Annotated in this window: 108 protein-coding genes and 1 tRNA gene (1 of these 109 running past the window's edge); 49 read left to right on the forward strand and 60 right to left on the reverse strand. The window is 62.7% G+C overall.

Features of this window, described 5'->3' with window-relative positions:
• A partial coding sequence (locus tag GSQ88_RS35365) for a hypothetical protein (RefSeq protein WP_210253914.1) occupies nt 1–201 on the reverse strand: 201 nt, incomplete at its 3' end.
• Nucleotides 202–392: 191 nt separating this feature from the next.
• Between GSQ88_RS35365 and GSQ88_RS28905 the strand changes: the two genes are divergently transcribed.
• The gene (locus tag GSQ88_RS28905) at nt 393–1,139 is read left to right on the forward strand and encodes an SDR family oxidoreductase (RefSeq protein WP_159011207.1); all 747 of its coding nucleotides are present in this window, start codon (nt 393–395) and stop codon (nt 1,137–1,139) included.
• Nucleotides 1,140–1,394: 255 nt separating this feature from the next.
• Nucleotides 1,395–1,943 carry an HD domain-containing protein gene (locus GSQ88_RS28910; RefSeq protein ID WP_159011453.1) on the forward strand — a complete coding sequence of 183 codons (549 nt, stop codon included), beginning with the start codon at nt 1,395–1,397 and terminating at the stop codon, nt 1,941–1,943.
• A gap of 228 nt (nt 1,944–2,171) precedes the next feature.
• On the opposite strand, the gene GSQ88_RS28915 is transcribed toward GSQ88_RS28910, so the two are convergent.
• Entirely contained in the window at nt 2,172–2,822 is a 651-nt protein-coding gene (locus GSQ88_RS28915; protein WP_159011208.1) for a TetR/AcrR family transcriptional regulator, read from the reverse strand.
• A 97-nt stretch (nt 2,823–2,919) separates the two neighbouring features.
• Here GSQ88_RS28915 and GSQ88_RS28920 point away from each other — a divergent pair, with 97 nt between their 5' ends.
• Both GSQ88_RS28920 and GSQ88_RS28925 read left to right on the forward strand, forming a co-directional pair.
• Nucleotides 2,920–3,678 (forward strand): SDR family NAD(P)-dependent oxidoreductase, encoded by a 759-nt coding sequence (locus GSQ88_RS28920; RefSeq protein ID WP_159011209.1) that lies wholly within the window; start codon nt 2,920–2,922, stop codon nt 3,676–3,678.
• A 78-nt stretch (nt 3,679–3,756) separates the two neighbouring features.
• Nucleotides 3,757–4,788 carry an aldo/keto reductase gene (locus tag GSQ88_RS28925; protein ID WP_159011210.1) on the forward strand — a complete coding sequence of 344 codons (1,032 nt, stop codon included), beginning with the start codon at nt 3,757–3,759 and terminating at the stop codon, nt 4,786–4,788.
• Between the two features lie 246 nt (nt 4,789–5,034).
• Here the strand turns inward: GSQ88_RS28925 and GSQ88_RS35370 are convergent, their stop codons facing one another.
• A complete protein-coding gene (locus GSQ88_RS35370; protein ID WP_210253915.1) occupies nt 5,035–5,475 on the reverse strand; it encodes a hypothetical protein in 441 nt (146 codons plus the stop codon).
• A 168-nt stretch (nt 5,476–5,643) separates the two neighbouring features.
• Complete coding sequence (locus GSQ88_RS28935; RefSeq protein ID WP_159011212.1) at nt 5,644–6,840, reverse strand: DUF2125 domain-containing protein; 1,197 nt, start codon at nt 6,838–6,840, stop codon at nt 5,644–5,646.
• Nucleotides 6,841–6,989: 149 nt separating this feature from the next.
• On the opposite strand from GSQ88_RS28935, the gene GSQ88_RS28940 reads away from it, so the two are divergent.
• Entirely contained in the window at nt 6,990–7,592 is a 603-nt protein-coding gene (locus tag GSQ88_RS28940) for a gamma-glutamylcyclotransferase (protein WP_159011213.1), read from the forward strand.
• 179 nt (nt 7,593–7,771) lie between these two features.
• Here the strand turns inward: GSQ88_RS28940 and GSQ88_RS28945 are convergent, their stop codons facing one another.
• From GSQ88_RS28945 to ftsE, 4 genes are all read right to left on the reverse strand, one after another.
• Nucleotides 7,772–8,542: a lysophospholipid acyltransferase family protein gene (locus tag GSQ88_RS28945; RefSeq protein ID WP_159011214.1), complete on the reverse strand. Its 771-nt coding sequence runs from the start codon at nt 8,540–8,542 to the stop codon at nt 7,772–7,774.
• Between the two features lie 10 nt (nt 8,543–8,552).
• Entirely contained in the window at nt 8,553–9,296 is a 744-nt protein-coding gene (locus tag GSQ88_RS28950; protein WP_159011215.1) for a YdcF family protein, read from the reverse strand.
• A 125-nt stretch (nt 9,297–9,421) separates the two neighbouring features.
• On the reverse strand, nt 9,422–10,393 hold the full coding sequence (locus tag GSQ88_RS28955) for a cell division protein FtsX (RefSeq protein ID WP_159011216.1): 972 nt from the start codon (nt 10,391–10,393) through the stop codon (nt 9,422–9,424).
• Nucleotides 10,386–11,045, reverse strand: coding sequence for a cell division ATP-binding protein FtsE (ftsE, locus tag GSQ88_RS28960; RefSeq protein ID WP_159011217.1), 660 nt, complete (start codon nt 11,043–11,045; stop codon nt 10,386–10,388). Before ftsE ends, GSQ88_RS28955 begins: the two co-directional genes overlap by 8 nt.
• Before the next feature lie 164 nt (nt 11,046–11,209).
• Here ftsE and GSQ88_RS28965 point away from each other — a divergent pair, with 164 nt between their 5' ends.
• Nucleotides 11,210–12,082, forward strand: coding sequence for an MJ0042-type zinc finger domain-containing protein (locus GSQ88_RS28965; protein ID WP_159011218.1), 873 nt, complete (start codon nt 11,210–11,212; stop codon nt 12,080–12,082).
• Between the two features lie 44 nt (nt 12,083–12,126).
• The gene (locus GSQ88_RS28970) at nt 12,127–12,504 is read left to right on the forward strand and encodes a response regulator (RefSeq protein ID WP_159011219.1); all 378 of its coding nucleotides are present in this window, start codon (nt 12,127–12,129) and stop codon (nt 12,502–12,504) included.
• 166 nt (nt 12,505–12,670) lie between these two features.
• Here GSQ88_RS28970 and GSQ88_RS28975 read toward each other — a convergent pair whose 3' ends face one another.
• Nucleotides 12,671–15,277: a TIGR02302 family protein gene (locus tag GSQ88_RS28975; protein WP_159011220.1), complete on the reverse strand. Its 2,607-nt coding sequence runs from the start codon at nt 15,275–15,277 to the stop codon at nt 12,671–12,673.
• A gap of 367 nt (nt 15,278–15,644) precedes the next feature.
• On the opposite strand from GSQ88_RS28975, the gene GSQ88_RS28980 reads away from it, so the two are divergent.
• Together GSQ88_RS28980 and GSQ88_RS28985 are read left to right on the forward strand one after the other, a co-directional pair.
• A complete protein-coding gene (locus GSQ88_RS28980; RefSeq protein ID WP_159011221.1) occupies nt 15,645–16,556 on the forward strand; it encodes an NAD(P)-dependent oxidoreductase in 912 nt (303 codons plus the stop codon).
• A gap of 123 nt (nt 16,557–16,679) precedes the next feature.
• Complete coding sequence (locus tag GSQ88_RS28985) at nt 16,680–17,609, forward strand: LysR substrate-binding domain-containing protein (RefSeq protein WP_159011222.1); 930 nt, start codon at nt 16,680–16,682, stop codon at nt 17,607–17,609.
• A 147-nt stretch (nt 17,610–17,756) separates the two neighbouring features.
• Here GSQ88_RS28985 and GSQ88_RS28990 read toward each other — a convergent pair whose 3' ends face one another.
• The gene (locus GSQ88_RS28990) at nt 17,757–18,731 is read right to left on the reverse strand and encodes an alpha/beta hydrolase family protein (protein ID WP_159011223.1); all 975 of its coding nucleotides are present in this window, start codon (nt 18,729–18,731) and stop codon (nt 17,757–17,759) included.
• Between the two features lie 235 nt (nt 18,732–18,966).
• Here GSQ88_RS28990 and GSQ88_RS28995 point away from each other — a divergent pair, with 235 nt between their 5' ends.
• Together GSQ88_RS28995 and GSQ88_RS29000 are read left to right on the forward strand one after the other, a co-directional pair.
• Complete coding sequence (locus GSQ88_RS28995) at nt 18,967–19,302, forward strand: DUF1330 domain-containing protein (protein WP_210253916.1); 336 nt, start codon at nt 18,967–18,969, stop codon at nt 19,300–19,302.
• Nucleotides 19,303–19,338: 36 nt separating this feature from the next.
• Nucleotides 19,339–20,046, forward strand: a complete 708-nt coding sequence (locus tag GSQ88_RS29000; protein WP_159011225.1) for an RraA family protein — start codon at nt 19,339–19,341, stop codon at nt 20,044–20,046.
• A 48-nt stretch (nt 20,047–20,094) separates the two neighbouring features.
• Here GSQ88_RS29000 and lysA read toward each other — a convergent pair whose 3' ends face one another.
• The 3 genes from lysA to argH form a co-directional block, all read right to left on the reverse strand.
• Nucleotides 20,095–21,360, reverse strand: coding sequence for a diaminopimelate decarboxylase (lysA, locus tag GSQ88_RS29005; protein WP_159011226.1), 1,266 nt, complete (start codon nt 21,358–21,360; stop codon nt 20,095–20,097).
• A 7-nt stretch (nt 21,361–21,367) separates the two neighbouring features.
• Nucleotides 21,368–21,676: an LPS translocon maturation chaperone LptM gene (gene lptM / locus GSQ88_RS29010; RefSeq protein ID WP_159011227.1), complete on the reverse strand. Its 309-nt coding sequence runs from the start codon at nt 21,674–21,676 to the stop codon at nt 21,368–21,370.
• Nucleotides 21,677–21,766: 90 nt separating this feature from the next.
• Entirely contained in the window at nt 21,767–23,164 is a 1,398-nt protein-coding gene (gene argH, locus GSQ88_RS29015) for an argininosuccinate lyase (RefSeq protein WP_159011228.1), read from the reverse strand.
• Nucleotides 23,165–23,268: 104 nt separating this feature from the next.
• Here argH and tlpA point away from each other — a divergent pair, with 104 nt between their 5' ends.
• A complete protein-coding gene (gene tlpA / locus GSQ88_RS29020; RefSeq protein ID WP_159011229.1) occupies nt 23,269–23,958 on the forward strand; it encodes a thiol:disulfide interchange protein TlpA in 690 nt (229 codons plus the stop codon).
• Between the two features lie 124 nt (nt 23,959–24,082).
• Here the strand turns inward: tlpA and GSQ88_RS29025 are convergent, their stop codons facing one another.
• A complete protein-coding gene (locus GSQ88_RS29025; RefSeq protein WP_159011230.1) occupies nt 24,083–24,271 on the reverse strand; it encodes a putative motility protein in 189 nt (62 codons plus the stop codon).
• Nucleotides 24,272–24,332: 61 nt separating this feature from the next.
• Complete coding sequence (locus GSQ88_RS29030) at nt 24,333–25,181, reverse strand: LysR family transcriptional regulator (RefSeq protein ID WP_159011455.1); 849 nt, start codon at nt 25,179–25,181, stop codon at nt 24,333–24,335.
• Nucleotides 25,182–25,292: 111 nt separating this feature from the next.
• Between GSQ88_RS29030 and GSQ88_RS29035 the strand changes: the two genes are divergently transcribed.
• Complete coding sequence (locus GSQ88_RS29035; RefSeq protein WP_159011231.1) at nt 25,293–25,676, forward strand: tautomerase family protein; 384 nt, start codon at nt 25,293–25,295, stop codon at nt 25,674–25,676.
• Nucleotides 25,673–26,899: an aminotransferase class I/II-fold pyridoxal phosphate-dependent enzyme gene (locus GSQ88_RS29040; RefSeq protein ID WP_246785091.1), complete on the forward strand. Its 1,227-nt coding sequence runs from the start codon at nt 25,673–25,675 to the stop codon at nt 26,897–26,899. The genes GSQ88_RS29035 and GSQ88_RS29040 overlap by 4 nt, the downstream gene beginning before the upstream one ends.
• 147 nt (nt 26,900–27,046) lie before the next feature.
• On the opposite strand, the gene GSQ88_RS29045 is transcribed toward GSQ88_RS29040, so the two are convergent.
• The 5 genes from GSQ88_RS29045 to GSQ88_RS29065 all read right to left on the reverse strand — a co-directional run bounded on the left by GSQ88_RS29045 (nt 27,047) and on the right by GSQ88_RS29065 (nt 30,816).
• Entirely contained in the window at nt 27,047–27,928 is an 882-nt protein-coding gene (locus tag GSQ88_RS29045) for a 3-hydroxybutyryl-CoA dehydrogenase (RefSeq protein WP_159011232.1), read from the reverse strand.
• 108 nt (nt 27,929–28,036) lie between these two features.
• The gene (locus GSQ88_RS29050) at nt 28,037–28,978 is read right to left on the reverse strand and encodes an electron transfer flavoprotein subunit alpha/FixB family protein (protein WP_159011233.1); all 942 of its coding nucleotides are present in this window, start codon (nt 28,976–28,978) and stop codon (nt 28,037–28,039) included.
• Nucleotides 28,979–29,728, reverse strand: coding sequence for an electron transfer flavoprotein subunit beta/FixA family protein (locus GSQ88_RS29055; RefSeq protein WP_159011234.1), 750 nt, complete (start codon nt 29,726–29,728; stop codon nt 28,979–28,981).
• A 293-nt stretch (nt 29,729–30,021) separates the two neighbouring features.
• Nucleotides 30,022–30,594, reverse strand: a complete 573-nt coding sequence (locus GSQ88_RS29060; RefSeq protein WP_159011235.1) for a cob(I)yrinic acid a,c-diamide adenosyltransferase — start codon at nt 30,592–30,594, stop codon at nt 30,022–30,024.
• 27 nt (nt 30,595–30,621) lie between these two features.
• Nucleotides 30,622–30,816, reverse strand: a complete 195-nt coding sequence (locus GSQ88_RS29065) for a twin transmembrane helix small protein (protein WP_159011236.1) — start codon at nt 30,814–30,816, stop codon at nt 30,622–30,624.
• A gap of 129 nt (nt 30,817–30,945) precedes the next feature.
• Between GSQ88_RS29065 and GSQ88_RS29070 the strand changes: the two genes are divergently transcribed.
• Entirely contained in the window at nt 30,946–31,839 is an 894-nt protein-coding gene (locus GSQ88_RS29070; protein WP_159011237.1) for a YihY/virulence factor BrkB family protein, read from the forward strand.
• Here GSQ88_RS29070 and GSQ88_RS29075 read toward each other — a convergent pair.
• Entirely contained in the window at nt 31,766–33,061 is a 1,296-nt protein-coding gene (locus GSQ88_RS29075) for an ATP-binding protein (protein ID WP_159011238.1), read from the reverse strand. The two genes, GSQ88_RS29070 and GSQ88_RS29075, sit on opposite strands and share 74 nt — an antisense overlap.
• 214 nt (nt 33,062–33,275) lie before the next feature.
• Entirely contained in the window at nt 33,276–34,145 is an 870-nt protein-coding gene (gene gluQRS, locus GSQ88_RS29080; protein ID WP_159011239.1) for a tRNA glutamyl-Q(34) synthetase GluQRS, read from the reverse strand.
• A 172-nt stretch (nt 34,146–34,317) separates the two neighbouring features.
• Between gluQRS and GSQ88_RS29085 the strand changes: the two genes are divergently transcribed.
• Nucleotides 34,318–34,965, forward strand: a complete 648-nt coding sequence (locus GSQ88_RS29085) for a DNA-3-methyladenine glycosylase family protein (protein WP_159011240.1) — start codon at nt 34,318–34,320, stop codon at nt 34,963–34,965.
• Nucleotides 34,966–35,086: 121 nt separating this feature from the next.
• Here the strand turns inward: GSQ88_RS29085 and GSQ88_RS29090 are convergent, their stop codons facing one another.
• Nucleotides 35,087–35,974: a LysR family transcriptional regulator gene (locus tag GSQ88_RS29090; protein ID WP_159011241.1), complete on the reverse strand. Its 888-nt coding sequence runs from the start codon at nt 35,972–35,974 to the stop codon at nt 35,087–35,089.
• Nucleotides 35,975–36,125: 151 nt separating this feature from the next.
• On the opposite strand from GSQ88_RS29090, the gene GSQ88_RS29095 reads away from it, so the two are divergent.
• From GSQ88_RS29095 to GSQ88_RS29110, 4 genes are all read left to right on the forward strand, one after another.
• Nucleotides 36,126–37,100: an NAD(P)H-dependent flavin oxidoreductase gene (locus GSQ88_RS29095; RefSeq protein WP_159011242.1), complete on the forward strand. Its 975-nt coding sequence runs from the start codon at nt 36,126–36,128 to the stop codon at nt 37,098–37,100.
• Nucleotides 37,101–37,141: 41 nt separating this feature from the next.
• Nucleotides 37,142–38,668, forward strand: coding sequence for an acyl-CoA synthetase (locus tag GSQ88_RS29100; RefSeq protein ID WP_159011459.1), 1,527 nt, complete (start codon nt 37,142–37,144; stop codon nt 38,666–38,668).
• Nucleotides 38,669–38,790: 122 nt separating this feature from the next.
• Nucleotides 38,791–39,873, forward strand: coding sequence for a DUF2855 family protein (locus GSQ88_RS29105; RefSeq protein ID WP_159011243.1), 1,083 nt, complete (start codon nt 38,791–38,793; stop codon nt 39,871–39,873).
• Nucleotides 39,874–39,977: 104 nt separating this feature from the next.
• On the forward strand, nt 39,978–41,762 hold the full coding sequence (locus GSQ88_RS29110) for a flavin-containing monooxygenase (protein WP_159011244.1): 1,785 nt from the start codon (nt 39,978–39,980) through the stop codon (nt 41,760–41,762).
• Here the strand turns inward: GSQ88_RS29110 and GSQ88_RS29115 are convergent.
• Together GSQ88_RS29115 and GSQ88_RS29120 are read right to left on the reverse strand one after the other, a co-directional pair.
• Nucleotides 41,747–42,268, reverse strand: a complete 522-nt coding sequence (locus tag GSQ88_RS29115; RefSeq protein WP_159011245.1) for a DUF2380 domain-containing protein — start codon at nt 42,266–42,268, stop codon at nt 41,747–41,749. The two genes, GSQ88_RS29110 and GSQ88_RS29115, sit on opposite strands and share 16 nt — an antisense overlap.
• A 159-nt stretch (nt 42,269–42,427) precedes the next feature.
• Nucleotides 42,428–42,952, reverse strand: a complete 525-nt coding sequence (locus GSQ88_RS29120; protein ID WP_159011246.1) for a DUF3280 domain-containing protein — start codon at nt 42,950–42,952, stop codon at nt 42,428–42,430.
• Nucleotides 42,953–43,041: 89 nt separating this feature from the next.
• Here GSQ88_RS29120 and GSQ88_RS29125 point away from each other — a divergent pair, with 89 nt between their 5' ends.
• The 3 genes from GSQ88_RS29125 to GSQ88_RS29135 are packed head-to-tail and all read left to right on the forward strand — an operon-like array spanning nt 43,042 to nt 46,203.
• The gene (locus tag GSQ88_RS29125; protein WP_246785092.1) at nt 43,042–44,538 is read left to right on the forward strand and encodes a sensor histidine kinase; all 1,497 of its coding nucleotides are present in this window, start codon (nt 43,042–43,044) and stop codon (nt 44,536–44,538) included.
• 2 nt (nt 44,539–44,540) lie between these two features.
• Nucleotides 44,541–45,203 carry a response regulator gene (locus GSQ88_RS29130; protein ID WP_502706778.1) on the forward strand — a complete coding sequence of 221 codons (663 nt, stop codon included), beginning with the start codon at nt 44,541–44,543 and terminating at the stop codon, nt 45,201–45,203.
• Nucleotides 45,204–45,234: 31 nt separating this feature from the next.
• Nucleotides 45,235–46,203: a peptidyl-alpha-hydroxyglycine alpha-amidating lyase family protein gene (locus GSQ88_RS29135; RefSeq protein WP_159011247.1), complete on the forward strand. Its 969-nt coding sequence runs from the start codon at nt 45,235–45,237 to the stop codon at nt 46,201–46,203.
• Nucleotides 46,204–46,234: 31 nt separating this feature from the next.
• On the opposite strand, the gene GSQ88_RS29140 is transcribed toward GSQ88_RS29135, so the two are convergent.
• Nucleotides 46,235–47,059 (reverse strand): N-acyl homoserine lactonase family protein, encoded by an 825-nt coding sequence (locus GSQ88_RS29140; RefSeq protein WP_159011248.1) that lies wholly within the window; start codon nt 47,057–47,059, stop codon nt 46,235–46,237.
• A 28-nt stretch (nt 47,060–47,087) separates the two neighbouring features.
• Nucleotides 47,088–48,848 carry a chloride channel protein gene (locus GSQ88_RS29145; RefSeq protein ID WP_159011249.1) on the reverse strand — a complete coding sequence of 587 codons (1,761 nt, stop codon included), beginning with the start codon at nt 48,846–48,848 and terminating at the stop codon, nt 47,088–47,090.
• Nucleotides 48,849–49,051: 203 nt separating this feature from the next.
• Between GSQ88_RS29145 and GSQ88_RS29150 the strand changes: the two genes are divergently transcribed.
• From GSQ88_RS29150 to GSQ88_RS29170, 5 genes are all read left to right on the forward strand, one after another.
• Entirely contained in the window at nt 49,052–49,609 is a 558-nt protein-coding gene (locus GSQ88_RS29150) for an HNH endonuclease (protein ID WP_159011250.1), read from the forward strand.
• Between the two features lie 501 nt (nt 49,610–50,110).
• Entirely contained in the window at nt 50,111–50,578 is a 468-nt protein-coding gene (locus GSQ88_RS29155) for a MarR family winged helix-turn-helix transcriptional regulator (RefSeq protein WP_159011251.1), read from the forward strand.
• Between the two features lie 11 nt (nt 50,579–50,589).
• Entirely contained in the window at nt 50,590–52,104 is a 1,515-nt protein-coding gene (locus tag GSQ88_RS29160; RefSeq protein ID WP_159011252.1) for a DHA2 family efflux MFS transporter permease subunit, read from the forward strand.
• 179 nt (nt 52,105–52,283) lie between these two features.
• A complete protein-coding gene (locus GSQ88_RS29165) occupies nt 52,284–53,255 on the forward strand; it encodes a S1C family serine protease (RefSeq protein WP_159011253.1) in 972 nt (323 codons plus the stop codon).
• 34 nt (nt 53,256–53,289) lie between these two features.
• Nucleotides 53,290–54,360: a carboxylesterase family protein gene (locus GSQ88_RS29170; protein ID WP_159011254.1), complete on the forward strand. Its 1,071-nt coding sequence runs from the start codon at nt 53,290–53,292 to the stop codon at nt 54,358–54,360.
• 52 nt (nt 54,361–54,412) lie between these two features.
• Here GSQ88_RS29170 and GSQ88_RS29175 read toward each other — a convergent pair whose 3' ends face one another.
• Nucleotides 54,413–55,312: an SDR family oxidoreductase gene (locus GSQ88_RS29175; protein ID WP_159011255.1), complete on the reverse strand. Its 900-nt coding sequence runs from the start codon at nt 55,310–55,312 to the stop codon at nt 54,413–54,415.
• Between the two features lie 54 nt (nt 55,313–55,366).
• The gene (locus GSQ88_RS29180) at nt 55,367–56,107 is read right to left on the reverse strand and encodes an SDR family oxidoreductase (RefSeq protein WP_159011256.1); all 741 of its coding nucleotides are present in this window, start codon (nt 56,105–56,107) and stop codon (nt 55,367–55,369) included.
• A gap of 119 nt (nt 56,108–56,226) precedes the next feature.
• On the opposite strand from GSQ88_RS29180, the gene GSQ88_RS29185 reads away from it, so the two are divergent.
• Both GSQ88_RS29185 and GSQ88_RS29190 read left to right on the forward strand, forming a co-directional pair.
• On the forward strand, nt 56,227–57,114 hold the full coding sequence (locus tag GSQ88_RS29185; RefSeq protein WP_159011257.1) for a LysR family transcriptional regulator: 888 nt from the start codon (nt 56,227–56,229) through the stop codon (nt 57,112–57,114).
• A gap of 59 nt (nt 57,115–57,173) precedes the next feature.
• Complete coding sequence (locus tag GSQ88_RS29190; RefSeq protein ID WP_159011258.1) at nt 57,174–57,380, forward strand: hypothetical protein; 207 nt, start codon at nt 57,174–57,176, stop codon at nt 57,378–57,380.
• 107 nt (nt 57,381–57,487) lie between these two features.
• Here GSQ88_RS29190 and GSQ88_RS29195 read toward each other — a convergent pair whose 3' ends face one another.
• The 3 genes from GSQ88_RS29195 to GSQ88_RS29205 form a co-directional block, all read right to left on the reverse strand.
• Nucleotides 57,488–58,180 (reverse strand): DsbA family protein, encoded by a 693-nt coding sequence (locus GSQ88_RS29195; protein ID WP_174248143.1) that lies wholly within the window; start codon nt 58,178–58,180, stop codon nt 57,488–57,490.
• Between the two features lie 44 nt (nt 58,181–58,224).
• Nucleotides 58,225–59,004 (reverse strand): sulfite exporter TauE/SafE family protein, encoded by a 780-nt coding sequence (locus GSQ88_RS29200; protein ID WP_159011466.1) that lies wholly within the window; start codon nt 59,002–59,004, stop codon nt 58,225–58,227.
• A 98-nt stretch (nt 59,005–59,102) separates the two neighbouring features.
• Complete coding sequence (locus GSQ88_RS29205) at nt 59,103–59,603, reverse strand: hypothetical protein (protein WP_159011259.1); 501 nt, start codon at nt 59,601–59,603, stop codon at nt 59,103–59,105.
• Nucleotides 59,604–59,844: 241 nt separating this feature from the next.
• Here GSQ88_RS29205 and GSQ88_RS29210 point away from each other — a divergent pair, with 241 nt between their 5' ends.
• The 3 genes from GSQ88_RS29210 (at nt 59,845) to GSQ88_RS29220 (ending at nt 62,702) form a co-directional block, all read left to right on the forward strand.
• Entirely contained in the window at nt 59,845–60,096 is a 252-nt protein-coding gene (locus tag GSQ88_RS29210) for a PsiF family protein (RefSeq protein WP_159011468.1), read from the forward strand.
• A gap of 147 nt (nt 60,097–60,243) precedes the next feature.
• Nucleotides 60,244–61,329: an AbrB family transcriptional regulator gene (locus GSQ88_RS29215; protein WP_159011260.1), complete on the forward strand. Its 1,086-nt coding sequence runs from the start codon at nt 60,244–60,246 to the stop codon at nt 61,327–61,329.
• A 1,166-nt stretch (nt 61,330–62,495) separates the two neighbouring features.
• On the forward strand, nt 62,496–62,702 hold the full coding sequence (locus tag GSQ88_RS29220; protein ID WP_159011261.1) for a hypothetical protein: 207 nt from the start codon (nt 62,496–62,498) through the stop codon (nt 62,700–62,702).
• A 48-nt stretch (nt 62,703–62,750) separates the two neighbouring features.
• Here GSQ88_RS29220 and GSQ88_RS29225 read toward each other — a convergent pair whose 3' ends face one another.
• Nucleotides 62,751–63,290, reverse strand: a complete 540-nt coding sequence (locus GSQ88_RS29225) for a disulfide bond formation protein B (protein ID WP_159011262.1) — start codon at nt 63,288–63,290, stop codon at nt 62,751–62,753.
• Nucleotides 63,291–63,618: 328 nt separating this feature from the next.
• On the opposite strand from GSQ88_RS29225, the gene GSQ88_RS29230 reads away from it, so the two are divergent.
• Nucleotides 63,619–63,703 (forward strand) — tRNA-Leu (locus GSQ88_RS29230).
• Between the two features lie 202 nt (nt 63,704–63,905).
• Here the strand turns inward: GSQ88_RS29230 and GSQ88_RS29235 are convergent.
• Complete coding sequence (locus GSQ88_RS29235; RefSeq protein ID WP_159011263.1) at nt 63,906–64,742, reverse strand: hypothetical protein; 837 nt, start codon at nt 64,740–64,742, stop codon at nt 63,906–63,908.
• 297 nt (nt 64,743–65,039) lie between these two features.
• On the opposite strand from GSQ88_RS29235, the gene GSQ88_RS29240 reads away from it, so the two are divergent.
• Nucleotides 65,040–65,555 carry a hypothetical protein gene (locus GSQ88_RS29240; RefSeq protein WP_159011264.1) on the forward strand — a complete coding sequence of 172 codons (516 nt, stop codon included), beginning with the start codon at nt 65,040–65,042 and terminating at the stop codon, nt 65,553–65,555.
• 132 nt (nt 65,556–65,687) lie between these two features.
• Here the strand turns inward: GSQ88_RS29240 and GSQ88_RS29245 are convergent, their stop codons facing one another.
• The 5 genes from GSQ88_RS29245 to GSQ88_RS29265 all read right to left on the reverse strand — a co-directional run bounded on the left by GSQ88_RS29245 (nt 65,688) and on the right by GSQ88_RS29265 (nt 70,427).
• A complete protein-coding gene (locus tag GSQ88_RS29245; RefSeq protein WP_159011265.1) occupies nt 65,688–65,975 on the reverse strand; it encodes a hypothetical protein in 288 nt (95 codons plus the stop codon).
• Nucleotides 65,976–66,247: 272 nt separating this feature from the next.
• The gene (locus GSQ88_RS29250; protein ID WP_159011266.1) at nt 66,248–67,147 is read right to left on the reverse strand and encodes an efflux RND transporter periplasmic adaptor subunit; all 900 of its coding nucleotides are present in this window, start codon (nt 67,145–67,147) and stop codon (nt 66,248–66,250) included.
• 31 nt (nt 67,148–67,178) lie between these two features.
• The gene (locus GSQ88_RS29255; protein WP_159011267.1) at nt 67,179–67,376 is read right to left on the reverse strand and encodes a DUF1656 domain-containing protein; all 198 of its coding nucleotides are present in this window, start codon (nt 67,374–67,376) and stop codon (nt 67,179–67,181) included.
• A complete protein-coding gene (locus tag GSQ88_RS29260) occupies nt 67,373–69,460 on the reverse strand; it encodes an FUSC family protein (RefSeq protein ID WP_159011268.1) in 2,088 nt (695 codons plus the stop codon). The genes GSQ88_RS29255 and GSQ88_RS29260 overlap by 4 nt, the downstream gene beginning before the upstream one ends.
• Nucleotides 69,461–69,680: 220 nt before the next feature.
• Complete coding sequence (locus tag GSQ88_RS29265) at nt 69,681–70,427, reverse strand: DUF6065 family protein (RefSeq protein ID WP_159011269.1); 747 nt, start codon at nt 70,425–70,427, stop codon at nt 69,681–69,683.
• A 495-nt stretch (nt 70,428–70,922) separates the two neighbouring features.
• On the opposite strand from GSQ88_RS29265, the gene GSQ88_RS29270 reads away from it, so the two are divergent.
• Both GSQ88_RS29270 and GSQ88_RS29275 read left to right on the forward strand, forming a co-directional pair.
• On the forward strand, nt 70,923–71,072 hold the full coding sequence (locus tag GSQ88_RS29270; protein ID WP_159011270.1) for a hypothetical protein: 150 nt from the start codon (nt 70,923–70,925) through the stop codon (nt 71,070–71,072).
• Between the two features lie 202 nt (nt 71,073–71,274).
• Complete coding sequence (locus GSQ88_RS29275; protein ID WP_159011271.1) at nt 71,275–72,807, forward strand: hypothetical protein; 1,533 nt, start codon at nt 71,275–71,277, stop codon at nt 72,805–72,807.
• A 38-nt stretch (nt 72,808–72,845) separates the two neighbouring features.
• Here the strand turns inward: GSQ88_RS29275 and GSQ88_RS29280 are convergent, their stop codons facing one another.
• The 3 genes from GSQ88_RS29280 to GSQ88_RS29290 all read right to left on the reverse strand — a co-directional run bounded on the left by GSQ88_RS29280 (nt 72,846) and on the right by GSQ88_RS29290 (nt 75,928).
• The gene (locus tag GSQ88_RS29280; RefSeq protein ID WP_159011272.1) at nt 72,846–73,382 is read right to left on the reverse strand and encodes a DinB family protein; all 537 of its coding nucleotides are present in this window, start codon (nt 73,380–73,382) and stop codon (nt 72,846–72,848) included.
• A 9-nt stretch (nt 73,383–73,391) separates the two neighbouring features.
• On the reverse strand, nt 73,392–74,600 hold the full coding sequence (gene hisC, locus GSQ88_RS29285) for a histidinol-phosphate transaminase (protein ID WP_159011273.1): 1,209 nt from the start codon (nt 74,598–74,600) through the stop codon (nt 73,392–73,394).
• A 221-nt stretch (nt 74,601–74,821) separates the two neighbouring features.
• A complete protein-coding gene (locus GSQ88_RS29290) occupies nt 74,822–75,928 on the reverse strand; it encodes a C45 family autoproteolytic acyltransferase/hydrolase (RefSeq protein WP_159011274.1) in 1,107 nt (368 codons plus the stop codon).
• A gap of 258 nt (nt 75,929–76,186) precedes the next feature.
• Here GSQ88_RS29290 and GSQ88_RS29295 point away from each other — a divergent pair, with 258 nt between their 5' ends.
• Nucleotides 76,187–77,266 (forward strand): patatin-like phospholipase family protein, encoded by a 1,080-nt coding sequence (locus GSQ88_RS29295; RefSeq protein ID WP_159011275.1) that lies wholly within the window; start codon nt 76,187–76,189, stop codon nt 77,264–77,266.
• 19 nt (nt 77,267–77,285) lie between these two features.
• Here the strand turns inward: GSQ88_RS29295 and GSQ88_RS29300 are convergent, their stop codons facing one another.
• Together GSQ88_RS29300 and GSQ88_RS29305 are read right to left on the reverse strand one after the other, a co-directional pair.
• Nucleotides 77,286–78,020, reverse strand: coding sequence for an HAD-IA family hydrolase (locus GSQ88_RS29300; RefSeq protein ID WP_159011276.1), 735 nt, complete (start codon nt 78,018–78,020; stop codon nt 77,286–77,288).
• Entirely contained in the window at nt 78,017–78,712 is a 696-nt protein-coding gene (locus GSQ88_RS29305; protein WP_159011277.1) for a GntR family transcriptional regulator, read from the reverse strand. Before GSQ88_RS29305 ends, GSQ88_RS29300 begins: the two co-directional genes overlap by 4 nt.
• Before the next feature lie 106 nt (nt 78,713–78,818).
• Here GSQ88_RS29305 and GSQ88_RS29310 point away from each other — a divergent pair, with 106 nt between their 5' ends.
• Nucleotides 78,819–80,198, forward strand: a complete 1,380-nt coding sequence (locus GSQ88_RS29310; RefSeq protein WP_159011278.1) for an MFS transporter — start codon at nt 78,819–78,821, stop codon at nt 80,196–80,198.
• Between the two features lie 104 nt (nt 80,199–80,302).
• Here GSQ88_RS29310 and GSQ88_RS29320 read toward each other — a convergent pair whose 3' ends face one another.
• Complete coding sequence (locus GSQ88_RS29320) at nt 80,303–83,089, reverse strand: bifunctional diguanylate cyclase/phosphodiesterase (protein WP_246785112.1); 2,787 nt, start codon at nt 83,087–83,089, stop codon at nt 80,303–80,305.
• A gap of 235 nt (nt 83,090–83,324) precedes the next feature.
• Here GSQ88_RS29320 and GSQ88_RS29325 point away from each other — a divergent pair, with 235 nt between their 5' ends.
• Nucleotides 83,325–83,618 (forward strand): hypothetical protein, encoded by a 294-nt coding sequence (locus GSQ88_RS29325; protein ID WP_159011280.1) that lies wholly within the window; start codon nt 83,325–83,327, stop codon nt 83,616–83,618.
• A 122-nt stretch (nt 83,619–83,740) separates the two neighbouring features.
• The gene (locus GSQ88_RS29330) at nt 83,741–84,136 is read left to right on the forward strand and encodes a hypothetical protein (RefSeq protein WP_159011281.1); all 396 of its coding nucleotides are present in this window, start codon (nt 83,741–83,743) and stop codon (nt 84,134–84,136) included.
• 44 nt (nt 84,137–84,180) lie between these two features.
• Here GSQ88_RS29330 and GSQ88_RS29335 read toward each other — a convergent pair whose 3' ends face one another.
• The 9 genes from GSQ88_RS29335 to GSQ88_RS29375 all read right to left on the reverse strand — a co-directional run bounded on the left by GSQ88_RS29335 (nt 84,181) and on the right by GSQ88_RS29375 (nt 99,996).
• Entirely contained in the window at nt 84,181–85,671 is a 1,491-nt protein-coding gene (locus tag GSQ88_RS29335) for an efflux transporter outer membrane subunit (RefSeq protein ID WP_246785113.1), read from the reverse strand.
• A gap of 143 nt (nt 85,672–85,814) precedes the next feature.
• Nucleotides 85,815–89,081, reverse strand: coding sequence for an efflux RND transporter permease subunit (locus GSQ88_RS29340; protein WP_159011282.1), 3,267 nt, complete (start codon nt 89,079–89,081; stop codon nt 85,815–85,817).
• Between the two features lie 45 nt (nt 89,082–89,126).
• Complete coding sequence (locus GSQ88_RS29345) at nt 89,127–90,356, reverse strand: efflux RND transporter periplasmic adaptor subunit (protein WP_246785094.1); 1,230 nt, start codon at nt 90,354–90,356, stop codon at nt 89,127–89,129.
• Between the two features lie 201 nt (nt 90,357–90,557).
• Nucleotides 90,558–91,889 carry a TolC family outer membrane protein gene (locus GSQ88_RS29350; protein ID WP_159011473.1) on the reverse strand — a complete coding sequence of 444 codons (1,332 nt, stop codon included), beginning with the start codon at nt 91,887–91,889 and terminating at the stop codon, nt 90,558–90,560.
• A gap of 118 nt (nt 91,890–92,007) precedes the next feature.
• On the reverse strand, nt 92,008–95,166 hold the full coding sequence (locus GSQ88_RS29355; RefSeq protein ID WP_159011283.1) for an efflux RND transporter permease subunit: 3,159 nt from the start codon (nt 95,164–95,166) through the stop codon (nt 92,008–92,010).
• Between the two features lie 33 nt (nt 95,167–95,199).
• Nucleotides 95,200–96,450, reverse strand: a complete 1,251-nt coding sequence (locus GSQ88_RS29360) for an efflux RND transporter periplasmic adaptor subunit (protein ID WP_174248150.1) — start codon at nt 96,448–96,450, stop codon at nt 95,200–95,202.
• Between the two features lie 144 nt (nt 96,451–96,594).
• Nucleotides 96,595–96,903: a hypothetical protein gene (locus tag GSQ88_RS29365; protein ID WP_210253917.1), complete on the reverse strand. Its 309-nt coding sequence runs from the start codon at nt 96,901–96,903 to the stop codon at nt 96,595–96,597.
• A gap of 640 nt (nt 96,904–97,543) precedes the next feature.
• Complete coding sequence (locus GSQ88_RS29370) at nt 97,544–98,281, reverse strand: outer membrane protein (protein WP_159011285.1); 738 nt, start codon at nt 98,279–98,281, stop codon at nt 97,544–97,546.
• Nucleotides 98,282–98,349: 68 nt separating this feature from the next.
• Nucleotides 98,350–99,996: an outer membrane beta-barrel protein gene (locus GSQ88_RS29375; RefSeq protein WP_159011286.1), complete on the reverse strand. Its 1,647-nt coding sequence runs from the start codon at nt 99,994–99,996 to the stop codon at nt 98,350–98,352.
• 411 nt (nt 99,997–100,407) lie between these two features.
• On the opposite strand from GSQ88_RS29375, the gene GSQ88_RS29380 reads away from it, so the two are divergent.
• The 6 genes from GSQ88_RS29380 (at nt 100,408) to GSQ88_RS36030 (ending at nt 104,483) form a co-directional block, all read left to right on the forward strand.
• Nucleotides 100,408–101,040, forward strand: coding sequence for a hypothetical protein (locus GSQ88_RS29380; protein ID WP_159011287.1), 633 nt, complete (start codon nt 100,408–100,410; stop codon nt 101,038–101,040).
• Between the two features lie 463 nt (nt 101,041–101,503).
• On the forward strand, nt 101,504–103,039 hold the full coding sequence (locus GSQ88_RS29385; protein WP_159011288.1) for a sensor histidine kinase: 1,536 nt from the start codon (nt 101,504–101,506) through the stop codon (nt 103,037–103,039).
• Nucleotides 103,032–103,745: a response regulator gene (locus GSQ88_RS29390; RefSeq protein WP_159011289.1), complete on the forward strand. Its 714-nt coding sequence runs from the start codon at nt 103,032–103,034 to the stop codon at nt 103,743–103,745. Before GSQ88_RS29385 ends, GSQ88_RS29390 begins: the two co-directional genes overlap by 8 nt.
• Nucleotides 103,746–103,749: 4 nt before the next feature.
• Nucleotides 103,750–103,968 (forward strand): hypothetical protein, encoded by a 219-nt coding sequence (locus GSQ88_RS35375; RefSeq protein ID WP_210253918.1) that lies wholly within the window; start codon nt 103,750–103,752, stop codon nt 103,966–103,968.
• Between the two features lie 153 nt (nt 103,969–104,121).
• Nucleotides 104,122–104,283 (forward strand): hypothetical protein, encoded by a 162-nt coding sequence (locus tag GSQ88_RS29395; protein WP_159011290.1) that lies wholly within the window; start codon nt 104,122–104,124, stop codon nt 104,281–104,283.
• Nucleotides 104,284–104,360: 77 nt separating this feature from the next.
• Entirely contained in the window at nt 104,361–104,483 is a 123-nt protein-coding gene (locus GSQ88_RS36030; protein WP_283810711.1) for a hypothetical protein, read from the forward strand.
• Nucleotides 104,484–104,509: 26 nt separating this feature from the next.
• Here GSQ88_RS36030 and GSQ88_RS29400 read toward each other — a convergent pair whose 3' ends face one another.
• Both GSQ88_RS29400 and GSQ88_RS29405 read right to left on the reverse strand, forming a co-directional pair.
• Nucleotides 104,510–105,760, reverse strand: coding sequence for a threonine ammonia-lyase (locus GSQ88_RS29400; protein ID WP_159011291.1), 1,251 nt, complete (start codon nt 105,758–105,760; stop codon nt 104,510–104,512).
• A 113-nt stretch (nt 105,761–105,873) separates the two neighbouring features.
• Nucleotides 105,874–107,160, reverse strand: coding sequence for an MFS transporter (locus GSQ88_RS29405; RefSeq protein ID WP_210253919.1), 1,287 nt, complete (start codon nt 107,158–107,160; stop codon nt 105,874–105,876).
• Nucleotides 107,161–107,269: 109 nt separating this feature from the next.
• On the opposite strand from GSQ88_RS29405, the gene GSQ88_RS29410 reads away from it, so the two are divergent.
• Together GSQ88_RS29410 and argE are read left to right on the forward strand one after the other, a co-directional pair.
• On the forward strand, nt 107,270–108,220 hold the full coding sequence (locus tag GSQ88_RS29410) for a LysR family transcriptional regulator (RefSeq protein ID WP_159011292.1): 951 nt from the start codon (nt 107,270–107,272) through the stop codon (nt 108,218–108,220).
• 8 nt (nt 108,221–108,228) lie between these two features.
• Nucleotides 108,229–109,425 (forward strand): acetylornithine deacetylase, encoded by a 1,197-nt coding sequence (argE, locus tag GSQ88_RS29415; RefSeq protein ID WP_159011293.1) that lies wholly within the window; start codon nt 108,229–108,231, stop codon nt 109,423–109,425.
• A 15-nt stretch (nt 109,426–109,440) separates the two neighbouring features.
• On the opposite strand, the gene GSQ88_RS29420 is transcribed toward argE, so the two are convergent.
• The 4 genes from GSQ88_RS29420 to GSQ88_RS29435 all read right to left on the reverse strand — a co-directional run.
• Complete coding sequence (locus GSQ88_RS29420; RefSeq protein WP_159011294.1) at nt 109,441–110,118, reverse strand: hypothetical protein; 678 nt, start codon at nt 110,116–110,118, stop codon at nt 109,441–109,443.
• A gap of 228 nt (nt 110,119–110,346) precedes the next feature.
• A complete protein-coding gene (locus GSQ88_RS29425) occupies nt 110,347–110,592 on the reverse strand; it encodes a hypothetical protein (protein WP_159011295.1) in 246 nt (81 codons plus the stop codon).
• A 177-nt stretch (nt 110,593–110,769) separates the two neighbouring features.
• Nucleotides 110,770–112,824 carry an ATP-binding protein gene (locus tag GSQ88_RS29430; RefSeq protein ID WP_159011296.1) on the reverse strand — a complete coding sequence of 685 codons (2,055 nt, stop codon included), beginning with the start codon at nt 112,822–112,824 and terminating at the stop codon, nt 110,770–110,772.
• Nucleotides 112,821–113,429: the 3' portion of an ATPase domain-containing protein gene (locus tag GSQ88_RS29435; RefSeq protein ID WP_159011297.1), read on the reverse strand. It continues 891 nt past the right edge of the window; 609 of the gene's 1,500 nt are visible here — the last part of the coding sequence; its start codon lies off the right edge, out of view — the gene reads right to left on this strand; its stop codon occupies nt 112,821–112,823. The genes GSQ88_RS29430 and GSQ88_RS29435 overlap by 4 nt, the downstream gene beginning before the upstream one ends.

The following is a 113,429-nucleotide window of genomic DNA, read 5'->3' on the forward strand; positions in this document are numbered from 1 at the left end:
AGTTGGGTCAGGAGTCAAGGACAATTTCTGAAAATCAGAAATGATGCGGAGGCGTGAAAGGGACTGGACACAACATCGTGTGATTTGCCCCGCCGGAAAAATCAATCTGGTGATTTCCGCAAACCGCAACGTCATCCTGAGGTGCGCGCCATCTTTGGCGCGCCTCGAAGGATGGTGTTCAGCGTCGTGCTTGCTGCCCATCCTTCGAGGCTCGCAAAGGCTCGCACCTCACGGGTGAACGCAATTGCGTTCATCCCGGGGATGACGGTGCGTTGCTGCAGAGGCGCCTCTCGCGCCGTACCCCCGTCTTCGCCGCACCACCGCCCTTGCCCGCGCCGCGCGCCGCCCCATCTCTCGGGTCACGTCAACTCACTCTCATCAGGATGCCTTTCATGGCCAAGCTCGATAACAAGATCGTTCTCATCAGCGGCGGCACCAGCGGGATTGGTGCGGAGACCGCCAAACTGTTTCAATCCGAAGGCGCGACGGTGGTCGTGACCGGGTCCAGCGAGCGCTCGGTGGAGGCCGCCAAGCCAGCATTGCCCGGGATCGAGGTTCTGCTCTCGGACGCCAGCAACGTCGCCGCGACCAAGGCCCTGGTCGATCAGGTCAAAGCCAAGCACGGCCGCATCGACGTGCTGTTCGTCAACGCCGGCATCGCCAAATTCGCGCCGATCGCGCAGGTCGACGAAGCCTTCTACGACAGCCAGTTCAACACCAACGTCAAGGGCGCATACTTCCTGATCAAGCACGCCATCCCGGTCATTCCCGACGGCGGCGCGATCATCCTGACCGCCTCGGTGGCCGGCGCGGGCGGCGGCTTGGCGGGCAGCTCGATCTACGGATCGACCAAGGCGGCGCTGCGTTCGTTCGGCCGCACCATCGCCAGGGAGCTGGCACCGCGCGGTATCCGGGTCAACACCATCAGCCCCGGCCCGATCATCACGCCGATTCTCGACAAAGGCGGCCTCACGCCGGCTCAGAAGGAAGGCTTCATCGAGGGCGCCAAGACCCGCATTCCGCTCGGCCGCACCGGTACTTCAGCCGAAGTCGCCGCCGCAGCGCTCTATCTGGCCGCCGATGCCACCTACTCTACCGGCGCCGAACTGTTCGTCGACGGCGGCTTGATTGATCTCTGATCCGCTAGAGCGGCATGAGGTTAGATTAAGCCACGCAATCCGCCCGCTTCACTTCACCTCTCCCCGGCGGGGAGAGGTCGATTTGCTCTCGGCGATGCGAAGCATCGTCCGGTGCAAATCGGGTGAGGGCCGTCATACCAAACGAATGGCCCTAACCCCTCACCCGGCGCTACGCGCCGACCTCTCCCAACGGGAGAGGTGAAGGGACATCGCGACCGCCTACCACTTTCATTGTTTCCGCAGTATAGCTTGACGATGAACCACGACGCGTTGTTGGCAGCCTACGCGGCACCTGGCCGCCACTATCACAATTTGCAGCACATCGAAGACTGTCTCGCCGCGCTCGCGCGCGTGGACCATCTCTCGGCGGTCGAGCGCGAAATTCTCGAGCGGGCGATCTGGTGGCACGATGTGGTTTACGATTCCACCAGATCAGACAATGAAGAGCTCAGCGCCCGGCTCGCCGAGCAGCACATCCGTGATGACCTTCGTCAGGAAGTCGGCCGCCTGATCCGCCTGACAAAGACCCATAAGGTCGAGCCCGACGATCGCCTCGGGGCGATCCTGATCTCGATCGACCTCAGCATATTGGGCGCGGAGCCCGCGCGATACGATGCCTATGCCGCGGCGATCCGCCAGGAATTCGCGCATGTCAGCGAGCGCGACTATCGCGACGGCCGCGCCCGCGTGCTGAGCCAATTCGCCGCGCGGCCGGTGATCTTTCCCGATGCAGGCTTTGCCGCGACCTATGATCGACGGGCCCGCGAAAACCTGGCGCGCGAACTGGTTTCGTTGAGCGGGTGATGGGTATCGCTCATGCACCCACGGGCGTCATCCTGAGGAGGCGCGAAGCGCCGTCTCGAAGGATGGTGTTCAGCGTCGTGCTTGCGGCCATCCTTCGAGGCGCGCGAGAAAGAGCGCGCACCTCACGGGCGAACGCTTCGCGTTCGTCCCGGGGATGACGGCAGCGCCGTTGCTCGATATCCGCGTCGCTTTGTGGTCCCGCGTATCAGGCCGATGCGCGCTACCTGCTCATTTCGTCGACAGGTGGGTGCCGTAGCGGAGGCCGTCGATGAACAGGGCGACCATGCGCTCGGCCCGGCCGGCGCCGTCATTGTAGGCGGACGAGCACAGACTTGCGACCGCGCCCAGAATATCGTCGGCATCGACATCGCTGCGGACCTCGCCGGCGGCCACCGCCGACTCCAGAAGCGGTCGAACGGCGGGTTGGACGCGCTGTTCGAAATAGCCGCGCAGCGGCGCGAAGGCCGGGTTTCCCGAGTGCAGCGCCGGGGCCAGTCCACGTTTGGCGGTGATGAAGGCTGCGTATCGCTGCAGCCATTTCGCCAGAGCTTCGAACGGCGGGTGTTCGGCGGCAAGGATTGGCGCGGCGTCCGCACAGGCGTCGATCTCGTGACGGAACACGGCCGCGATCAGGTCTGAGCGCTCCGGAAAATGCCGGTAGAGCGTGCCGACGCCGACGCCGGCCTTCTCGGCGATTTCCCGCACCGGCGCGTCGACCCCTGACGTCGCGAACACCGCCTTGGCCGATTGCAGCAGCGCGTCGAGGTTCCGCTGGACGTCGATCCGCACGCGCCGATCCGAGCCGTGCCGGGGACCCGCTTCATCACCTTGGTCGATCGGTTTGCTGCTCACAACATTTTCACTTGAAAAACGGAACATCGTTCCGTATTTTAGATACGGAACATCGTTCCACTTCGGCCAAGCTAACGCAGTCAGGCGGCGCTGACAACAAATCGACCGACAAGAGGAACCCACCATGCAGGACAAACCCGTTGCCCTGGTCACCGGAGCCAATCAAGGAATTGGCCTTCAGATCGCCAGCGATCTCGTACCACACGGCTTTACGGTGCTGGTCGGGTCGCGCGACCTCGCGCGTGGCGAGGCCGCGGCCAAGACGATCGACGGAGACGCCCGCGCAGTACAACTCGACGTGACGGATCAGGCTTCGATCACCGCCGCGGCGAAGCGCATCCGCGACGAATTTGGCCGCCTCGACGTGCTGGTCCAGAACGCGGCGATCTCGAATGTAAATAGGCTGCCCGGCCAGTCCGTCGAGGCGTACGCCAAGACAACCCGCCCGAGCAACGTATCGCTCGATGAGATGCGCTCGGTGTGGGACACCAACGTGTTCGGCGTCCTCGCCGTCTACCAGGCGATGCTGCCGCTTCTGCGCGAAACGCCGAATGCTCGCATCGTCAACGTATCGAGCGGCGCCGGGTCGCTGACGTTGAACGCGGACCCGGCCTTCGCCTGGCGCTCGATCTTCGGTCCGGTCTATCCGGCGTCCAAGACAGCACTCAACGCATTGACGCTCGCGATGGCGATCGAACTTGAACCGGAAGGTATCAAGGTCAACGCGGTCTCGCCGGGCTTCACCAGGACGAAGCTCAATGGATATGCCGGCACGGATACGATCGAGCAAGGCGCCCGCGAAGCGGTGCGCGTTGCGCTGCTCGGCGCGGATGGTCCGACCGGGACGTTCACGCGCTGGGAAAACGGCACGATCCCGTGGTGATCCAGTCTCACGCGCAAGAAATTCAACGCAGTTAGGGCGGCGCTGACAGCAGATCGATCAACCAAAAAGGAAACCACCATGCAGTACCGCACACTGGGAAAAACCGGCATCAAGGTTACGCCCTATTGCCTCGGCGCGATGATGTTCGGACGGCTCGCCAACGCCGATCACGACGATTGCATCCGCATCATCCACAAGGCCCTGGATTTCGGTATCAACTTCGTCGACACCGCCGACAGATACAGCAGCGGCGAGTCGGAGGAGATCGTCGGCAAGGCGCTGAAAGGCCGGCGCGACACCATCGTGCTGGCTACCAAGGTGCACGGGCCGATGGGCGGGGATCCGAACCAGCAGGGCAATTCGCGGCGCTGGATCACGCAAGCATTGGAGGCCTCGCTCCGCCGCCTGCAGACCGACCATATCGATCTCTACCAGATCCACCGGCCCGCGCCCGACACCGACATCGAGGAGACGCTGTCGGTGCTCACCGATTTGATGCGCGCGGGAAAACTGCGCGCGATCGGCTCATCGACCTTCCCGGCCTCGGAGATCGTCGAAGCGCAGTGGACGGCCGAACGGCGTGGGCTCTCCCGCTTCCGCACCGAACAGCCGCCCTACTCGATCCTGGATCGCGGCATCGAGCGTGAAGTGCTCCCTGCCTGCGAGCGTTACGGAATGGGCGTGATGGTCTGGAGTCCGCTCTCAAAGGGCATGCTCACCGGCCGCTACCGCAAGGGCCAACCGCTGCCCGACAGCCTGCGCGTCAGATATATGCCCAAGCAGATGTCCGACGAGCGCAACCTCGATGCGGTCGAGCAGTTGCTTCCCATCGCGCAAGCGGCCGGGCTGTCGCTGACGCATATGGCGATGGGTTTCGTGATGGCGCATCCCAGCGTGACCTCGGCGATCCTCGGGCCACGCACGATGCCGCAACTGGACGACCTGCTGGCCGGCGCGGAGGTTCGTCTCACTGACGAAATCCTGGACAAGATCGACCAAATCGTCCCGCCCGGAATCGACGTCGCCCCGAATGCGGCCGCTTACATTCCGCCGGCGATCCTCAACGCCGGACTGCGTCGCCGTCCGGCCGCCGAACGCGCGGCGGCGTGAGTGGATGCGAGGTCGTTCTAGTTTCCCTTCTCCCACCCAACTCGGGTTTACCCGAGTTGGGCACATTAAATTGTCGAAGTCGGATAAATCCGACTTCGATGTGGGAGAAGGTGGCGCGGACGCAGTCCGTGCCGGATGAGGGGTAGCAACATAACGAGAGTCAGAGACCCCTCACCCGTCTCGCATCTAAAGATGCGAGCCACCCTCTCCCACAAGGGGAGAGGGAAGATCGCATCAGCGTCGTCACTACTCGCTGTAGCGGTCAGCACGTTTGATCGCGACATGGTGCTCCATATGATGCCGAACCGCTTTGGCGCTGCCGGCCGGCATCATCGCCATCGCATCGGGCGCCGGTGACGGCGAGTTTGCGTGCAGCAGGTCACCATTCGGATGGAAAAAAGCGTAATTGCCGGGCTCCTGGATTGCCTCCTGGGCAAACACTTGACCTGCCATGGTGGCCGACAAAATCAGGGCCGCGCTCAATAATTTGAATCGGGTCATCGATCGTCTCCTTGCCGACGGCCGCCGGAATATGCGGTCGTATGACAACAAGATCGTTATCTGGGCCCGACATTCCCGGCGTGCAGCGCCGTGACGATCACGCTTCGGCGATCCGCGCGTGAGGTGGGCTTCAGAGGTTGATTCAAAAGCAGCAAATAAAATCGGATATTTCGAAGAACTCGTCATGCCCGGGCAGAAGCGCGAAGCGCGTCTTCGCGCTAGATGTCCCGGGTATCCACGTCTTGCTGCACCCAAGTCAAAAGACGTGGATGGCCGGGACATAGGCGAGCGGAAGCGACGCCGTCCTACGGACGGCTATGCCCGGCCATGACGAACTCCTCTGCGTCAAACGCTCTAAAACAGCGGCGGAATCTGCGCGACCTTGACCGGTCCGAGATACGCCGCGCCGGCGACAAAGCGCAGCGGGAACGCACGGGCCTTCTTGCCTTCCAGTTCGGCTTCCTTGCCGAGCGCGTTGAGGCCCGCGACGACGCCGACATTGACGTTCTGCTTGACCGCCTTGCCGAGACCGGGGATGGCGCGATCGAGCGCGCCGAACAGATTGCTGACGTCCTGCGCCTTGACGCCCGGCGCCACCTTATCGAGCGTCGCCTGCGGCACGCCCTCATCGAGCATCTTCTCGAGGCCAAGCGCGGGGATCACCTTCTCGAGGCCCACCACCGTCATCTCCAACTCGCCGTCGAGCAGGCCCTGCGGGTCGAGGCTGAGCTTGCCGGCTGCGACCGCGACCAGGTCGCCCTGCTGGATCCGCGACTGCACGATCTCGACATTGCCGCCGGCCGCCTGGATTTCGCGAAGCCGTTGCGGCCACGGCTTTGGCGAGAAATCCTTCAAGCCGCTGAGCGTGACCCGCACATCGGCGTCGAACGGCTGCGCCAGCAGCGGATGCACTTCCTGGATGCTGCCGCCTGATATCGACAACGCGGTCTCGATCACCGGGTGATCCGACGGCGAACCGTCGAGCAGCCTTCCATGCAACTCGATGTGCTTGGCGCGCGCCAATGGCTTCTGCGTCGAACTGGAGACCCGGTCGATCGCGGGATCGTCGAACACCAGCGCGACCCGCTGCGGCACACCCGGGAGCCCGACGATGCTGCTGCGGGCCGAACTCCACTTCGCGATCATCGAGGACGTATTGCCGGGGGTGACGATCGTCGCCGGCGCGGTGAACTCCGCGATCAGCAATTTCGGATCGTAGACCTGCGCCACCACCAGGATTTGGGCCAGCTTGGCGATGATCGGCGGCTGCGCCGGATTCTGGCCCGCGGTCTGCGCCGTCAGCGACACGTTGACGCCATCGCAGCGCACTTCGAGCCGGAACGGATAGCCCCCGACCGAGCGCCGGGCACAATCATAGACCCGGCCGGACCGCGCCTCGCGCGCCCGCCAGGCATCGGCCGTCTCATCGACCTTGGAAGCGGAATAGAACCAGAACGCGCTCCAGGCCGCGGCAGCGACCAGGAGCAGGACGGGCATGATGAAAAGGCGCCACAGCGGGCGCCGGCGCGGCGCGAGGTTGAGATCGGACATGGAGCGTCCTTTGACGAGCAATTTTGTCAATTAAGCGATGCGGACACGCGCCGCAATCAAGTTAACCCGCGTTCGGAGCCAACTTATGGGTGAATTTCCGGATTAACCTGTTTTGATCGGAGGCCGGTTTCTGCTAGGCGTCGCCGCAAATGGCAACCAAAATCGTATCCGAAACGGAATTGTCCAACACCGACCCCGATTCCGGCCGCAAGGCAGACCTCTGGGTGTTCGGCTACGGCTCGCTGATGTGGCGACCGGGATTCGAGTTCATCGAGCAGGTGCCGGCGCGGCTGATCGGCGAGCACCGCGCGCTCTGCGTCTATTCGTTCGACCATCGTGGAACCCCGGAAAAGCCCGGCCTGGTGCTCGGCCTCGACCGCGGCGGCGCCTGCCGCGGCATCGCGTTCCGCGTCGCGGCCAGCCTGCGCGACGCCACCGTCGAGTACTTGCGCGCCCGCGAGCAGACCACCAACGTCTACCGCGAAGTGACCCGTTCGGTCTGGCTCGACAACGCCGCGCGAGAACGGGTAGCCGCGCTGACCTACGTGGCCGATCGCGGCCATGTGCAATATGCCGGACGGCTATCGCTCGCCGAGCAGCTGCGTTACGTGCAGCATGGCTACGGCCGTTCCGGCAACAATCGCGATTATGTGCTGGAAACCGTCAAGGCGATCGAAGCGCAAGGTTTTCGCGACGAGCAATTGCACCGGTTGGCGCTGATGCTGCACGACGACACCCCGCGGCACCGGTGATTTAAGATGCAACGGTCGCCCCTGCGGACCGCAGGGACACGCCGGAACCGTCATCCTGAGGTGCGAGCGCAGCGAGCCTCGAAGGATGACCGCAAGCACAGCGATGAACAGCATCCTTCGAGGCTCGCAAGGGCTCGCACCTCAGGATGACGTTGAGATAGCTTCGCAGAATCGATCCGCTACCCTTTCGCCGGCGCAGACGGCACCCGGCCAAATAATTGCGCCTGCTCCTGCTGCGCGGTCTCGACCAGACGGTTGGTGGCGTCCTCGATCACGGCCGAGACGCGGGCGATGAATTCGCGGCGCGCCAGGCCGGGCGGCAACGGATCGAGGAACTCAACTACCAGCGTGCCGGGATAGCGCATGAAGGTGCGGCGCGGCCAGAACAGACCCGAATTGAGCGCGACCGGAACGCAGGCTACGCCGCAATCGACGTAGATCTGCGCGATCCCGCTTTTGTAGTCGGGCGGCGCGCCGACCGGACGCCGGGTGCCCTCGGGAAAGATGATGAGCTGGCGTCCGCGCCGAACCGCCTCACCGGCGCGCCGCGTCATCGTCAACAGCGCACGGCCGCCGGCGCTGCGATCGATCCCGATCATGTTCGCCTTCTTCAGATACCAGCCGAAGAACGGAATCCACATCAGATCGCGCTTGAGGATAAACAGCGGTTGCTTGAAGAATTGCAGCAGCGCGAAGGTTTCCCACATCGACTGGTGCTTCGAGGCGACGATCAGCGGCCCTTGCGGGATTTTTTCCAGCCCGCGATATTCCACCCTGGTGTTGCAGATCACCCGCATCAGCCAGATGCTGCTGCGCGCCCAATATCTGGCGATGTTCAGGATGGCCCAACGCGGCATCAGGAAGGTCGGGATCGCGAGCAGGATCCAGAACACCAGCAGCGCATAGAACAGCACGTTGTAGGCCAGCGAACGCAAGAATATCGAAACCATCGAAATCCGATCAGTTGGCTTGAGCGGTTGCGCCCCGGCGCGGCGCCAGCGAACCGGTCGGCAGATCGGCACCCTCGGACACCAGATCGAGACCGGCATCGGCCAGCCGCACCCGCATCTCCACGGCGACGTATTTGACGTATTCCGATAGCAACAGCCGCAAGGTCGCGCCACTGGTCCACCACGGTTCGTCGCGCCATTTATCGCCGACCACGGCGAACGGGATCAGCGCGATATCGGGCATCGCGTGCGACATTTCGACGATGGCGCGCGGCATATGGTAATTCGAGGTCACCACGATCAGCGATTTGAAGCCGCGCTCATGGGCCCAGCGCCGGGTCTCGGCCGCGTTGCTGCGGGTGTTGACCGCCGAGCGGTCGAGATCGACGCAACAGCCGAGCAGCGCCTGGTTGTTGTCCGGCAGCGAACGGGAGATGTCGCTGACATCGTTGGTTGGATGCACGCCGGAGATCAACAGCCGCTTGCCGAAGCCTGCGGCCAGCAATTCCATCGCGTCGGAAACCCGCGACGAGCCGCCGGTGAGCACCACGATGCCGTCGGCGGTTTGCGCCGGCCGGCTCTCGGCCCCGCGCAATTGCGACAGAAATCCGACGAATCCAACCGCGGCGCCGACGAACGCCGCAGCCAGCATGGCCACCAAGGTGCCGCGCAGCCAGGAAGGCGCGGCTTTGGTCGCCTTGCCAGTTGGCTCGGCATTCGGCTCGGCCGGGATATGGTCGGACTGTGAACTCATGTGAGGTCTGGTCGTCTTCCTTTGCTTCAACAAGCGCCTAAGGCGTTACACTAGAACGTTTTCAGGCGAAATGGAGTCCGCTTGATGCGGTATCGTCGCGCAGACCCGCTTCAGTCCAGCCCGCTTCAGTCGATGTCGTCGAGCGTGGCAAACAGCGTTCGGCGCGAGGCCCAGGCGGTGATCGCCGCGATCAACACCGCCTGCGCCGCCAGCGCCAGATACCCCGAAGGCCGCAGCGAAAACGTGCCCAGCAAGGCTGCGAACTGATCGCCGACCGGCGTGCCGGAGAACCAGCCGGCGATCGATTCGGAAAAGCCGAAGCCGAGCATGGCGACGCCGCCGCCGATCAGGCCGCCCTCGAGGCCAAGCCGCAGGAAATGCCGCTGAAACCGGTTGGCGATATAGCGGTCGCCGGCGCCGACGAAATGCAGCACCTCGACGATCGGCCGATTGGCGGCCATCGCGCCGCGGGTCGCGAACGATACCGAAATGATGGTGGCGACGATCACCAGCGCCAGGATGCCGAGGCCGGCAAATACCGTGGCGCCGGTCATGGTCCGCATCCGCTCGATCCAGGCGCGGTGATCGTCGACGCTGGTGGAGGGCGCAACCTGCGTCACCCGGCTGCGCAAGCCGGCGAGATCGAGCGTGGTGCCGGGCTGAACCCGCGCGACGATGACCCGCGGGATCGGCAGATCGTCGAACGACAGCCCGCTGCCGAGCCACGGCTCCAGCAATTTCGACGATTGCTCCTTGGTGAACGGCCTGACCTCGACGATGCCGGGCTGGCTGCGCATCGCCTCGACCACCGCGGCGCTGTCGCGATCGAGATCGCGGCCGGGCGCCGGGCGCACCTGGAGGGTGATTTCGCTCGAGACATCGGACTGCCACTCCGCCGCCGACGCGCTCACCAGCAGCACCGCGCCGGTGGTGATCGAGGCGAGGAAGGTCATGATCGCGACCACGGCGACCAGCGCCCGGCCGGCGATCGAGGCGCGCGGCACGATCGGCGACAGGTTGCGCGCCTTGGCCGGCACCTGCGGGCGATCCTGCCCCAGGTCCATCAGCGGGCCGTGTTCGTCTCCGGTTCTACTCATAGATATGCAGCCGTCCCTGATGCAGCACCAGCCGCCGCGCTTCATACTGGTCCATCAGGTTGATGTCGTGGGTCGCGATCACCACCGCGGTGCCGGACTTGTTCAGTTCGATGAACAGCCGCAACAGCCGCCGCCCCAGGGTCGGATCGACGTTGCCGGTCGGCTCATCCGCCAGCAACAGATGCGGCCGCGAGATCACCGCGCGCGCGATCGCCGCGCGCTGCTTCTCGCCGCCGGACAGGATCGGCGGCAGCGCATCCATCCGCTCGCCGAGCCCGACCCATTTCAGGAGGTCGATGACTTCGCGCCGATAGGTCGATTCCTCGCGGCCCATCACCCGGAACGGCAGCGCCACGTTTTCATAGGTCGTCATGTGATCGAGCAGGCGAAAGTCCTGCAACACAATGCCGATCCGCTTCCGCAAATCGGAAACCTCTTCCTTGCCGAGCAGCGAGACGTCGTGACCGAACAAATTGACCAGGCCGCGGGTCGGCCGCAGCGACAGGAACAACAGCCGCAGCAGCGAGGTCTTGCCGGCGCCGGAGGGCCCGGTGAGGAACTGAAAGGAGTGCGCGGGAATCACGAAACTGAGGTCGCGCAAAATCTCCGGGCCGAGCCCGTAGCGCAAACCGACATTTTCGAACCGAACCAAGCTCAGCTCCGTTCGATAGGGCCCCGGGGAAAGACCGGGAGCCAGAGACCAGCACTCCGTTGCGGTGGTGAACCGAACAATACGGTTGTGCTTCGGTTATGGTTTCCGATTCGTTAACGGTCGCCTTGTAGCATCCGCGCAACGCCCTTGTGGAGAGTGGCTCCATGCATATCGTTTGCCCGCATTGTACGACGTCCTATGCCATTGATCTGGCAACTTTGGGCGCGTCCGGCCGTACCGTCCGCTGTTCCCGCTGCAAGGAGGTCTGGCTGGCGCGGCCGGAGGAGGCGATTGCCATGGCCGCTCCGGTGGCCGCCACCGCCGGCGATGGCGATGACGTGGCCGCCGAATGGGAGCGGATGGCGGACGAGGACGAAGATCCGCTAGGAGCCCGCACCGACCAGGGCATCCCGGTGGTCGACAGCCCCTCGATATCGGCCGATTGGCCCGCCGGCGGGCCATCCGAGACGGATTGGTCGCAGCACGAGATGGAGGAACCCGACGCCGGGCGGCCAAGCCTGCTGTCGCGGCTACGCCATCTTTTCAAGCCGCGAGCCCGGCTCCGCGCCCGCGGCCGATCGTGGTTCAGCGTGCCGTTCGCCGGCCTTCCGACCGCTTGCGCCGCGATGGGCGCGCTGGTGCTGGCGCTGGTGATCTGGCGCGGCGACATGGTGCGCCTGCTGCCGCAGACCGCTTCGTTCTACCGCATGGTCGGGCTCGATGTGAATTTGCGCGGGCTGATGTTCAAGGACGTCAAGATCAGCAGTGAAACCGTGGACGGCAAGCCGGTGCTGGTGATCGAGGGCGTGATCACCGCCGAGACCCGCAAGGCCGTCGAGCTGCCGCGGCTGCGCTTCAGCGTCCGCGACGCGCAGGGCGCCGAAATCTACGCCTGGAACGCGGTGCTGGAGCAGCCGATCCTGAAGCCGGGCGAAACCGCCTGGTTCAAGTCGCGGCTGGCCTCGCCGCCGCCGGAAGGGCGCAATATCGATGTACGCTTCTTCAACAAGAGGGACATCGCCGGCGGCAGCGCATAAAGCCGAGCCCGCTTGTCCCGACGTTTTTATGATACGGTGCCTTGATGCCGCGCGTGCTGATCGCCGACGATGAAGAATCGATGCGGACTCTGGTGGCGCGCGCCATCGCGATGGACGGCCACACCATCGTGACCGCGGAGGATGGCGCCGAAGCGCTGGAAATCCTGACCAGCGATGCCGGCGCGTTCGATCTGCTGCTGACCGATATCCAGATGCCGGTGATGGACGGCATCGCGCTGGCCTTGACGGCGGCGCGCGATTTCCCCGACCTGACGATCCTGCTGATGACCGGCTTTGCCGACCAGCGCGAACGCGCCTCCGGCCTCAACGCCCTCGTGCATGACGTGGTGACCAAGCCGTTTTCAGTGGCGGATATCCGCACCGCGGTGGCCGACGCGCTGGCGTCGCGGAAGCGGGACTAGGCGGGGGCAGAGGCCGCATTACGCGCCGTAAGGATCGCTGAACCTTTCAACTCGTCATGGCCGGGCTTGTCCCGGCCATCCACGTCTTTGCCCCGAAAAGAAAGCAAGACGTGGATCACCGGGACAAGCCCGGTGATGACGGTTTGTGTATCCGGGCCAAGCGCCCTCAATAATCCTTCAGCAGCCGCTCGAGATAGTCGAGTTCGAGCTGCGGCCGCGCCGTGTCGCCGAGACGGCGGCGGAGTTCTTCGAGGATGCGGCGGGCGCGCTGCACGTCGATCTCGCCGGGAATCTTCACGGTCATGTCGTCGCCGAATTCGCGCCCGTGCAGCGGGCGGCCGAGCGGATCGGTGGAATTGCCGCTGCTCTGCTGGCGTCCGGCGCGATTGCCCGGGCCGTCGCCCTGCCCGTCGCCATCGCCCTGCTGCATCGCCTGCGCCAGGCTCTGGGCGCCCTTGCGCATCGCGTCCAGCGCCTTGCCTTGCGAATCCACGGCGCCATCGGCATTGCCGTCACCGAGCTTGCCGTCGGCATCGCCCATGGCGTTGTCGGCATCGCCGAGCGTATCTGCGCTGTCGCCATTGTCGGCCTGCTGATCGCCGTCGTCGTCGCCTTGTTGTCCCTGCTGACCCTGCCCGCCTTGTTGACCCTTCTGGCCTTTCTCGCCCTTCTGACCCGGCTGACCCATGCCGCGCTTGGCCAGTTCCTGCTGCAATTTCTTGAGCCGGTCGCGCAGGCCCTGCTGATCCTGTTGCAGATCGCCCATGCTCTGGTCGCCCGGCTTGCCGCGCGAGCGATCGCGCCGCGAATCCTGGCCCTGCTTGAACGTCTTGTCGCGCAATTGCTGCTGCTTACGGATCACGTCGCCGAGCTCGTTGAGCGCCTGCTCCATGTCGTTGTCGCCGGACTGGCCGGGCTGCGCCAGTTGCAGATTCTCGAGCATCTGCTGCAACTGCTCCAGCAATTGCTTGGCGGCATCCTTGTCGCCGGAGCGCGACAGCCGCTCCATGCGCTCGATCATGCTGTTGAGGTCCTGCTGGCGCATCACTTTGGTATTGGGATCGAGCGGCCGCGCCAGGGCTTGCGGATTGTTGCGCATCTGGTCGGCCAGCTGGCGCATGTAATTATCCAGCGTCGCGCGCAGATCCTGCGTGAGTTTCTTGATCTCCTCGTCGCTGGCGCCGCGATCCAGCGCCTGCTTGAGCGCGTCCTGCGCGGCACGCAAAGCCTTGTCGACATCGGTGATGTTGCCATCCTCGATGGTGACGGCGAGCGCCCACAGGCTGGCGACCACCTCGCGCAGCGCATCGTCGGTACGGGCGGCCTCGAGCTGCCGCGCCACGTCATGGAGGCCGAGATACTGGCCGGCCTCGGGGGTGAAGATGTCCGGCTCGATCATCAGCGCATCGAGCGCGGCGTAGACTTGGTCGTTTTGATTGGCATCGAGCGCCAGGATGCGGCGCTGCTCGATCAGCGCCCGCGCCAAGGGTTTGGTGAACAAACGCTCCGGCAAACGCATGTCGAAGGGGTCGCTGTGGCCCTCATTGCCGGCCTCGTCCTTTGCCGTCAGGGTCAGCGTCACCTCGGCCCCGGCATAGGGATCCTCGCTGAGGTCTTTCACGGTCTGACCGACGCCGTTGCGGGTCCGGGCGTTCGGCAGCACCAGCGAAAACTTCGGGGTATCGTACAGCGGTCGCGGCTCGCCGGCGCCCTGCGGCCGCTCGCCGGCGCGCGCGACGATATGCGCCTGCGCTTCGGTGACGCCGTAGTCGTCCTCGATCTTGTAGGACAATTGCAGCGAACCGCGGGCCTGACGCTCGGGATCCTTGGCCAGCGCGATCGTCGGCGCGCGGTCGGGGACCGCGCTGAACTTCCATTGCGGCTGGCCGGAGGGCGCGCGGACATGCGCGGTGCCGTCACCTGCAATCGTGAAATGTTTTTCGTTGGTGCCCTGCGGCGCCTGTTCGGTCGGCACGGCTTCGGTCAGATTGCCGGACACCGCGACATCGAGCGCGCCGCCGCTGGAGCGCACGATCAGCGTCGAACCCGCCGGAACCGGCAACGGTCCGGCCGCAACGCTGCTTGTTGCGCCGGCTTCCTTGTTCGCCGCCGACAGGATGACCGGAGGCTTGCCGGTGTAGATCGGCGGCGTCACCCAGGCATCGACCCTGACATTGGCCGGCGACAATACGCCGTTCCAGTCGAACGCGGCTTCGGTGCGCATCATGCGCTCGTCGCCCGCCGCGATATAGGTCGCCACCATCAGCACCGCGACCAGCGCGCGCAGCGCCCAGGGATCGTGGATCGGAAGCCGCGGTGAAGGCAGGCCGGCGCGGATGCGCTTGATCGAGGCCAGCGTGCGCTCACGCTGCGCCTGCCACAGCGCGCGCGCCACCGGGTCCTGCGACACCAGCGTATCGGTCAAGGTGGTCGCCGGGCGATGGCGCAGCCCGGTGCCGCGGTCGAGCCGGCTCAGCGCCTGTTCACGGCTCGGCCAGCGAAACCGCGAAAGCGGAAACAGCGCAGCCAGCGCCAGCAGCACGAACAGGCCGAGCCCGACGGCGCGGGCGATGAACGGCAGCACCAGCCACAGGCCAGCCCACGACACCACCAGAAACAGCCCGACGACCGTCAGAAGCCGCGCCAGATGCGGCCAGCTCTGCTCCCACGCGATGGCGTATTGCGCCCGTTGCACGGCCTGCGCCAACCGCAGCCGCGACGCGGCATCGGGGTCGCGCGCGGGTTCCGGCAGATCGGGGGGTGCACCGCTCAATCAAATCTCCTTGCAAGCGCCCACGCAAATCTTGCTCAGACCCTGCCCATGCAAATCTCGCGCCCGAACAACACCCTAGCACGGCGGCGGCAATGAGGCACCCGGTCAGTTACGGTATCCCACACCCCAATGCACGCATGACACGAAGGCGTGACTGCGGGCCCGCGACCTCGTAACGTCGCTCAATCCGGGAAAGCAATCGGCGAACGTCTAAGAGCCATCGGAAACGTCTAAACCGTCATTGCGAGCGCAGCGACGCAATCCAGAGCGACAAAGAAAGTCTGGATTGCTTCGCGGAGTTTATCATCGGGCGGGCGTTCGCCCGACCCGGTGGCTCGCAATGACGAACGTCAAAGGAAAATAAAAAATGGATATCGGATTCATCGGCCTCGGGAAGATGGGCTTCCCAATGGCGCGTCGGCTGGTCGAGGCGGGGCATCAGCTCGTCGTGTTCGACACCCGCAAGGAAGTGGTCGACCAATTGATCGCGCTTGGCGCACAGGCGGCTTCGTCGCCAAAGGATATCGCCGACCGCGTCGAAACCGTGATGGCAAGCCTGCCGTCGCTGCAAGCCTCGCTCGAGGTTGCGACCGGCAGCGGCGGCGTGATCGAGGGCAAGCGCGTCAAGCGCTTCGTCGATCTGTCCACGGTCGGTTCGCAGATGGCGGTCAAAATTCACGGCCTGCTGGCCAGCAAACACATCGTCCAGATCGACAGTCCGGTCAGCGGCGGCGTCGGCGGCGCCGAAAAGGGCACGTTGGCGGTCATGGTATCGGCGCCGCGCGCCGATTTCGAAATCGTCAAGCCGGCGCTGGACGTGATCGGCAAGGTGTTCTTCATCGGCGAAAAGCCCGGCTCCGGGCAGACCATGAAGCTCGCCAACAATTTCCTGTCGGCCACCGCGATGGTCGCGACCTCGGAAGCGGTGGTGATGGGCGTCAAGTCCGGGCTCGATCCCGCCGTCATGATCGACGTGATCAACGCCGGTTCCGGCATGAACACCGCGAGCCGCGACAAGTTTCCCCGCGCCGTGCTGCCGCGCAGTTTCGATTTCGGTTTCGCGACCGGCCTGATGGTCAAGGACGTCCGGCTCGCGCTCGACGAGATGAAATCGCTGGGGTTGTCGATGGAAGTCGCCGAGGCGGTCGGCCGGCTCTGGGAAGTCGTGATCCGCGAGATGGGTCCGGAGTCGGATTTTACCTCGGCAATCAAGCCGATCGAGAAGGCCGCCGGCGTGGTGGTCGGCGGCGCCAAGGGCGGCAGTCACGCCGCGAAATAGCGTTTCGCGTGGCCGAGTCATCATGCATGGCTTCGTTGCAACATCCGCGGCGCGAGAGCGCGGCGGCGTGCTTGCGGCAGCAGGATGGGCCCCATAGGATGACACGGCAGCCGGGGATCTGTGATGCCGCTTCGTCTTCCACCACTCGCAGCGCTTCGCTTCTTCGAAGCAGCCGGCAGGCTTCAGAGTTTCAAACTTGCCGCTGCCGAACTGAACGTGACGCCGAGCGCGGTAAGCCACGGCATCGTCGGATTGGAGCAGTCCGTCGGTATCGAGCTTTTCATCCGCGAGCCGCGCAAACTTTCACTGACCCCGGCGGGTGAAGATTATCTGCGCTATATTTCCGACGCGCTCGCGCTGATCGCGATCGGCACGCAACGCCTGCCAAACAACCGGAAAAACCGCACCATCGCCTTGAGCTGCGCCCCGACGCTGGCTTCGCGCTGGCTGTTGCCGCGGTTGCACAATTTCAGCGATCGCTGGCCGAATGTCAGCGTCACCGTGGATACGTCACGACGGCAAGTCGCCTTTCCGGTCGACGGCTTCGATTTTGCCATTCGCATGAGCCGCGCCCCGCAGGCTGACGCGGGCTGGACCAAATTGTTCGGCGAAGAGCTGGTCCCTGTTTGCAGTCCCGCTTACAGGGATATCCTGCTCGATGCAGAAGGAAATATCGACCTCACCCGGGCGACGCTGATCCACGTCATGCCGGCCAGCGAAGACTGGAAGAGTTGGCTGAATGGAAAGGGCATCGACGCCATAGATCCTGCGGGGGGACTGCGGTTCGACACGATACAACTCGCCTTCGAAGCGGCGGCCATGGGCCTGGGCGTAGCGCTCGGGCGGCGCCCGCTGGTCGACAGCGATCTCGCCAGCGAGGCGCTGGTCGAGATCGATCCGGACATGGTCACGGCCGAGACCGCCTACTGGCTCGTGAGCTCCGAAGGCGCTGACCATCGGCCTGATCTCGTCGGCTTCAAGCGCTGGCTGTTGCGCGAGGCCGACGCCTTCAAAGCGACCACGCTGGAAAACGCTAGAGCCCTTTTCCGATAGAATCGGAACGGGGCTCTAGTCTTTTGTTTTGACGCGTTTTCTACCGCAGATAAGTCTACGTAATCTGCGCAGATTGCTATGCGAACCGGTTTCCACGGAGCCTGTCATCGGGCGCGCATTCGCGCGACCCGTTGGCTCGAAAACGCTTTAATGGGATGACACCACGAAGCCCGGACCGTTCTCGGGACGGCTGCCGAATTTCAGCCATTGCAGCGGAAGCTGCCATAGTTTTGGTTCGAACCGGCTGTGGAAGAAGTCGAAATGGCCGATCGCAGGCTCGCCGATCGATTGCGGTGAAATCCTGACATGCGTTCGTAGGCTGTGGCTGAAATAGGCGAGCAGCCGCTCCACCGCGGCGACGGTGCCGAACTCGTCGTCGGTGAGACTGACCGCCAAGGTCGGCGCCGTGACAGTTGCGAACGGCCGCACCAGATCGCGCTTGTCAGCGTAGCGCATGGCAGCGCGGCCCCGCCAGGTCTCCTCGCAACGTTCCCGGCTGAGAACCCAGTCCCGCACGACGCCTTTCGGGGTATCTTCGAGCCATCCGAACTTCTCGCCGGGGAAATAGCCGAACAGCATCGTCACCAGCGGCATGACGACATGCCACTTTGCGAACATCCGCCATCTGGCGTTCGCGGCGTAGTCCCGCCAATAGGCGTATTGCGCGCCCACCGTGAAGACGCGGCGAACCAAATGATTCGACTCGGCGAGACCTAGAATAAACCCGCCGACGCTGTGGGCGACCACCTGAATGGGCTGCCCCGAAAACTCCCGATCGGCGTATCGCAGCACGGCCTCGAAATCGAGCCGTCCCCAATCGATCCACGAGGCATCGAAGCCGCGCAGGCTTTCCGGGCGCGACTCGCCGATGCCGCGATAATCATACGCGATGACGTCGAACCCGTGGTTGAAGAGGAAACCGGCGAAGCGGAAATAATAACGGCAACGAACCGACGTGGCCGGATTGATGATCACCACCGGCCGCGCGGCAGCGCCTTCCGGATGACGCCAGAAAAATCCCCTGATGGCATAGCCGTCCGCCGCGCGCGTCTCGAACGGGCGCTGTACGATCGCGATTGGAGCTTGCCCCGGCGGTTGACCGTGAGGAAGCAGCGTCAGCATGGGGCGGACTCCGGATTTGTCCGGTGCATCGGCTAAATCCACATGCACCCGGCGTTGCTGGACCGACCTTTCTTTAGAAGCCGACGGGCTGCACGTTCAAACGAGGTCTTAGCGATCACAGGTGAGGAAACTTCATCCGTCGTCAAAACCTTCTCCTTTGCCGCCTCAATGGCTTGCTGCCACTGTCGTGGTGATACCACCATCCCTTGCAACTCCCCTCCGGAGAATGAGATTCATGGCTGCCTACATCGTTGCCCAGTTCGACGTGAAGGATTGGGACAAATTCCGTGAATACGGCAAACGCACCGCGCGAACGATCGCCAGCTTCGGCGGGCGTTTCATCGCGCGCGGCGGCGAGATCGTGACGCTGGAAGGCCCGCAGGACACAATGCGGATCGTGCTGATCGAATTTCCGTCGATCGCGAAGGCGACGGCATTTTATCAATCGCCCGATTACACCACGACCAGAAAATGGCGCGAGGATTGCGCGGTCGCCAAATTCGTCGCGATCGACGGCTTGTCGCCGGACGCCTGGTCGGCGGCCGTCGCCGAAAGCGAGGCTCTCGCTTAGTTTTCATATCAGTCCTCAACCAAACGGAGGTCTCCTTTGACATCAGGAGATGACAGCATTCAACTCGACCAATTGACCACCGCGCACCTGGCGGATGCATGCTTGCGCGTCCAGGTGCCGCTGCGATGTGCCCCGCATGTGATGCGCCCCGCCGTGGCCGGCATGAGAGCCAGCGGCAGGGTACGCCCGGTACGCCACGTTGGCAGCGTCGACGTATTTCTCGAAGCACTGGAGCAAGCGGACGCCGGCGACGTTCTTGTCGTCGACAATGACGGCCGGCTCGACGAGTCCTGCGTCGGCGATCTGGTGGCGCGGGAAGTCAAAGGCGCCGGGCTTGCGGGCATGGTGATTTGGGGATTGCATCGCGATAATCCCGAGGTGGCGGAAATCGGCCTCCCGCTGTTCAGTCTCGGCTTGATCCCGGCGGGCCCGCAGCGGCTGGATCCGAGACCCCCCGACACGTTCGAAGCCGCCAATGTCGGTCCGCATCGGGTCACATCCAGCGACATCGTCTTGGCCGATGAAGATGGCGTGCTGTTTCTGCCCAGCGAACACCTTGCGCTGATCGTCGCGACCGCGGCCGGCATCCGGGACACCGAGCGGCGGCAAGCCCTCGCGATGGCAGGCGGGCAGAGCTTGCGCGAGCAATTGCAGTTTGCGGAATATTTGTCGCGGCGGCGTCGCGATCCGCAGCATGGCTTTCGTCAGCACCTCAGGGAGATCGGCGGCGCTATCGAGGAATGAATAGACGGTCTGTGATGGTCATGCGTCGCGTGGCAGGCCTGCCGCGCGTCACAGCCACGGCGCAGGCTTGTCCATCGCGATCAGGTCTTCGACCTCGATGCGAGGCCGCACCACCGCGTATTGATCGTCCTTGACCAGCACTTCCGGGATCAGCGCGCGGGTGTTGTAGGTGCCGGCCTGCACCGCGCCATAGGCGCCGGCGGTCATGATCGCCAGGAGATCGCCGGCCGCAGGCACCGGCATGTTGCGGTCGAGCGCGAGATAGTCGCCGGTCTCGCAGACCGGCCCGACCACGTCGGCGGTGATCATGCGCGCGCCGGGGCTTGCCTCGCGTACCGGCAGGATGTCGTGATGCGCCTCGTACAGGGTCGGCCGGATCAGATCGTTCATCGCGGCATCGATGATGACGAAGTTTTTGGCGTCGCCCGGCTTCACATAGATCACACGGGTGACCAGGATGCCGGCATTGCCGACGATCATGCGGCCCGGCTCGAACATCAGCGTGCAGCCGAGATTATGCGTGACCCGCTTGACCATCGCGGCATAGGCGTCCGGCGCCGGAGGCGCTGCGCGGTCCATGTAATAGGGAATGCCGAGGCCGCCGCCGAAATCGATGTGCGAGATGGTGTGGCCGTCGGTGCGCAGCGTCTGGACGAATTCGGCCAGAATCCGGAACGCGGTTTCCATCTTGGAGAGGTCCGTGATCTGGCTGCCGATATGCATGTCGGTGCCGGTCACTTCGATCCCCGGCAGTTTGGCCGCGCGGGCATAAACCGCGCGAGCGCGGGCCAACGGAATGCCGAACTTGTTTTCCGATTTGCCGGTCGCGATCTTGGCATGGGTGCCGGCATCGACATCCGGGTTGACCCGGACCGAGATGCGCGCGGTCTTGCCGCTTTCAACGGCGAGCCGCGACAGCAATTCGAGTTCGGGCTCGGACTCGACATTGATGCACAGAATATCCGCCGCCAGCGCCGCGCGCAGCTCGGCTTCGGTCTTGCCGACGCCGGAGAACAAAATCTTTTGCGGCGGAATGCCGGCGGCCAGCGCGCGCTTCAATTCGCCGCCCGACACCACATCGGCGCCGGCGCCGAGCTTGGCCAGCGTGCGCAGCACCGACTGGTTGGAATTGGCCTTCATGGCGTAGCACACCACGGCCTTTTCGCCGGCGAAGGCTTCGGCAAAAACCCGGTAATGGCGCTCCAGCGTCGCGGTCGAATAGCAATAAAACGGCGTGCCGACCGCATCCGCCAATTCGATCAGATTCACCGCCTCGGCGTGCAGCACGCCGTTGCGATAGTCGAAATGGTTCATGATTAGCTCAGTTGCTATTCAGCAGCGGGTCGAGAACGAACGATCTCTTGGGGCCCTTGCCGGCGGTCGGCGCGGTGTCGGCACCGTAGGTCGAATTGAACAGGCTCGGCGTCGCTGCGCGCTGCGCATCGGTATCGGTCGGCTCGGCGGCGGACGACTGCGCCACGGGCGATTGCGATCCAGAGGACTGTGACTGCGATCCGGTCGGTGGCAAATCGAGCGGGCCTTTACGGCCGCACCCGGTCAACGCCAGCACCGAAGCGGCGAGCAGGACGACGGTCCATCTCGGCGAGAAAGGATTAGAATGACGATTCACGGCGATATCCCCAAAGCGGCGGCACCATACAAAGATTGCCCCGCTCTGGCGAGACCCGGGCGGTGACGAAATTACGGCGCAAAACCTGGTTCAGCCCAATTTTCGCTCTTTTTCCAGTCGCTTGAGCCACGCCTTGGCTTGCGCCAGCACGTTCTTCGGCGCGGTGCCGCCAAAACTCGTGCGGCTTTTGACCGAGGACTCGACCGATAGCACCGCCAGGGCATCCCTGGTGATGCGCGGCTCGACCGCCTGCATCGCCTGCAAGGATAGTTCGTGCAGCGCGATCCCGGCCTTGGACGCCTCCGCGACAATGCGCCCGGTGACGTGATGGGCGTCGCGGAACGGCATTTTCAGGGTCCGCACCAGCCAATCGGCGAGATCGGTAGCCGTAGCGTAGCCCTCGCCGGCGGCGAGCTTCATCCGCGCCTGATCCGGCACCAGGTCGAGCACCATTCCGGTCATCGCCCGGATCGCCAGCGACAGCGCGGAAAACGCTTCCATCGCGCCCTGCTTGTCCTCCTGCATGTCCTTTTGATAGGCCAGCGGCAGGCCCTTCATCACGATCAAGAGCGCGGTCAGCGCGCCGATCACCCGGCCGGTCTTGGCGCGAACCAGTTCGGCGGCGTCAGGATTGCGCTTCTGCGGCATGATCGAGGAGCCGGAGGTGAATTTGTCGCTGAGCCGCACCAGCCCCACCAGCGGCGAGGTCCAGATCACGATCTCCTCGGCGAAGCGCGACAGATGCACCGAGGCGATCGCCGCCGCCGACAGCGTTTCCAGCACGAAATCGCGATCGGAGACCGCGTCGAGCGAATTGGCCATCGGACGGTCGAAACCTAAAGCCTTGGCGGTGGCGTGGCGATCGATCGGGAATGAAGTTCCGGCCAAAGCCGCGGCGCCGAGCGGCGATTCGTTGAGGCGCTTGCGGGCATCGGCGAAACGGCCGCGGTCGCGCCCGGCCATCTCGACATAGGCCAGAAGATGATGCCCGAAGGTCACCGGTTGGGCGGTCTGCAAATGGGTAAAGCCCGGCATCACGGTGCCGGCATGTTCCAGCGCCCGCTCGACCAGCGCGTATTGGAACGCGGCCAGGGCGGCGTCGGTCTGGTCGATGACATCGCGCACATACAGCCGGAAATCGGTCGCGACCTGGTCGTTGCGCGAACGCGCGGTGTGCAGCCGGCCCGAGGCGGGTCCGATCAGTTCACCAAGCCTGCTCTCGACATTCATGTGAATGTCCTCGAGCGCCCGTTTGAAATCGAACGAACCCTTGGCAATCTCTGACAAAATCGTGTCTAGACCCTTGCCGATATTTTTCGCATCGTTTGCGGTAATAATGCCTTGCGCAGCGAGCATCGCGGCGTGGGCCTTGGACGCGGCAATGTCCTGGGCATACAAATGACGATCGACGTCGATCGAGACGTTGATTTCCTCCATGATCGCATCGGGACGTTCCGTGAACCGGCCGCCCCACATCTTGTTGCTCATGATTTGTTGCTCATATCCTGCCGCTTGCCGTCATGCCCGCCAGCGATGCGTCACCGCCGCACCCGATCCTCATGTCGGCTCTGCATAGCCGTATCTGATACAGGATGACAAACGATATGCCTGAAGACCCCTTGCCCCGCCTGGCCGTGACGCGCCGGATTCCCATCGCGATCGGGGCCGTGCTGATCGGGGCGGTGATTGGATTTGCCGGGGTATATGGCATTGGCGGATTTGGGCGCCATTCCGCCGGCGATCCGGCCTGCCGCCCGGCGATCGCGCTGTCGAATAAACTGGCGCCGCTGGCGCATGGCGAGGTGGCGGCGCTGACCATGGCCACGACCCCCCTGAAACTACCGGACCTCGCGTTCGAGGACGCCGACGGCAAACCCAAAAAACTCTCGGACTGGCGCGGCCGCACGGTACTGGTCAACCTCTGGGCCACCTGGTGCGTGCCCTGCCGCAGGGAAATGCCGGCGCTCGACAGCCTGCAGACAAAACTCGGCGGACCGGATTTCGAGGTGGTCGCCGTCAACATCGACACCCGCGACCCGGACAAGCCGCGGAATTTCCTCAAAGAGGAGAAACTGACCCGGCTCGGCTTTTTCACCGACCCGAAAGCCAAGGTTTTCCAGGATCTTAAGAGCATCGGCCGGGCGCTGGGGATGCCGACATCGGTGCTGGTCGATGGCCAGGGCTGCGAGATCGCCACCATTGCCGGACCGGCCGATTGGGCCAGCGACGACGCCGTCAAGCTGATCTCGGCGGCCTTGAAGCCGGCAACGGCGGGATTTTAGGGGTTTCACGCACCCGAACGTAGGGTGGGCAAAGCGCAAGCGTGCCCACCGAGCTGGTTCGATGCTTGAAATGGTGGGCACGGCGCAAAGGCGCCTTTGCCCACCCTACGGCGGCGGTGGGATTTTAGGCTGAAATATTGAGGTTGCCGCCGACGCCGGCGCCAAGATTCGCCGTCGATGGCGTGCCTAACAGGGTCTGGACCTCGGATTTCGCCGCATCGGCGTTCGATTTCATGATCGAGGTGGTGACCTGGGTCTGGGTATTTGCCGCCTGCATCGCCATCATGGCGCCGACCACTGCCATCATATCCATACGCACTACTCCCCAACGCCGGCGACCCTAGCGAGCCAACGGTAAAAGACGGATTAAGACGTCAGGCGGCCGCTGCGAACGCTGCCCCCAACGTGCGCAGCGCGCGCCGGGTCCGCGCGTCCGCCGGCTTCGAATAAAGCATGACCTCGCGCGACGGCAGCGGCGGCAGGCCGAGCCGGGGCCCGAGATCGGCCGTATCGGATGGCGCGACCCGGCGCCCCAGTGCTGCGACCGCAAGGCCCGCGGAAATCGCAGCGCCAATGGCCGCGATCCCGCCGCCGACAAAGACCTCGGTCCAGGGCACGCCGGCCGCGTCCAGCGCGCCGACCGCCATGGCGCGCACGCTGCAAGGCTCGGCCTGGGTCGCCAGCCGCAGCGGCTCGCCGGTCGGACGATTGAAATCAGGCGTCCCCATCCAGCTGAATTGTTCCTCGAACAAGACCTCGCCGTCGCGGCGCTTGGCGTCGTGCCGGAGCGCGATCGCCGCATCGAGTTCACCGGCATCGAAGGCCTCGAGCACCGAACGCGAGGCATCGATCTGCAAACCAATCACAAGGCCCGGATCGGTCGCGTTGATGCGCTTGAGCACCGCGGCCAGTTCGCTACCGACGATGTGGTGGCTGACGCCCACCGCCAGGCGGCGATGCTCGACCGCGAAGGCGCCGATCGCGGATTGATGTGCGGCGACCAGATGGCGCGCGGCGCCGAGAAACGCGCTGCCCTCCGCCGACAGCCTGACCAGCCGCGGGGTTCGCTCCAGAAGGCGCCGGCCGAGCCCGTCTTCCAACCGCTTGATCTTCAGGCTGATCGCGGATTGCGTGGTGTCCAGCGCCTCCGCGGCCCGGGTAAAACTGTTCAGATCGGCCACCAGCACAAAGGCCTGTACCGCCTCGATATCGAGCGCTCGCATGGTCATTCATTTCAATATGAAATCACTGAAATAGTATTTCATATCGTTTTTTAATGGTCAAGCATGGCCTATAACCTGTCGGTCACCACCGACCACCAACAGGAGCGCCCCATGCCGCTGACCCGGGTTTCCATGCGACGGGGCAAGCCCGCCGCCTACCGCAAGGCCATTCTTGAGGGCCTCTATCAGGCGATGCGCGAGACCTTCAACGTCCCCGAGGGCGATCGCTTCATGATCCTGACCGAACACGACGAAGATAATTTCGCCTACGACGCAAATTATCTCGGCATCAGGCGCAGCGATGACCTCGTCATCATCCAGCTCACCGTCAGCAACACCCGCCCGAGGGCGCAAAAGCAGGAGCTGTACCGGCGCATCGTCGAGAAATTGACCGCCAACCCCGGCCTTCGTCCCGAAGACATCTTCATCAATTTGGTCGAGGTGCTTCCCGAAAACTGGTCGTTCGGCCACGGCGTGGCGCAGTACGTGCAATGACCGCCAAGCCCTTGAACGCCATGCCCGTGTTGTCACCGCGCGTCAGTGCCATCCAGCCGTCGCCCGCCTCGGTGCTGCGCCGCCGCGCCCGCGAGTTACGCGGCGCCGGGCGCGACATCATCGAGATGTCCTCGGGCAATCTCGATTTCGCCACGCCGGACCATGTCATCGCGGCGGCGCATGACGCGGCCTTGCGAGGAGACACCCGCTACACCGATGTCGACGGCACGCCTGAACTGAAGCAGGCGGTGCGCGCGGCATTGCAGCGCGACCATGGCCTCGACTATGCCACCGACGAGATCGTCATCACCAACGGCTCGACGCAGGCGCTGTTCAATGCGTTGCTGGCGACGCTTGCGCCGGGCGACGAGGTGATCGTGCCGGCGCCCTATTGGGCGCCCTATCTCGACCAGGTGCGGCTCGTCGGCGGCGAACCTGTCGTCGTGCCCTGTCCGCAGAACAACGGCTTCAAGCTGCGCCCGGAGGACCTAGAGGCCGCGATCACCGCCAAAACCCGCTGGCTGGTGATCAATAACCCGGTCAACCCGTCGGGTGCGGTCTATCGCCGCGACGAACTGGCCGAGATCGCCGCCGTGCTGCAACGATACCCCGATGTCTGGATCATGGCCGACGGCCTCTACGAACAGATCGTGTTCGAGGGTGACCGCGCACCTACGCTGGCCGCAATCGAACCGCGCCTGAAGCCGCGGACGCTGACCGTCAGCGGGCTCGCCAAGGCCTATGCGATGATGGGATGGCGCATCGGCTACGCCGCCGGCCCGGCCGCGCTGATCCGCGAAATGATAAAGATCCAGTCGCAGACCACGTCCTGCGCCTCGTCGATCAGCCAGGCCGCCGCGATCGCCGCACTCGACGGCCCGCAGGACCTGCTGCGGGAACGGATCGCGATCCTGCGCGGCAAGCGCGACCGCTTTGTCGCGCTGGTGAATGATTGTCCTGGTCTTAGCTGCGCCGCGCCGGAGGGAACGTTTTATCTCTTGGTGTCCTGCGCCGGCGTGATCGGCAAGCGCGCGCCCGACGGCACGGAAATCGGCAGCGACCGCGATTTTGCGGCCTATTTGCTGCAGAACGCCGACCTCGCGGTATTCCCCGGCGAGGATAGCGGGGTGTCGCCGGCGATCCGGGTCAGCTTCGCCAATCCGTCAGCGCTGATCGAGGAATCGGGCCGGCGATTGAAGCGTGCGTGCGAGGCGCTGCGGTAAAAATCGTAGGGTGGGCAAAGGCGCTCTCGCGCCGTGCCCACCGTTCAACATGAGAGGTCATTTAATTTCTTGGTGGGCACGCGGAGCCTGTCATCGGGCGCGCATTCGCGCGACCCGGTGGCTTTGCCCACCCTACGGCAGCGTAGCCTAGCGTGTCGGGACCGGCTTTTCGCCGCGATAGTCGTAGAAGCCGCGCTGGGTCTTGCGGCCGAGCCAGCCGGCCTCGACATATTTCACCAGCAGCGGACAGGGCCGGTATTTGGAATCGGCCAGCCCCTCATGCAGCACCTGCATGATCGACAGACAAGTGTCGAGGCCGATGAAATCCGCCAGTTCCAGCGGCCCCATCGGATGGTGCGCGCCGAGCTTCATCGCCGCATCGATCGCCTCGACATTGCCGACGCCTTCATACAGCGTGTAGATCGCCTCGTTGATCATCGGCAGCAGGATGCGGTTGACGATGAAGGCCGGGAAATCCTCCGATACCGCGATCTGCTTGCCGAGCCGGCTGACGAATTCCTTGGCCGCCTCGAAGGTGGTGTCGTCGGTGGCGATGCCGCGGATCAGTTCGACCAGCTCCATCAGCGGCACCGGATTCATGAAATGAATACCGATGAAGCGTTCGGGACGGTCGGTCGATGCCGCAAGCCGCGTGATCGAGATCGATGAGGTGTTGGACGCGACGATCGCCTCGGGCTTCAGCACCGCGCAGACGTCGTGGAAGATCTTGCGCTTGACGTCTTCCTTCTCGACCGCGGTCTCGATCACCAGGTCGCAGTCGGCAAGGCCCTCCATGGTATCGCTGGTAGCGATCCGGTTCAGCGCCTGCTTGCGGGCATCGTCGGTGATGATCTTCTTGACGACCTGGCGCGACAGATTGCCGTTGATGGTCGCCATCGCCGACTTCAGCCGGTCATCGGAGACGTCGTTGAGCACGACATCGAGCCCGGCCAGCGCCGCGACATGCGCGATGCCGTTGCCCATCTGGCCCGAGCCGATCACGCCGACCTTGTTGATCACTACCGCCATCTTGCCATCCATCCGGGCGACGCGCGATTGCAGCGCGCCTTCCCATGCCTTGTCTAACGCCGCCCGAAATCCACTCAACCGGGTGGCGGTTGATCCCGTTCTTGCCCGTTACTTGCCGAGTGCCTCGGTCAGTTCAGGAACCGCCTGATACAGATCCGCGACCAGGCCATAATCGGCGACCTGGAAGATCGGCGCGTCCTCATCCTTGTTGATCGCGACGATCACCTTGGAATCCTTCATGCCGGCGAGATGCTGGATCGCGCCGGAAATGCCGATCGCGATATAGAGCTCCGGCGCCACCACCTTGCCGGTCTGGCCGACCTGCCAATCGTTCGGCGCATATCCGGCATCCACCGCGGCGCGCGAGGCGCCGACACCGGCGCCGAGCTTGTCGGCCAACGGCTCGATATATTTGGCGAAATTCTCCCGGCTCTGCATCGCGCGACCGCCGGAGACGATGATCCTGGCCGACGTCAGTTCGGGACGATCGCTTTTTGCGACCTCCTCGCCGACGAAGCTGGAGAGGCCGGGATCGGCGGCGGATGCGGCATTTTCAATGGCCGCGCTGCCGCCATCGCCGGCCGCGGCGAAGGTCGAGGTCCGCACCGTGATAACCTTCTTGGCGTCCTTGGACTTCACGGTCTGGATCGCGTTGCCGGCGTAGATCGGCCGCTCGAAGGTGTCGGGCGAGACCACCTTGATGATTTCCGACACCTGCATCACGTCGAGCAGCGCTGCGACGCGCGGCATCACGTTCTTGAAGCGCGAGGTCGCGGGCGCCACGAAGGCGTCATAGCTGGGAGCCAGCGCCACGATCAGCGCCGCCAGCGGCTCGGCAAGATCATGGGCGTAGGCATCGCCCTCGGCCAGCAGCACCTTCGTGACGCCGGCAAGCTTGGCGGCCGCCTCCGCGGCGGCCTTGGTGCCTTCGCCGCCGCCGGCAACCAGCACATGAACCTCGCCGCCCAGTTGGGTGGCCGCGGTCAGCGCCTTGTTGGTGGAGTCCTTCAAGGTTGCGTGTTCGTGTTCGGCAATCAACAGCGTCGTCATTTAGAGAACCCCGGCTTCGGTCTTGAGCTTCGATACCAACTCGGCGACGTCCTTGACCTTGACGCCTCCCTTGCGGCCCGGCGGCTCGGTGGTCTTGAGGATTTCAAGATGCGGGGTGAGATCGACACCGTAATCCGCCGCGCTCTTGTCCGCGATCGGCTTCTTCTTGGCCTTCATGATGTTGGGCAAACTTGCATAGCGCGGCTCGTTAAGCCGTAGATCGGTAGTTACGATCGCGGGGCCCTTCAGTTTCACGGTCTGCAAGCCGCCATCGACTTCGCGCGTCACCTTGAAATCGGAGCCGTCGACTTCGAGCTTGGAGGCAAACGTCGCCTGCGACCAGCCGAGCAGCGCGGCCAGCATCTGGCCGGTCTGGTTGCTGTCGTCGTCGATCGCCTGCTTGCCCAGGATCACAAGGCCGGGCTTCTCTTCATCCGCGATGGCTTTGAGAATCTTCGCGACCGCCAGCGGCTCGACATTGCCTTCCGCCTTGACCAGGATGCCGCGATCGGCGCCCATCGCAAGACCGGTGCGGATGGTTTCCGACGCCTGCGCCGGACCGATCGATACCACCACGACCTCGGTCGCCTTGCCGGCTTCCCTCAGCCGCAGCGCTTCCTCGACGGCGATTTCATCGAACGGATTCATCGACATCTTGACGTTGGACAGTTCAACGCCCGTTCCGTCGCTCTTGACGCGGACTTTGACGTTGTAGTCGACCACCCGCTTTACCGGCACCAAAACCTTCATCGATCCTCTTTCGCTTGGTTTTCAGGTCTTATCGCTTGTTTGTGACCTGTTCGGTTACTGGCCGCGGAACCTAAAGGTCCGGCCAAGCCCGGTCAACGCGCGAGGGCCAAAAATCGCCCCCTTCGAGCTTATCCATCCTGCCATGAACCGTACCTGAAGGGCCCACCCGGCACGAAGCGGGAACCGGTTTATCCGAACAAACCACCTCGTTGGTCCCGGGATCGTGCTTTGAACGGCAAGATACCGCCAAACCTCGATCCATCAGCGTGGGATACCATACCGCCGGACACGCCTTAACGGTTCTGGCCGGGCACCCAGAGCACGTCGCCGGCCCCATTGTTGTTCACGGCGCGGCTGGCGACGAACAGGAAATCCGACAGCCGGTTCATATACTGGATCGCGGCGTCGCTGACCCGCTCGTCGGGCTGGGCTGCGAGTTCCACCATCATCCGTTCCGCCCGACGGCATATGGTGCGCGCCAGATGCAGATAAGCCGCCGCGGGCGTGCCTCCGGGCAGCACGAACGAGGTCAACGGCGAAAGCGGCTCATTTAGCGCGTCGATGTCGCGCTCGAGGCGTTCGACCTGGCTCGACAGCATCCGCAACCGCTCCGCTTTGCCCTCGCGCTCGGGCACCGCCAGATCGGCGCCGAGATCGAACAGATCGTTCTGGATCAGGCCCAGCATCACATCGAGATCGCGCATCTGCGAAAGATGCAGCCGTACGATGCCGATGGCGGCGTTGGTCTCGTCCACGGTTCCATAGGCGCCGATGCGCAGGTCGTATTTCGCGCGCCGTTCACCATTGCCAAGCGCGGTGGTGCCGTCATCGCCGGTCCGCGTGTAGATACGATTGAGGACGACCATCTCGGGCTCCGATATCTTAAACTTGCTCTAATGCCCCATCGCCCAAACCGTCAGCATGGTGAGGACGATGGCGATGAATTGCAGCAGCACCCGCCATTGCATCAGCTTCTGCGACCGGCTCGGCGAACCGCCCCGCATCATGTTGATCAGGCCAAGCAGCAGCACGAACGCGACGGCGCCGACGGCGATGGGAAGGATTAACTTGCTCAGGAGTCCACTCATGACGCCTACATAACACCGCATGGCGCGATCCGCCAACGTCTGCGCCCATGCGCGATGCAACCATCTGGCTTTCAAGCACGTAATATCAGAAGGTGACCATCGAACCGGTCGCGCAAGCTCAGGTGCAATGTGAGGCAAATTCACTACGTCTATCTGGTCGCCCTGGATGCGTTCTACACGTTTCTCGCCGATGACGGCTGGGCGATCGCGAGCCACATCGCGCTGTCGACCTTGATGGCGCTGTTCCCGTTCCTGATCGTGCTGGCCTCGCTGGCCGGCTTCTTCGGCTCCAAGGAACTCGCCGACCAGGCCGTGCAATTACTGCTGCAAACCTGGCCGAAACAGGTCGCCGATTCGCTGTCGGGCCAGATCCACGAGGTGCTGACCACCAGTCGCGGCGACATCCTGACCATCGGTGCGGTTCTGGCGGTGTACTTCGCCTCCAACGGCGTCGAGGCGCTGCGGGTCGCGCTCAACCGCGCCTATGCGGTGAGCGAGCCGCGGCGCTGGTACTGGCTGCGGCTGGAATCGATCGGCTACACGCTGATCGCCGCCTTCACCTCGCTGGCAATGGCGTTCCTGATCGTGCTCGGCCCGCTGATCATCGAGGCGGTGCGGCGCTACATTCCGCTGATCGTCGAAACCAACGAACACTTCCTCAACCTCGCGCGCTACGGCATCACCATCGCGGCGCTGATCGTCGCGCTGTTTATCCTGCATGCGTGGCTGCCGGCCGGCCGCCGCAGCTTCCTGCAGATCCTGCCCGGCATCATCTTCACCATGGTGGCCTCGCTGATTTCCGGCATCGTTTTCGGCCAGTACCTCTCACGCTTCGCCAACAACTACGTCACGATGTATGCCGGGCTCGCCTCGGTGATCATTGCGCTGGTGTTCCTGTATTTCATCGCCGCGATCTTCGTGTATGGCGGCGAACTGAACGCGGCGATCATCAAGTCGCGGCTGCCGACCGGCGTGTCGCTTCAAGCAGCGCAGTCGCTAAAGCCCGCGGAGACACAGGTTTGACCAGAAAGGCATCCGCGCCGGCCGCGCGCGACGCCGCTTCATCATCGCCGCGGCCCGATACGCCGATGATCGCGATACGGCCAAGCGGCGGGTCCAGGCGGCGGATGCGCTTGATCGCCTCGATGCCGTCGATGCCCGGCAACACCATGTCCATCAGCACCGCGTCGAAGTCGCCTTGCGCGATCCGCTCGACCGCCGCCTCGCCGCGGCCGATGAATTCCGCATGATGGCCGAGTTCGGTCAGGATGGTGTTGAGCACGACGCGGCCGAACGGATTGTCCTCGACGCTGAGCACCCGCAACGCCGGCGTGGCAACCGACGACGGCTCGACCTCGCCGCCGGCGCCGGTTTTCGCCGGCCTGGCGCGGGCCAAGGTCACCTTCAGCGTAAACGTGGTGCCGCCGCCACGCCGGGGCGTGATGGCGATATCGCCGTCCATGGCACGGGCGAGCTGTTTCACCGACGATAGTCCAAGCCCGGCGCCGCCGAAGCGCGAGGCGATGCTGACATTGGCCTGTGAGAACGGGCGAAACAGCCGCTTGATCTCGGCGAGCGAAAGACCAATTCCGCTATCGGAAACCGCGAACGCGACCGCGATCCTGCCCTTGGCGCCGCGCGACATCGACACCGCAAGCGCGACGCCGCCCTGCTCGGTGAATTTCACCGCATTATCGATCAGATTTTCCAGCGCCGCGCGCAGCCGAACCGGATCGCCGATCACCAGCGCCGGAAGCTTTTCCGAAATGTCGACCGCCGAGCGCAACCCCTTGGCCGCCGCCCTGCCGGCCAGCGCATCGCCGATATTGCGGGCCAGCGCCCGCAGATCGAACAGGTCCTGCCGGACCTCGCTGCCGGCCGTTGCCGTCTTCGCGGCATCGACGAACAGCGTCGCCAGGCTGGCGAGGTGTTCGGCGCCGGCCTTGATGGTATCGACCCAGCGCCGCTCGCGCTCGCCGAGGTCCGAGGTCGCCAGCAGATCGCTGATCGCCAGGATTCCGGTCAGCGGCGTACGAACCTCATGCGCGAACGCCGCAAGTGCTGCTTCGACGATCCCGGGTGAGGGCTTCTTGGCTGCGACGGTCTTGGCTTTGACAGGCTTCGCAGTAACGCTCTTGGCCACGCGCTTGCGCACCGTGCCCGCGGTGGCACGCGAAGCACGTTTTTTCGTCGCTCGCCGTTTCGGCGGCGGCGCGGTGCGCTGTGAGCGCGATCTGAACGCCATGATTCCCCCGACCCGGCAGGTCCAGCATGCCATGGCATGCCACCGGGAGTCACGCAGGCCAAGCTATTTGCACACCGGGACGGACTTGGGGCTGATTCGTGGCTTGGATTCTTGTTTTGACGCGTTTTCTTGACGCGAACCGGTCTCCACGGAGCCGGTCATCGGGCGCGCATTCGCGCGACCCGTTGGCTTGAAAACGCTATAAAGCGAAGCCTTAAAGGCCGACCAGTCGGCGGATATCGGCTGGCGTCGCGCCCTCGGCGCGCAGGTCGCGCAAACCGGTGGCCTCGGTCGATTTTGACAGCTTCTGCCCGGCGCCATCCCGCATCAACCGGTGATGCCGGTAGACCGGCTGTGGCAGCCCGAGCAGCGCCTGCAGCAGCCGATGAACGCTGGTCGACCAGAACAGGTCCTCGCCCCGCACCACCTCGGTGACGCCCTGCAAGGCATCGTCGATCACCACCGACAGATGATAGCTGGTCGGTATCTCCTTGCGCGCCAGGATGACGTCGCCCCAGGCTTGCGGCCAGCCCGTGACCGCGCCGCTCTCCCCCGCCGGGCCTGCCCCGCGCTCGCTCCAGGCGAGATCGCCGACCCGCGCGATCGCCGCTTCCATGTCAAGCCGCAGCGCATACGGTGTCCCCGATTCGAGCAACGCCGCGCGCGCCACCGGCGCAAGCGATTTCGCCGCACCAGGATAGAGCGGCGCGCCGTCGGGATCGCGCGGCCACGCGCCGTCGGCCTCCCGTTGCGCCACCAGCCTTGCGATATCGGCACGGCTTTCGAAGCTGGGATAGATCAGGCCCTGGGCGGTCAGCGTTTCGATCGCGTCGCGATAGGCGCAAAAATGCTCCGACTGCCGCCGCACCGGATGTTCCCAGGCGATGCCGAGCCAGGCGAGGTCCTGGTAGATCGCGGTCTCGAATTCCGGCCTGCATCTGCTGGCGTCGATATCCTCGATCCGCAGCAGCAACCTGCCACCGGCCCGGCGCGCCAAATCAAAGTTCAGCAGCGCCGAATAAGCGTGACCAAGATGCAGATAGCCGTTCGGACTCGGGGCAAATCGGAAAACGGGTGGCGGCATTGTTCAAGCTCCGTCATGCCCGGGCTTGTCCCGGGCATCCACGTCTTGCAACAGTGCCGCAAGAAAAGCATGTCCATCAACCGCGGGCCAATGCCATCTGTAGAAGACGTGGATGGCCGGGACGAGCCCGGCCATGACGATTGCCAAGAGACGATTGCCAAGAATTGAAACAATGACCGTTCATCTCAATACCCAGGCCGATCTCGAAGACGCCATCCATGCGCTGGTCAAACGGGACCCGCGGCTGAAACCCATCTTCCAACTCACCGGCATGCCGGCGCTGCGGCAGCGCGAGCCGGGATTTGCCGGACTTGCGGCGATCGTCACCGGCCAGCAGCTCTCCACCGCGAGCGCCGCGGCGATCTGGGGCCGCCTCAGCGTTGCGTTCGATCCATTTCACCCTGATGCGATCCGCAAGGCCCGCGCCGATCGCCTCGGCCGGCTCGGGCTGTCCGCGGCCAAGATCAAGACCCTGAAGAACATCGCGCGCGAGCTCGCCGCCGAGCGATTGAACCTCGACGTGCTCGCCAACGAGGATGCCGATGCCGCGCACAACACGCTGACCGCGCTGCACGGCATCGGCCCGTGGACCGCCGACGTCTATCTGCTGTTTTGCCTTCGGCATGGCGATGCCTGGCCGGCGGGCGATCTCGCCGTGCAGGAGGCTGTCAAGATCGGCCTCGGACTGAAGACGCGCCCGACGCCGAAGGAAATGGCGCCGCTCGCCGAACCGTGGCGGCCGCTGCGCGGCGCGGCGGCGCATCTGTGGTGGAGCTATTATCGCGTGCTGAAGAAGCGCGAGGGCGTGATTTCAAAGTAGCCTTGATTTCAAAGCAGCCTCAGAGCGTTTTCGAGCGAAGTGGGCACCGGTTCGCGTGAAGAAAACGCGTCAAAACAAAAGACTAGAGCCCCGTTCCGATTCCATCGGAACGGAAAAGGCTCTAGCCGCGCAACCGCAGCTGGTCCTCGCGCGCGCATGCGGTGACGAAGTCGATCACCGCGCGTACCGCGGGGAGTTCGACGAGGTCCGGATGCGCCAGCAGCCAGAGATCCGACACGCTGACGAGCTTCTGCGGGGCGACGCGAACCAGATCGGGATCGTCGGCGGCGACAAAGCAGGACAGCGCCGATATTCCAAGGCCCATCCTCGCGGCGGCAAGCATATCGCCCTGGGACGAACAGCGCAGCACGACCGATCCCTGCCGCGTGATGAGATTGCTCCAGCGTGCCAGACGCTCGTTCGACGCCCGGTCGGCAAAGCCGATGACGCTGTGTCCCTTCCATTCGTCGCGCCGTTCCGGCAGCCGCCGGCGTGCCGCGTAGTCGCGCGAGGCGTAGAACCCGGTACCGATGCGGCCGATCTTGCGGCCGATCAGGTTCTCTTCGCCGCTATCGACCGGCCGCAGCACGACATCGGCCTCGCGGCGGCGCACGCTGGCCGGAAACGGATGGGTGATGATCTCGAGCTGGATATGGTCGTGCGCGCGCAGGAACGGCCCGAGCCGCGGCATCAGCCAGTGGGACGCGAATGTCGGACCGATCGAGAGCTTGACCACGCCGCGCGCCTGCGCACCGGTCGCCGATACGGCGGCTTCGGCCCGCAATGCCGCCGCCGCCATGGCCTCGACATGTTCGCGGAATTTGCGCCCCTGCGACGTCAGCGAAAGGCCTTCGTGGGAGCGCGCGAACAAGGGGATGCCGAGCTGATCTTCCAGCGCGGCGATCTTGCGGCCAACCGTCGGATGACTGGAACGCAGCTGGCGCGCGGCCGCCGCGAAGCTGTGGGTTTCGGCCACCGCGACGAAGGTCTTGCAAAGATCCCAGTCCATCGGCGTCCTCCAACGGGTCAGGCAGCTATGTTCAATAATGATAAGATTGCCGTTCAATATTGAACAGAAGAGGTGACCCGTCCAGATCTATAATGGGGTCGCATAACGAGGCCCCGGCTGGAGCCGGCCCGGGACCACAAGGGAGGATTGAATGCCGTTGCCAGCGTCGCTTGCCGATACCCTCGAACTGCCCGTGCTCGGATCGCCATTGTTCATCGTATCCGGACCCGAACTGGTGATCGCCCAGTGCAAGGCTGGCGTCGTCGGCTCGTTCCCGGCGCTCAATGCGCGCCCGGTCGAAAAGCTCGATGAATGGCTGACGCGAATCGAAAACGAACTCGGCGAGTACAAGGCGCTGCATCCGCACAAGAAGGTCGCGCCCTACGCCGTCAACCAGATCTGCCACGCCTCCAACGACCGGTTGATGAAGGACATGGAAACCTGTGTGAAGCACCGGGTTCCCATCATCATCACCTCGCTGCGGCCGCCGCTTGAGATCGTCGAGGCCGCGCATTCTTATGGCGGCGTGGTGTTTCACGACGTCATCAACGCAAGGCACGCGCGGAAAGCCGCCGAACAGGGCGTCGACGGCCTGATCCTGGTATGCGCCGGCGCGGGCGGGCATGCCGGCACGCTGTCGCCGTTCGCGCTGGTGCGCGAGGTCAAGCAATGGTTCAAGGGCACCGTCCTGCTGTCGGGGGCGATTTCCGACGGCTGGAGCATTGCCTCGGCGATCGCGCTCGGCGCCGACCTTGCCTATATGGGCACGCGCTTCATCGCGACGACCGAGGCCAACGCCGATCCGGCCTACAAGGCCGCGCTGACCCAATACGCCGCGCACGACATCGTCTATTCCAACCTGTTCACCGGGGTGCACGGCAACTACCTCGGCCCGTCGATCGTGGCCGCGGGCCTTGATCCGCACAATCTGCCGGTCGCCGACAAGTCGAAGATGAATTTCGGTTCCGGCGGAAACAGCAAATCCAAGGCGTGGCGCGACATCTGGGGCTGCGGACAGGGCATCGGCCCCATCACCGATGCGCCGCCGGTCGCCGAGCTGGTCGAGCGGCTGAAGGCAGAGTTCGAGGCGGCACGAAGCGATTTTCTGCAACGGGCGCGCGCCTGAGACCGGTGCTACTCCGCCGCCAAGGAGACAGTGACGTGACCATGATCATCAGCGGCGAACGCCGGATCGGCTATCCCGCGCTGCAGGCCCATATTAGGAGCGCGGCCACGGGATTTCAAACGCTCGGCCTGCGCGACGGCGCACCCGTGGCCATGATGCTGCGCAACGATTTTGCGCTGTTCGAAGTCGCCGGCGGCGCGGCGGCATTGGGCAGCCCGGTGGTGCCGATCAACTGGCACTTGAAGGCGGAGGAGGTCCGCTACATCCTCACCGACAGCGGCGCCAATATTCTGGTCTGCCATGCCGACCTGCTGCCGCAAATCCGCGACGGACTGCCCGAGAATCTGCGGCTCCTTGTGGTGGCAACGCCGCCGGAAATCGCCGCCGCGTTCAACATCGCGCCTGAGCTGACCAAAGTCCCGGCCGGACTGACGGACTGGGACGTTTGGCGCGACAGCCACGCCGCGTCGCTCGAGCCGCCCGGCCGCAGCGCGCCGATGTTCTACACCTCGGGCACCACAGGCATGCCGAAGGGCGTGCTCCGCCACCCGATGCCGCCGGAACGGCTGGCCGCGGCCGAGCGCGTCGGCGCCATCGCCTATGGCATCAAGCCGAACGAGGATCAGGTCATCCTGATGAACGGCCCGATGTATCATTCGGCGCCGAATACCTATGGCATGATGGCGTTTCGTCACGGCTGCACCATCGTGCTCGAACCGCGGTTCGATCCCGAGGACCTGCTGCAACTGATCGCGCAGCACCGCGTCACGCACATGCACATGGTGCCGACCATGTTCGTGCGCCTGTTGCGGCTGCCGGACGACATCAGGCAGCGCTACGACCTCTCCTCGCTGCGCTTCGTGGTTCATGGCGCCGCCCCCTGCCCGCCGCATATCAAGCGCGCGATGATCGACTGGTGGGGGCCGGTGGTTCACGAATATTTCGGTTCGACCGAAACCGGAATTCCGGTGTGGCATTCGGCCGAGGAGGCCCTGAAGAAGCCCGGCACGGTCGGCCGCGCGATCGAGGGCGGCACCGTGAAAATCTTCCGCCCCGACGGTAGCCTGTGCGAGGTCAACGAAGCCGGCGAAATCTACATGCGGCAGATTTCGGTGCCGGATTTCGATTATCACGGCAAGGCCGCGGCGCGTGCCGAGGCCGGCCGCGATGGCCTCGTCAGCGTCGGCGACGTCGGCTATCTCGACCAGGACGGCTATTTGTTCCTGTGCGACCGCAAGCGCGACATGGTGATCTCGGGCGGCGTCAACATCTATCCGGCGGAGATCGAGAACGCGCTGATCGCCATGGACGGCGTGCGCGACTGCGCGGTGTTCGGCATTCCCGACGACGAATTCGGCGAGCGGCTATGCGCGTGCATCGAGCCGGAACCGGGCGCCGTGCTGTCGTCTGCCGCCGTGCAGGATTTTTTGCGCAGCCGTCTCGCCAATTTCAAGGTGCCGAAGGAGATTCAGTTTCTCGACGCACTGCCGCGCGAAGCGACAGGCAAGATTTTCAAGCGCAAGCTGCGCGATCCCTATTGGCAAGGCCATATCCGCGCCGGGGCATGAACCGAACGCTGTTTCAAACGAACAGCGTTTTAAACTAAGTTGCTGTTGCAAAACATTCATCGGAACACGCAAAGATCACGGCAGCCATTCTTCGCTCACCAACAACGCCGGAGATCGAGACCATGAACGCCACCGACTTCATCGTCGCGCGCGATGATTTTCAGCACTGCAAATTCATCGAGACCACGATCCCCGACGCCACCGAGCTGCCCGACGACGCGCTGCTGATCAAGGTCGATCGCTTCGCCTTCACTGCCAACAACATCACTTACGCGGTGCTGGGCGACGAGCTGAAATACTGGGAGCTGTTTCCGGCGCCAGAAGGTTTTGGCAACATTCCGGTGTGGGGATTTGGCGAGGTAATCGCCTCGCGCCATCCAAGCATCGCGATCGGCGAGCGGTTGTTCGGCTATTTTCCGATGGCGACGCATCTGGTGATCGAAGCCGCCGACGTCAGCAAGCGCGGCCTGCGCGACGCCGCAGCCCATCGCCGGAACGTCGCTCCGGTCTATAATTCCTATGCGCGCATCGGCGGCGATGCTGGGTTTGCCGGGCGGCAGGGCGACTATCAGGCGCTGCTGCGGCCGCTGTTCATGCTGTCGTTTCTGGTCGACGATTATCTTGCCGAAAACGAATTCTACGGCGCGCGCTGCGTGATGCTCTCCAGCGCTTCCAGCAAGACCGCGTTCGGGCTGGCGCATCTGCTGCATGGCCGTGACGGAATCAAGGTGATCGGACTGACCTCGGCGTCGAATGCCGATTTTGTCAGTTCACTGGGCTGCTACGACGAAGTCGTCACTTACGACAATTTTCAATCGCTGCCCTCAGATGTGCCCGCGGCGTTCGTCGACATGGCGGGCAACAGCGCGTTGCGCGAAAAACTGCACCGGCATTTTGGCGACCAGATGAAATATTCCGGGCGTATCGGGTTGACCCACCGCAGTTCGTCGCCCGATGAGCCGCCATTGCCGGGCGCCAAGCAGATATGGTTCTTTGCCCCCGACCAGATTCGAAAGCGCGCCAAGGAATGGGGGCCCGGCGGCATCGACACGCGCTTCAGCGCGGCGTGGTCGGGCTTTGCGCCGATGCTGGATCGATGGCTGACCGTGACCGAAGGTCGCGGACCGGTTGCGGTGCGCGAGGCCTATCTCGACACCCTCAATGGCCGCGTGCCGCCGCATCAGGGCGTTATCCTCTCGCTTTAGCGAATATCCGATATCTCCTCACGCCCTTTCTGCGTCCTCTCGAATGGGTATAGGCTGGCGCAACGAGAAAACGCCGCGCAGACGGCTGGTGAGAGAGACGCGCCATGCTCGACAAGACCGACGATATCTCGGTGGCCGCCGAGAATTGGCTCGCGCAGTTCGACGATGCGCTCGGCAGGGCCGACCAAGCGCTGCTTGAAGCGCTGTTTCATTCCGACTCGTATTGGCGCGACGTGCTGGCGCTGAGCTGGAACATCCAGACCCTCAACGGCGCCGATGCGATCCTCGATGAATTGAAAGCCCGCGCGCCGCGTGCCGTCCCGACTGGATTTGCGATCGATCCGGACCGCCGGGCGCCACGCCAGGTGACGCGCGCCGGTACCGGCGCGATCGAGGCGATCTTCAAGTTCGAGACACGCGTGGGGCGCGGCAGCGGCATCCTCCGGCTGATCCCGGATGCCGCCGACGGCAACCGGCTCAAGGCCTGGACATTGCTGACCGAGCTTGGCGAGCTCAAGGGTTTCGAGGAACGACTCGGCAAGGAGCGCCCGCGCGGCAGCGCCTATTCGCGCGATTTTCGCGGCCCCAACTGGCTCGATCTGCGCAAGGCGTCGGCTGAGTACGCCGACCGCGATCCCGATGTGCTGGTGGTCGGCGGCGGCCAGGCCGGGTTGACGATCGCGGCACGGCTGAAGCAATTGAATGTCGATACGCTGATCGTGGATCGCGAGAAGCGCATCGGCGACAATTGGCGCAGGCGCTACCATGCGCTGACCTTGCACAACCAGGTGCAGGTCAATCATCTGCCCTACATGCCGTTCCCGGCGAACTGGCCGGTTTATATCCCCAAGGACAAGCTCGCTAACTGGTTCGAAGCCTATGTCGAGAGCATGGAGCTGAACTTCTGGACCGGCACTGGATTCGAGCGCGGCGTCTATCATGACGCCGAAGGCCGCTGGTCGGTGGTGCTGCGCCGGGCCGACGGCACCGAGCGCACGATGCATCCGCGCCATATCGTGATGGCCACTGGCGTCAGCGGCATTCCGAACCGGCCTGAGATTGCCGGCCTGACAAACTTTGCCGGCGCCGTGCTGCATTCCAGCCAATATGGCGATGGCGAAGCGTGGAATGGCAAGAAGGCCATCGTCATCGGCACCGGCAATAGCGGCCACGACATCGCGCAGGATCTGCATTCGAGCGGCGCCCAGGTGACGCTGGTCCAGCGCAGCTCGACCTTGGTCACCAATATCGAACCGTCGGCGCAACTGGCTTACGCGACCTATAATGAGGGCACGCTGGAGGATAACGATCTGATCGCAAGCTCGATGCCTCTGCCGCTGGCCAGAAAAAGTCACGTGCTGCTGACCGAGCAATCGAAGAAGCTCGACAAGGAATTGCTGGATGGGCTGGCGCGGGTCGGATTCAAGCTTGATTTCGGCGACGGCGGCACCGGCTGGCAGTTCAAATATCTGACCCGCGGCGGCGGCTATTATTTCAATGTCGGCTGTTCCGATCTGGTGGCCGCCGGCAAGATCGCGCTGCGGCAGTTCGCGGATATCGAGACGTTCGCCGCGGGCGGCGCACGAATGAAGAACGGCGACACGATCGCGGCCGACCTGATCGTGCTGGCGACCGGCTACAAGCCGCAGGAACATCTGGTCCGCCACTTGTTCGGCGACGAAGTCACCGCGCGGGTCGGCCCGATCTGGGGGTTCGGCGAAGAACAGGAATTGCGCAACATGTACACCCGCACCGGTCAGCCCGGCCTGTGGTTCATCGCCGGCAGCCTGGCGCAATGCCGCATCAATTCGAAATATCTGGCGTTGCAGATCAAGGCGATCGAGCAACGCTTGCTGGAACGCGACGTCGGGCCTCACCGCTCCTCGTGATCCAGGATTTCCCGGACAATGAACGATTCCGCGTGGCGCCAGGCCTTGTCATTGTCGCCGCGGAAGGTGACGAGACGATTGAAAACGACATTCCGCGCTTTGACATCGATTATGTCGAATTTTGCCCATTGCACCAGCGTGCTGACCTTGTGGAAGCTGCTGATCAGCAGATAGCCGGCGCCGGCCGCTTGCGCCTTGTCGAGCAACTGGCCGGCTTCGATATCGCCAATCGAACAGGCGTTCGGCGGGCAATCGAGTGCTGCGTTTTGCACTTTTCCGCCCGCCGCCAAATCGGTGCGCAACGAAGCCTCGAATTCGCGCAGGCGCCGGAAATGGTCGGCGCTTTGATCGATGACCTCGCCCGAGGTGTCGATATACTGGATTTCGGCGACCGCGATGACGGGCGGCTCGGCTTGCGCCAGAGCCTGCCGGCCGGGACCGGCGCAACAAGCGGCGGCGGCAATCAGGACAAGACCGAGTGATCGCAGGCTGATCGGCTTTTTCATGGCGACTGGGCTCCCTTTTCTGGATTCGACTTCCGTCTGCGGCCGTTGTGTCTGGCGCTAGAGCATTTCCGGTTCTGATGGAATCAGAACCGGGCTCTAGACTCTTTTTTTGACGCGTTTTCTTGACGCGAACCGGTATCCACTTCGCTCGAAAACGCTCTAGTTCGCGCTTTCCAGCAAGCGGCGCTGGATCAGCCAGCGGGCTCCGCGGCTCCAGGCCGAATTGGCGCCCGCGCGCAGGTCGGTCTGCTCGACGTCAACCAGCGCCCCGGATCGGACATCGCGAATCTTGTAGGTCACCGCATAGTCGGTGCGGCTGATGCGCGTGACGATGCCGATCATGGACTGGTCGGCGTCGAGACCGGCGGCGATTTTGGCTTCGCACCCGTTGCAATCGTGCAATTTGCCGGCTTTCGCCGCTTCGTCGTCGGCTGCGCCGACGTCGACCAGTTTGTACCGCCCTGATTCCGCGATCAGCCGGCGCGCTTCGTCGGTCGAAAGGCGCAGTTGCTCGCGGTCGATGTCATCTGGCGGAATGTAGGCGGCGGCAGCGCTGAAATCTTCCAGTTCAAAGGGAAACAGCGCGAGCCGGATCGGGGCCGGCGCGGCGGCTTGCTCGGCCGCGGCGACCTGGAACCCAGCGGCCATCATGACCGAGGCGAGAATCAAGGGAATGCCGCGCATGGATGCCTCCTGGAGAAGTCGAACGGCCTGATATCGTCCGATCCGACGGCGACGCGAAACCGTGATTTTCCCTGAATTGACCGGGTGAAATGCCCGATCTGCACCTGCCGCGCTTTCTTCCCGACGAAATTTGCTTCTACAATGCAAGGGCGATGGAACAGAGCTTGCCGCAAGCCCTCAATCAAACCCTCAATCAACCTGCGCTTCATTTCGCGGTGGGTCGCCCACGCGCCATCGATCTGAAGCTGCGGCTGGCGTTATGCGTCGCGGCGCTGGCGGCGGTTTGCTTGCTCGCGGTCGCGGCCTATGCCCTGTTTGACAGCGACCGCGCCGCCCGCGCCAAGGGGAACCGCATCGCCGAAATGGTCGCCAAGGACATTTCCCTGCAGCTTTCGCAAGCCCAATGGTACTCGCAGTCCCCGGAGCACGCGCCGGATTTGCAACGGATCGCGGCGCCGTTGATGGAGCCGGGTCTCTGCATCGCCTATCAGGACAAGACCGGCACCTTCCGTCAGGGCATCTGCAGCGGCGCGCTCGCCAGCGAAGATATCGCCCCCGAAAGCTACGCGGCGCTCTATCGCGCGATTTTCCATCCCGGCGAACCGATCACGAAACCGCTTTTCATCGAGGGCGAGACGCAGGGCGTGGCGGTCGCGACATTCGACCCCGCCACGCAGATCGGCCGGAGCTGGCGCGAGGCCAGCCGCCTGCTTTCCGTCATGGCTTTCGCGCTGGTGGGGCTTTGCCTTGCGGTCTATGCCGCGCTGGCGCGGGTATTGCGGCCGACGCTGGTCATTCGCACCGGGCTAGCGCAGCTCGCCGCCAACGATCTTTCCGCGCGGCTGCCGAGTTTCGATCTCGCCGAACTCTCGGCTATTTCCGACGTCTTCAATACGCTGGCCGAGAGGCTGGAAACGACGCTCGCCGAACGCAACGCGCTGACGCGAAAGCTGATCGCCGTCCAGGACGAGGAGCGGCGCCATCTTGCGCGGGAATTGCACGACGAATTCGGCCAGTCGCTTACCGCCATCGCGGCACAGGCCGCGGCGGCGGCGCATACCGCGGAGCGCCAATGTCCGCCGCTTTACGAAGAATGCCGTGGCATCTCGCGGACCACGGCAGGCATGATGGCGACGCTGCGCGGGGCGCTGGTGCGGCTACGGCCGCCCGACATCGAGGAACTCGGCCTCACCCAGAGTCTCGAAAGCCTCGTTGCAAGCTGGAATGGCATCGAGAAGGGCCATACGCGATTTGATATTGCCATTGCCGGCCGGGTCGACGATTTGCCGCAAAGCGTCTGCGCCAACCTTTATCGTATCGCGCAGGAAGCGATCACCAACGCCGCGAAACATGCCCAGGCGAGTTGCGTGCAACTGCGGATCGAGGCGGGACCGGCCGACATCGTCTTGAGCGTCGAGGACGACGGCGAAGCAACGGGCACTAGCCTCGCGCCAAAACCCGGCATGGGCCTGCTCGGTATGCAAGAGCGGGTCGCCTCGCTCGGCGGAACGCTGCGCTTCGAGCGGCGAGCCTCGGGCGGTGCCAGGCTGGTCGCGACCATTCCCAATATGGCGGCGGAGCCTTGAGCATGGCCATCGCCAAGTCCCGCGCGCGGGTGATGCTGGTGGACGACCATGCGATCGTGCGCGAGGGCTATCGCTCGCTGTTGCAGAAGCAGGACCATCTTCAGGTCGTCGCCGAGGCGGGCGACGGCGCCGACGCCTATCGCCTTTACAAGGAAGCCAAGCCGGATCTCGTCATCATGGATCTATCGATGCCGGGCATTGGCGGGGTGGAGGCGATCCGGCGTATCAGGCAATGGGACGGTTCCGCGCGCATCCTGGTATTCACCATGCACCAAAGTGCTGCCTATGCGGTCCAGGCCATCAAGGCGGGCGCCCGCGGCTTTGTCACGAAAAGCAGCCCGCCGGATATTTTGCTCCGCGCGATCGGCGATGTCATGGCCGGGCGCATCGCACTCAGCCCCGACATCGACCACGAACTCGCCATCAATCGTCTCGCCGGCGAACCTTCCGCGATCGACACCCTCAGCCCGCGGGAATTTGAAATCCTGCGGATGCTGCTGGCCGAAAAATCCGTGGAGGACATCGCTGAAACACTGCATATCAGCGTCAAGACCGCCGCCAACACCCGCTATCACATCCGCGCCAAGCTTGGCGTCGCCTCCGACATCGAACTGGTCCGTCTTGCGCTTCGTCAGCGGATCATCGCGGCGGATATCGAAGGCTAACAACAACAACAACAACATGGGAGACAACCACATGCCAACCATCCTCGGCTCCGGCGAGCATCGTTACCGCGTCGTTGAAAACTGGGCGAAGCTGCCGCAGGATTTGCATCTCACCGACGTCGCCTCGGTCGCGGTCGACAGCAAGGACCAGATTTACGTGTTCAATCGCGGCGACCACCCGATGGTGGTGCTGGATCGCGACGGCAATTTCCTGCGCAGTTGGGGCGAAGGCCTGTTCAGCCGCGCGCATGGCCTGCATATCGACGCCGACGACAATCTGTATTGCACCGACGACGGCGACCACACGGTGCGAAAATGCTCGGTCGACGGCAAGGTGCTCTTGACCATCGGCATCCCTCGGCAGCCCGCGCCCTTCATGAGCGGCGAACCGTTCCACCGCTGCACCCACACGGCGCTGTCGCCCAAGGGCGAGATCTACGTTTCGGACGGCTACGGCAATGCCTGCGTCCACAAATACACGCCCGACGCCAAACTGATCAAAAGCTGGGGCGAACCCGGCACTGATCCCGGCCAGTTCAACATCGTCCACAACATCGCCACCGACGCCGACGGTTTTGTCTACGTCGCCGACCGCGAGAACCACCGCGTTCAGGTGTTCGACGGCAACGGCAAATACGAGACGCAGTGGAATAATCTGCACCGGCCCTGCGCGCTGCATTGCTGCGGCGGCAAGCATCCGACGTTCATCATCGGCGAGCTCGGCCCGGGCCTCGCGGTCAACCGCAAGGTACCCAATCTCGGCCCGCGCCTCTCCATCGTCGACGCCAAGGGAAAGCGCATCGCCCGGCTCGGCGGCGAGAATGGTCCGGGTCTCGAGGCCGGCAAATTCCTCGCCCCGCACGGCCTCGCGCTCGATTCGAAAGGCGACATCTATGTCGGCGAGGTCGGCGTCACCGACTGGAAGACCAGTTTTGCGGAAACGCCGATGCCGCCGGAGCTGAAGATCGCCCGCTGCCTGCAGAAGCTGGAGAAAATATAACGACGCCGGCGATGATGCTGCGGTCAGACGATCAGGCGGCGACCGGCCGGCGAGCCGCCAGGCGGTCGGCGGCCTGCGGATCATGGGTCGGCAGATACACCACCGGGCCGGACGCCGCGAAGCGCCTGATCGCATCCAGCGTCGCGCCAGAGACACCCTCATCCTCGCTGACGCCATCGAGCTTGCCCGCGAGCATCAGTGCTTCATTGTAAGAGGTGTCGCCGGCCAGCAAAAGACTGATATCGCCGTCCTGAACCACGACCGAGATATGATCCGCGGTGTGACCGGGCGTTGCCACCGCGATGACATCTCCGCTCTCCGTCAGCCGCCGGCTCGACGCGAACGGACCAAACGGCTCGGCCGCCAGATGCAGCGGCGCCGGATCGAACCATGACGGCCAGCGCTGCGGAAGATAGCCGCGGATGCGGCCGAGTGTTCCGCTGGCCAATCGCAGCTCGCCGGGCGCAACCAGGATCTCGCTGTTTTGAAAATGCGCCAGGCCGCCGTCATGATCCATATGCAAATGGGTGAGCACGACCCGCTTGACGTCGCGCGCGCCGATGCCGAGCGCCCGTAGCTGCGGGCCGATCTCCTGTTCGGGCTCGATGCGAAACGCCACCTCCCAGCGCACGTAGGGATGCAGCGACTTTCCGCTTTCCAGCAGATGCGCGCCCTGGCCGGTGTCGACCACGACGACGCCCTCGACCGTCTCGATGGCCCAGGCGTAGGTCGGCAACCAATCGGTCCAAATAGCATCGGTGAAAATCGCAAGCCGCCGCGACAGCCCGTGGCCGCGGCCCTCGACCTGCGCCGTCTTGATCCGGACTTGTCCGGTTTGGATCGCGTGAACCTTCATGGCCGGGACCTCCGCGTGGTCGCTGGAATCAGATTTCGCCGATCGCCTCACGCCGCCGTTGCTCGGATGCTTCGGCGTAGCGCTTCATGGCGTGGGCCTCGCTCAAAATTCCGATCGGCTGATGCGCGCCGTCGTCCTCGACCACCGCCAGCTGTTCGGCTTCCGCCGCGTCGAACACGGCGATGGCCTCCTGGATATTCATGAACGGATGCAACACCACGTCGCGATAATGCAGAATGTCGATCAGGCCGTGGGGCGCCTCGAGATCGGGCGCGTGCGCCTCGGCCACCAGCGCCAGTCCGACATAACGGCCGTCGCTGTCGACCCCAATCACTTGGGTCTTGGAGCCCAGTGGAAACTTGCTGCGAAATTCCTCGATCGGCATGCCGGCAGAGACCATGGTGACGTCGGGCCGCATCAGGCGCCGCACCGTGAGATCCCGGATCCAGCCGACATCCGCTGCACTTCGGATGGTTTCACCGCGCAGATGCAATCGCCAGGTCGCGAACGAATAGCCGAACAATTCGCGGGTGATCTGGGTCGAGATCATCACCGCGACCAGCACCGCGGTGGTGAGCCAGAGATTGCCGGTGGATTCGAGCGCGATGAACGACATGGTCAGCGGCCCGCCGATCACCGAGGCCGACAGCGCGCTCATGCCGACGATCGCATAGACGTTCGGATCGAGCTTGAGCGCGGGCCAGACCGCGTCGATGCCGCCGGCGAACAAATGGCCGCCCAGCGCGCCCAGAAACAGCGTGGCAAAGAACAATCCGCCGCGAAAGCCGCTGCCGAGCGAGATGATGGACGCCAGTACCTTCAGCGCGAACATGGTGGCGATCACCGTCAACGGGATCGAGACAAAGCCGGCGAAATGCAGCGCGCCGTGCCCCGACGACATCACTTGCGGCGTCGCCAGCGCGAGCAGGCCGACGGCAAACCCACCGAGCGCCGGGCGCAAGGGTGGCCAGAGCCGCGTCTTCGCCAGCAAGGTTTCGCCGAGGGCTACGCCGCGCATGATGGCGATGCCGACCAGGGCCGCGAGTATTCCGAGCACGGCGGCGATGACAAGATCGCGTCCGACCACGTCGCCGACCGGACCGACGCCGATGCCGAGCGACAAGGGTGAAAACGCATGGGTGACAAAATAGCCCGCCACCGCCGCGATGCCGACCGGCGTCAGGCTCGCCGGCGTATAGCCTCCGATCACCAGCTCGAAGGCGTAAAAGGCGCCCCCGAGCGGCGCCCCGAAGGCGCCGGCGATGGCCGCGGCGGCGCCGCAGCCGACCATCAGGCGCTGGTCGCTGCGTCGCAGATGAAAGCCGCGCCCCAGCGACGCCGCGAGCCCGCTGGCAAGCTGGGTGTATCCTGCTTCGAGCCCGACAGAGGCGCCGACACCGCTCGACCAGATGGTCTGCAACGCCACGATCACGCTGCCGCGAAACGACATCAGTCCGCCATGCAGCGCATTGGCCTCGATCGGATCGATTTCGCGCGCCGGCCGCCACCGCAACAGCAGCATGAAGGCGAGGCCAAGCAACAGGCCGCCGAGGCTCGGGACCAGCAGAGCGCGCCACGGCTCGATACGGAACTGGCTGGACAGCCGGTCTCCCCATTGGAGCTCGAACAGCGCAACGTGCATCGCTTCGACCGCGATGCTCATCGCGGCCACCACCAGCCCGCCGACGGTTCCAACCAGCGCCGCAAGGACCACCAGGCTGGTTTCATGCGCGCGAACGAACGCCCGCAGCCGCTGCGGAGCCTCAAGATAACGCGAGCTGGTAGCCATTTGCCGGGTCCGTTGACGGCCAAAAACAGCCGTCCGCCCCCGGTTTAGCTGTGTTTGCGCCGATCACGCAATCCGGAGGCCTGAGTGAAGCCTCGTCGGGCCGGGCGGATAAGGCCTGCAACGCTCTTCACAATCCCGTCACGCTGCCTGTAGTATGTCAACACAAGCTGCTTCGCAGCCAAATCGGGGGCCAGGAGCGTTACTTGAACGCACATGTCTCGCAAGGTGGTTGGCCGGTACTGGTACTTAACGCGGACTTCCGGCCGCTGAGTTACTATCCGTTGTCACTGTGGTCGTGGCAGGACGCGATCAAGGCTGTGTTCCTTGACCGCGTCAATATCGTCGAACATTACGACCGCGCGGTGCGCAGCCCGACGTTCGAAATTCAGCTGCCGAGCGTGGTATCGCTGAAATCCTTCGTCAAGCCGACCACGCATCCGGCCTTCACCCGGTTCAACGTGTTCCTGCGCGACCGCTTCATCTGCCAATACTGCTCGGCGGCCGACGATCTCACCTTCGATCACATCATCCCGCGCAGCAAAGGCGGCCAGACCACCTGGGAAAACGTGGTCGCCGCGTGTTCGCCGTGCAACCTGCGCAAGGGAAACCTGACGCCGCAGCAGGCCCGGATGTTTCCGAGGCAACACCCGTTCGCGCCCACGGTGCATCAGCTGCATCGCAACGGCCGGCTGTTCCCGCCGAACTATCTGCATGATAGCTGGCTCGATTATTTATATTGGGACACCGAACTCGATCCGTAGGGCGGGGACGGGATGCCGATCGTCGTGGGATCACTCAATGACCGCGCGATCAATTGTAGGATCGGTCTACCGTGGCTCCGACGTTGACTGGTGCTTTGCCGCTTCCGCGTCGGCCGCTTTCGAGGCCACGAGGTCTCTCCCCGCTCATGCGCGGTGAAACTTCGGCCAGCCCTATTTTTCCATTCAGCATCTTGGCCGCCACATTTTGTCCGGCCGTGAGATGACTCCCTAATTGTCGGGCGGCGAGATTCAGCGGGCCCTCGTCACATCACGGGGCCGAAGCCTTTGCAAAGCCGCGGGTACTTGAAATTCGTCCATCAATGTTGGTTCACCGCCAGCGTGACATCGAGAGCCGGCTGAGGAGCAATCTCGTTCGAGCGGGCCGCCGGCGGGCCTCGCCCTACCCTTGCGGCCTGGAATTTCGGCCTCTACAAATATTTGTGTCTATGCAACTATCGCAAATGCGCGTATATTGCGCCTATGCACGAATTTCCTCCGGACATGGACCCGCTCGCCGTCGCCCTGATCATGGCCGTCGTTCCGCTGATCAAGGACAGCCAGACCGAGGTCATGACCGCAACGGCCGAGTTCGATCTGACCATGTCGCAACTGCGCATGCTGTTCGTGCTGGACAAGGCGCGTGCCGATCTTGCGGTCAACGAAGTGGCCGATCAGGTCTCGCTGTCGATGGCCGCCGCCGGCCGGGCCGTCGATGGCCTGGTTCGCGGTGGCCTGCTGTCGCGCCGCGAAGACCCGCTTGACCGGCGCATCAAGCGCATCGGCCTTACCGATGCCGGCAAGAAGGCGATCGAACAGATCGGCGCGGCACGCCGGCACTCCGTTGAACGTTTCGTCGATGCGCTGAACAAGACCGAGCGCGCGGCATTGACCGCGGCCGTAGCTACCCTGGGAGCACTGACGCGCAAGCATTTCTCCGCCATGTTTCCCAGCCTGTTACCCCCCTCTTAGGATACATCTGCATGACCTCCTCTGTTCAGACCGGTGCCCCGAGGGCGCTCGATCGTCGCGTTTTACGCATCGCTGCCGTGGTCGTTCTTGGCAGCTTTATGTCGATCCTCGACACCACCATCGTCAATGTCGCGATCAGGGAGCTGTCGCGGTCCTTCAACGTTTCACTGTCGGTCACCCAGTGGGTATCCACCAGCTACATGCTGGCACTGGCCACCGTGATTCCCTTGACCGGCTGGGCGGCAGATCGCTTCGGCACCAAACGCCTGTACATCGGCTCGATCCTGCTTTTCGTGCTCGGCTCGGCGCTCTGCGGCGTAGCGTGGTCGGCCACGTCGTTGATCGCATTCCGCGTGCTGCAGGGTCTCGGCGGCGGCATGATCATGCCGGCAGGCATGACGATACTGTCGCACGCGGCCGGCCATGACCGCATGGGGCGCGTGATGGGCATCGTCGGCGTACCGATGCTGTTGGCGCCAATTGTCGGGCCGATCCTCGGCGGCTGGTTCGTCGACGACATCTCCTGGCGCTGGATCTTTTTCGTCAACTTGCCGATCGGCGTCATCGCCCTGTTTTCCGCGACGAGCATCCTGGAACGCGACGAACCCAAGCCGCATCACACACTCGATTGGCTCGGTCTTTTGCTGTTATCGCCGGGATTGGCGATTTTCGTCTACGGGCTGGCTGAAACGGCGGCGGGTGGCGGGTTCAAATCGTTTGACGCGTTGGGCGGCGTCGTCGTCGGCCTGTTGCTGGTAGCTGCATTCGTGTGGCACGCCAATCGCCGGGATGGCGCATTGATCGACGTGCGGCTTTTTGCACGCCGTACGGTAGGCTCGGCGGCGCTGACCATGTTCCTGTTCGGTACGGCGTTCTTTGGTACAGCGCTGCTGCTGCCGCTGTACTTCCAGGTGGTGCGTGGTGAATCGGCGCTGCATTCCGGCCTGCTGCTCGCCGTGCAGGGCCTCGGCGCCATGATCTCCATGCCGATCGCCGCACGCATCACCGACACGACGGGTCCGGGGCGCATCGTACTGACAGGCCTGACCCTGGTTGGGCTGGGTATGCTGGGCCTCACCCAAATCCAGAGCGATACGCCATTCTGGTTGATTGAAGGCACACTGTTCTTGCTCGGCCTCGGAATGGGTTCGACGATGATGCCGTCCATGAGTGCCGCTCTCGCCACGCTGCAGCGCCATGAGATCGCGCGTGCGACCAGCGGCTTGAACGTGGTGCAGCGGGTAGGTGGTTCGATAGGTACGGCTGTGCTCGCCGTGGTCCTGTCGCACCAGATCGCGAAGATCGTCCCCGCAGCGGCGGCAGGCGGGAGCGGCATGCAGGCCATGCGGAACTTGTCGCCCGCGATGTACACCGAGGCGCTCCCTGCGCTTGGCAGGGCCTTTGGCCATACCTTCATGTGGTCCTTGGCCATCATCGCGCTGGGGTTGATTGCAGCAAGCTTTCTGCCGCGGCAGAAAGTGACAGCTGCGACCGAAGTGGTGCATGCCCCCGCCGCAGCGGAATGAGCTTCAGGTTGCACCCCGTCAAGCCGTTGAAATCTCGATGGCGAATGCCAAGATAGAACGGGCGTCGGCGGCTGACCGCGGCCGGCGCAGGGGATGCGTGCGCGATCGGGGACGTGCGTAGACGGATATTGGTGGTATATTCCCCGCCAGGCTTGCGCTGAAGCAACGGGAGCGCCTCAATGCCCTCTTTGACGGAATGGAAGGTGCCGCCGGCGAATCAGCCTCGCGCCGGCGACTATGCTTTCGACCTCGATCGGGCGTTGGCGTCAGTGATCGGCCTGCATTCGATCATTCCGAACGACGCCTTCAGCGCCGACAATCTGGGCACCGAACGCGCCGGCAATGGCGTGCTGATCGACCACGGGCTGGTGTTGACTATCGGCTATCTGATCACCGAGGCCGAAGCCGTCTGGCTGCATCTTGGTGACGGCCGCGTCGTGCAGGGGCATGCGCTCGGCGTTGATCCCGAAAGCGGCTTTGGCCTGGTGCAGGCGCTCGGCCACATCGATATCGATCCGCTCCCGCTGGGCTCTTCGGCATCCGCCGACATCGGCGACCGCGTGGTGCTGGGCGGCGCCGGCGGCCGCACCCGATCGGTCGCGAGCCACATCGCCGCCAAGCAGGAGTTTGCCGGCTATTGGGAATATTTGCTGGACGACGCGATGTTCACCCATCCCGCACATCCCAATTGGGGCGGCGCCGGACTGATCTCGAATCGTGGCGAATTGATCGGCATCGGCTCGCTGCAGCTCGAACGTGAGCGCGAGGGCAAGAGCGAACACCTCAACATGGTGGTGCCGATCGATCTGCTCAAGCCGGTGCTCGACGACTTGCGAAAATTCGGCCGCGTCAACCGGCCGGCGCGTCCGTGGCTCGGAATGTACTCGGCCGAGATCGAGAACAAGATCGTCGTGGTCGGGATCTCCGCGAAAGGTCCGGCGGCGCGCGCCGAGCTGAAGGCCGGCGATGTTATTCTGGCGGTGAACGGCGAGAAGGTTTCCAGTCAGACAGAATTCTACCGCAAGCTCTGGTCGCTCGGACCCGCCGGCGTCGACGTGCCGCTGACCGTTTACCACGAAGGCGTCACCTTCAACGTGGTGCTGGCCTCGACCGATCGCGCGAAGATGCTCAAGGTGCCAATATTGCACTGAAGAGTGTTGCACTGAACCCGCAAGGAAGCGCGCGATGAGCGAGGCCGTGGTGGACGACATCGTGGCCGTGCTTCCGCCGTTGCTGCAATCGCTCGAAGCGCTGGGCTTGATCGCCCGCCATCTCAACCCGCCGGATTTCGGCCGCGTGATGCACGCCGTCGGGACGCCCGACCAATCCTTGCAAGCGGTGCAGCCGCGGCTGGCCGATTGGCCGGCAGAATTCGCAGATGTGCAGACCGCGCTGCAGGCGGCAAGCGACGCCGCGCTGAAGGCGTTCGAAGGCTTGCGCGCGGTGCAAAACGGCAATGGCGACCTGGTCGCGGTGTTTCGCGCGCTGCGTTACGCGCCGCGCGCGCAGGAAGCCTTGTATCCGCTGGCCGAAAAATTTCCACCGGTGAGCAGCTTCTTTGTCGATCCCGCCTGCCGCGACGATGCCGAGCTGTCGGCGCGGCTCGCCGCACCCGCGGGTCAGGATACCGGAATCATGCACGATCACAACGAGGCCGGCAGCCGTGGCGGCTTCTCGCTCTACGTGCCGGAATATTATACGGCCGATCGCGCCTGGCCGCTGGTGATGGCGCTGCATGGCGGCAGCGGCAATGGTCGCGGCTTCCTGTGGAGCTGGCTGCGCGACGCCCGCAGTTTTGGCGCCATCCTGGTCGCCCCGACCGCGATCGGCAGTACCTGGGCGCTGATGGGCGAGGACGTCGATACGCCTAATCTCGCCCGCATCCTCGACATCGCACGCGCACGCTGGAATATCGATCCGAAACGGCTGCTACTGACCGGCATGAGCGACGGCGGCACGTTCAGTTACGTCACCGGGCTCGAGGGCAGCTCGCCTTTCACGCATCTCGCACCGATTTCCGCGACCTTCCATCCCCTGATGGCGGAAATGGCGGACGCCAAGCGGCTGCGTGGATTGCCCGTTCATATCGTGCATGGCCAGCTCGACTGGATGTTTCCGGTACAAATGGCGCGGCAGACCCGGCAATTGCTGTCGGCGGCCGGCGCCGATGTCACCTATCGCGAGATCGAGGATCTCAGCCATTGCTACCCGCGCGAGATCAACCGGGCGATCCTGAGTTGGCTCAACGGCGCATAGTCGAAAGCCGGCGGCACGCGATGCACCGCCGGCTTTCGACGCACTCCCGGCTTCAGCCATGGACGGTCGGGTGAAGCAGGTCGGAAAGCCCAACCCGGTTCAGCATCTCGTCGCGAACGCGATCGATGACGCCGAACGCGACTTCCGCGCCATCGTGCGTGGGATCAACATGAACGCGGAACGGACGCTGGCCGAACGGCGTATCGACGACCCTGACGATCGCATCGGCCACCGAGGCAGCATCAGCCTCCGGCGGTACGATGGCCGCGAACGCCTGCTGGATCTGCTCGCCGAACCCGGCATAGGGGCCCGCTTCATATTCCGCGACGCGCGCCAGATCGGCCGGCGAACCCGCATGCGCGAAATGATTGGTCCCCCCGGTGAAGGCGCCGGGCACGATGATCGAGGTTTCGATGCCCCAGCGCACGAGTTCGCGGGTGTAGACCACGGCGAGCGCATCCATGCCGGCCTTGGCGGCGAAATACGGCGAAAGATACGGAGGTGTGCCGCCGGCCACGCTGCTCGAGGACACCCAGACCAATAGCCCCCTGCGCTGCTGGCGCAGTTGCGGCAGCGCCGCGCGATTGACGCGCTGGGTCGAGAGCACGTTGACGTCGTAGAGCTCGGCAAGCTGCTCGGGTGTAAACGCCTCCGCCGGTCCGAACGACATGTGGCCGGCGTTATGGATCACGACATCGAGACGTCCCTGCTCGGCGACGATCTGCGCGATAGCAGTGTCGGCGGATGTTTGCGAACCGACGTCGAGTTCAAGGGCATGCAGGTCGACCTTGCTGTCGCGTGCGAATTTCTCGACGTCGGCGACCTGGACCGCGTTGCGGCCCGTGGTGTCGCGCATCGAGGCGTAGACGGTGTGACCCGCTCGGGCCAACGCGTTGGCGGAAAGCCGGCCAAAGCCGCTGGAAGCACCGGTGACGACGATAACCTGTTTCATGACAGATATCCTTTGCGATGGATCACATGGAGATTGTTGATGAGGGATTTCCGTTCAGACCATGCCGCCATTGGCGCGCAGCACCTGGCCGTTGATCCATCCGCCGTCCGGGCCGGCGAGGAAGGACACCGTCGCCGCGATGTCCTGCGGCGTGCCGAGACGTTGCAGCGGATTCATCTTCGCCATGCGGTCGATCAATTCCTGCGATTTTCCGTTGAGGAACAGCTCCGTCCCCACCGGACCCGGCGCCACGGCATTGACCGTGATGTTACGGCCGCGCATTTCCTTCGACAGGATCGCCGTCATGGTTTCAATCGCGGCCTTGGTCGCGGCATAGACGCCGTACGTTTCCAGCTTGATGCCGACCACGCTGGTTGAGAAATTGACGATGCGCCCGCCATCGCGCAAACGTTTCGCGGCTTCGCGCATCGCGTTGAAGCTGCCCTTGAGATTGATCGCGATCTGCCGGTCGAACAGCGCATCGTCGCTGTCGGCGATGCTGGCGAGCTTCATGATGCCGGCATTGTTGACCAGCACATCGACCCCGCCGAACGCCGCTTCCGCCGCGTCGAACATGCCGCGCACTGCATTCGGGTCGCTGACGTCGGCCTTCGCCGTCAGGGCCCGGCCGCCCTTCGCTTCGATCTTCTTTGCCAGCGCTTCGGCGGATTTGACGTCGCCGGAGTAGTTGATGACGACGGTCAAGCCGTCGGCGGCCAGGCGCTCGGCCACCGCGGCGCCGATGCCCCGCGACGCGCCCGTAACGATTGCTACTCTATTGGATTCGTTCGTCATTTTAAGTCTCCTGTGGTTTCGGCGGGTGCCCGCGTCTGATGAGGAGAACCTAAATCCTTCCGAGATCCGGATAATTATGCGATATCTGGCAATACAATCCGGAAAAGACGAACAATCTAATGGACCGATTCGAGGCGATGCGGGTCTTCACCCGGGTGGTGGAGCGGCGCAGTTTTACGATCGCGGCCAACGATCTGGGCGTGCCGCGCTCGACCGTCACGGACGCGGTGAAAACGCTGGAGGCGCGGCTGGGCGTGCGGCTTCTGGAGCGCACCACGCGAACCGTCCGCCCCACCCTCGACGGCGAGGCGCATTACCGGCGTTGTCTGGCGTTGATCGCCGACCTCGAAGACGCCGAAGGCGCCTTCGGCGGCGCCAAGCCGAAAGGCTTGTTGCGGCTCGAGGTGCAGGGCACGCTGGCGCGTCACTTCGTGCTGCCGCGCCTGCCGGACTTCTTCGCTGAATATCCCGACATCGAAATCAGCATGAGCGAAACCGAGCGATGGGTCGACCTGATCCGCGAAGGCGTCGATGTCGTCTTGCGCTTCGGCCAGCTCCCCGACAGCGACATGATCGCGCGCGAGGTCGTGGTGCTGCAGCGCCTGACCTGCGCGGCGCCGAATTATGTCGAGCGCCATGGCACCCCCGTCACACCCGACGCGCTCGACGGCCACCGCATGATCGGACTGCGCTCGCTCACCACGGGAAGGGTGCGGCCGATGGAATTCATAGTCGGCGACGGCGTGCAGGAAATCATGCTGCCGACCACGATATCGGTGACCGGAACGGAAAGCTTTCTTGCCACCGCGCGGCTCGGGTTGGGCCTGGTCCAGATACCGTATTTCCACGCCGAGCAAGACCTCGCGCGGGGAACGCTGGTGCAGGTGCTGCCGGCATGGCCGCCGCGTCCGGTACCGGTGTCGCTGCTCTATCCGCGCAACCGCCAATTATCGCCGCGGGTTCGGGTTTTCCTCGATTGGGCGATGCGGCTGTTCGGCCGGAGTTGATTCGGTGCTGGAACCAGCCTCGCTCGAGCGCGTTGTCCGCCGTCACTGGAGGATTACTCATGCGGACGTTTCTGGGAATGATTTTGGGCGCGTTGCTGCTGGTCGCGGGCGTGTATGTCCACGATTCGATGGCGACTTCGACCGTTGCCAATGGTGAGGTGGCACAGTCCAGCCGCACCCTCGTCAACTGGGATGTCGCATCGAGCGACTGGAACATCATGAAGACCCGAGCCCATGAGGATTGGGTGAGGCTGTCGGCGAAATAATCGTTTCGACCTGATATCGACGCCCTCGCCGCCGGCGGGGGCGTCGATTTTTTTTGCTCGTCATATTTCTTGCAGAATTACTTCTTCCGAATTTATTTCTTCCAAGATCACTTCTTCGCCGCAGCGGCCTTGCGCGCATCGGCGATCACTTGACCGAATTCTTCCATGGTCAATATGCCGGGCACGCGAAACTTGCCGACGATAAAGGACGGCGTGCCGTCGAAGCCGAACGCCTCGGCTTGCGCCTTGTTGCGCTTGATGACGGCATCGATCGCCTTGGCGTTGGTGGCAAGGTCGCTGGTGAGCCGGTCCATGTCGACACCGGCGCCGGACAGCAATTCCTTGATCCGCGGCTCCGTCAATTTCGAGCTGACGCCCATCATGGCCTCATGCGCCTTGACGAACTTATCCTGATATCTCGTGGCGAGCGCCATCCGCGTCGCGACCACGGAAGTCGGCCCCAGGATCGGCCAGTCCTTCCAGATCAGGCGGACCTTGCCATCGTCCTGCACCACCTGCCGCAGTTCGGGCTCGAGCTTGCGGCAATATGGACAATTATAGTCGAACCATTCGACGATGGTGACGTCGCCGTCGGGATTGCCGACCACCGGAATATCCGGATCGCGCAGCACCTGCGCTTCCGTCAGCTCCTGTTCCGGATCGCCCTCCGCCCATGCCGGTCGCGACATGAGCCCAAGTGCTACCGCTCCAAGCGCTGCCGAACCTAGCCCGAGCAGCGCAAGGGCTTCACGGCGGGATCTCGCCGGATACCGCCGGGCCGCATCGATCGGGGTGGACATTTTCGAAGTCTCCGGCAGGCCCAAAGCGGGCAAATTATCTACGTTCAAGATAGGGATAAGTTACGCACCAGCATATAGATCGCCACCGCGATAATGATGGCCGCGAACACGATATTGAGCGCGCCGCGCCGCGCCGCCAGATGCCGCGCCGAGCGGGTGCCGATCAAGCCGCCGGCGATGCCGCCGACGATGAACACTGCCGCCAACTCCCATGAGATCAGGCCCGACCACGCATAGCTGGTCGCGGTGGTGAGGCCGAACGCGGTGACCGCCACCAACGACGAGGACACCGCATTCATGATCGCCATGCCGGTCGCGAGCATCAGCGCCGGCACGATCAGGAAGCCGCCGCCGATGCCGAAAAAACCGGACATCGTCCCGGTCGCAAGCCCAAGGCCGACGATCGCGGGCATGTTGGTCCAACTGATCCGCACGTCCGGCAGGCCGGTCTTCGACCGCGACTTCAGCATCAGCGCGGCGATCACCAGCATCACCAGCGCGAACAGCGAAAGCAGCCGCTGGCCGTCGACCATCTTGCCGAAGATCGAGCCGATGAAGGCGCCGATGATCCCGGCCGCCGCGAACGGCAGCGCGCAGGACCATCGCACGGTGCCGCCGCGGGCGTGATTCGACAGGTTAAAGGCGGCGTTGGCGGCGACCGCGATCGCGCTGGTGCCGATCGCCAGATGGGCATCGGTGACGCCCACCACATAGACCATCAGCGGCACCGCCAGGATCGATCCGCCGCCGCCGACCAGGCCAAGCGAAAAGCCGACCAGCGATCCCGACACCAGTCCCAGCACTGCCTGCGTTACGGAAATGATCAAGCCGGAGTCTCGTGTGCGCCGACGCGATCCCGCGCGATCAGCAAAAATAGAAACACGGGCATAACAACGATGTCAGGCCCGTGTCAAAAACGCGCTTACGCGCCCTTCAGCTTCTTGTTGCATTCGCTGTAATAGCCGCCGCCCTTCATGATCCACTTCAGGCCGCCATTGCCGTTGGTGGCCTTGTTGGCGCGGTACTGATCGTCACAGGTTTTGAAACGGCCCTTGCCGGCGGACAGGCTGGAGTATTTCGGATCCACCGCATTCGGGAACACCGCGTTACCCACGGCCTCCGGCGCGGCGGGGGCGGCTGCGACCGGCTTCGGAGCCCGCGCCGGCTTGGCCTCGGCAGCGGGCGGCGGGGCGGCAGGCGCCGCGGCGGGAGCGGCCGCGGGTGTTGCAGCGGCGTCGGCGCCACATTCGGCCTTGCGGAAATCGTTCCACTTCTGGCCGTTGAGGCTGCCCGCGGTCTTGGCTTCCTTATATTTTGCACTGCATTCCGACATCGACAGGGCGTTGGCGGGCGAAACCGCCGCGAACGCGACAAAACCCGACATCGCAACGGCACAGGCTAGGAATTTTGCTTGAACGGTCATCCTTGGTCTCCTTGGGTCAGAAGCATTGGGGTCAGAAGCATTGGGGCTGATAACGCATTGGGCACATGATCATCTGAAGACCCCTATCCTAACCTAGCGACGGCGCACAACAAAGCCGGTGTCGATCCCGGCAACTAAAATATCGGGCGAAGGAAATTCCGCGCCGTGGCAACTCGTTCATCCGCTGTTCAGCATCGCGAGCCGACCTTGCGCGCCTCTTCAACCTGAGGTGCTTCCCATGATGACCCTGTCTTCCCGCGTCGCCGCGACCGCCATTGCCTCCCTGTTCCTGATGGGCTCCGCGTTTGCGCAGACCCCCGCGGCCGCTCCCGCCGCGAAAATGGACAAGAAGCCGGTGGTCCATACCGCCGCCTCGCTGGAATGCTCCAAGGAAGCCGACGCCAAGGGCCTGCACGGCAAGGAACGCAAGAAATTCCGTTCCGAATGCAAGAAGGGCGCCGCCGCCCCGGCAGCAGCACCAGCCGCGAAGTGATCCTCGTTCGCCCCTGGCTTTTGCAGGGTTAGCGACGATCAAATATCTCCCCTCTCCCGCGACCAGGGAGAGGGGAAACCAAAGCGTGCATTGCTGCAGTCGCGCTGGCGCAATTGTGCAGGGCACCGGGATTTGACATAAAACGGCGTGAGCCGAATCCCCGCATCGATGGCATTTGCCATCCCGACCCGCACCAAGACCCTGAACGTCCTCGAAACGCTGGCGATCGCCGTCGCCGGTGGCGGATTGTTTTTGTGGGCGCAGTTGCCGGGCGGGCTGATCACCGGGGCCATGATTTCGGTGGGCATCGCGGCGATCGCGGGGCGGCCGCTGACGGTGCCGCCGGTCGTAACCCAATCGATGCTGGTGCTGCTGGGAATTTCGCTGGGTTCGCTGGTCTCGCGGCAGCTCTTGCAGCATGTCGGCGCCTATCCTTTGACCATCGCACTGCTGGCGCTGGCGACGTTCTGCTCGACCTTCGGCAGCAGCCTCTATCTGCAACGCGTCCATGGCTGGGATCAGACCTCGGCATTCCTGGCGGGAAGCCCGGGCGCGTTGTCGCAAATCATCATCCTGGCCGCCGAAAAGGGCGCCGACGTGCCGGCGATCGCCGTGGTGCAGACCGTGCGGGTGATCATCCTGACCGCGGCGCTGCCGCTGCTGCTGACCTTGACCGGCCTTGCCCCGGCCTCGGCGCCGACCGTGCTGTTCGCCACCGCCTCGCCGCTCGAACTCGCCGAGCTGATCGCAGCCTCGGTCGCGGTCTCACTGCTGCTGCGGCTGATCAAATTCCCCGCGAGCTGGATGTTCGGCGCGATGATCGGATCGAGCCTGCTGCATGGCACGGGTCTGGTCGAGGGTGGCCTGCCGCCATGGGCGCGCGGCATCGCGCTGGTCGGCATCGGTGCGGTGATCGGGGCGCGGTTCGCGCGGATGCGGATCAAGACCCTGCTCGGCCACCTCAATGCGTCGCTCGGATCGTTCGCGATTGCGATCGCGATTTCCGGAATTTTCGTCGCCTTCATTGTCCTCACCACCCACGTCCATTTCGCCGATGTCGTCGTCGCCTTCGCGCCCGGCGCGATGGACGCCATGCTGGCGCTGGCGCTGACCCTGCATATCGACCCGATCTTCGTCGGCGCCCATCATCTGTCGCGTTTCGTGTTCGTCACCATCTCGACTCCCGGCATCGTCCATCTGTTCGGACGCCCGCAGGACGATGTGGATGATTAGGTAGGGGCAGCCTATCGTCGTCCCGGCCTTGAGCCGGGACCCATAGCCCCTGGCCTTAGTTAGCGCAGAAGGCATTTGCTTCAATGCCGAAAACGCGAGTCCTCGCCGTATGGGTCCCGGCTCGGAGGCCGGGACGACGTGGGTAGGATCGCGTTCGCGCAAAACCGTCATTGCGAGCGAAGCGAAGCAATCCACGGCCGCAAGGGAAGAGCTGGATTGCTTCGTCGCAAGTGCTCCTCGCAATGACGGCTGAACACATCGCCGCGTTCTCGCGACACGATGCGCCCGAGCTTTGCAAATTCGTTTGCCCTCAAAAAATAAAGAGGGCGCACGCGCCCCTCAAGAGAGGGCGCGGGGAAGACCGGGTGCGCGCTGCACCCGCGGTCTCATGTGCAAAGGCAAACAACAAAACGCACATGAGCATACAGGTTCAGCGGAAACACTCCGGCCTTCCCTGCGCAATGGTTTTACAGCTTATATCGTGCTCTCCCCGGCGAGACCTGGCTTGTTTGCCACCGTCATCCCCAAGGAGCGTGAGCTCCTTGCGAATTTGACACCAGCCATTGGGGCGTCAGGACCACACGACTTTGCCGTCCGCGTCAGCCGCATTCGTCAATCGCAGCTCTCGCGTCCATCGCATCCCACCGCGCGTTTCGTGACGTGCGCAACGCCCCTCTTGCCGGGCGGGACGCACGCTATACGCAACTGAGTTGGGTCAAAAACAAAGCGAAATATTTTTTACGAAGGGGCTGGACAGGATTCCGCGCGCGAAGGTGATTTGCCCGTCGGGCAGTTTTTTAGCGCTTACGACCACCGCGCAGCCGTCATCCCGAAGGCCTGTGAAGCTATCTCAAACGTCATCCCCGGGACGAACGCGGAGCGTTCGCCCGTGAGGTGCGCGCTCTTTCTTGCGCGCCTCGAAGGATGGCCGCACGCACTGCGCTGAACACCATCCTTCGAGGCTCGCCGAAGACGGCGAACACCTCAGGATGACGGCGAAGCCGTTGCGCGAGCATGACGGCTGAGTTGTTGCGGCGGTACCGGCAAACGCGCCGAAGTCCTATGCCGCCTTTATAAATCACCACCTGAACCACGCTCGCATTCCTATCTTGCGATGCGCACTTTCATCGGCGTCGGGGGCGATGAAAGACGAAGGAAAACGAGCCATGAAGACGATTACGTTGGCCGCATCGATGATGGTGCTGGTTGCGATCTCAGGACAGGCGTTGGCGGGTGCCGCCGCAGCGGATGCGTGGCATCGTGCCCATGCATCGGCCAGCCCGACGGCGATGCGCGCGTACGACGCGGTGACGCCGGCGACGGCGGAGCCCACTACGCACCGCTATCACGGGGGACCGAAAGTGAATGATTGAGGTTGATGCCGTCGACGATGAACTCGCGCGCGAGCGCGCGGGTTCATGTCACTTGCGGACCAGACCGCGGATTCCCCAGGCGCCGATCGCGGCCATCAACAGCGAGATCAGCACGTTGTAGCCGGCCAGCGACAGGCCGAGAAACGTCCACTGGATTTCGTCGCAGCGCACCACTTTGACGGTGTCGAGACGCTCAAGCAGACTGCCGGCGCTGCCGAGATTGCCGATCGGACCGGTGCAGTCGGTCGGCCCCTGCCAGAACTTCCATTCGACGCCGGCATGATAGGTGCCGAGCACCGCGTTGCCCAGCGCAGCCAGCGTCAGCAGCGCGAGCCCCGCCAGCAAGATGCCGCGCGGCGCGTCCTTCGCCGCGGCCAGCGCCACCAGCACACCGAGCGGGACCGCCAGATAATAGGCATAGCGCTGCTCGAGGCAAAGCGGACAGGGCACCAGGCCCAGCACCAACTGGAAGAACCAGGCGCCCACCAAGGTCGCCGCCGCGATCGCGGTGACGGCCAGCGCCGCGGTCAGCGCGGGGTTGCGGGCCGTGGAGACGTGCGATGGATGGGCAATGGCGTCCGATGTCACAGGGCCCTCCAGGGGATTTCCAGGGTCTTCAGGTCCAAGGCTTTCAAATTTTCTAGGCCTTCAAGCGTCCTATCCCGCGCATCCGGCGCTGTCGAGGCAGCCCGCGATCACACTGGAGTGTTTTGGGCCGGCCGACGGCGGCGAGCATGACCGGCGGCGCCAGACGCCGGTGGTCCTTGGATTGCCCTTGGGCGAAAAGCCAGCGAAAGCAAACCGATAGGCTTCGAATCAAGAGACTTGTTGGATCAAGAGACTTGGGTTGACCCACCGGCCGCGGCCGCTATATTCCGCCCGCTTCGCGACGTCGGGCTTGCCCGATCATGCGGATGCCCCTGTGGCGGAATTGGTAGACGCGCTCGACTCAAAATCGAGTTCCGCAAGGAGTGCTGGTTCGATTCCGGCCAGGGGCACCACGCAGCTTGCCGGCAGAGTCTGGGACGTACATCGCTAATCGGGCCGCGCCCGATAGGTCGAAGCCCGCGGATGCGTCAGACTTTTTTTGTCAGGCAGACATCGCAAACACCGGCAAGAACGAGCCGAGATAAATGCACTTTCACCGTAGCTGAGAGGCGGAGCTCCCCTTCGCCACAGAATCTTCTTCAGCCTTGTGATTCTTCAGGACCAGCCCTCAATAGAGCCGCACAGTTGCCTCAGGCTCATGGTTTCGAGTTCTCCGATTAGAACAAAGCTGCTGTCGGTGAGACCGCTCATCGAGGGGCCGAAAAGTCCGGACACCAGACCATTGCCGTGGCGCGCCAAATAAAATCGGTCGTGAAAACGAATGCCGGTGTTCGTTCTAAAAAACTTGAATTGGAGCTTATATCCGCGCGCATCACCATATTGCTTCACGGTCGTGCGCCAGACATCGCCAATCACGACCTTGTCGCCTTTCGCATAGGGAGGCTGGAAAATCGTAAACATCTCATTCGTCGGGATATTGAGTACGTCCAGGTATTTTAGAAAATTGTCGGTACCTCCCTTGGAGCCGTCTTCGCCTTCGTCGAAATAAATATAAGGATCCGTCACGAGCAGATCTTTAGCCGAACCTTTGCCGCCATGTACCGTCCGGGCTGCGTCCAAGAACGTGTTTATCTTGGCCTTAAAGCCGCCAGACACTCTCATGAGCTCGGCGACAACGTCGCCATCCGCCGCGCTCGCTGAGCTACGCGCAAAGGGTTTTGGCGGGCGCCCTAACTTGAGGGGGCAATTGGGTTCTGGGCAACTTCCCTCCCGCACGGTTACGAGGGGGCGCCATTCCCCCGCAGTTGCCCAGCGGATGACGTCACTCCAAAACTCGTCGTCGTGCCAACGCCTTGACCTGGAAAAGTCTTCGCGTTGGAAGTTGCGGCTAAACAGTTCGGGTGCGAAGCGCCCAATTGCCTCGCTATCTTCCGGTCGCGCCGGAAGTCCGGCATTGAAGCGCCAATACCAATCATGAGAGTCGTACGGCATAAGAGAACCTCCAATGAACAATCGTTGCTCGTTTGATGGAAGGCACACTTCAACATCATTTAGCCGAATATGCTGGACGCTATCAACAACACCTCGTCAGAGCTCCTGGGATGGATTAGCCATAGGCCTAACCCGCCTTCTTATCGATGATGGGCGGCGGATTGCGCCTTCTGCTCCAATCCGCCCTACGGCTGGAGTCATGGGCTGGCCCGTGTTTCAATGACGCCCCGGATGCCGATTGAAATTCAACACAATCTTGACGCATAGCCGGGCGACGCTCGGCCAAGGTAATTCGCAATGACAGCATCGATCATCCGGCCGGTCGCAGCGTGCCATCGGCATCCAGTTCAGCTCCACGGCATCCAAGCCTTGCGCCAGTTTGCGGCCGTCTTCCTGTCGTGTTACGCCTCTGGCCTCGCCGCGGCGCAAACCCCGACCCTGCCGGCGCTGGAAAAGAACAGTTTTTATCTGTCGTCCGCCGGCTTTCATGCCCAGTTTGCCAACGATCCGGCGGCGCAAAAGGCGCTGCGGGCGCTGCCGGCGCACCAGTTCGTGGCGAAAGGGGCTGGCGAGGAGCTGCGCTATTTTTATGCCGAGCCACAGCATTGCGTCTGTGTCTTTGTCGGCACCCAGCAGGCCTATGACAACTACCGCGAGATCCTTCGCCAGCCGCTGAAACCGGCCGACAACATGGCGCCTGATTACAGGAGCCAGGCCGGCATGCTGTTGAACAACCAGCCGCTGCGGCAGAGCACGCGCGGCGATCCCACCACGCTGTCGGACTATCTCAGCACCCTTAAACCGCAATATTGAATTCGCGTCCGATCCAAGGGCATTGCGGGCCGCGCTACCGCTGTCAGGATGGATGCGCGCGAAACTGATCGTCGCCCTGCGAGATTGAGATAGACGCCCCGCCGGCGCTGGAACGCCGGACGGGGCAACCCTTCAATGTCCGCCGCTTACCGGTCCTGTTGGTAGCCCCGACGGACCGGTGTTCTGGGGAGCCCTCGCGAGAAGAGCATCCTCCAATGCATGGCTCAGTTGGTTACGTCGGAGGTTCCAGAGAAAGTTTGCAGCCAGTGCCCCGATGTCTGGCTCTACAAACCCTTCCTCAGGTATTAGATTCTTCGCCTTGAGCACTTTATTGATCAAGCCTTCATGATATCGATTCATTGATTGAATGGTAGCAGAGTTGATCTCCTGCAGGTCACCCGGTCGACTTGGATTTGCCATGACATTCTCCATGTCTGCGCGCCGCGGGATGGGGCGGGCTCGGCATGTGTAGTCCATCCCGCGCTTGGCGATCGTGAACCAGATCACTACCACACGATGTTGGCGGGAAAGCGTGATCAAATCCGCTCGATTGGCGCCTTCCGTCACAGGTCCCGCTTCGGCTTCCGCACCTAGAGCACGGTTCTGATTCAATCAGAACCAGACTCTAGATTCTTGTTTGACGCGCTTTCTTGACGCGAACCGGTATCCACTTCGCTTGAAACCGCTATACGTCACGGCGCCGGCGCCTTGACGCGACGGGGATCGCCGGGGTCGGTCACGACGACGGTCGCGGTCATGCCGGCGCTGAGCGTGATGCCGTCCGGCACCTTGTCGATGGCGATGCGAACCGGAATCCGCTGCGCCAGCCTGACCCAGCTGAAGGTTGGATTGACGTTGGCGATCAGGTCGCCGGCCAAGGCGTTGTCGCGGTCGGTGATGGCGCGGGCCACACTCTGGACGTGGCCTTGCAGGGCGGCATCGAATCCCATCAGGCGGATCGAAACCGGGTCGCCGAGCTTGATGTGGCGCAACTTGGTTTCCTCGAAATAGCCGGCGATATAATAGGAATCGCTGTCGACGATCGCGACCATCGGATGTCCCACGGTGGCATAGTCGCCGCGGTCGAGCAGCAGATTGGTGACATAGCCATTGACCGGGGAACGCACCTCGGTGCGCGCCAGGTTGAGCTTGGCGACGCCGACGGCCGCCACCGCCTGATCGTAGGCGGCCTGCGCCCCGAGCGCGGTGTTGCGCGCCTGCGAGAGTGCCTCGTCCGAGATCGAGGCCGAGGTCAGCTTCTGGCGCCGCTCGAGCTCGTCCTGCCGCTCGTCGGCGGCGCTCTTGGCCTGCGCCAGCGCCGCCTCGGCTTGCGCCAGCGCCAGCTGATAACGGGCGCGATCGACGGTGAAGAGCACGTCGCCGATCTTGAGGGTCTGGTTGTCCTTGATCGGGACGTCGATCACGGGGCCCGCGATGTCAGGCGCAACGTTCACCACATTGGCGCGTACCCTGCCGTCGCGCGTCCACGGGCTCTCCTGATAGGTCACCCACAGATACCAAAAGAACACCGCCGCGATGGCGACAGCCGCCATGGTGACGAGAACGCGAACGATCGATGCGACATTTGGCATGGTCAGGATTCTCGACAGGATTCTTAGTTGGCTAAAGTGTAGCGGTGACGAAGGCACTGAGCAGGATGACGTAGAGCGCGGCATTGAACAACGGCGGATGCCAGACGAAACGATAAAGCCCGAGCTGGCCGATGGCATAGCGCAGCAGCCACCAGACCAGCGCGGTGCCCAGCAGATAGCCGAGCATCGGGGGCAAATACACGCCGCCGAGACTGATTTCCTTGATCATGCCACCACCGGTTCAGGCGCAGCCTGCGGCCCTTCGGGCGCGGGTGCGCCGAAAACCTCGCCGTGCTGCCGCAACGTCATCTCGATACTATAAAGCGCTTCGGCGGCGCGGATCAGCAGCTGGTCGTCGCCGATCGAAAGAATCCGCCGGCGCGCGGCCGTGAGCTCCGGCAGCGGCATCGGTGTGTTGCCGCGTCGCGCCGCGCGGCGAAAATGGCCGGCCATCGCTGCGACAGCCTCACGCCCGGCCGATGCGGCCTCGACCGGAAGATCAGGGAGAAATCCACGCAGCGCGAGCACGTTGAGACCGATGCGAAGACCGGCGAGGCCGGCCTGAAGCGTGGCGCGCTGCTCCGCTATGCCTGCGTCAAGGCGCAGGAACAGCGCGTTGACCCGATCGAACATCCGGCTCTCGAACACCGCGCGTTGTTGGATCGCCGGCGCACCGGCGATATCTGCCAGCTCGCGCAAGATGCCCCGGATCAGGCGCTGCACCGCCCAATCGGTACCGAGCGGCCGCAGCAGCCCGAGGCCAGCGGCACCGATCCCGATCCCGACCACATAACTAAACGCCCCGTTCATGAAGGTCGTGAAGTCGTAATCCATCGCGTTGGAGAGGCCGAGCAGCGCGCCGCCGACGAAGATCATCGGCATCGCCCAGGCCGCCCCTCCCGGTACCGACAGCAGCAGGCCGCATGCCAGATAAAACGGCGCCACGGCGACGACGAGGGCGGCAAAGGTATCGAGCGGCGGCAGCACGATGAAAAGATAAAACGCGGCAATGGCGACGCCGACCACGCTCATCTTCAGGAACATCGCCGAGGCCGCCGCCGGATTGTCTTGGCCTCCCAGGATCGCGCACATGATGCCGGCGAAAATGACGGCGACAGGCCCATTCGGCCAGGCCGAGAAAATCCAGAAGGCGCTTGCGATCAGCACCGTCACGGCCGAAACCACCGCGCCGACCACCGCCAGCGTGACGTCGCGATAGGGCCAGAACGCGGGTGCCGGATCGCCCTCGACGGGCCGCAGGCCGAACGCCATATGGGTCCGGATGCTGACGGCTTCGCGCCACAGATCGAGAACATCGCTCAAGCGCAGCAACATGCTGCGCACCAGAAAGGCGTCGGCGTCGCTCCGCAGCGCCTGTGGCGAGGGCAGCTGCGCCAACAGATCGGCCTTCAGCGCGATCTCGTCCGCCGTTTCCCGCAGCGATTCCTCCGGTGTCGCGGCACTGGCCGAGCCCGAGATGTGGGCGGTGGCGCGCTCAAGCAGCGGTCGCAACGCTTCCGCGGCCTCCGGTCGATGGCGCAGCAACAGCGCCAGACGATCATAGACCGACATCAGCATCGCCAGCAGCGACAGCAGCTTGCCTTGAAACTGGCGGATGACGATGTCGATCGGCCGCAGCGAGGGCGTATCGAACGAGGAAAATACCCGCAACGAATCCAGCGCCACGACGGCCGAAAGAATCTGGCGGCGATCGGCGAGGCCCTTGGCTTCGCCCTGCCGGCCGCGCAGCGCATCGTCGATCCAGCGCGCCATGTTCGGCAGCATCGCCTCGAGCGCCTTGTGCAAGGCATCGCCGGCCCGCCGCGGCAACACGACATGGTGCATCAGCGCGCCGCAGGCAATGCCGAGCATGATCTCCAGGCAGCGCGCCACCGCGATATCGAACGCCTGTTCGGGCGCCAGCGCCGCGGGCAGGCCAATGATCGCGGCGGAGTAGCCCGACAGCATCCCGACATAGGCCTGCGGCGCATCGCGCAGGTAGATCGTGACAAAGGTGCCGAGCCCGATCCAGAGCGCCAGCGCCAGGCAGAACAGCTCGGGCGTGTTGGAAAACAGCGCGACGAATACCAGCGACATCACCGCGCCGATCGACGTTCCCAGCATCCGATACAGCGACTTGGCCAGCACCATTCCCGAAAACGGCTGCGAGACGATGTAGACCGTGGTGACCGACCAGCTCGGTTGCGACAGATTGAGACGAAAGGCGATGAACAGCGCCAGCATCGCGGCGATGAATGTCTTCAGCGAAAACATGCCATCGCGCCAGGTCGATTGTCGGAGGGTTTGCAGCATCGCGGAAAGGCCATAGCCGGCGAAAAGAGAGAGCGGAGACAGGCATAGGACACCGCGGCGGCCGGTTCAAACGCGATCTTTGGGCGCGGCCGTCATGCCATGACTTCAGGCCTGGAGCCGACCGTCGGCCTGGGCGCGTCCTGCATCAGCCGCGGCATCCCGACGCGCGTAATCGGCCGCGGGTTCAACCCGCAATCCCCGTTCCTGGCCTCGGTCGTTTTTACTGATGGTCCGAACCATCGCCAGAGGCGCCGGACGCTCTTGCCCTTCGCCGCGCCTCCCGTCGGTACGAACCAGGGGGCTCGGTGTTTCGCCGCACCGCATTCTCCCGCAATCGAGCCCAAAGGTCGTCGGTCAGGTCCGAAAGACCCAAAAGGCTTTTGTCGCGACTCTCGGCCTTGGCGGCTGCGTTCCTGTCAAATGGCACGATCTGAAGAAAGGGCGTGTCCTTTGAAAACTTGACGGGGTAGTCGGTCTTGTTGATCTGCACCGGGAAAAACAACGGCCCGATCCACCAGTCAGTCTCGACAATACCTTCGATCACCGAATAGCCGGACGAGTTGGTGCGATTCACCGGGGATCGAACCCAGGTGCTGATTCCGGGATCGGTGACGACGAAGAAACCTGACCAGATCTGGACCACGCCGCGTTCCGGGAACGCCTCGAGAAAGGGCGGCATCACTTCGGCGTTGATTGGCTCTACGTTGCGCAACCAATATTCATTGAAGTCGGGGATAAAGACACGGTCCAGCAGGATGGTCTCTTCAACATCCGAAAAGTTGAGAAGGACCTCCGCTCCCGTCCACTCCAGACAAAACTCCACCGGAGGATAGAGCAACCATCCCGCGCTGTTCGCCGCCAGGAACGGCTCGCAGAACTTGACGGCCCTCGCCGGTATTTCTCCCCTGATATCGCTTTTTGGTCTCGCGGGATCCGGCGCTGCTGGCCAACCTTTGAAGAGCTGCATAGCCATCCCTCTGAGATGGGCAGTCACCATCACATCTAAAAAAACGTCACGTGCAACAATCGCATGCAAAAAAACGCATGCAAAAAATAAGGCGGCCGGACTCCGACCGCCTCAATATCGCGTTCGGCTAGCGCGAGCCGCCGCCACCGTTGATGAGCACCTTCACACCGCCGCTGCCGGTGCGCCGTACGATTGAGGATAATACGATTTTTTTCTTCGCCATAAATTCCTCCATCAGGCTGTAGCTCTCCGTTCAATCTGAACACTCGCTTTATATAATGAGTGACATATCAATGCAACCAATGATCGATTTGATAAAATTCGATTTGAACTCACGAATCTCCATTCGGACAGCCGTCCTGACATTTTATTGGTGCCCGAAGTTCCGATCAATCGCGGATCGCCCTTGGGCTGTCTTTGTCCTTTAGCGCTGCTCAAAATTGTGCTATTCTTGATGGCGTTAAGTTAGCTAAAGGTCCAACGACGGAGGATACCATGGCGATCCCCTCTCACGATCCAGACAGAGCTAAATTGCGCGAAGTGTTGAAAGAGGTCGAGCACGTTCGTGGCGAATGCAAGCAGAACCACGAGGTCGTTAAGAAGTTAGATCTCATCAAACAATTGATCACAGAAGTTCAAGTCTGATTCGAGAACGAGATGAGCGCCCTGCCACGGGCGAATTTCCGATCCGTAGACACCGTTTTTCGGGATAGCGTTTTTCGAGATAGCGTGTTGCGGGATAAGGGGGGCGCTCATTCTTACCGATCCGAGGCATAAGCATACGGCACTGCTATCGCCGCACGTGATCCACGGGCTCGCGCGTTCCGGAGTCGGGCTGACGGCAGCCTTGAACGATTGCAACAGCAGCGTCGCTATTTTCAGCGGCACGTGGAAACAACTGACCGTCAAGACTCAGCACGCTTTGAGCGCGTGGGCCGCGCAACATCCACAGCGCATGTGTGGATTGATTCAGTCTGATTTGCCTTCATTAACGGACTTTGGCGCAGGCGAAAGCCCGTGTTCGGCCAGCGATGTGCTGCTGATCGATTCGACCCGTAATATTTTGATCCGACGCGGCAAAGAGATCGCGTGCAGCGCGGCGGACGTCATCTCCTTGCTGGACGATCCCTCAGCTTTGGCGGCGATAGCGATCACCGGGCATGGTGCCGAGAGCTACATTCAGTTTGGATCCGGCTGGATTTCAACCGACCCCGATCCACGTCTCCCCGGCGCAATACTTTCGCCGGATGTGATCCGCGCTCCGCTGCTGTTTTTGAACGCGTGTTCCTGCTTGCGCCTCGGCGACTCGGTCGTACCAAGGCAATATTCGTTGGCGGACAGGTTCTACCGGCGCGGCACCACCGTTGTCGGGGCTTTTCGCAACATTCAAACATCGGTCGATGCGGCCAGATTGTTTGCCGAAGGAATCACCGCCGGCGCGCCCGTCGGCGAAATCGTCAACCGGCTGAACGCGGAAGTCCTGTCACGGCAGGCGCTGATTCCGCCGTTTCAGCTGCTGGGGGTACCGCAGCGGCGGGTGGCTCCCGCGAAAACGGCCTATGCTTACGTCAGAGCCAAACAGGACAATTCAGCCGCCCTGGCGCTGGCCGGGCAGATATCCTGGGTCGAGCAGTTGCATCACACAATATCGAACTGGTTCGAGCCTTCGGCGCGGCTGGCGCAGAGTTTTCTGGAATTGAAACGCGTGGCGCGACCGCTGTTCGAATTGTGCCATCCAGACATTGCAAACCTTCTGGCCCCGGCGGAGATCGGTATCCTGGTCGACGGCGCGACGGACGCCGTGGTGCATCATCGCAACAATATCCTGCTGGAGCTGCAGCAAAAAATCCAGACCGGCCGTTGGCTGGAAAGCTACTACGGATCGGTTTCGAATCCGCGGCGCTCGCGATCCGCATCTCGACGAGGTGAGCTCGCGCCAACCATGGTGCATCTCTACGAGCCGTTCAATGCGGCAACGCTTCCGGTGATGCGTCTGGATTGTTGTGCGCGCGGCACGCTCGCGGAGTGGGTGGGGCCGCGGCCAACCGGGCGACCGAAGATGCGGGTGGGAATCGATAATGTCGTCATTGATGTTCCGCCGCTGAAGAACGCCGAGATCGGCGCTGTATTTGTCCATCGAACTTCAGACGTCGGCAGCCAGGCGTGGCCACCCGGCGGCGGCCGGGTCTCGATACCTGTGGCGGATATTCCCTTTCACGGCCGAGTGACGGTGGTTGCGTCCGTCATCGGCGAGCGATCGCTTTGTTTTTTCTATTCCACATTATTTGTCGAGCGGCCTTACGGATCGGCTTCAACGGCAGATTCCGCGACCGGCGCCGGCCCCTCGAATGGTCCCGTTCGAGCGTCGAAGCGCAAATGATCATCGAAGCGTCCGGCAACGCTTCGACCCAACCCGGCCTAAGATGCTCTGGCTTGCGGCACGACCGCACTTGCCTTGATATGTTGCGGCAAGAACAGACCATCCAATTTGGGCGCCTCGACCGACGAGTTTTGCATCAGGACCGAGACTTGCCCGCGGTGGTGGATCTGGTGGCGAAAGATGTGAGCGACCTCAAGCATCATGGGCCATTCCTCAAATCCCTCTTGCGGCTCATCGTAACGGATCAGCGACCTCAAATCCCGGGCCGTCAATTGATCCATGAGTTCGGCAATCTCGATGTCGATCGCACGCCGATCCCGGATATAGGCGTGCTTGGTCTCGTGCAAAATCTGCATGCCGGAGGTAATTCCCACATCCACCTGCCGAACTTCCCCAAGCCAGACTTTGTCCATCACCAAAACATGATTGAGAATTTGATGAATTGGCAGGCTTTTGGGAAATATCGGCTGATAGTATTCGTTGTCTGGCATTTTCAGAATTGCCGCGATAATTGCCTCGTTTGCCCACGAATTATATTCAGCATATGTTCGATGATAGGTAGACAGCATGTTCATGACTTCCTCCTAAGTTGGATGAAGGGCCATATCGCGATCCAGTATCTCAAAGAGAGCCTCCAGGAATCTGTCGTTGTCTCCTGGCCGGCCGATCGTCACACGTAAAAAGCTCTCGTAACCGCTATCCTGGATCAGCGCGGTCAAAATGCGCCGATCTTGCAGGGATTTCTGCAGCGGTCGCGCCGGACGGCCAAAGTCGATCGCCAGAAAATTGGCGAGACTTGGAAGCACGGACAATCCCCGCTGCGTCAGTATCTTTCGTAGCCGCTCTCGTTCCTCCGATATCATTCGTACCGTGTTGTTGAGATGGGTTTGATCGGCCAGAGCGCTCAGCGCGGCTATTCGACCCAGATGCGAAATATTGAATACGGGCTGTACCCTTGCCACGGCCTCGGCAATCTCGGCATTGCCCGAAAGCAAATAGCCGATCCGCAAGCCCGCGAGACAGTAAGCCTTGGACAGGCTGCGAAGGATGACCCAATTCGTCGATGATTGCGCCAATGTTGGCAGGAGATCGGGCGAACCGGCCGCGACAGCAAACTCGTGATATGCCTCATCGAACACCAGAAGTACGTTTGGCGATACGCGTTCGAGCAGATATTCGAGGTCATTCAGAGAGATCGAACCGCCGGTGGGATTGTTGGGCGTCGCGATGAAAACAAGGCGAGTGTCCGCGGTGCAGGCATCGCAAATGGCACGGACATCGACGCGGCCGTCGTCCAGAAGGCCGGTCTGAACGATCCTGCCCCCCATGATCGAGCAAGCCTGGCGGTATTTTGCGAAGCTGGGCGCCGGAATCACCACCGGATCACCGGGCGACACATATGCCAACGCAATGGCCTGGACCAGTTCGTCGCTACCGTTGCCGAGCACAATGAGTGACGCCGCAACCCTGCAACGGTCGGCCAATGCCGTGCGCAGGTCCAGCGGTTGCGGTATCGGATAGCGAAATATTTCCGCGGCATGTCTGCGGATCGACTCGACCACCTTCGATGATGGGGGCCATGGTCCCTCATTGAGGTGCATCGGGAGAACATCCGTATCCATATCCCAGGCCGTCGTCGGGTACCGGAATTTGGACGCCGGCAAGTTCAAGACCGCGTCCCGGGCTGCGATCGGAGATGTCTTTGCAGGATCAGAATTGGCAGGGCTGGAATTGGCAGGGCTGAAACTCGCGAGGTTGAGGAGGTCGTGGTCCGGATCACTGCTATCGGGCATCGACAACCCCTGCGCGATTTTCCAGCGGCTATTCCAGCAACCACCACCATGCACGCCACCATTCTATCGCGGCGCAGCACGGAACTGCTGCAAGTGAGGATGCCTTGCAGCCTTTGGTTTCAGCAATATGCTGCAGCAACCGAGGGAAAATTGCAAGGGACCGCGTCTCGTTGACACATCGGCTGACCGGTTCCCTCGCCAATGAAGTCGCCGTTTTGAATCTATTGCTGCAGACTGAACCGTTCAAACTGCTGTCGACACGGCGGGCCATTGGAAGCCGCAAGGCTAAAGGACGTCAGATCCAGAACGATGCCGGCAAGCGTCGCAGCCCGTCGATCTGACGGCAAGCGCTCGTCCCCATGATGGCAAATGGAAAACGGGAAAGAGAAATGGTCCTGCAAAACAGCTTCAACGAACCGGTCATCGATTGAGCCCGTGCGGCTGGTGAGGAGACGGCGCATGCGATTGCCTCGAAAAATGCTGTCGGGCAGCAAACGCTCGAACAGCGAGACGGTACCGGGCATGCGTTCGAAATGATTTGCATGCGTAAGAACGCCACCCTCCGGATAGATGTACGCCGCATTTTCCTGCGTGAGCTCCAACCCGACCAGCTCCCCATCGCGGTGGCCCACCAGCAAATGGGTTGCTGTCGGGCGAGGCCTCGTGAGGGCCGCGCCCAACGCCTCCGCAAAGGTCTTCGCTTCGAGGATGGCCAGCACGCGTAGCCGAAAGGGAAGGCCGAACGGCGGGTTCTCGCAGCCCGGTGAAATCAGCGAATTATAGGCGAGGCCGATTCCGGCAGAATTCAATCCGACCGATGGGGCTACGCTGCCTGCTTCGTGCAATCCCAATACCGTCAATCCGCCCGGCCTGGCGCTTTTGATAACGACGAGGTTTTCCGCGATCGCGGCAATCCCGTCGAGGGTTTGCCCCAATTTCACATGTCCATCCGCGCAAGTTTCGGCCAGCAATCCGAACGATGTGCAACCATCGGTTTCCGTGCTTTGCGGAGCGCCCCGCGTCGCCCGCTTCGCCATCAGGGGAAAGCCGATTTCAAATCGCAGGTTCAGAAGCGCGACGTCCAGAACATCCATTTCGGCGAATTTTGCGATTGCTCCGATCTCGGCAAGAAGCCAGTCCTGAGTCAGGACCTCATGCATCCAGGCCGAGGCCTGAAGGCGTGCCGCCCCGCAACTCAGACCATTTCGATCAAAACGCCGGTAACAAATGCCGACGTTGCGAGCGATCTCCCGTGCGAGCGAACTTCCATGAATCCGACCTCGCAGCTCAGGATCGTTTTCCGGCACCTCGATAAACGGATATGGCATGGGATCATCTGATCTCATCAGGCCTGATGCAATCCGCAACCGGCTCTGGATGGCACACGCTGGAAAATTGGCTGTGTGCCTGTGCAACGAATGGTAGAGTGCCCACGGAAAGCGTCAAGCGCTTTTGTTACGGCAGGCGAGCGCACTGTCACCGCAATCCTGCGCGAGCAGGATGTGATTTGCGACGACGAACCGACATCGTCATATCGACCCCTCCGACGTATAATGCGCCGGAACGAGTTTATTGGGATTTCGGCGATGGATTCGAGTTCGGAGCGGGACGCGGCGGACAGGGCAGAGCCAGCTTCCAACCAGGCGAGTTCTAACCAAGTGAGGACCATCAACCTCGCCCTCCAGGGCGGCGGCGCGCATGGCGCTTTTACCTGGGGCGTGCTCGACCGGCTGCTGGACGAAAAAGACCTCGCCTTCGAGGGGCTGAGCGCGACCAGCGCCGGCGCGATGAATGCCGCGGCCTTTGCCTATGGGTTGGCGGTTGGCGGCCGCGACGGCGCGCGCAAGGCGCTCACCGATTATTGGAGGCGTGTCAGCGAAGCCGCCCGGCTCGGCCCGTTGCAGCCGACCCTGATCGACCGGATGCTGGCGGATCACAGACTGTCGTGGTCGCCGGTGTTCTCCATGATCGGCTTCGTGTCGCGGATGCTGTCGCCCTATCAGTTCAACCCTGCGAACTATAATCCGTTGCGCCAGGTGGTCGAGCAATCGATCGATTTCGACGTGCTGCAGCGGCCGGACTGTCCAGTGAAACTGTTCCTGTCGGCGACCAATGTGCGCACCGGCAAGGTGAAGATCTTCACCGGAAAGGAAATTTCAGTCGATGCCGTGATGGCTTCGGCGTGCCTCCCCACGATGTTTCACGCGGTGGAGATCGACGGCGAGGCTTATTGGGACGGCGGATATATGGGCAACCCCGCGATCTTCCCGCTGATCTATGGCTGCGAGAGCGCCGACATCGTCATTGTCCATATCAATCCGCTGTTCCGCGCGGAAGTGCCCCACTCCGCCGATGATATCCTCAACCGGATCAACGAAATCAGCTTCAACTCGTCGCTGATGCGGGAGATGCGCGCGGTCAGTTTTGTCACCAAGCTCGTCACGCAAAAGCGCGTCGATGGCGGGCTCAAGCATGTGCTGATCCACAGCATCTCGGACGACGCCTTCATGGGCGCGCTGACGCCCACCAGCAAATTCAACGCCGACTGGGACTTTCTGATTTTCCTGCGCGACCAGGGCCGAAAATGCGCAGACAAATGGCTGGCCGACCATTTTGCCAAACTCGGCGTCGAGTCCTCGGTGGACGCCGAACAGGTTTACCTCTGACGGCAGCGCGGTGCCGCGATCAGCCGACGGCGCCGTGCGTCGGCCGGCTTGCCTGGTGAGTAGCGACGAGTTCGGCCAGCGAGTTGACGGTCAAGGTCGGCTCGGCGGTCGCCGCCAGCGTAGCGCCGGTGCCTTTTTTGCCGTGGCGGCGATTGACCCACACCGTCGTGAGACCCAACTGGCGGCCGGGAATCATATCGTGGTGCTTGCTTTGTGCGATGTGCAGGATCTCGTCCTTGTGGATGCCTAATTCGGACAATTTTCCGAACGCCGCTTCGAAATGCGCGAGCCCCGGCTTGTAGGACCCGACATCCTCCGCGGTAACGGTGAACGCCATTGGAATGTCGAGGCGCTTCAGGGTGCCGGCAAGAGAGGCGTTGTCGACGTTGGAGAGAATGCCCAGCCGGTAATGTCGCGCGAGATAGCGCAGGCTCTCGACCGTGTCGGAAAATGGCGGCCAAGCCGGCACCGACTGCGCGAACGCCGTCGCGCGGGCTGGATTCTCCTCCCAGCCGAATTGCTCTTCGATATCGCGCCAGGATCGCCGCAGCACCTCAGGATAAAGCAACGCCGGGCGCGTCTGCTGGTGCCTTGCCTGCATCAGCGCAAACGTCGACACCACGAGATCAGGCGGCACCTGCGAATCCATCTCCTGCAGCCAGGGACGAACCAGCTCGGCGATGCCGGTATCCCAATCGATCAGGGTGCCGTAGCAATCGAAGGTGCAAGCCTTGAAGCGCGCGAAGTCGATCATCTGCCATCCTCGTTTGTTTGCCCTGGCGCCGACCACAATTGCGCTCGCACGCGGTCCGACGATTCGAGGGTTTGCTCGACGATCAACCGGCACGCTTGATCGAGATCATTGTTGCGGATCGCCGTCACGATCGTGAGGTGGCTCTCGATCCAGTTAGCGCCGAGGCCCGAACTCGCCCAGGCCGGCAGCAGGTACCGATTGATGCTCTGATAGAGGCCTGCAATCTGCGCCAGCAGCCGGGGGCGATCGGCCCGATAATAGAGGCTGCGGTGAAACTCCCAATGCAAACTGGCCCGTTGCAGCGGATCGGACGCCTTTGCCGCTTTGACCAGAAGCGTTTCGGAGTATTCGAAATCGCTTCGCGTCAGTCGCGGCGCCGAGTGCCGCAGCGCATGGGGTTCGAGCAGCACGCGCAGCTCGGCAATGTCGCGAAAATCGCGCGCCGAAATCATCGAGACCGTGACGCCGCGGTTGGGATGCAGCACCGCGAGCCCGTCCGCGATCAGACGCTGCAGCGCCTCGCGCACTGGAGCGACACTCACGTCAAACCGGGCAGCGACGTCGTTCTGCTTGAGCTGGGCACCGCCTTCGATGGTCCCCGTGAGGATGGCCCGACGAAGCTGGTCCGCGATCCAATCGGGCGTGGACAGTTTGGCACCCGGTCCGCCGGCGAACGCATCGATTGCGGTCATCTTGACAATTCCACGTTGATATTCGATTATCGATAATCGAATATCGATAATAATGCAATCGTTTTATCCGTTTTCGCGCGCTATCGCGCTCTTTTGGGGGTTGAGGATGATCGCCGATATCTCGGAAACGCTGCCTGCGGATGCCCCTGCCGGACCAGTTCCTGTTCTCCCAGATCTCGTTCTCCAAAGTACCGCCGTCCACGGCGCCGCTGGATCGTTCGGTCGTTCGGCTCTTGCGGCAACGGTCGGCACTACGATCGAATGGTACGATTTTCAGGTCTATGGGCTGGCCGCGGCGTTGATCTTCAACGGCCAGTTCTTCCCGAACTTCGACCCTGTCGCCGGCACACTGCTCGCGTTCGCGACATTTGCCGTGGGTTTTGTCGCGCGTCCGATCGGCGCCATCATCTTTGGACACATGGGCGATCGCATCGGCCGCAAATCGACGTTGATCACGACATTTCTTTTGACCGGCATCGCGACGCTGCTGGTCGGCTTGCTGCCGAATTACCAGACGATCGGTGTTTTCGCACCGCTTCTGCTGGTGCTGCTTCGCCTGATGCAAGGTATCGGGCTCGGCGGCGAATGGGGCGGCGCGGTCCTGATCATGACCGAAAGCGGCGCACAAAGCCGCCGCGGACTGCTCGGCAGTCTGCCGCAACTCGGATCTCCCGCTGGCCTCGTGATCGCAACGCTGGTGTTCGCCGGCACCACGGCTGCGATGAACCCGGCGCAATTCGCGTCGTGGGGCTGGCGCTTGCCATTCCTGCTCAGCATCGTTCTTGTCGTCGTCGGGGCGTTCGCGCGAATCTCGATGCCGGAGAGTTCTGCTTTTGCGCAGGCCAAGCGCAGCAACACGATCGCAAGGTTTCCCCTGCTTGAGACGCTGACGACGCAATGGCGGGAGGTGCTGCTCGCTGCCGGGCTGTTCCTGGTGACCAGCGGAGGGTTCTACGTCTACGTCACCTTCATGGTGGCGTATGGCTCGACCAGTCTGGGATTGCCAAGGCAGTTGATGCTCAACGGCGTTCTGGCATTCGCGATCGCGGAACTCGTGATCATCGCGCCTGTTTGCGCGTTTTCGGACCGCATCGGACGTCGCCCTGTTTTCATCATGGCCGCCTTGTTTACGATCGCATTCGCATTCCCGCTGTTCTGGCTGGTCAACACCAAAGTCAGTTGGTTGATCCTGCTCGGAATGGCGATCGGCGGGATCGCGAACGGTGTGCTGTTCGGCATCATGGGGTCGTTCGGACCGGAATTGTTCAAGACCCGGGTCCGCTATACCGGCGCATCGCTGGGCTACCAGCTCTCTGCCGCGCTGGGCGGCGGTTTGACGCCGCTAATCGCAACCGCGCTGGTCAAATGGGCCGACGGAAATTATTGGCCCGCGCCGGCATGGCTCGCAGGCCTGGCCCTCGTCAGCCTCGTTGCAGCTTTGTTGGCGCCTGAAACGCGCGCCAGATCACTTTCCCCGGAAAGCTAGAGCCTTTTCCGTTCCGATGGAATCGGAACGGGGCTCTAGTCTTTTGTTTTGACGCGTTTTCTTCACGCGAACCGGTGCCCACTTCGCTCGAAAACGCTCTAATCTCAGACCGCGTAACGCTTTGCCACTGTGCTCTTGGGCTCGTTCGGCAGGGCCGCATCGCGCAGGTCGAGTTGAGAGAGCGGAACGGGTCGGCCGAACAGATAGCCTTGCGCAATATCCACGCCCGCCTTGCGCAAATATTCGAACTGTTCTTCGGTCTCGATGCCTTCGGCCGTCGTCACGGTGCCAAGGCCCTGGGCCAGCGCAAGCGTTGAGGCGATCACGGCCTTGCAATCACGGCGATTGAGCACCCCTTGCGTAAAGGACTTGTCGATCTTGATCTTGTCGAACGGGAAGATCGTCAAATAGTTCACCGCGGAATATCCGGTGCCGAAATCATCGAGCGCCATCGAGATTCCGAGGCTCTTCAGCCGCCGTATCGTCGCCAGATGCGCTTCCTGATTGTCAAGCAACGCGGTTTCGGTGATCTCGAGCTCCAGCCGATCGGGCGGAAGGCCGGTCTCCAGCAAAATACGCAAGATCGTGTCGAACAGGTTTCCTCGCCTGAACTGCACCGCCGAGATATTGACCGCAAGCTTGACATGCGCGGGCCACGAAGACGCGTCCTTGCAGGCCTGCCGCAGCACCCATTCGCCGAGTTGGACGATCAGCCCGGTCGATTCGGCGAGCGGGATGAACTGATCGGGCGGGACAAGCCCCCGCGTCGGATGCCGCCAGCGCACCAGCGCCTCGGCTCCGCACAGCGTCCGGGTCTCGACCGAGATCACCGGCTGATAATGCAGCTCGAATTCCTCCCGCGCGATGGCGTCCCGCAGTTCGCTCTCCGCCAGTTTCTGCAGATCGGCGGCCTTGAGCATTTCATCCTGAAATACCCGAAAATCGTTTCGTCCGTTGGCCTTGGCGTCGTAGAGCGCAAGGTCGGCGCACTTCAGCAGCTGCTCGGATTCATTCCCGTGCACTGAACCCAGCGCCAGCCCGATACTGATTCCGACGCAGGTTTCATGGCCGCTCAAATCGAACGGTCGCGTGATCGCGCTGATGATCCGTAGCGCAAGCGCGGTCGCGCCCGCGCGCTGATCGGGCACGCCTTCCTGGATGATCGCAAACTCGTCGCCGCCAAGGCGCGCGAGCACGTCGGTTTCGCGGATTTCGGATTGCAGACGCCGGCCGACCTCGACCAGCAATTGGTCGCCGGCCAGATGTCCGCGCGTATCGTTGACGGCCTTGAATTTATCGAGGTCGAGCATCATCACGGTGACTGCGCCGCCGTTTCGCTTGAGCCGCGCGCTGGCTTCCTCGAGCCTGGCATTGAACTCGGCACGGTTGGCAAGTCCGGTCAGCCCGTCATGCCGTGCCAGATGAACGATCTCGGCCTCCGCGCGCCGCCGCTCGGTAATGTCTTCATGGGTCGCGAGCCAGCCGCCGTCCGCCATCGGCTTGCGGGTGACCAGTATGAAACGCCCGTCGGCGAATTCGTCGACCCGGCTCGAGGTGGTGTCTTTCGGAAGCTGGCCTAACGCGGAGATCTTGGCCTTGGCGGCGGAATCGCTGTTGTCGCCCTTGAGGATGCTGCGCAAGAAGCGATCGGCGATGATCGCATCGTGCGGCATTCCGACTTTGAGCAACTCCGGCGGCAACTGGTACAGTTGCGCATAGCGTTCGTTCCAGACCACCAGCCGCTTCTGGCCGTCGAACATGCAAAGCCCTTGCGTCATGTTGCTCAGCGCGGCATCGAAATGCATGTTGATCCGTTCGAGGCGCTGCTTTTCCAGCGCCAGCCGCCGCTGCGACGATCGATGCTGCCACGCCAGCCGCCGGACGATCAGGGCCAGGATGACCGCGATCACCATCGCCGACAAACCGGCGGCGATGATCAGGAATTTGGTTTGCGCCCGCCAATCGGCCAGCGCCGAGGCAACCGTCGTCGTCGCAACGACCGACAGGGGAAAGTGACGTAAAGCCTGAATAGAGGCCAGCCGCTCCTGACCATCGATCGGACTGATCAACCGCTTGGCGCCGTGATCCGAATTCAGCAAGTCCGTCTCACGCCCGGGGCCGATCTTGAAATTCCGCCCGATCATGGTCTCGACGTGGGGATACCGTCCCAACAATCCGCCATTGCGGTGGTGCATGGAAATCGTCGCGTCTTTTCCCAGCGCCACGGTCGAAAAGAAATCCTCGAATTTCGCCGGCGCGATCGCGCGCGAAATAACTCCGATGAATTGCCCGTCCGGTCCAATCACCTTGCGGGCGATCACCGTTCGCCATCCCCCGGAAAAACGACTGCGCACCAGCTCGATTTGCGGCTGGGTCACGTCCGGATTTGACTTCAGGGCCTTGAAATAGCTGCGGTCAGCGATGTTGACGTAGGGAACCGCCGGCACGACCGATGAATTGATCAGGAGCCCGTCTGCGTCATAGATGTTGATGCCGGCGATTTCGGAGGCCCCGCTGACCTTGGCCTTCATCAACAGGTGCATCTCGTGGGTGGACATCTCGCGCTTGAAATCATCGGGCGACGCGATGCCGGTCGCACGCATGTACCCGATGAGGTCGACCAGGGGAACTTGCAGATCGTCGAGTTGCTGATCGAAATGGCGCGCGAGCAACAGCACGGTATTTTGCAACTCGCGTTCGCCGCTCTCGAGCGCGCGCTCACGAAAATTGCTGATCGTCATCGCGGTCCCGACCGCGATCGCCGCAATCAGAAAAATGCCGCAGGCAACAAGCCAGCGAATCGGATCGCGCCGGTTCGGCGGTTCGCTGTCGAATAAGTCTTTTGTTTCCGCCGGCACCTCGCCGCGGCTGACAAAGCCCATGCCCAACATCACCTCGTTCCCCCTTGGACATCAATACAATCCAAGGGATGGAGGCGGCGTTAGTAATGTCGGTTACGAAACGGTTAACCCGGAGCTGTTGCGGACCCGGCATCCACAGCACTCCGCAAGGCCACAGCGCGAAGGCGATGATTAACCTTTTACAAAGCCCTTTGCATCAAAGGACCTGGCATCGAGGACCATGTATAATGGCGGAAACTCGTCATCCGGCGAAGGAGATGCGCGCATGAAATATGCGGCGATAGCGATCGTTACGGCCTTTATCGTGTTCGGCAATGGGCTTTCGGCTTCGGCCCAGACGTCGGTCGGGGGACCGAAAAAGCAAACGCAGGTAGGCGGCGCCGCCAAGCAAAGTTCACCCGTGCTGCCCGTCAACAAGACGGCTTCCGTCCCGGCTGCGAAAATAAATCCGCCCGCCAGGCCCCCGACCAAGCCGGTCACTGTCGCCGCGATATCGCGCAAGCACCTCAAATGCGCCGCGGGCGCCTGTGTCGCGAAAGGCTCGCGGCAACCCAAATAGCAGATCAGCTAAGGGAGGCTCGATACCAGCGCCTCCCCTGAAAGGTAAGCATCACTGTCATTTAGGGCGGTATGATAAAACCCGGAAGATAAAGCTGAATCAGTAATATAAAAAATAAGCTCTTGCGATTGCAGCGCGACAGAAGATATCTCTTTCAGCAGTTGATGATGGAATGTGCCATGCATGCCAACATGAATCTGCCCGCGAATGCGGCAAATAAATCCGGTCCGAAAGTGCCGGTTAGTGTTCGGGTAGGCGGCACCGCGGTTCGCGCGCTCTTCTTGATCATCCTGACCGTGCTGACCGCGCGGGTCGCGAGCCCCCAGGTTGAAACCTTCCGCTCCATGCTCGATACGCCGGGCGATTTGATTCGTGTGATGCTCGGCTTCGGGGTTTGCACCTTCTTCATCGTCAATCTTTTCATTCCGCCTCGCGACGCCGAGGGGTATCGGACCTGGATGTATCTCGGGCCCGCGCTTTTGCCGCTATCGGTGCTTTGCACATTTGTCGTCTGGTAAATTCGCGTCGCCTGGCAAATCCGCTCCATCGTCAGATCTGCACTTCAGATATTGGGCTGAACCGGTGGCTCTCCCATCGCGCATTGCCGCCAGTCCGACGACGTGCAGCCGGCCGGCCATCCGCCGCCAAGCGCCATGAACAGTGCCGCGGTATCCGACAGGCGGTTGGCATCGGTTTGCACCCGGACAACCGCGGCGGTCAGGTAGGTCTGCTGCGCATTGAGCACGGCGAGCTGGTTGACCTGACCGGCGTTCAACTGCGTCTGAACGATATCGAGGCTGGCCTTGGCGGCGGTTTCCGCACGCACCGCGGCCTGCACCGCCCTGCTATCGGTCTGCAGCGCGCGTAACGCATCGGCGACATTCTGGAATGCGGTGATGACGGTGGCGCGATACTGCGCTTCGGCCTGGTCGAGTGCTGCTTCCGCCGCCTTCTGCTTGCTATAGAGTGTGAAGCCGTCGAAGATCGGCGCGGTTGCGGCCGCGCCGATGGTATAAAATCCGGTTCCCGCCGCAAAGCTCTGCGGAAGGTTGTAGGCCGCCGATCCGCCATTGGCTGAGAGAACGATATTCGGCAGCCGGGCGGCGATCGCCACCCCGACCTGAGCGCTCGCCGAATGCATGTTAGCTTCCGCCGCCCTGACGTCGGGCCGCTGATCGACCAGCCGGCTGGGCAGACTGACCGGCAGGTTGGTCGGCAGCTTGAGATGCGCAAGGTCGAATTTCTGGACGATCTCGTCGACCGACAATTGCCCGGCGAGCGACGTCAGGAGATCGCGTTGCTGGGCGAGTTGCTTCTCCAGCGGCGGCAGCAATTGTTCGGCCTGCGCCAGCGCCGCATCCTGCGCCAAGACGTCGGCTTGCGCCGCCTGGCCGAAGCTGAACTGGCGCCTGAGAATATCCAGCAGGTCGCGCTCGATCCCGATAATGCGTTTGGTGGCCGCGATCTGGCCACGCAGCGAGGCTTCCTGGATGGCGGCGGTCACGACATTGCTGGTGAGCGCGAGATAGGCGGCATCGAGCTGAAACAATTGCTGCTCGGCCACCGCGTCCAGATTCTCCACCGCGCGCAGATTGCCGCCCCAGATATCCGGCGTGAAGCTCACCGTCAGCTGGTTGGTAAAGAGGGTGTATACCGACTGCGGTCCCGTCGTCGGTATCGGCGGGATCTGGCCGGGATTGGAGATCAGGAATTTCTGCGACGTCGAATCGCCGCTGAGCTGCGGAAAGAACAATCCACGCTGGGCCAGCGCGTTGTATTGGGCGTTCCTGATCGCGGCCTCGGCTGCCTGCAGATTTGGATTGTGGTCGACCGACTGCTTGATGAGATCGTTGAGCGGCTGGGATTTGAACGCAGCCCACCACCGCGCCGACACATCCGCGCCGTTGACGAAATGCTGACCGGCCACGCGAGGCCCGCTGCGATCCGCGGCCGGCGAGGCAAGCTTTCCCGGGACGTAGCCGTTGACGTCGGGCGCCACCGGCGGCTGAAAAGTCGGTCCCACCGCGCAGCCCGAAAGTGCCGCCGACAGCATCGACGCCCCGGCCGCGCAAATCAGCGCGCGGCGGCCGCGGCCAAACCGGGCGCGGCGCGGCGCGGCGTCCATCGCCGGAGCAACCCGTTCCGAACGCAACATATGGCTCGTCTCGCTGTGGGATCCCGACATCGCCATTCCAATCACGTTTCCAGCCTGCTGTCGGGGCTGCTCTCAGCGGCCACGGCGCCTTCACTGTCATGCACGACTGCCCCGTCCCTCGAGAGAAATATCTTGCGCAGCGCCGGCGCCACCACCAGCAGCAGCAACGGTCCGATAAACATGCCGCCCACCACGACGGTTGCCAGCGGCCGCTGCACCTGACTTCCGATGCCATGCGAAATCGCGGCCGGAAACAATCCCACCCCCGCGGAGAGCGCGGTCATCAGCATGGGTCGCATCCGCTGTTCGGCGCCGTGGAACACGGCTTCGGCGATGTCCATCCCCTGGGCCCTGAGCTCGCGAAAATACGTAATGTTGAGAATTCCGTCCATCACGGCGACGCCGAACAGCGAGATGAAACCGATCGCCGCCGACACACTGAAATCGAGCCCCGCGAGATAAAGCGCGATCAAGCCACCGCCGATCGCGAACGGAATCCCGGCCACCGCCAACAGACTGTCGCGCAACGAATTGAACAGGCCATACAACAAGACCAGGATCAACAGCAGGGTGATCGGCACCACGATCATGAGCCGCTGCTTGGCATTCTGAAGATCTTCGAACTCACCGGCCCAGATGATCTGATAGCCATTCGGAAGCTTGATGGCGTCCGTGACCCTGCGCTGCGCTTCCTCGACCGTGCTGCCGAGATCGCGGCCGCGAACGCTGAACTTGATCGGGATGAAGCGCTGGCTGCGCTCGCGATAGATGAACGACGCGCCGGTATCGAGCGAGATATCGGCAAGCTCGCTGAGCGGAACATAGCCGCTGTTGCCGGTCGGCGTTTGATAGGAAACCTTGACGTCACGGATGGCGTCGATGCTGTTGCGATATTTGGGATCGAGCCTGACCGCCAAATTGAACTGCCTGTCGCCCTCCAGAACCGTCGTCGCGTTGGTCCCACCAAGGGCTGCCTGCACCACGGTGTTGACGTCGCCGGTGTTAAGACCGTAGCGCGCGGCCTTTTCACGATTGACCTTGATGTTAAGGTTGGGTTGTCCCAGCAGATGAAAAATGCCGAGATCGGCGACGCCCTGGACCTTCGTCATCTCGGCCATCACCTGGGTCGCGAGCGATTCCAGCGTCTCGAGGTTCGGCCCGACGATCTTGACCGAATTGGCGCCCTTCACGCCGGACAGCGCTTCCTCGACATTGTCCTGGATATATTGCGAGAAGTTGAAGCCTATTCCGGGCATCTCCTCGCTGAATTCCTTTTGCAATTCGTCGGTCAGTTTTTCCTTGGTGAGGTCGGCGGGCCACTCGTCGAACGGTTTGAGCGGCGCGAACAGCTCGACGTTGGAGAACGGCGAGGCGTCGCTGCCATTGTCCGGGCGCCCGTGCTGCGACACCACCGTGATGACTTCCGGATGCTTCAGCAGGATCTCGCGCATCTTGCGGGTCGCGGCGGTTCCGGCTTCCAGCGACATCGTCGACGGCATCGCCGCCCTGATCCAGAAGTTGCCCTCCTCCAGGGCCGGCAGGAATTCACTGCCGAGCCGGGATGCCGCCGCCACGCTCAAGGCGAGGAAGACGCAGCCGACCAGAACCGCGACCTTGAGGTTTCCAAGCGCCCAGCGCAGCACCGGCGTATAGCTCTTGCGCAGCGCCCGCACGATGATGGTTTCGGTTTCCTCGATGTGCCTGGGCAGCAGCAACGACGCCAGCACCGGCGTCACCGTGAAAGTAGCGAGCAAGGCGCCGGCGAGCGCATAACCGTAGGTTCGCGCCATCGGTCCGAAGATCTGACCTTCGACCCCCTGCATCGTGAACAGCGGCACGAACGCCGTGACCGTGATCGCCGCGGTAAAGAACACCGCTTTGTCGACCTGCAACGCGCTGACGAAGATGACGCGCAGTCGCTCCGTCCAGCGCTGGGCCGCGGTGGTCGGGCCGTGCGCCGACGTCGGATCCGGCCCCCAATAGCCCTCGCCCAGATGCTGAAGCAGGGTTTGGCGGTGTTCGGTGTTGGACTGGAAGTTGCGATAGATGTTTTCCATCATGATCACGGCGGAATCGACGATGATGCCAAAATCGACCGCGCCGAGCGACAGCAGGTTTGCGTCTTCTCCCTGCAATACGAGAATGATGATGGCGAAGAACAAGGCGAAAGGAATATTCGCGCTGACGATAATGGCGCTCCTGAGATCGCCCAGGAAGATCCATTGAATGAAGAACACCAATAGACAGCCGAAAATCAGATTGTGCAGAACAGTGTGCGTGGTCACCCCGACCAGCGAGCTGCGATCGTAATAGGACACGATCTTGACCCCGGCCGGCAGACTTCCGTCGTGGTTGAGGCGTTCGACCTCGGCCTGAACCCGCGGAATGATGTCGTTGGTATGCTGCGTTCGCCCCATCACCACGATCGCGGCGGCAACGTCATCTTGGTGATCGCGGCCCGCGATGCCAAGGCGCGGCACATACCCCACCGAGACGGTCGCGACGTTCTTGACCTGGATTGGAAGACCATTGGACTGGGTCAGGACGATATTCTCGATGTCCTGGACCTTGTAGCCCTTGGTGACGTCATCGGCGCCGCCGCTGTCGATCAACCCGATGCCGCGGATGTTGACCGACTGCTGTCCGATACTGATCTCGCGGCCGCCGACATTGATATTGGCGTTGCCGAGCGCCGTGATCAATTGTGGAATCGTGACGTTGTAGGCCTCGAGCTTTCCGAGGTCCGCGTCGACGTTGAACTGCTTGGTGGTGCCGCCCCAACTGTTGATCTGCACCACGCCTGGAATGGTGAGCAGGCGCCGAGTGACGACATAATCCTGTAAGGTCCGCAGATTGGTCAGCCCGAAATGCGGCGGACCGACGATCTGGTAGCGGTAGATTTCTCCGACCAGGCTGGATTGCTGGATTTGGGCAACCTGATTGCCGGGCAGATTGACGTTCTGCTGCAGGCTGGTCGCGGCCTGCGTCAGGGCGAAATAATAATCGGTCCCGTATTTGAAGGTGACGCGGACAAACGACAGCCCGTAGAACGAGGTCGAGCGAATACTGACGACGCCCGGGGTCGGATACAGCCCGACCTCCATCGGTATCGTATAATATTTCTCCATCTCTTCGGCGGACAGACCGGCCGCCTGCGCGGTGATCTCCAGAATGACCGGCGCCGGATTGGGATAGGCTTCGATGTTCAGCCGCGAAAAGGCGACGAGTCCGGCGGCGCAAAACACCACCAAGCCCAGCACGATGATGGCGCTGCGCGTCAACCCGAACACAAGAATGGACTTGATCACGAACACCCCACAGAACGCATTTGGACGACCGGTCGCAGCGTTGGTTCAGCCGGCGGCGCCCAGAAGCAGAACGTTGCTGACGAAAACGGCGCCGTCGGTGACGACCGTCTCGCCGGGCTGCAAGCCCTCCAGCACCTGGTCCCAGCCGTCCTGCTGCAGGCCGAGCTTGACCGTCCGCTTGGCAAAATGGCGGCGATCGCTGGTGACCCAGACGGTCATGGTGCCGTCGCCTTCCCGGGTAACGCCATTGACCGGCACGGCAACCGAGCGCACGGGATCTCCGACACGAATCACGAAACTCGCAAACATCCCCGACCGCAACAGATGCTCGGGATCGTCGATCTGCGAGCGCACCAATTGCCGATGGCTGTTGGGGTCGATGATCGACCCCAGCGTCGTAATGCGGCCCTTGAATATCTTGTCGGGATAGGCCGGCACCGTTACCGCGACTTCCTGTCCAAGCTTGTAGGCGGGTGCGTCGGTCTCGATGACATTGGCGATCATCCACATTGTCGACAGATCGGCCACCGAATAGGGCGCCGGCGCATTGCCGGGCTGGGTCAGGAAACCGGGCGCGGCGCTGCGGGCCACGATCCGCCCCGAGATCGGGCTCGGAACCAGCAGCGTGGAATCGACCTTGCGCATATTGACGACCTGGTCGATTTCATCATCGGTCTTGCCGAAGATCCGAACCGCATCCCGCGCCGCCTTGTAATTGCCTTCCGCGGTCTGCTGATCCGATGTCGACTGATCGACGTCTTTCTGCGCGCTGCCGCCGGCCTTCAAAAGCATGGTCAGGCGCGCCAGCGTCCGCTTTTGCAATTCGAGGACGCCGGCTGCCGCGAGCAGCGTCGATTCGGCCTGCAGAAGATCCGTGCTATCGATCGTGAAAAGGGTGTCGCCGGCCTTGACGTCGTCCCCGATGTTGAAACCCGCCTTCAATATCTTGCCCGGATATTGCGAAAATACCTGGACCAGCAAATCCTCGTTGAAGTCGATGGTGCCGACCGCGGTCTTGAACAACGTGAAATCGCGCGCTCCGGCGGCGCCGATCTTGAGGGCATTGGCCTGCCTTTCCGATAGCTCGACCGAATCGTCCGACATCTTGCTATCGCCGGGTTTGTCGGCGGCGGTCGCGTGCGCCTCGCTTCGTCCGGCAACGCGATCGGTGAAGCCGAACAAACCCATGCTCCAGACCAGCGCGGCTCCGCCGACCACGACAAGGGCGTAAACCGCGGCGCGAGAGCGTTTCGAAAGATTTCCGAAAATATTCACTTGACCACTCCCGAACGATCGACAGTTGATCGACCGATCATTCAACAGACCTTTAGGCCACCAAGCTTACGCTCGCCTTACAGGCGGTTCCTCCAATTCAGCCATGCTTGCCATTCGCGGCGTTAGCCCTCGTCGCGGGATTTTTCTCTTCTCGACTTCCGGCACGCATCCGACATCGCCGGCCGCGGCCAGTTCGATGTTTTATTGCCCCGAGGGCGTTCGAACGCCGTGCCAGGCGTCCCGGACCTGATGATAGTGCAGCTCGGAAACATAGTCCGGCGTATTGAGATTCAGCGTATGCACGTCGAGCCTGCCGACGGAGCTGAGCAACGTGTAGGAGGCGATCACCCGATCGTGCTGCGCCTGAATCTGTCGCGACCGTGCATTGGTGAGATCCTGCTGCGCATTGAGAACATCGATCGTGGTGCGCTGGCCTCCTTGCGCCTCGCGGCGCACGCCCTGCAGCGCGACGTCGGCGGCGCGCACTTCGGATTCCGCGGCGGTGAGCGCAACCTTGGTTCCCTCATTGGTCACCCAAGCACTGGCGACCGCCGTTCGCGCCTGCTTGCGGACCTGCTCCAGCACCAGGCGGCTTTGCGATGCCAGTTCCTTGGCTTGACGGGTCTGCGAGGCCGCCGTCCCCCCATCATAGATCGGAACGTTGATCTGCCCGAGGATCGAAGCCTGGTCGGTGCCGAATGTGCTGAGCGACGAGTCCGAATCCTTCGACCGGCTGACATTCGCCTGCGCGGTAACGGTCGGCAGCAGGCTGCTCTCCGCGACCGAGATGGTGGTTTGGGCGACATCGACATCGAAGCCGGCGGCGACGACGGCCGGGTGCTCCTTGCTCGCAACCTCGGTGGATTCCGCAAGCCCGTTGGGCGAGAGCCGATCGACCGGCGAGGCCGGCAGCAGATGCGACGGCGCCTCACCGATCACTTGCGCATAGGTCGCCTTGCTGATGGCCCACGCCACGTCGGCGGCGTTGAGATCGGCGAGGCCCCGGTTCAAACGCGCTTCGGCCTGCGCCAGATCGGTCGGCGTCACGTCACCGGCGTCGAGACGCTTGCGCGTCGTGCCCAATATTTCGCGCAGCACCGCGACATTGGTTTGCTGCGCCTGCAGCAGTGCCTCATTGGCAATGACATTCATGTAGGCGGTCACCGCGTCCAGCAGCACGCCCTGGCCGACGTTGCGGAGCGCCTCGCGGCCGGACCGCACCTGGAATTCCGCGACACGAACGCTGTTGGCGGTCTTGAAGCCGTTGAACAGGACCTGCGTTACGGTCACGCCAATCGTCCATGGACGCAGCGTGTCGCCCTGGACCGTATTGCCGGGCAACAGGTCGCGAACCGCCTGTAGGCCGGCGCCAAGGCTCGCGACAACCTGCGGCCGGTAGCCGGCCAGCGCCTGCGGCACGTTCTCGTCGGTCCCGCGCTGACGCGCGCGTTCGGCATTGAGCTGAGGATTGGATTGATAGGCCTTTACCAGGGCATCCCTGAGGGAATCGGCCGCGGCCGGCCCAGCCAGCATGGCGATCGCGGCACAGAGCGCCAGCGAGCAGGACGACAACGCTGTCTTGCTGCGCAAAAGCACACGGCGGGTGGACACGACATTACTCACGCTCGACCTCGATCAACACAATCGTTCTTCATTCCGCAGGCGCCAGGGCACCTTCCGCGACCGGCCCGGGTTGACGCCTGCGCGAGAACATCGAAATCAGCGCCGGCAGCGTCACCAGAATGACAATGGGCGCGAGCATCATGCCGGCCACGACCACGACGGCGAGCGGCTTTTGCACCTGCGAGCCGATGCCGGACGAGAGCGCCGCGGGCAACAATCCGATGCCGGCGACCACGCACGTCATCAGCACCGGGCGAAGCTGAAGCTCTCCCGTGCGCAGGATCGCAGCGCCGCGCTCGACACCGAGGTCGATCAGTTGATTGTACTGCGACAGGATGATGATCCCGTCCATGACCGAGATACCGAACAGCGCGATGAACCCGATCGCGGCGGAGACGCTGAACGGGATGCCGGTCAGCAACAGCCCGAGAATGCCGCCGAACACCGCCATCGGGATCACGCTCATGGTGAGCGCGGTATCCACCACGGATCCGAAGTTGAACCAGATCAGCATGGCGATCAGCGCCAGGCTGATCGGCACCACGATCGAGAGCCTGCGAATCGCATCCTGAAGATTGCCGAATTCGCCGACCCATTCGACCCGCGAGCCCGCCGGCAGTTGAACCTGCGCGGCGACCTTTTCCTGCGCTTCCTTGATGGCGCCCCCGAGGTCGCGTTCACGAACCGAGAACTTGATCGGCAGATATCGCTCCTGCTGCTCGCGGTAGATATAGGCCGCGCCCGACACCAGCTTGATCGACGCCACCTCGCTCAGCGGCACTTGCGTGATACCGTTCGGGCCCGTCGCGCCCACGCGCAAATTCTGGATTGCTTCCGCGCTTCGGCGGTACTCCGGCGCCAGGCGAACGATAATCGGAAAGTGACGGTCGCTGCCCGGCTCATAGAGATCGCCCGCGCTGTCGCCCCCGATCGCGGTCCGGATCGTGGTGTTGATATCGCCGGGCGACAGCCCGTAACGGGCGGCGCGCGCACGATCGACATCGATCTGGATCGTCGGCTGGCCAAGCGAGGTGAACACCGCCAGGTCGGTAATCCCCTGCACCGTCGCCAGAACGCCCTTGATCTTGTTGGCGGTGTCGGTCAGCGCCTGCAGATCGTTACCGTAAAGCTTGATCGAATTCTCGCCCTTCACGCCCGACACGGCCTCGGAGACGTTGTCCTGAAGGTACTGCGAGAAGTTGAACTCGACGCCGGGAAACTTGTCCTGCAATTGCGCGAGCAGCTTCGCGGTCAGTTCGTCCTTGTCTTCGCGGTCCGGCCACTCCTTGGCCGGCTTGAGCGGAGCAAAGAATTCAGCATTGAAAAAGCCCGCGGCGTCGGTGCCGTCATCCGGCCGGCCATGCTGCGACACCACCGACTCCACTTCGGGCCGCGCCGCGATCACCTTGCGCATTTCGTTGACATAGGCGTTGCCGGCCTGAAGCGAGATCGTCGGCGGCAGGGTTGCCCGGATCCAGAGATTGCCCTCCTCCAGCTTCGGCAGAAACTCCAGGCCCAGAAAGCGGACGGCGATGACCGTCATCAGGATCAGTCCCGCCGCGCCGGCCAGCACTAATCTCCGGCTGGCCAGCGAACGCGCCAGTACCGGCATGTAGATGCGGTGCAAGAGCCGCATGATGAAGGTCTCGGTTTCCTTGACATGCGCCGGCAGAATGATCGCGCTAAGCGCCGGCGTGATGGTGAATGTCGCCAGCAGGCCACCCGCCAGCGCATAGGCATAGGTCCGGGCCATCGGGCTGAAAATGTTGCCCTCGACGCCGCTCAGCGTGAAAAGCGGAAGGAACGCCGCGATGATGATGGCGGCGGCAAAGAAGATCGAACGCGAGACGTCAGCCGCCGATGCAAGAATGGCATTGTGCTTGATAACGACCGTGGTCCTGGGGGAGATCGTCGCGTGCTCTTCGTCCGAAAGCCCGCTGCCGTGCGCCAGGCGCCGGAAAATCGCCTCGACCATGATGACGGTGGCATCGACGATCAGACCGAAATCGATCGCGCCGACCGACAGCAGGTTAGCCGACTCGCCGCGCAGCACCAGGATGCTGACCGCAAAGAACAGCGCGAATGGAATGGTCGCACCGACGATCAATGCGCTGCGCAGGTCGCCGAGAAACAGCCACTGCAGGAACACGATCAGTCCGATGCCGACGACCATGTTCTCGAGCACCGTCCTGGTCGTGGTCTCGATCAGGTCCTTTCGGTCGTAAATGCGCTCGATCCGGACGCCGGGCGGAAGAATGGTCGAGTTGTTGATGCTTGCGACAAGCTGCTCGACCCGGGCGATCGTCGGCGAACTTTGCTCGCCGCGCCGCATCAGCACGATGCCCTGGACGATATCGTCATCCTGGTTTTCGCCGGCGATGCCGAGCCGCGGCTGTTCGCCGACCGTCACCGTCGCAACGTCTCCTACCAGGACCGGCGTTCCGCCGTTGGAGGCGATCATGGTGCTGGCGAGCGCGTCAATGGAACGGATCAGGCCGACGCCACGCACGACCGCGGATTGCGACCCGATATTGACGGTGTTGCCGCCGACATTGACATTGGCATTGCTCACCGCCTGCAGCAGCAAAGGCAGCGTCAGGCCGTTCGCCACCAGCTTGTTGAAATCGACCTGGAGCTCGTAGGTCTTGGTCTTGCCGCCCCAGCCGGTGACGTCGATAACCCCCGGCACGACGCGAAAGCGGCGCTGCAGGATCCAGTCCTGAATCGTCTTGAGATCGAGCACGGAATAATTGGGCGGTCCCACCAGCCGGTATCGGTAGATCTCGCCGATCGGACTGAGCGGCGAAATCTGGGGCTGAGCGTTGTTCAGCAAGGGCGCGAGTTGCGACAGGCGATTCAAGACCTGCTGCAATGCCTGATCGTAGGTGAAGTCGAAGGAAAACTGCAGTTTGACGTCGGACAGGCCATAGAGCGAAATCGTTCTGATGACGTTCAGGTTCTTGATTCCGGCAACCTGCGTCTCCAGCGGAATGGTGATGTAACGCTCGATTTCCTCGGCCGAGAGCCCAGCACTTTGGGTGACGATATCGACCATCGGAGGCGTCGGGTCGGGATATGCCTCGATATTCAACTGCTGAAACGCCACCAGGCCGCCGATAATGACGGCTGCGAACAGCCCCACCATCAGAAACCTGCGATTGACAGCAACGGCGACCAGACGATCCATTTGACCAAACTGCGAGAGAAGCTTTGAAGCGGGTTAGCTGCCGGATGCGGCCCGATCGATGAACAGGCTGCCCCTGGTGACGATTTTCTCGCCCGGCGCCAGATTGGCCCGCACCTCGACCAGATCGCCATTGATCAGACCGGTTTCGATCTGCCGCAACTCGATCGATTTGTCGTCGTGAACCACCCACAGGCGAACCTTGTCGCCTTCGTAGATCAGTGCCTGTTTCGGCACGCCGACCGCCGGACGATCCCCGCCGGAATAGATCGTCACGTTGGCGAACATCTCCGGCTTCAGCAGCCCATCCTTGTTGTCGATCGTGGCGCGGACGAGAAGCCGGCGCGTCGACGGATCAATCGCCGCCGAAACGTAGTCGATCCGCGCCTTGAACTGCTGGCCCGGCAGCGCAAGCAGGGAGAACACCATCTGCTGGCCGACGGCGACGCCCGACGCTTCGGTCTCGCGGACAAACGCCGTCAGCCATACGGTGGAGAGGTCGCCGATCACAAACACCGGATCGCTGGCGCCGCTGCTGATGAACTGGCCCGGTCCAACCTTGCGTTGGGTGACCGTGCCGCCGATCGGCGAATAGATCGGGGTGTCGGCGCTCATTTGTCTCGTCTGCTCGAAGGCCGATATCTGGTCTTCCGAACGGCCGAGAATGCGCAAGCGGTTGTGCGCCGCCTCGAGCGCCGTCTCGGCCGATCGCATGTCGTTTTGCGCGGTCGACAAATCGGCCTGCGCCTGCTGCCAGTCCTTGAGCGGAACGGCCTTGCCCGCATAGAGATCGTTGGCGCGCTTCTCCACGATCTGCGCCAGATTGAGTGTCGAGCGCGCCTTGTTCACCGCGCTCAGCGCCGCGATAAAATCGTTCAGTCCCTGTACTGTATCGGTCGCCTCGACGATGAACAACGGCTGCCCGCGCTCGACGATGTCGCTCGGCTTCGCCAACAGCTTGATGACGCGGCCCGCATAGGGCGAGAAGATCGGCGTCGAGCTGTCTTCATTGACGGCAACCTTGCCTTCCGTGACATGTTCGCCGCGGAATACCTGCTCGGACACCGGTTCGACGGTAAGGGATGCCCACTCCGCCGCGCTTGGCATGTAGCGCGGAAGCCCGGTTCGGTGCTGGCTCGATACCTCGGAGGGATTGACGTGCTGCGCCCGAATCCGCGTCACGCCGAAATATCCAAGGCCGACTGCCACCGTCAGCAGCAAAGTCAACGTCAGCCTTCTCCACTTAAATATTGGGGTGATCTGAGGGGCCAAATTATCCACTTTTATCCGGTTTGATGTGAACGGGTCTCAACTTCCGAACGATGGGTATCCACCAAGATGACCAAGTCGCCCCGCGCTGTCGGCGACCGAGGCTTAAGCGCGCTCATTCGCGGCGCCGCGCGCCGCGATAAAATTCGGCCCTTCACCGGTTCAGCCGCTGCGGCAATGAATAAAAGCTGTCCGGGTCCGGCGATGTCGTTCGGCTTCAGCGGACGTTTGATCGCGCGGTCCGCATATGGTGAGAAGATCGGCGTCGAGTTCTCTCAACGATGCCCACTTCGCCGCGTTTGACTGGTATTGGGGCAGCGCCCCTCGCTGCGGGCTTGCTTGTTCGGAAAGGTCGAGATGCCGCGTCCTGATCAGCGCAACGTCAAAACAAGCCAGGCCGGTCGCAGCCGTCAGCATCGCGGCTATCGTTAGCCTTCTCCAACCAAATATCTGGGCGATTTGCGCAGCCAAGATGTATCCACATATCCAGTTCGATGTTGCCCGCTGCTAAACTTCCGAACGACGGCCCTGTCCAAGGCTGAAAGCTCCCTGTCGACGACGCTGTCCGGCATCTGATGGGTGTCTTACCCGCGCCACATCGGAGATTTTGGTCCGCCGTAGTAGCGCATCGGAGGCAGATTGACGGTCGTTTGAGGCGGATCGTCTCGCGCGAAATGGGCAGGCAGGTGCCGCTTGCTGAAGTGAGCGCGGTGAACACGGCGCCTGGCGAGGGCATCGCTCGAGACAGCCGCAATGGCCGCCGCCGCAAGCAAGGCGGTAGTCGCGATTTGCAGCGTTCTCGTCATCATCTCAAACTTTCTTTGTCGGACGAGCTTCCGTCTACTGGCTCGGCCACATCGGAGACTTCGGGCCTCCGTAGTAACGCAGGGCCGGACTATCGCCGGGCCCCTGCGCCGCGCCGGACATCAACGTTCCGGTGTCGCCGACGCACCCGCCGACAGCAGCGCAGAGCGCGGCGGCCGCGAGCAAGATTCCGGCGGATCTCAACCAGGTTGATTTCGACACAACGTCCTCTCTTTCTCGGTAGAGGCCGGCCGCTGCTATATTTGCGGCCGACGCGGGCTTTCTCCTTAAAATCGGTGCGTCGCGACTACCGACCGCCGAACTTGAAGTCCACGCCCACCAACACGTCGGAATAGGTATTGGCGACGTTGAATGGAAGCTGGCCATTCGATGTCAGGCCCGTGACGCCTCCGGCGCGCGTGTAGGTGCCGAAGTCGTAATAGCGATATTCGATCTTGCCGATCACGTTGTTGGTGAACGCGTAAGCGATACCGCCGCCCGCGGTCAGACCGCTGCGATTGTTGTCGAACTGATCGACGCCATTGACCGAATCGGTGCTGGTGTGGCGCAGATCGCCGTAGGCCCAGCCACCGGTGAAGAACAGCAGCAGGCGATCGACCGCGATGCCGCCGCGCCCCCGAAGAGTGCCTGACCAACGCAGGCTGGTCGCATCGCTCGAAGCATTCCCAAGCGCGTCAGTCGACGCGAAATTATCGTTACCGTTGATGCCCGACCAGGAGTAATCACCCTCGACGCCAAACACGATGTTGCCGCTCTGGTAATTGTATCCGGCTTCAACGCCGCCGATTCCGCCCTGCGAAGAATAGTTGACGGTGTAGTTGGCGAAGCCGGCGGGTCCTGTCGCATTGTTGAGGTTGTGGTTGCCGTAGACGTATCCACCGAACACGCCGACATAGTAGCCCGACCAGTCATAGGTCGCCGCCACGATCGGAGCGGCCTTGTAGGCCGCTAGATCGGCCGCCAGCGCCGGTGCTGCAAAGCCCAAAGCGCAAAGTGAAACCGTAGTGAGAAGAATTCTTTTCATTGCTATCCCCTATTAATTTTTTTCCCGAGGAAACGCATGACGGCCGGGGCCGTCACGCGATGCCCGCATCAGAAGTGAATGATGATGTCGGCCGAACCGATCAGGGCCGTACTTTTGGTTGCCGCGATGCCGAGGTTTGAGTTGCCGTTGAACGCGTTGGCATTCAGCGACTTGTAGAACGAAAACTCAGGTCGCATTTCGATCTGCGGCGAGAACCAGTGCTGCCAGCCAAGGCCGGTTTCGAAGTAGGCCGTCTTGGTTCCGGTGCGCTGCCCCTCTTTGTCATCATAGTATTCGACGCGGTAGGAAATATTGTCGAGCTTGGTCGGGCTGTAGCTCAGATAGGCCAGAGCGGTGAACGTGCTGGTATTGCAGGTCAGGACAGCCGTGCTGTTGCACTGCGCGAGGCCCGGCGCGTTGTAGGGAACATATTGAGGCGAGAACGGCGTACCTCCGCCGGCGACGATCGCTGCGGAAGTCGGGTTAAGCGCATTGGGCACGCCTTTCTCTCCCAACTGGTAGGTCTCGAAGGAGACGTGCCACTGATCGTTGAAGATGTGGTAGTAGGTCAGTCCGTACCATTGCAGGTTGTTGTAGCCCCACTGGCCGCCGTTGATCGCGTCTGCGACAATGTTGATGCTGTCTTTCCCGTTGTCCGTCGTGTAGCGGATGCCGCCGGTGACGCTCGGCGTGGCTCCCGGGTCCTTCAGGAAGGTCGACCCTGAATAGAGCGCATTTCCCGGCATCAGGTTTGTCAGACGAGCACCTTCGTTCCACGGCATGGTGTCGCTGCCGACGCTATATCCCAGCTGGAATATCCAGTTTTTGGTCGCAGCCAACGTGGCCTGAACGCCGGTGTTGGTATAGTTGTCGAACGTGTAGGTCATCGAGTGCGTGTACATGTAGTTGTTCGGCGCCAACTGCGCCTCGATATCCGGAATTGAGATGAAACGGCCGAACCGCAGCATCAGGCCTTCGGCAACCTGCGGGATGAACACCTCGCCATAGGCCATCGGAATATCGTAGCCGTAGTTCGAGTTCTTGTTCAGGAGCTGATTGCTGAACAGGCCATACGCTATGGTGTAGCGATAGTTCTCGCCAAAGATCGGCGCGACTCGGAAACCCCAGTCAACGTGATCCTTCTGCACCGTGTCCGGCAAGCGCTCGATATAAAGAACCGCCTGATCAAGCTGGACCGTGTTGGGGTTGTAGTCGTAAGCGGCAGGAGCATTGCCGCCGCGCACGGTGTTGTTGCTGAGGTTGCCGCCGACATCGACCCAGCCATAGACCTGGATGTGGGAGTCGCTCATCGCCTGGCCGGCCGCCGTATTGCCGAGCGCAACCATCAGCGGACTGTCGACCGACGCCGGCCGCGTCACCCCGAGGTTCGTCGAGCCGCCATAGGGCCATTCCGTAAACGGCATCGGCGGCGTGCTTTGCGGAGTCGTGGGCCAATAGTCGCGGCGTGACGGAGGCGCCTTCGGATCGGAGGGCGCGGCTTCATGTCCCCACTCCAGCCTGTAGTAGCTGATAAAGCGGCCGAGGAAATCACTGCCGAGATAGGCATCGAGGCAAGAATAGTTCTTGTAGGGATCCACGACACCGCCCGCGCAGCTCGCCGACGCCTTGGTTGGTAGCGTGGCATCCGCGGCGAATGCGCCGTTGATAGAGCCGATCGCGACCAACGACACGCCCGCCAAAAGAAGTTTTTTCATAATCTTGCCCCAAGCTGTTGATACAGGCGTCTTCACGCTCTTTTGGTTTCACGAACCATTGCCCATATGTTTCGATTGGGAGACAAATAAAATCGATGCGGTTATCTCCGGCGTTTCATAAATAGAAAATATCTTAAGCGACGCCGTTACCGCGATCTGCCCACGTAATTGCCAACTGCCTCGCGCGTTGCACACGCCGCAGGCGGAAATGCGCGCGAAAACTGCGTTGCGTCGCGACAAAGGCTTACGTCGCCGTAAGTTTTTCACAAACATGTTGTAAAAAAGACGCAGCCGCACACGAAGCGCTATTATTTTTCTATGTAAATGGCGGCAATTGCGTATCGAAGATATATGCCGCGCGCAGTTATGCTTGCGTCGAGCGCGTTTGTTCGCTCGATGCGAGACACAACGATGGAATTCACAGCGGGCGCTTTCGACAACAGCAAAGCCGCATCACGCGCCAGGACCGAGACGTTCGACCTCGGCGCGTTGCCGCCCTCACTCGCGGCGCAGTGCCGGGGCCTAATCGAAAGCTATCATGAGATCCACGGCTATGGTTGCCTGCCGAACATGCTTTGGCGCGCCGAGCTGGAAGGTTTCATCAAGAAGCATCCGTGTCTTCGTCAAATCCTCCGGAAAGCCTCGACCACGCGAAGCGCGAAGAACGCGAACAAGGGCTTTGTCGAGATCGCAACCGCGATATTGTCGCTCGAGATATTGGCGAGCGACTTTGCCAGTTGGAGCACGATGTTTCCCGAGGCCAAATCGATCGCCAACGCGCTGCTTCGGATGCGCAGCGCGCGCATGTTTCTGATGGAACATTATCTTTATCCACCAAAGCACATCAATCCGGCCGTCCTCGCCGCCCTGGCGCCTCCGCAAGATCTACAACCAGCTCTGCAACCGGCCGAGCCCGGATGGCATGCAGCAACCTCAAGCCCCGAACTGGCGAGCCAGAAGCGCGCCCTCAATTACGCAAATGTCATGCGCGACGAGGCCAAGGGCGAACAAGTTTTCGCGTTGCCCGCATCGGGCTGGGCGTAACGGCAACTTTGGCTCGCCGAGCGCCCGCCTAGCGCAGCGACCATAAATACTATGATTTCTTTATTTCTTGGACCCGCAAGCGGCATAGCTTTCCTACGTCAATTTGGACATCCTGCCGGCGCTGGGTAGTTAACGACATCGACACAATCGCTGAGAGGAAGCCAACGAACGGCTCGTTCCCGAAATTGCGGCGCAAGATCGCCGCGTTCGCGAATGGCCGGCTTTGCGTCTTCATCGGGCTGTGTGCGGCCTGATCGCTTCCGCGGCCTGTAACCGGGCGACGGCGACGGTCAGTTGATGTTCTGCTACGAAAGCGGGCTCCTTGCATTCCCATCTGACGATATCGGGTCCAGCCGCAAATCCGGGCACGGAATTTGCTGAGGGTAAATTTGCCCAGAGTAAATTTGCTCAAGGCAAATTCTCTCAAGACAAACCCAAAGCTCCTGCGCGATTCGACGACGAAATGCCCGCACGCCACTTCCTGTCAATCTATGTCTTGCAACTGTTGAGCGCCTTGATCTGCGTCGGTCTGGCGACAGCCGGCCTGCTGTTGCTCGACCGTTTGCTCCCGATCAGCCTGTTTCCGGTCGTCTACCTAATCCCAGTGGTTATTGCGGCGACAAGATGGGGCACCGGACCGGCCATCGTGGCGGCGCTCGGCGGCGGCGCCGCATCCGATTTTTTCTTCTTCACGCCGTTCTACAGTTTCCGGATCGACGATCCGCAGGAAGTCATCGATCTCCTGCTGTTCCTGTTTGTCGCGCTGGTCAGCGGCCATCTCGCGTCGCGTTTGCGAAGCGAAAAGGAGGCCTTGCGAAAGCGGGAAACCGAGCTGCAATATCTCTACGAATTCTCGCGGCGGCTGGCGGCCTGCTTCACGATACCGGACCTGATTTCCGCCATTCAGGACTATCTCGCCCAGGCACTGGGACAGCAGGCCGTCTTCTTCCTCGCCAAAACCGAAGCAAACCTCGAAACGCCGCCAAGCGATTTCGTGCCCAGGGAAGTGGAGGCCAGGGTTCGATCGATGAACGCGAAGACCGGCCTTCCGGCCTATACGATCTTCGACGAGGCGACCCATAACGTTTGGCTGCTGCGGTCGGTTCACTCCGAAGCGACCGTTCATGGCGTCATCGCCGTCAATATCGGTGGCGGATCGCGCGCCGCCATCGCGGCCAAGACCAGCCGTGTCGAGATCATCCTTGAAGAAGCGTCCTTGACGCTCCAGCGTCTCGACATCGGCAAGGCGATGGATGACGCCAAGCTGCAATTGCAGGCGCAACTGCTGAAGGATGCGCTTCACGGCATGCTCTCGCATGAATTGCGTTCGCCGCTGGCGGCCATTCAAGGCTCGGCCAGCGTTCTGGGATCGGCGTCTCCGATTCGCGCGGACGGCCGCCTGCACGCATTGACCGAGGCGATCACCGACGAAGTGCAACGGCTCGACGGATTCATTCAGAACCTCGTCAACACCGCCCGCGTCACCACCAACAGCGTGCAGCCCCGGCTCGAATGGGCGGATCCCAGAGACATCGTCTCGGCTGCCGTGAGCTCGAGATCCCGACGATTGGCGAAGCACCGGATTCAAATGAAATTTGACGATGACCTGCCATTGGTCAATGTGGATTCGACGCTTGTCGAGGAGTCGTTCGGTCAGCTGCTCGACAATGCCGCCAAATATTCTCCGTCCGGTTCGGCGATTTCGGTGGGCGTGCGGGCCGGCGAGGCGCAGGTCACCATGTCGGTTTCCGATCAGGGCGTCGGCATCGCCCGGGATGAACAGGGCAAACTCGGACAGCGCGCGTTTCGCAGCGCGCGTCACCGCGAGACAATTGCCGGTTCCGGCCTCGGCTTCTGGATCGCGACGACCTTCATCAAGGCCAATGGCGGCAGCATCGAGGTCGCAAGTCACGGCGAAGGAAAGGGCACGATGGCCTCCATCGTGCTGCCTGCGTGCTGGGTCGATGATTCCAGCTTGACGGCCTTAACCTATGAGTAAATCGGCAAACGTCGTGCTGGTGATCGATGACGAGCCGAAAATCAGGCGCTTTCTTCGCGCCGGCTTCGAGCTCAACGGCTTTTCAGTCCTGGAGGCCGAGAACGCGGCCGACGGGCTGAAGGCCGCGACGTTCAATGCTCCCGACCTCATCGTGCTCGACCTGGATTTGCCGGATCTTCACGGCGGCGAGATCCTCGAACGAATCCGGTCGTGGTCGAATGTTCCGATCATCATCCTGTCGGTGGAAGCCAGCGAAGAGCAGAAAGTCCGTCTGCTCAAATTGGGCGCGGACGATTATGTGGTGAAGCCGTTCGGCATCGCCGAATTGCTGGCGCGCAGCGAATCGGCACTGCGGCGATATTTCAAGAGCTCTACGGAGAGCTCGGTGGTTTCGGCCGGGCCGCTGTCGGTCGATCTGGTCACCCGATCGGTGCTGCTCAACGGCGACCAGATCAGGCTGACCCGAAAGGAGTATCGCCTCGTCCATATTCTGGCGACCCATGTCGGTCTCGTGGTCACGCACGACCAGCTGCTCAAGGATATCTGGAGCGGAAACCAGCGCGACAATATTCAATATCTGCGGATCCTGGTTCGCAAACTGCGGCAAAAAATCGAAACCGACCCCAATGATCCGCGGCTTCTCATTACCGAGTCGGGCGTGGGCTATCGGCTGCAGTCCCGGCTGGAAACTAGCCCGACGGACTAGAACGATGGCGCTTCGTCACGCAATACGCAGATCCTATTATGTCGCGATCTCGCGAACCGAGCAGCGCAGCTCGTGGCGTTGGGAGATACGTCGCAAGCGAAGCGCGATGGGCGTGAAATTGTGGGAAGGCGGCTTCCGGACTTCCCACGACGCGCAACTGGCGGGCAAGCAAGCCCTGGAAGACTTCCTGAACGGATTATCCGTCCTGGCCGGTTCCCAATAACGCCTGTCACCGGTGATTCCCGTCGGCGCTGGAACGGAATTTGCTTAAGCGTGACAAGTTGAGCGCGACAGATTGAGCGCGACAACCGGAATCGATGGCGGAAAAGATCTCGCGGTGACCTTCATTGTCTACGCCTCACGAGGTGGAGTTGAGATGACGACCGTTCGACTGAGCGTTGTTGTCGCGATCGCGAAAGGGCGAGCGCTGATCGAGGACGGCTGGCAGGTCTTCATCACCGACCCGGGCGGTACCCGCTATTACCCGTCCGAGTTCGACAGACTGGCCTCTACGAGGCGTCCGCAAACTGACGCGTGAGCCGGCGAAGAATATAGAAATAATATATTTTTATCGGTGAAGGCTATATGCTCCGCCTGTTAATGGGGCGGAACGTCGTGCATTTCCTAGTAGAACCCTTCACTATCCTGGGTTTCCAGGGCCAGAACTGGATGCTGATTGTAGTCGCGATGATCGCCGCCTACCTGGTTTTTGCCTGGAAGACCGGCGGTTGGAACTGACGGCGATCGTGCGCCAGCTGCTGTTGTCAGCGGCGGCCCGGCAACCAGGCGCGGAATCCCGACGCGCCGAGTTTGGCCATGACGTCGTCGAGATGCGCGCGATCGCGGGTTTCGATCACCAGTTCAAGCAGCGTCCCCTTGGCCGGCAGGTCGGAGAACGTGCGCTGATGCGATACCTCGACAATATTGGCGCCGGCTTCCGCGAGTAACGCCGAGACCGCGGCGAGCTGGCCGGGTCGATCGACGATGTCGAGCGCGATCTGGGTTAGCCGTCCTTCACGCGCGAGTTCGCGGGTCAGGACGGAAGCGATCAGCCGGGTGTCGATATTTCCTCCGGTCAGGATCAGGCCGACATCGCGGCCGGCAAAGCGCTCCGGCGCCGCCATCAACGCCGCGAGCCCCGCGGCGCCGGCGCCTTCGACGACGGTCTTTTCGATCGACATCAACATCGCGACCGCGCCTTCGAGCTGATCTTCGCTGACCAGCACGATGTCATCGACCAGCGCACGAATGATCTCGGTGGTGATCCGGCCCGGCGCCTTGACGGCGATGCCCTCGGCCAGCGTATCGCCGCGCATCGGCAACTGCTCGCCCTTGATGACGTTGTACATCGACGGATAGAGCCGGGCCTGAACACCGATGATCCGCAACGCCGGCTTCAATGCCTTGGCGGCGACCGCGATCCCGGAGATCAAGCCGCCGCCGCCGATCGGGACCACCAGCGTGTCCAGATACGGCACCGCATCGAGTATTTCGAGCGCGATGGTGCCCTGCCCGGCGATCACGAGGGGATCGTCATAGGGATGAACCAGGATCAGGCCGTGCGCCTTGCCATACTCGCGGGTGAACTCGCCGGATTCCTCCAGCGTCGCGCCGGAAATGATGATCTCGGCACCGAGCCGGCGCGTATTCTCGACCTTCACCATCGGCGTGCCGATCGGCATCACGATCACGGCGGGAATGCCGAGCCGCCTGGCGTGGTAGGCAACGCCCTGCGCATGATTGCCCGCGGACATCGCGATGACGCCGCGCCGCCGCTCCTCCGGCGACAGCGCTGCCAGGCGATTGAGGGCACCGCGCTCCTTGAAGGTGGAGGTGAACTGGAGATTCTCGAATTTGAGCCAGGCCCTGCAGCCGAGAACCGCACCAAGCGTCCGGCTCTGGTTGCATTCGGTAACGACGACCGATCCGCGGATGGTCGCCGCCGCCGCCTGGACGTCAGCCAATGTGACCGCAAGGCTATTGGGGTCGAAGGCGGGCTGCTGTGTATCCGGCATCAATTGTCTCATCGATATTGGCGGGTGCACAGCCTACGCCATTAGAGCGGCCTGTGCATGAAGAATTGCGCGATGAGGGTCGCCCCCGCCTTACGAGACTCGGCGCGGCAGGCTCATGTCAGCGCCTCGCCGGTGCGATCCTTCAAGGTCAGGACCGTTGCCAGGCTGATGACGGCCGCGCCCATCAAATAGAAAGCCACTGCGACGGGCTGTGCCGTCCAGCCGATCAGCGCGGTGATGATCGCCGGCGTGAAGCCGCCGAACACGGCCACACCAAGGCTGTAGGTCAGCGAAATTCCGGTGGCACGAACCGGCGTTGGGAATAGTTCGGCCAGGACGGCCGATGCCGGCGCCGTGTAGATCAACATGAAGACCGCGACGGCGATCTGCGTCGCCACCAGATGTCCGGCGGTTGGCGATGCAATCAGATAGAAGAAGGCGGGATAGGGGATGACCAGGAGGCCGAGGGCGCCCGCGATCATGACCAGCTTGCGTCCGTAGCGGTCCGCCAGAACGCCGACCAGCGGGCAGAATAACAGCACGGTGCCGACCACCAGCGGTCCGAGGTAGGATTGGGACAGCGATGTCTTCAGTTCGCGTACCGCAAATGTCGGAAAGTAATTGGCGATGTATTGCGCAACCGTCCACAGCATCACGATCAGCATGCCTGTCAGGATCGCGCGCCAATGGTCCCGCAGCACGACCCGGATCGGCAGCTCGGTTGCGTGGCTGGATGCCTTGAACAGCGGCGCATCCTCAAGCTCGCGGCGGATATAAAGACCGACCGGCGCGATCAGCAGGCCGACGGCGAATGCAAGACGCCAGCCCCACGCTGCGATCGCTTCGGCCGGCAGCGACAGCGCGATCGTCATAGCGACGAGGCCGGAGAGCATCGTCGATCCGCCCTGCGACATCTGCTGGAACGAAGCATAGAAACCGCGGCGCGCCGGCGGCGCATGTTCGACCAGGGTCGAAACCGCGCCGCCGATCTCGCCGCCCGCCGAAAAGCCCTGAATCAGACGCGCGAGCAGAATGACGATGGGTGCCGCTATGCCGATCCGATCATAGCCCGGGCACAGCGCGATGATGCCGGTCCCAAGCGCCATCAGCAGGATCGTCAGGCTGAGCGCATCGCGCCGCCCGCGCCGGTCGGCGTAGCCGCCGAGAAAGACCGCACCGAACGGGCGGGCAATAAAGCCCAGCCCGAACGTTGCGAAGCCAAGCAGCAAGGAAATCACCTCGCTGTCCGCTGGGAAGAAGTTTTTCGAGATCGGCACCGCGAACGCGGCATAGATCGTGAAATCGTACCATTCGAGCATGTTGCCGACCGTCGCGGCAACGACCGCGCGACCGGCCGATTGGCGTCGACTCGTCCCGACCATTTCGGCAATTGCACTCACGCTGCCCCCCAACGTTCTGGTTTCCGCGGCAACCCGCGCGGCAAAAAAACTTGCACGTTATTTTTTGCTATGCAATTATTTATTTATATTAGGAAAAGCTATGCGAAAAATGAATAGAAAGGAATACGTGTCCGATCGTGCGGAAGATGCCGGCGTTCGCCCTTCGCTGCGCGAGATCGAGGCGCTGCGGGCCATGGTGGCGTCCGGCAAGACGACGCAGGCGGCGCGCGCGCTTGGCACCTCGCAGCCTTCGGTTTCGCGCGCCATCGCAAGTCTCGAAGCGCGCCTGGGTGAGCCGCTTTTCACGCGAAGAAACGGCCGGCTCACGCCGACCGCGGAGGCACTGACCCTCGAGGCACGCGCGGCGGTGATCTTCGATCTGCTGGACCAGTTCGCGGCGCCCAGGACCGGCATCGATGGTGCGACCGCGATCCGTATTGCGACGCCGCCGACGCTGGCCAACCTGTTTCTGGCACCGATATTGGCGCGCTTCATCACGCGCGAGCCGGGTGCGCGGGTTCACGTCGAAATCGGCAAGTCGACCGATTGCCTCGCCGCGGTGGCCGAAGGCAGCGCCGACCTCGGCCTGGTCGACCAGATGCCTTCCCAGGACGGCGTGCGGCTGGAGATCTTCCGGCGGGCGCGGCCGCACGCGCTGCTGCCGAGGCGCCATCGGCTGGCTAGCCGCGCGGAATTGTCGATTGGCGATCTCGTCGGGGAACGCATCCTGGCGCTGAGCCGGCGCTTTCCTTTGCGCACAAAACTTGACGCCGCCTTTGCGGCACAGCGCGCCGAGCCGCTGATCGTCGCGGAAGCAACCACATCGGTGTTTCTCGCCGAGATGGTTCAGGCGGGCCTCGGAATCGCCGTTCTCAATCCCTTCCCGCTTGAACTACGTCCGGACAAGGCGCTGGTGTTTCGTCCACTGGACCTCAAGATGTCGCTGGACACGGCCGTTGTCGTTCCGGCGAGAGGCTCGCTGGCGCCGGCGGCGCGCGCGCTCGCCAATTTCATCCGGGCCGAGCAGCCGGCCAGCCCCTACTCCACCCCTGTCGAGTGATCGAGATCATGTCCAACCAGAGAACTGAGCTAATCAAGAAACTGTTAGCGGATCTCGTCGCCTTCGACACGGTGAGCGATCGCACCAACCTGCCGCTGATCGACTACATCGAAAAATATCTCGCCTCGCTCGGCGTCATCGGCCGGCGGATTGTGGACGACACCGGACAAAAGGCGTCGCTGTGGGCAACGATCGGCCCCGAGGACAGGCCCGGGATCGTGCTGTCGGGGCATACCGACGTGGTGCCGGTCGCAGGGCAGAACTGGAGCGGCGATCCGTTCAAACTGGCCGAGCGCGACGGCCGGTTCTACGGCCGCGGCACCACCGACATGAAGGGGTTCGTCGCGGTGTGTCTTGCGATGGTTCCACAGATCGCCCGAGCCAAGCTATCGATGCCGATCCATCTTGCCATTTCCTATGACGAGGAGATCGGGTGCATCGGCGTCCGCCCGCTGCTGCACGAGATCAACGGCGCCGCGGTCAAGCCACTCGGCTGCTTCGTCGGTGAGCCGACGCAAATGCAGGTCACGATCGGCCACAAGGGCAAGCATGCGGTGCGAGCGACATTTCGCGGCCTCGCCTGTCACTCCTCGCTGGCGCCGACCGGCGTGAACGCGGTCGAATACGCCGCCGAGCTGATCATCGAAATCCGCCGCCGCGCCGGCGAATTCGCGAGCGCTGGCCAAGGCGATCCGATGTATGACGTCCCGCACACGACGATGCTGACCAGCATCGTGCAGGGCGGGACCGCGCTGAACATCGTGCCCGATACCTGCACGATCGAATTCGAGGTGCGCGGATTGGGCATCCTGGAGTCGAAACAGGTGACCGACGAGGTCGTCGCCTGGGCGAAACAGACCATCGAACCTGCGATGCGGAAGAAAGATCCAGGCTGTGGAATCGATTTTGAAGAAATCCTCGAATACCCCGCACTCGATATGCCGTCCGGGCACGCGCTGGTCACGCTGGCCAAGCAACTGGCCGGCCGCAATGGTCATGGCAAGGTCAGCTTCGGCACCGAGGCGGGCCTATTTGTCAGCATGGCCGACGTTCCCGCCATCGTCATCGGGCCGGGCTCGATCGCGCAGGCTCACAAGCCGGACGAATATGTCGAAGTGTCCGAGCTGATGAATTGCGCCGGATTCATCGAGCGGCTGATCGAGCATTGCAGCGAGCATCACGATCTGACGACGGCAAAATCCTAGACAGCCGCCACCGTATCAGATCTGCGCGGCGACCTTTTCCAGCCCGATCAGGCGGGCGAGCGAGCGCACTTCGCGCTTCTGGTCTTCGCGCAACTGAAACAACAACGGCATCGCCGCCGATTTGAGCTGCTGCACTTCGGCCGAATCCGGATCGATCGGTACGCTGGTCGCCGCATGCGGATCGGCCTGGCGGGTCGCATGGATTTTCTGGGCCACGGCGCGCAACGCGCTTTCCACCGCCGGCCAATAATATTCCTGATCCGCGGAGAGCGCGAGGCGCTGCTTGATGCCGGCGATCTGGGCGTCGCTGAGCAGCGCATACGACTTCTGCGGCGCCGGCTTGGCGGCCAGTTTTGGCGCCAGCGGGGCCTGCGGCATCGCGGCAGGCGTCACCGCCTGGGGTGCGGCGATCTGCGGCGGCATAACATCGGCGGGAGTCTGGGCGGCGAATGCCTGCCGCAGCGGCTCGCTGAGCTGCGCAGGCTGCTGCACCGGCTCAAGCGAGGCCAGCGCCAGGGTGGCGACCGCGAGCTTGTCCTTCTTGCCTTCCTTGTTCGATACCGGATTTTGCGTGACCAGCGCAGCCATCTCGGGCCTCGCCGCCGGCAGGCTGTTGCGGCCGAGAATGCTCGACGCCGCCGCGCCGACGATCAGAAAGCACGTCAGGGCGATGATGGTAACGGCGCGGGTCAAGCAATTCTCCGTTTCCGCCAGTGAACCAAACCGGAACGCCCTGCGTTCCCGATCTCTTCTTCAAGCTCTTCGAGCTCTACGAGCACGATCCGTTCGGAAAATCGGTATCCGTTTTTCCGGATCATGCTTTATCTTCCGCAGAACTGGGGGCTAATTAAGGCTTAACCATGCCACCGTCACGGCGCGGGAGAACCCGATGGCGCTGGTTTCGGGGCGAAACGTGCAAAATCAGGCCGCCACCGCGAGTTCATAGGCTTCCTGGATGTCGGAGACGATATCGGTCGCCTCCCACAGCGCGTCGGGCGCCACCGACTGCAGGCTGATGGTCCAGTTGGCCTTGCTCGAGCGCGGCATGCCGACGATGTCGAATTCGACGTCGCGGCACAGCGGGTGCCGATCGAGCGCGCGGGCGACACGCCAGCGGATTTCGTCCAGCGTCGCCGAGGTCTTTGCAAAGCCTGTCTCGGTATCCATGTCGCACCCCTCGCCTGGAGGCCGCCGCGGCGGGACGGCGCACGGCCTCGACATGATTTTTGGGGCGCGAGTGGTTAATGCCGCGTTAAGGGCAAAAACGCGTGGTCCGGCAAGGGCATGGCGCGGGCGGCACGGCGCACTGCATTCGGACGGCAGCCGCGACGCCCGCGCGGCGCTTCAACCCAGCAGCTGATCGAGCCGGTCGCGCAACTGATCCTGATGGTAGGGCTTCGCCAACCTTGGAAGATCGAGCTGGGTGCCTTCGGGCAATTCGGCGTAACCGGTGGCGAGCAGGATCGGCAAGGTCGGCCGCACCTGACGCGACGCCGCGGCGAGTTCGATGCCGGTCATGCCCGGCATGACGTGATCCGTCATCATCAGGTCGATCTGCTGCTCGCTCTTGAGGATATCCAGCGCATGCCGCGCGGAATTGGCGCCGATCACCTGATGGCCGAGATCCTCCAGCATTTCCATGGTCGACATCGCGATCAGGGGATCATCGTCGACGAAAAGGATGATCGCGGAGCGATTGATCTTATGCGCCGTCGGCGGCTGGCTTTCGGCTTCAGGCTGGGCGGTCGCAACCGGGAGCACCAGGGTCGCAACGGTGCCCTTGCCCACCATGCTCGACAATTGCAGGGCGCCGCCGAGTTGCACGGCAAGCCCGTGCACCATCGACAGGCCGAGACCCGTCCCCTTGCCGAGCGGCTTCGACGAGAAGAACGGCTCGATCGCCCGCTTCAAGATCTCCGGCGTCATGCCGGCGCCGGTATCGATCACCGACACTTTGAGATAGCTGCCGGATTGCAGCGCCGGATCGTTGGTCGCCTGATATTGCGAGACGGCGATCGTGATCGAGCCGCCATCCGGCATGGCGTCGCGCGCGTTGATTGCCAGATTGAGGATGGCCAGTTCAAGCTGGTTGGCGTCGATGCTCGCCGGCGGCAATCCGGGAGGAATATCGATCCGCAACGCGACGCGTGGCCCCAATGAGCGCTGCAGCAACTCGATCATGCCCTGAATCAGCGTGCGCAGATCGACCGGCACCGCGCGCAGATCCTGCTGCCGCGCGAACGCCAGCAAACGCTGCGTCAGCGAAGCGCCGCGCTCGGCGCCCTGCATGGCGCCGTTGACCAACCGGAGCAGCCGTGGATCGTTCGGCATCCGCTTGCGCAACAGGTCGAGATTGCCCATCACGGCCATCAAGAGATTGTTGAAATCATGCGCGACACCGCCGGTGAGCTGGCCGATGGTCTCCATCTTCTGCGCCTGGCGCAATTGCTCCTGGGCCTTTTCGCGTGCCGCGACTTCCTTCATCAAATCCGCGGTGCGCTGCTCGACGCGCTGCTCGAGCGTGGCGGTCAATTCCGCCAGCGCGGTACGTTCGGCCGCCAACTGCGCCAACAACGTTTCCCGTTCGATTTCCGCGATCTTGCGTGCCGTGATGTCGGACGAAACGCCGACCATCGATTTGATGCTGCCGTCCGGCCCGCGGACCGCGCGCGCGCGCACCTCGACCCAATGGATCGAGCCGTCGGGCCAGATGTTGCGGTATTCGTAGTTGTAGTCATGGCCGTCCTTGATCGAACGGTCGAGCGTTTCCTGTCGCCCAGCGCGGTCGTCGGAATGGATCGATGCCACCAGATCCTGATATGAAAACGGGTCTTCCGGCTTGCGGCCGAAGAACGTCTTGCAGGTATCCGAGGCTTCGAGCTCGAGCTCCGGCAGGTGCAATTCGAGCGCACCGAGATGACCGGCATTCAACGCCGTCTGCAGTAGCCCTTCACTTTCCGTGAGGTCCTCGAGAATAGCACGGGTCTGATATTGGCGGCGGCGGGCCCTGACCGCCGACCCGACAACGCTGACGAGCGTGGTCGGGTGAAACGGACGCTCGATAAAGGTGACGTTGCCAAGCGCGTGTGCGAGCCTGGCTGCGTCCGGATTACGCTCGGGGCCGCCGCCTTGATGCGTGAACAACACAACCGGAAAATCCGACCATGATGGCTGACCGTTCAACCAATTAACCAGCCCGCGCAGATCGGCGGTCTTGATCGCTTCGTCGGCAATCACCGCAAGCCCCGCGCCGCCCTCGATCTCGTGGATCAGCGTCGGCAAATCACCGCAGACATTGGCGTAAAATCCGGCTTCCTTGATCAGCGCTGCCGCGACCGCGGCGTCGCGTCCCTTGGGCGCAAGGATGACGGCGCGTTCCGATGAGGCACCAGGCCTCACTGGCGTTGCTCTTCAAGCAGTGGATTATTCGGGCCGACATAGAGCGGAACTCCGCGCAGGACGCCCTGAAATTCCACCAGCGGGGCGCCGATAGTAAGGCCGCGGTTGTCGATACGATATTCGCGTATCGTCGACTCATGTGCGCCGGTGCGCTTCTTGATGATCGATATTGCGCGTCGCACCGAACCCACCGCCTCGAAATAGCGCAGCAGGATCACGGTGTCGGCCAGATAGGTGACGTCGACGGGCGCTTTCATGTCGCCGACGAGGCCGTGCTGCGCTACCGTCATGAACGTCGCCGCGCCCTGGCGATTCAAATATTGCAGCAATTCGTGCACGTGCAGAATGAGCGAGTTTTCTTCCGGCATCGCGGCCTGATAGCCGTTGAGACTGTCGATCACGACGGTCTTGATCGCATCGTCATCGACGCGGCTGCGGACGCGGTGCGCGAACTCGCCGGGCGAAAGTTCGGCCGCATCGACCTGTTCCACGAACAATTTTCCAGCATGCCGCAGGCCTTCAAGATCGATGCCGAGACCTTTCATGCGCGAGAAAAGCAGGCCCAATTCCTCGTCGAACACGAACAGCGCCGCTTTCTCGCCACG

It is taken from the genome of Bradyrhizobium sp. S69, from assembly GCF_009766005.1.
GTDB lineage: Bacteria > Pseudomonadota > Alphaproteobacteria > Rhizobiales > Xanthobacteraceae > Bradyrhizobium.

Bases quoted from the DNA above. Each gene is read 5' to 3' on its own strand.
- GSQ88_RS29305 (WP_159011277.1), bottom strand. From the start codon at position 78,712: ATGACCGCAATCGATGCGTTCGCCGGCGGACCGGGTGCCAAACTGTCC.
- GSQ88_RS29180 (WP_159011256.1), bottom strand. From the start codon at position 56,107: ATGACGAACGAATCCAATAGAGTAGCAATCGTTACGGGCGCGTCGCGG.
- GSQ88_RS29385 (WP_159011288.1), top strand. From the start codon at position 101,504: ATGCCCGCACGCCACTTCCTGTCAATCTATGTCTTGCAACTGTTGAGC.
- GSQ88_RS28990 (WP_159011223.1), bottom strand. From the start codon at position 18,731: ATGCTGACGCTGCTTCCTCACGGTCAACCGCCGGGGCAAGCTCCAATC.
- GSQ88_RS28915 (WP_159011208.1), bottom strand. From the start codon at position 2,822: ATGTTCCGTTTTTCAAGTGAAAATGTTGTGAGCAGCAAACCGATCGAC.
- GSQ88_RS29095 (WP_159011242.1), top strand. From the start codon at position 36,126: ATGCCGTTGCCAGCGTCGCTTGCCGATACCCTCGAACTGCCCGTGCTC.
- GSQ88_RS29300 (WP_159011276.1), bottom strand. From the start codon at position 78,020: ATGATCGACTTCGCGCGCTTCAAGGCTTGCACCTTCGATTGCTACGGC.
- GSQ88_RS29145 (WP_159011249.1), bottom strand. From the start codon at position 48,848: ATGGCTACCAGCTCGCGTTATCTTGAGGCTCCGCAGCGGCTGCGGGCG.
- GSQ88_RS28965 (WP_159011218.1), top strand. From the start codon at position 11,210: ATGCATATCGTTTGCCCGCATTGTACGACGTCCTATGCCATTGATCTG.
- GSQ88_RS29025 (WP_159011230.1), bottom strand. From the start codon at position 24,271: ATGGATATGATGGCAGTGGTCGGCGCCATGATGGCGATGCAGGCGGCA.
- GSQ88_RS29205 (WP_159011259.1), bottom strand. From the start codon at position 59,603: ATGACCGTTCAAGCAAAATTCCTAGCCTGTGCCGTTGCGATGTCGGGT.
- GSQ88_RS29310 (WP_159011278.1), top strand. From the start codon at position 78,819: ATGATCGCCGATATCTCGGAAACGCTGCCTGCGGATGCCCCTGCCGGA.
- GSQ88_RS29120 (WP_159011246.1), bottom strand. From the start codon at position 42,952: ATGCGCGGCATTCCCTTGATTCTCGCCTCGGTCATGATGGCCGCTGGG.
- GSQ88_RS29030 (WP_159011455.1), bottom strand. From the start codon at position 25,181: ATGCGAGCGCTCGATATCGAGGCGGTACAGGCCTTTGTGCTGGTGGCC.
- GSQ88_RS29320 (WP_246785112.1), bottom strand. From the start codon at position 83,089: ATGTTGGGCATGGGCTTTGTCAGCCGCGGCGAGGTGCCGGCGGAAACA.
- argE (WP_159011293.1), top strand. From the start codon at position 108,229: ATGTCCAACCAGAGAACTGAGCTAATCAAGAAACTGTTAGCGGATCTC.
- GSQ88_RS29105 (WP_159011243.1), top strand. From the start codon at position 38,791: ATGAACGCCACCGACTTCATCGTCGCGCGCGATGATTTTCAGCACTGC.
- GSQ88_RS29195 (WP_174248143.1), bottom strand. From the start codon at position 58,180: ATGTCCACCCCGATCGATGCGGCCCGGCGGTATCCGGCGAGATCCCGC.
- GSQ88_RS29060 (WP_159011235.1), bottom strand. From the start codon at position 30,594: ATGGTCGTCCTCAATCGTATCTACACGCGGACCGGCGATGACGGCACC.
- GSQ88_RS29425 (WP_159011295.1), bottom strand. From the start codon at position 110,592: ATGGATACCGAGACAGGCTTTGCAAAGACCTCGGCGACGCTGGACGAA.
- GSQ88_RS29155 (WP_159011251.1), top strand. From the start codon at position 50,111: ATGGACCCGCTCGCCGTCGCCCTGATCATGGCCGTCGTTCCGCTGATC.
- GSQ88_RS29245 (WP_159011265.1), bottom strand. From the start codon at position 65,975: ATGGCAAATCCAAGTCGACCGGGTGACCTGCAGGAGATCAACTCTGCT.
- GSQ88_RS29235 (WP_159011263.1), bottom strand. From the start codon at position 64,742: ATGCCGTACGACTCTCATGATTGGTATTGGCGCTTCAATGCCGGACTT.
- hisC (WP_159011273.1), bottom strand. From the start codon at position 74,600: ATGCCCGATAGCAGTGATCCGGACCACGACCTCCTCAACCTCGCGAGT.
- GSQ88_RS29085 (WP_159011240.1), top strand. From the start codon at position 34,318: ATGACCGTTCATCTCAATACCCAGGCCGATCTCGAAGACGCCATCCAT.
- GSQ88_RS29050 (WP_159011233.1), bottom strand. From the start codon at position 28,978: ATGACGACGCTGTTGATTGCCGAACACGAACACGCAACCTTGAAGGAC.
- lysA (WP_159011226.1), bottom strand. From the start codon at position 21,360: ATGAACCATTTCGACTATCGCAACGGCGTGCTGCACGCCGAGGCGGTG.
- GSQ88_RS29350 (WP_159011473.1), bottom strand. From the start codon at position 91,889: ATGCTGGCTGGGCCGGCCGCGGCCGATTCCCTCAGGGATGCCCTGGTA.
- GSQ88_RS29125 (WP_246785092.1), top strand. From the start codon at position 43,042: ATGCCCGATCTGCACCTGCCGCGCTTTCTTCCCGACGAAATTTGCTTC.
- GSQ88_RS28995 (WP_210253916.1), top strand. From the start codon at position 18,967: ATGGCTGCCTACATCGTTGCCCAGTTCGACGTGAAGGATTGGGACAAA.
- GSQ88_RS29135 (WP_159011247.1), top strand. From the start codon at position 45,235: ATGCCAACCATCCTCGGCTCCGGCGAGCATCGTTACCGCGTCGTTGAA.
- GSQ88_RS29270 (WP_159011270.1), top strand. From the start codon at position 70,923: ATGGCGATCCCCTCTCACGATCCAGACAGAGCTAAATTGCGCGAAGTG.
- GSQ88_RS28950 (WP_159011215.1), bottom strand. From the start codon at position 9,296: ATGAGTTCACAGTCCGACCATATCCCGGCCGAGCCGAATGCCGAGCCA.
- GSQ88_RS29355 (WP_159011283.1), bottom strand. From the start codon at position 95,166: ATGGATCGTCTGGTCGCCGTTGCTGTCAATCGCAGGTTTCTGATGGTG.
- GSQ88_RS29240 (WP_159011264.1), top strand. From the start codon at position 65,040: ATGACAGCATCGATCATCCGGCCGGTCGCAGCGTGCCATCGGCATCCA.
- GSQ88_RS29075 (WP_159011238.1), bottom strand. From the start codon at position 33,061: ATGGCGTTCAGATCGCGCTCACAGCGCACCGCGCCGCCGCCGAAACGG.
- GSQ88_RS29280 (WP_159011272.1), bottom strand. From the start codon at position 73,382: ATGAACATGCTGTCTACCTATCATCGAACATATGCTGAATATAATTCG.
- GSQ88_RS29375 (WP_159011286.1), bottom strand. From the start codon at position 99,996: ATGAAAAAACTTCTTTTGGCGGGCGTGTCGTTGGTCGCGATCGGCTCT.
- GSQ88_RS29040 (WP_246785091.1), top strand. From the start codon at position 25,673: ATGACCGCCAAGCCCTTGAACGCCATGCCCGTGTTGTCACCGCGCGTC.
- GSQ88_RS28910 (WP_159011453.1), top strand. From the start codon at position 1,395: ATGAACCACGACGCGTTGTTGGCAGCCTACGCGGCACCTGGCCGCCAC.
- GSQ88_RS29115 (WP_159011245.1), bottom strand. From the start codon at position 42,268: ATGAAAAAGCCGATCAGCCTGCGATCACTCGGTCTTGTCCTGATTGCC.
- GSQ88_RS29260 (WP_159011268.1), bottom strand. From the start codon at position 69,460: ATGCTGCAAACCCTCCGACAATCGACCTGGCGCGATGGCATGTTTTCG.
- GSQ88_RS29250 (WP_159011266.1), bottom strand. From the start codon at position 67,147: ATGCCAAATGTCGCATCGATCGTTCGCGTTCTCGTCACCATGGCGGCT.
- GSQ88_RS29335 (WP_246785113.1), bottom strand. From the start codon at position 85,671: ATGCTGTCGGCGGCACTTTCGGGCTGCGCGGTGGGACCGACTTTTCAG.
- GSQ88_RS29210 (WP_159011468.1), top strand. From the start codon at position 59,845: ATGACCCTGTCTTCCCGCGTCGCCGCGACCGCCATTGCCTCCCTGTTC.
- GSQ88_RS29160 (WP_159011252.1), top strand. From the start codon at position 50,590: ATGACCTCCTCTGTTCAGACCGGTGCCCCGAGGGCGCTCGATCGTCGC.
- GSQ88_RS29190 (WP_159011258.1), top strand. From the start codon at position 57,174: ATGCGGACGTTTCTGGGAATGATTTTGGGCGCGTTGCTGCTGGTCGCG.
- GSQ88_RS29395 (WP_159011290.1), top strand. From the start codon at position 104,122: ATGACGACCGTTCGACTGAGCGTTGTTGTCGCGATCGCGAAAGGGCGA.
- GSQ88_RS29100 (WP_159011459.1), top strand. From the start codon at position 37,142: ATGATCATCAGCGGCGAACGCCGGATCGGCTATCCCGCGCTGCAGGCC.
- GSQ88_RS29130 (WP_502706778.1), top strand. From the start codon at position 44,541: ATGGCCATCGCCAAGTCCCGCGCGCGGGTGATGCTGGTGGACGACCAT.
- GSQ88_RS29055 (WP_159011234.1), bottom strand. From the start codon at position 29,728: ATGAAGGTTTTGGTGCCGGTAAAGCGGGTGGTCGACTACAACGTCAAA.
- tlpA (WP_159011229.1), top strand. From the start codon at position 23,269: ATGACAAACGATATGCCTGAAGACCCCTTGCCCCGCCTGGCCGTGACG.
- gluQRS (WP_159011239.1), bottom strand. From the start codon at position 34,145: ATGCCGCCACCCGTTTTCCGATTTGCCCCGAGTCCGAACGGCTATCTG.
- GSQ88_RS29090 (WP_159011241.1), bottom strand. From the start codon at position 35,974: ATGGACTGGGATCTTTGCAAGACCTTCGTCGCGGTGGCCGAAACCCAC.
- GSQ88_RS29175 (WP_159011255.1), bottom strand. From the start codon at position 55,312: ATGAAACAGGTTATCGTCGTCACCGGTGCTTCCAGCGGCTTTGGCCGG.
- GSQ88_RS28920 (WP_159011209.1), top strand. From the start codon at position 2,920: ATGCAGGACAAACCCGTTGCCCTGGTCACCGGAGCCAATCAAGGAATT.
- GSQ88_RS35370 (WP_210253915.1), bottom strand. From the start codon at position 5,475: ATGACGAGTTCTTCGAAATATCCGATTTTATTTGCTGCTTTTGAATCA.
- GSQ88_RS28935 (WP_159011212.1), bottom strand. From the start codon at position 6,840: ATGTCCGATCTCAACCTCGCGCCGCGCCGGCGCCCGCTGTGGCGCCTT.
- GSQ88_RS29380 (WP_159011287.1), top strand. From the start codon at position 100,408: ATGGAATTCACAGCGGGCGCTTTCGACAACAGCAAAGCCGCATCACGC.
- GSQ88_RS29220 (WP_159011261.1), top strand. From the start codon at position 62,496: ATGAAGACGATTACGTTGGCCGCATCGATGATGGTGCTGGTTGCGATC.
- GSQ88_RS28985 (WP_159011222.1), top strand. From the start codon at position 16,680: ATGCCGCTTCGTCTTCCACCACTCGCAGCGCTTCGCTTCTTCGAAGCA.
- GSQ88_RS35375 (WP_210253918.1), top strand. From the start codon at position 103,750: ATGGCGCTTCGTCACGCAATACGCAGATCCTATTATGTCGCGATCTCG.
- GSQ88_RS29390 (WP_159011289.1), top strand. From the start codon at position 103,032: ATGAGTAAATCGGCAAACGTCGTGCTGGTGATCGATGACGAGCCGAAA.
- GSQ88_RS29410 (WP_159011292.1), top strand. From the start codon at position 107,270: ATGAATAGAAAGGAATACGTGTCCGATCGTGCGGAAGATGCCGGCGTT.
- GSQ88_RS29325 (WP_159011280.1), top strand. From the start codon at position 83,325: ATGAAATATGCGGCGATAGCGATCGTTACGGCCTTTATCGTGTTCGGC.
- GSQ88_RS29370 (WP_159011285.1), bottom strand. From the start codon at position 98,281: ATGAAAAGAATTCTTCTCACTACGGTTTCACTTTGCGCTTTGGGCTTT.
- GSQ88_RS29035 (WP_159011231.1), top strand. From the start codon at position 25,293: ATGCCGCTGACCCGGGTTTCCATGCGACGGGGCAAGCCCGCCGCCTAC.
- GSQ88_RS28970 (WP_159011219.1), top strand. From the start codon at position 12,127: ATGCCGCGCGTGCTGATCGCCGACGATGAAGAATCGATGCGGACTCTG.
- GSQ88_RS29255 (WP_159011267.1), bottom strand. From the start codon at position 67,376: ATGATCAAGGAAATCAGTCTCGGCGGCGTGTATTTGCCCCCGATGCTC.
- GSQ88_RS29400 (WP_159011291.1), bottom strand. From the start codon at position 105,760: ATGCCGGATACACAGCAGCCCGCCTTCGACCCCAATAGCCTTGCGGTC.
- GSQ88_RS29165 (WP_159011253.1), top strand. From the start codon at position 52,284: ATGCCCTCTTTGACGGAATGGAAGGTGCCGCCGGCGAATCAGCCTCGC.
- GSQ88_RS29045 (WP_159011232.1), bottom strand. From the start codon at position 27,928: ATGGCGGTAGTGATCAACAAGGTCGGCGTGATCGGCTCGGGCCAGATG.
- GSQ88_RS29065 (WP_159011236.1), bottom strand. From the start codon at position 30,816: ATGAGTGGACTCCTGAGCAAGTTAATCCTTCCCATCGCCGTCGGCGCC.
- GSQ88_RS28925 (WP_159011210.1), top strand. From the start codon at position 3,757: ATGCAGTACCGCACACTGGGAAAAACCGGCATCAAGGTTACGCCCTAT.
- GSQ88_RS28945 (WP_159011214.1), bottom strand. From the start codon at position 8,542: ATGGTTTCGATATTCTTGCGTTCGCTGGCCTACAACGTGCTGTTCTAT.
- GSQ88_RS29110 (WP_159011244.1), top strand. From the start codon at position 39,978: ATGCTCGACAAGACCGACGATATCTCGGTGGCCGCCGAGAATTGGCTC.
- GSQ88_RS28905 (WP_159011207.1), top strand. From the start codon at position 393: ATGGCCAAGCTCGATAACAAGATCGTTCTCATCAGCGGCGGCACCAGC.
- GSQ88_RS29295 (WP_159011275.1), top strand. From the start codon at position 76,187: ATGGATTCGAGTTCGGAGCGGGACGCGGCGGACAGGGCAGAGCCAGCT.
- GSQ88_RS29290 (WP_159011274.1), bottom strand. From the start codon at position 75,928: ATGCCATATCCGTTTATCGAGGTGCCGGAAAACGATCCTGAGCTGCGA.
- GSQ88_RS29140 (WP_159011248.1), bottom strand. From the start codon at position 47,059: ATGAAGGTTCACGCGATCCAAACCGGACAAGTCCGGATCAAGACGGCG.
- GSQ88_RS28980 (WP_159011221.1), top strand. From the start codon at position 15,645: ATGGATATCGGATTCATCGGCCTCGGGAAGATGGGCTTCCCAATGGCG.
- GSQ88_RS29265 (WP_159011269.1), bottom strand. From the start codon at position 70,427: ATGCAGCTCTTCAAAGGTTGGCCAGCAGCGCCGGATCCCGCGAGACCA.
- GSQ88_RS29185 (WP_159011257.1), top strand. From the start codon at position 56,227: ATGGACCGATTCGAGGCGATGCGGGTCTTCACCCGGGTGGTGGAGCGG.
- GSQ88_RS28940 (WP_159011213.1), top strand. From the start codon at position 6,990: ATGGCAACCAAAATCGTATCCGAAACGGAATTGTCCAACACCGACCCC.
- argH (WP_159011228.1), bottom strand. From the start codon at position 23,164: ATGAGCAACAAGATGTGGGGCGGCCGGTTCACGGAACGTCCCGATGCG.
- GSQ88_RS29170 (WP_159011254.1), top strand. From the start codon at position 53,290: ATGAGCGAGGCCGTGGTGGACGACATCGTGGCCGTGCTTCCGCCGTTG.
- GSQ88_RS28955 (WP_159011216.1), bottom strand. From the start codon at position 10,393: ATGAGTAGAACCGGAGACGAACACGGCCCGCTGATGGACCTGGGGCAG.